The organism is Janthinobacterium woesei (assembly GCF_051380875.1).
Classification (GTDB): domain Bacteria; phylum Pseudomonadota; class Gammaproteobacteria; order Burkholderiales; family Burkholderiaceae_D; genus Janthinobacterium.
Map to the genome: position 1 here is coordinate 169,438 of NZ_JBNYXW010000008.1, position 114,419 is coordinate 283,856.

The 114,419-nt window shown below is 61.6% G+C and carries 101 protein-coding genes and 2 pseudogenes (1 of these 103 running past the window's edge); 55 read left to right on the forward strand and 48 right to left on the reverse strand.

The genetic code is table 11. The features are described from left to right. Together ACQ4W6_RS11130 and ACQ4W6_RS11135 are read right to left on the reverse strand one after the other, a co-directional pair. Positions 1-885: the 5' portion of a lipoprotein-releasing ABC transporter permease subunit gene (locus ACQ4W6_RS11130; protein ID WP_436567255.1), read on the reverse strand. Its footprint begins 381 nt before the window's first position; the window shows 885 of its 1,266 coding nt (coding positions 1-885); its start codon is at positions 883-885; its stop codon lies off the left edge, out of view. Positions 886-936: 51 nt separating this feature from the next. After that, positions 937-2,214 carry a lipoprotein-releasing ABC transporter permease subunit gene (locus tag ACQ4W6_RS11135; RefSeq protein WP_436567256.1) on the reverse strand — a complete coding sequence of 426 codons (1,278 nt, stop codon included), beginning with the start codon at positions 2,212-2,214 and terminating at the stop codon, positions 937-939. Between the two features lie 193 nt (positions 2,215-2,407). Here ACQ4W6_RS11135 and ACQ4W6_RS11140 point away from each other — a divergent pair, with 193 nt between their 5' ends. The 5 genes from ACQ4W6_RS11140 (at position 2,408) to ACQ4W6_RS11160 (ending at position 6,806) form a co-directional block, all read left to right on the forward strand. Further along, positions 2,408-3,460, forward strand: a complete 1,053-nt coding sequence (locus ACQ4W6_RS11140; protein WP_436567257.1) for a hypothetical protein — start codon at positions 2,408-2,410, stop codon at positions 3,458-3,460. After that, positions 3,457-5,157 carry a single-stranded-DNA-specific exonuclease RecJ gene (gene recJ / locus ACQ4W6_RS11145; RefSeq protein WP_436567258.1) on the forward strand — a complete coding sequence of 567 codons (1,701 nt, stop codon included), beginning with the start codon at positions 3,457-3,459 and terminating at the stop codon, positions 5,155-5,157. The genes ACQ4W6_RS11140 and recJ overlap by 4 nt, the downstream gene beginning before the upstream one ends. A 134-nt stretch (positions 5,158-5,291) precedes the next feature. Beyond that, positions 5,292-5,729: an antitoxin Xre/MbcA/ParS toxin-binding domain-containing protein gene (locus ACQ4W6_RS11150; RefSeq protein WP_436567259.1), complete on the forward strand. Its 438-nt coding sequence runs from the start codon at positions 5,292-5,294 to the stop codon at positions 5,727-5,729. A 2-nt stretch (positions 5,730-5,731) separates the two neighbouring features. Beyond that, positions 5,732-6,430 carry an RES family NAD+ phosphorylase gene (locus ACQ4W6_RS11155; protein WP_436567260.1) on the forward strand — a complete coding sequence of 233 codons (699 nt, stop codon included), beginning with the start codon at positions 5,732-5,734 and terminating at the stop codon, positions 6,428-6,430. A gap of 55 nt (positions 6,431-6,485) precedes the next feature. Beyond that, positions 6,486-6,806 carry a DUF2288 domain-containing protein gene (locus tag ACQ4W6_RS11160; protein WP_436567261.1) on the forward strand — a complete coding sequence of 107 codons (321 nt, stop codon included), beginning with the start codon at positions 6,486-6,488 and terminating at the stop codon, positions 6,804-6,806. Here ACQ4W6_RS11160 and ACQ4W6_RS11165 read toward each other — a convergent pair. From ACQ4W6_RS11165 to ACQ4W6_RS11185, 5 genes are all read right to left on the reverse strand, one after another. Beyond that, entirely contained in the window at positions 6,803-8,944 is a 2,142-nt protein-coding gene (locus tag ACQ4W6_RS11165; protein WP_436567262.1) for a TonB-dependent receptor plug domain-containing protein, read from the reverse strand. The two genes, ACQ4W6_RS11160 and ACQ4W6_RS11165, sit on opposite strands and share 4 nt — an antisense overlap. Before the next feature lie 95 nt (positions 8,945-9,039). Beyond that, positions 9,040-9,762: an ABC transporter ATP-binding protein gene (locus tag ACQ4W6_RS11170; protein WP_436567263.1), complete on the reverse strand. Its 723-nt coding sequence runs from the start codon at positions 9,760-9,762 to the stop codon at positions 9,040-9,042. Positions 9,763-9,775: 13 nt separating this feature from the next. Then, entirely contained in the window at positions 9,776-11,719 is a 1,944-nt protein-coding gene (locus tag ACQ4W6_RS11175; RefSeq protein ID WP_436567264.1) for a branched-chain amino acid ABC transporter ATP-binding protein/permease, read from the reverse strand. A 7-nt stretch (positions 11,720-11,726) separates the two neighbouring features. After that, on the reverse strand, positions 11,727-12,617 hold the full coding sequence (locus tag ACQ4W6_RS11180) for a branched-chain amino acid ABC transporter permease (RefSeq protein ID WP_436528866.1): 891 nt from the start codon (positions 12,615-12,617) through the stop codon (positions 11,727-11,729). A 93-nt stretch (positions 12,618-12,710) separates the two neighbouring features. Beyond that, a complete protein-coding gene (locus tag ACQ4W6_RS11185) occupies positions 12,711-13,868 on the reverse strand; it encodes an ABC transporter substrate-binding protein (RefSeq protein ID WP_436567265.1) in 1,158 nt (385 codons plus the stop codon). 357 nt (positions 13,869-14,225) lie between these two features. Between ACQ4W6_RS11185 and ACQ4W6_RS11190 the strand changes: the two genes are divergently transcribed. Then, positions 14,226-15,128 (forward strand): hypothetical protein, encoded by a 903-nt coding sequence (locus ACQ4W6_RS11190; RefSeq protein WP_436567266.1) that lies wholly within the window; start codon positions 14,226-14,228, stop codon positions 15,126-15,128. A gap of 22 nt (positions 15,129-15,150) precedes the next feature. Beyond that, the gene (locus ACQ4W6_RS11195) at positions 15,151-15,558 is read left to right on the forward strand and encodes a hypothetical protein (RefSeq protein WP_436567267.1); all 408 of its coding nucleotides are present in this window, start codon (positions 15,151-15,153) and stop codon (positions 15,556-15,558) included. 1 nt (position 15,559) lies between these two features. Here ACQ4W6_RS11195 and ACQ4W6_RS11200 read toward each other — a convergent pair whose 3' ends face one another. Both ACQ4W6_RS11200 and ACQ4W6_RS11205 read right to left on the reverse strand, forming a co-directional pair. Continuing rightward, positions 15,560-16,066 carry an SEL1-like repeat protein gene (locus ACQ4W6_RS11200; protein ID WP_436567268.1) on the reverse strand — a complete coding sequence of 169 codons (507 nt, stop codon included), beginning with the start codon at positions 16,064-16,066 and terminating at the stop codon, positions 15,560-15,562. Then, positions 16,063-18,108 (reverse strand): bifunctional 2',3'-cyclic-nucleotide 2'-phosphodiesterase/3'-nucleotidase, encoded by a 2,046-nt coding sequence (locus ACQ4W6_RS11205; protein WP_436567269.1) that lies wholly within the window; start codon positions 18,106-18,108, stop codon positions 16,063-16,065. The genes ACQ4W6_RS11200 and ACQ4W6_RS11205 overlap by 4 nt, the downstream gene beginning before the upstream one ends. Positions 18,109-18,119: 11 nt before the next feature. On the opposite strand from ACQ4W6_RS11205, the gene ACQ4W6_RS11210 reads away from it, so the two are divergent. From ACQ4W6_RS11210 to lysS, 4 genes are all read left to right on the forward strand, one after another. Next, positions 18,120-18,416 (forward strand): hypothetical protein, encoded by a 297-nt coding sequence (locus tag ACQ4W6_RS11210; RefSeq protein ID WP_436567360.1) that lies wholly within the window; start codon positions 18,120-18,122, stop codon positions 18,414-18,416. Continuing rightward, a protein-coding gene (gene prfB, locus ACQ4W6_RS11215; RefSeq protein ID WP_436567270.1) for a peptide chain release factor 2 occupies positions 18,333-19,437 on the forward strand; the annotation gives its coding sequence in 2 pieces (ribosomal slippage) (positions 18,333-18,413 and positions 18,415-19,437; 1,104 coding nt in all). Before ACQ4W6_RS11210 ends, prfB begins: the two co-directional genes overlap by 84 nt. A 3-nt stretch (positions 19,438-19,440) precedes the next feature. Next, positions 19,441-20,142 (forward strand): HAD family hydrolase, encoded by a 702-nt coding sequence (locus ACQ4W6_RS11220; protein WP_436567271.1) that lies wholly within the window; start codon positions 19,441-19,443, stop codon positions 20,140-20,142. An 18-nt stretch (positions 20,143-20,160) separates the two neighbouring features. After that, a complete protein-coding gene (gene lysS / locus ACQ4W6_RS11225; protein ID WP_436567272.1) occupies positions 20,161-21,690 on the forward strand; it encodes a lysine--tRNA ligase in 1,530 nt (509 codons plus the stop codon). 141 nt (positions 21,691-21,831) lie between these two features. Here lysS and ppnN read toward each other — a convergent pair whose 3' ends face one another. Then, positions 21,832-23,202, reverse strand: a complete 1,371-nt coding sequence (ppnN, locus tag ACQ4W6_RS11230; RefSeq protein WP_436567273.1) for a nucleotide 5'-monophosphate nucleosidase PpnN — start codon at positions 23,200-23,202, stop codon at positions 21,832-21,834. Positions 23,203-23,570: 368 nt separating this feature from the next. Here ppnN and ACQ4W6_RS11235 point away from each other — a divergent pair, with 368 nt between their 5' ends. The 4 genes from ACQ4W6_RS11235 to ACQ4W6_RS11250 all read left to right on the forward strand — a co-directional run bounded on the left by ACQ4W6_RS11235 (position 23,571) and on the right by ACQ4W6_RS11250 (position 27,434). Beyond that, positions 23,571-25,019: a peptide MFS transporter gene (locus ACQ4W6_RS11235; RefSeq protein WP_436567355.1), complete on the forward strand. Its 1,449-nt coding sequence runs from the start codon at positions 23,571-23,573 to the stop codon at positions 25,017-25,019. Between the two features lie 132 nt (positions 25,020-25,151). Then, the gene (locus ACQ4W6_RS11240) at positions 25,152-25,844 is read left to right on the forward strand and encodes a UPF0149 family protein (protein ID WP_436567274.1); all 693 of its coding nucleotides are present in this window, start codon (positions 25,152-25,154) and stop codon (positions 25,842-25,844) included. 135 nt (positions 25,845-25,979) lie between these two features. Beyond that, positions 25,980-26,342 carry a DUF6232 family protein gene (locus ACQ4W6_RS11245; RefSeq protein WP_436567275.1) on the forward strand — a complete coding sequence of 121 codons (363 nt, stop codon included), beginning with the start codon at positions 25,980-25,982 and terminating at the stop codon, positions 26,340-26,342. Positions 26,343-26,417: 75 nt separating this feature from the next. Further along, on the forward strand, positions 26,418-27,434 hold the full coding sequence (locus ACQ4W6_RS11250) for a hypothetical protein (RefSeq protein WP_436567276.1): 1,017 nt from the start codon (positions 26,418-26,420) through the stop codon (positions 27,432-27,434). A 150-nt stretch (positions 27,435-27,584) separates the two neighbouring features. On the opposite strand, the gene ACQ4W6_RS11255 is transcribed toward ACQ4W6_RS11250, so the two are convergent. Next, positions 27,585-28,151, reverse strand: coding sequence for a GNAT family N-acetyltransferase (locus ACQ4W6_RS11255; RefSeq protein ID WP_436567277.1), 567 nt, complete (start codon positions 28,149-28,151; stop codon positions 27,585-27,587). A gap of 55 nt (positions 28,152-28,206) precedes the next feature. Next, on the reverse strand, positions 28,207-28,434 hold the full coding sequence (locus ACQ4W6_RS11260; protein WP_436567278.1) for a hypothetical protein: 228 nt from the start codon (positions 28,432-28,434) through the stop codon (positions 28,207-28,209). A gap of 225 nt (positions 28,435-28,659) precedes the next feature. Between ACQ4W6_RS11260 and ACQ4W6_RS11265 the strand changes: the two genes are divergently transcribed. Together ACQ4W6_RS11265 and ACQ4W6_RS11270 are read left to right on the forward strand one after the other, a co-directional pair. Then, complete coding sequence (locus ACQ4W6_RS11265) at positions 28,660-29,856, forward strand: prenyltransferase/squalene oxidase repeat-containing protein (protein ID WP_436567279.1); 1,197 nt, start codon at positions 28,660-28,662, stop codon at positions 29,854-29,856. Further along, on the forward strand, positions 29,849-30,811 hold the full coding sequence (locus ACQ4W6_RS11270; protein WP_436567280.1) for an AAC(3) family N-acetyltransferase: 963 nt from the start codon (positions 29,849-29,851) through the stop codon (positions 30,809-30,811). Before ACQ4W6_RS11265 ends, ACQ4W6_RS11270 begins: the two co-directional genes overlap by 8 nt. Before the next feature lie 50 nt (positions 30,812-30,861). Here ACQ4W6_RS11270 and ACQ4W6_RS11275 read toward each other — a convergent pair whose 3' ends face one another. After that, positions 30,862-33,141: an OPT family oligopeptide transporter gene (locus tag ACQ4W6_RS11275; RefSeq protein ID WP_436567281.1), complete on the reverse strand. Its 2,280-nt coding sequence runs from the start codon at positions 33,139-33,141 to the stop codon at positions 30,862-30,864. A 225-nt stretch (positions 33,142-33,366) separates the two neighbouring features. Between ACQ4W6_RS11275 and ACQ4W6_RS11280 the strand changes: the two genes are divergently transcribed. Beyond that, positions 33,367-35,691 carry a penicillin-binding protein 1A gene (locus tag ACQ4W6_RS11280; RefSeq protein WP_436567282.1) on the forward strand — a complete coding sequence of 775 codons (2,325 nt, stop codon included), beginning with the start codon at positions 33,367-33,369 and terminating at the stop codon, positions 35,689-35,691. Between the two features lie 47 nt (positions 35,692-35,738). On the opposite strand, the gene ACQ4W6_RS11285 is transcribed toward ACQ4W6_RS11280, so the two are convergent. Next, entirely contained in the window at positions 35,739-36,437 is a 699-nt protein-coding gene (locus ACQ4W6_RS11285; protein ID WP_436567283.1) for a TetR/AcrR family transcriptional regulator, read from the reverse strand. Positions 36,438-36,768: 331 nt separating this feature from the next. Here ACQ4W6_RS11285 and ACQ4W6_RS11290 point away from each other — a divergent pair, with 331 nt between their 5' ends. The 5 genes from ACQ4W6_RS11290 (at position 36,769) to serB (ending at position 44,175) form a co-directional block, all read left to right on the forward strand. Further along, entirely contained in the window at positions 36,769-37,683 is a 915-nt protein-coding gene (locus tag ACQ4W6_RS11290; protein ID WP_436567284.1) for a lipase family alpha/beta hydrolase, read from the forward strand. An 11-nt stretch (positions 37,684-37,694) separates the two neighbouring features. Further along, positions 37,695-38,612: a lipase secretion chaperone gene (locus ACQ4W6_RS11295; RefSeq protein ID WP_436567285.1), complete on the forward strand. Its 918-nt coding sequence runs from the start codon at positions 37,695-37,697 to the stop codon at positions 38,610-38,612. A gap of 198 nt (positions 38,613-38,810) precedes the next feature. Next, complete coding sequence (locus ACQ4W6_RS11300; RefSeq protein WP_436567286.1) at positions 38,811-39,755, forward strand: 5'-nucleotidase; 945 nt, start codon at positions 38,811-38,813, stop codon at positions 39,753-39,755. Positions 39,756-39,842: 87 nt separating this feature from the next. Beyond that, the gene (gene mfd / locus ACQ4W6_RS11305; RefSeq protein WP_436567287.1) at positions 39,843-43,286 is read left to right on the forward strand and encodes a transcription-repair coupling factor; all 3,444 of its coding nucleotides are present in this window, start codon (positions 39,843-39,845) and stop codon (positions 43,284-43,286) included. Positions 43,287-43,332: 46 nt separating this feature from the next. Next, positions 43,333-44,175: a phosphoserine phosphatase SerB gene (gene serB, locus ACQ4W6_RS11310; protein ID WP_436567356.1), complete on the forward strand. Its 843-nt coding sequence runs from the start codon at positions 43,333-43,335 to the stop codon at positions 44,173-44,175. A gap of 623 nt (positions 44,176-44,798) precedes the next feature. Here the strand turns inward: serB and ACQ4W6_RS11315 are convergent. Further along, complete coding sequence (locus ACQ4W6_RS11315) at positions 44,799-46,649, reverse strand: serine hydrolase domain-containing protein (protein WP_436567288.1); 1,851 nt, start codon at positions 46,647-46,649, stop codon at positions 44,799-44,801. Positions 46,650-46,752: 103 nt separating this feature from the next. Here ACQ4W6_RS11315 and ACQ4W6_RS11320 point away from each other — a divergent pair, with 103 nt between their 5' ends. Continuing rightward, the gene (locus ACQ4W6_RS11320) at positions 46,753-47,115 is read left to right on the forward strand and encodes a DUF4870 family protein (RefSeq protein WP_436567289.1); all 363 of its coding nucleotides are present in this window, start codon (positions 46,753-46,755) and stop codon (positions 47,113-47,115) included. Positions 47,116-47,163: 48 nt separating this feature from the next. Here ACQ4W6_RS11320 and ACQ4W6_RS11325 read toward each other — a convergent pair whose 3' ends face one another. The 4 genes from ACQ4W6_RS11325 to phaC all read right to left on the reverse strand — a co-directional run bounded on the left by ACQ4W6_RS11325 (position 47,164) and on the right by phaC (position 52,476). Then, positions 47,164-48,330: a cystathionine beta-lyase gene (locus tag ACQ4W6_RS11325; RefSeq protein ID WP_436567290.1), complete on the reverse strand. Its 1,167-nt coding sequence runs from the start codon at positions 48,328-48,330 to the stop codon at positions 47,164-47,166. Between the two features lie 97 nt (positions 48,331-48,427). After that, the gene (gene rimO / locus ACQ4W6_RS11330; protein ID WP_436567357.1) at positions 48,428-49,783 is read right to left on the reverse strand and encodes a 30S ribosomal protein S12 methylthiotransferase RimO; all 1,356 of its coding nucleotides are present in this window, start codon (positions 49,781-49,783) and stop codon (positions 48,428-48,430) included. A 192-nt stretch (positions 49,784-49,975) separates the two neighbouring features. Beyond that, complete coding sequence (gene phaR, locus ACQ4W6_RS11335) at positions 49,976-50,539, reverse strand: polyhydroxyalkanoate synthesis repressor PhaR (RefSeq protein ID WP_436567291.1); 564 nt, start codon at positions 50,537-50,539, stop codon at positions 49,976-49,978. Between the two features lie 224 nt (positions 50,540-50,763). Next, a complete protein-coding gene (gene phaC, locus ACQ4W6_RS11340; RefSeq protein ID WP_436567292.1) occupies positions 50,764-52,476 on the reverse strand; it encodes a class I poly(R)-hydroxyalkanoic acid synthase in 1,713 nt (570 codons plus the stop codon). A 120-nt stretch (positions 52,477-52,596) separates the two neighbouring features. Here phaC and ACQ4W6_RS11345 point away from each other — a divergent pair, with 120 nt between their 5' ends. After that, a complete protein-coding gene (locus tag ACQ4W6_RS11345; protein ID WP_436567293.1) occupies positions 52,597-52,824 on the forward strand; it encodes a hypothetical protein in 228 nt (75 codons plus the stop codon). Positions 52,825-52,840: 16 nt separating this feature from the next. Here the strand turns inward: ACQ4W6_RS11345 and pgeF are convergent, their stop codons facing one another. Both pgeF and ACQ4W6_RS11355 read right to left on the reverse strand, forming a co-directional pair. Beyond that, entirely contained in the window at positions 52,841-53,626 is a 786-nt protein-coding gene (gene pgeF / locus ACQ4W6_RS11350) for a peptidoglycan editing factor PgeF (protein ID WP_436567294.1), read from the reverse strand. Then, positions 53,626-54,651 (reverse strand): RluA family pseudouridine synthase, encoded by a 1,026-nt coding sequence (locus tag ACQ4W6_RS11355; RefSeq protein WP_436567295.1) that lies wholly within the window; start codon positions 54,649-54,651, stop codon positions 53,626-53,628. The genes pgeF and ACQ4W6_RS11355 overlap by 1 nt, the downstream gene beginning before the upstream one ends. Positions 54,652-54,740: 89 nt before the next feature. Here ACQ4W6_RS11355 and ACQ4W6_RS11360 point away from each other — a divergent pair, with 89 nt between their 5' ends. Continuing rightward, a complete protein-coding gene (locus ACQ4W6_RS11360) occupies positions 54,741-55,544 on the forward strand; it encodes an outer membrane protein assembly factor BamD (RefSeq protein WP_436567296.1) in 804 nt (267 codons plus the stop codon). A 64-nt stretch (positions 55,545-55,608) separates the two neighbouring features. Here ACQ4W6_RS11360 and yaaA read toward each other — a convergent pair whose 3' ends face one another. Next, on the reverse strand, positions 55,609-56,379 hold the full coding sequence (gene yaaA, locus ACQ4W6_RS11365; protein ID WP_436567297.1) for a peroxide stress protein YaaA: 771 nt from the start codon (positions 56,377-56,379) through the stop codon (positions 55,609-55,611). A gap of 30 nt (positions 56,380-56,409) precedes the next feature. On the opposite strand from yaaA, the gene ACQ4W6_RS11370 reads away from it, so the two are divergent. Then, positions 56,410-56,844, forward strand: coding sequence for a putative toxin-antitoxin system toxin component, PIN family (locus ACQ4W6_RS11370; RefSeq protein WP_436567298.1), 435 nt, complete (start codon positions 56,410-56,412; stop codon positions 56,842-56,844). 46 nt (positions 56,845-56,890) lie between these two features. Here the strand turns inward: ACQ4W6_RS11370 and ACQ4W6_RS11375 are convergent, their stop codons facing one another. Next, the gene (locus tag ACQ4W6_RS11375; protein WP_436567299.1) at positions 56,891-58,156 is read right to left on the reverse strand and encodes an IS4 family transposase; all 1,266 of its coding nucleotides are present in this window, start codon (positions 58,154-58,156) and stop codon (positions 56,891-56,893) included. Positions 58,157-58,526: 370 nt separating this feature from the next. On the opposite strand from ACQ4W6_RS11375, the gene ACQ4W6_RS11380 reads away from it, so the two are divergent. Genes ACQ4W6_RS11380 through ACQ4W6_RS11390 form a run of 3 tightly spaced genes read left to right on the forward strand, consistent with a single transcriptional unit; the run spans position 58,527 to position 60,914 of the window. After that, positions 58,527-59,960: an SIR2 family protein gene (locus tag ACQ4W6_RS11380; RefSeq protein ID WP_436567300.1), complete on the forward strand. Its 1,434-nt coding sequence runs from the start codon at positions 58,527-58,529 to the stop codon at positions 59,958-59,960. 9 nt (positions 59,961-59,969) lie between these two features. Then, positions 59,970-60,410, forward strand: a complete 441-nt coding sequence (locus ACQ4W6_RS11385; protein WP_436567301.1) for a TIR domain-containing protein — start codon at positions 59,970-59,972, stop codon at positions 60,408-60,410. 24 nt (positions 60,411-60,434) lie between these two features. Further along, positions 60,435-60,914, forward strand: coding sequence for a toll/interleukin-1 receptor domain-containing protein (locus ACQ4W6_RS11390; RefSeq protein WP_436567302.1), 480 nt, complete (start codon positions 60,435-60,437; stop codon positions 60,912-60,914). Between the two features lie 23 nt (positions 60,915-60,937). Here the strand turns inward: ACQ4W6_RS11390 and ACQ4W6_RS11395 are convergent. After that, positions 60,938-61,843, reverse strand: a pseudogene (locus ACQ4W6_RS11395) (IS3 family transposase); the annotation flags it as partial. A gap of 260 nt (positions 61,844-62,103) precedes the next feature. Here ACQ4W6_RS11395 and ACQ4W6_RS11400 point away from each other — a divergent pair. The 4 genes from ACQ4W6_RS11400 to ACQ4W6_RS11415 all read left to right on the forward strand — a co-directional run bounded on the left by ACQ4W6_RS11400 (position 62,104) and on the right by ACQ4W6_RS11415 (position 67,200). Next, positions 62,104-63,213, forward strand: coding sequence for a hypothetical protein (locus ACQ4W6_RS11400; protein WP_436567303.1), 1,110 nt, complete (start codon positions 62,104-62,106; stop codon positions 63,211-63,213). Between the two features lie 18 nt (positions 63,214-63,231). Beyond that, complete coding sequence (locus ACQ4W6_RS11405; RefSeq protein ID WP_436567304.1) at positions 63,232-64,647, forward strand: tyrosinase family protein; 1,416 nt, start codon at positions 63,232-63,234, stop codon at positions 64,645-64,647. Then, entirely contained in the window at positions 64,644-65,975 is a 1,332-nt protein-coding gene (locus ACQ4W6_RS11410) for a trypsin-like serine peptidase (protein ID WP_436567305.1), read from the forward strand. Before ACQ4W6_RS11405 ends, ACQ4W6_RS11410 begins: the two co-directional genes overlap by 4 nt. 137 nt (positions 65,976-66,112) lie before the next feature. Continuing rightward, positions 66,113-67,200 (forward strand): IS3 family transposase gene (locus tag ACQ4W6_RS11415; RefSeq protein WP_436567306.1). Its coding sequence is split into 2 segments (ribosomal slippage): positions 66,113-66,365 and positions 66,365-67,200, totalling 1,089 coding nucleotides; the frame shifts between segments, so codons are not numbered across the junction. A gap of 47 nt (positions 67,201-67,247) precedes the next feature. Here ACQ4W6_RS11415 and ACQ4W6_RS11420 read toward each other — a convergent pair. Next, a complete protein-coding gene (locus tag ACQ4W6_RS11420; RefSeq protein WP_436567307.1) occupies positions 67,248-68,411 on the reverse strand; it encodes a pyridoxal phosphate-dependent aminotransferase in 1,164 nt (387 codons plus the stop codon). 289 nt (positions 68,412-68,700) lie between these two features. On the opposite strand from ACQ4W6_RS11420, the pseudogene ACQ4W6_RS11425 reads away from it, so the two are divergent. From ACQ4W6_RS11425 to ACQ4W6_RS11435, 3 genes and pseudogenes are all read left to right on the forward strand, one after another. Next, positions 68,701-69,243: pseudogene (locus ACQ4W6_RS11425) on the forward strand (aminotransferase class I/II-fold pyridoxal phosphate-dependent enzyme); the annotation flags it as partial. Positions 69,244-69,286: 43 nt separating this feature from the next. After that, on the forward strand, positions 69,287-70,390 hold the full coding sequence (locus tag ACQ4W6_RS11430; protein WP_436567308.1) for an HD-GYP domain-containing protein: 1,104 nt from the start codon (positions 69,287-69,289) through the stop codon (positions 70,388-70,390). Between the two features lie 118 nt (positions 70,391-70,508). Further along, a complete protein-coding gene (locus ACQ4W6_RS11435) occupies positions 70,509-72,719 on the forward strand; it encodes an OsmC domain/YcaO domain-containing protein (RefSeq protein ID WP_436567309.1) in 2,211 nt (736 codons plus the stop codon). A 69-nt stretch (positions 72,720-72,788) separates the two neighbouring features. On the opposite strand, the gene ACQ4W6_RS11440 is transcribed toward ACQ4W6_RS11435, so the two are convergent. From ACQ4W6_RS11440 to ACQ4W6_RS11510, 15 genes are all read right to left on the reverse strand, one after another. Further along, positions 72,789-73,853 (reverse strand): tetratricopeptide repeat protein, encoded by a 1,065-nt coding sequence (locus ACQ4W6_RS11440; protein WP_436567310.1) that lies wholly within the window; start codon positions 73,851-73,853, stop codon positions 72,789-72,791. Between the two features lie 17 nt (positions 73,854-73,870). After that, positions 73,871-74,773, reverse strand: a complete 903-nt coding sequence (locus ACQ4W6_RS11445; protein ID WP_436567311.1) for an ExeA family protein — start codon at positions 74,771-74,773, stop codon at positions 73,871-73,873. Next, positions 74,773-76,545, reverse strand: coding sequence for a pilus (MSHA type) biogenesis protein MshL (gene mshL / locus ACQ4W6_RS11450; protein WP_436567358.1), 1,773 nt, complete (start codon positions 76,543-76,545; stop codon positions 74,773-74,775). Before mshL ends, ACQ4W6_RS11445 begins: the two co-directional genes overlap by 1 nt. Before the next feature lie 38 nt (positions 76,546-76,583). After that, positions 76,584-76,994, reverse strand: a complete 411-nt coding sequence (locus ACQ4W6_RS11455; RefSeq protein ID WP_436567312.1) for an MSHA biogenesis protein MshK — start codon at positions 76,992-76,994, stop codon at positions 76,584-76,586. Next, positions 76,979-77,653, reverse strand: coding sequence for a type II secretion system protein M (locus tag ACQ4W6_RS11460; protein ID WP_436567313.1), 675 nt, complete (start codon positions 77,651-77,653; stop codon positions 76,979-76,981). The genes ACQ4W6_RS11455 and ACQ4W6_RS11460 overlap by 16 nt, the downstream gene beginning before the upstream one ends. Then, positions 77,653-78,327, reverse strand: coding sequence for an MSHA biogenesis protein MshA (locus ACQ4W6_RS11465; RefSeq protein ID WP_436567314.1), 675 nt, complete (start codon positions 78,325-78,327; stop codon positions 77,653-77,655). The genes ACQ4W6_RS11460 and ACQ4W6_RS11465 overlap by 1 nt, the downstream gene beginning before the upstream one ends. After that, positions 78,324-79,271 carry an agglutinin biogenesis protein MshI gene (locus ACQ4W6_RS11470; RefSeq protein WP_436567315.1) on the reverse strand — a complete coding sequence of 316 codons (948 nt, stop codon included), beginning with the start codon at positions 79,269-79,271 and terminating at the stop codon, positions 78,324-78,326. Before ACQ4W6_RS11470 ends, ACQ4W6_RS11465 begins: the two co-directional genes overlap by 4 nt. 128 nt (positions 79,272-79,399) lie before the next feature. Next, complete coding sequence (locus ACQ4W6_RS11475; RefSeq protein ID WP_436567316.1) at positions 79,400-79,828, reverse strand: agglutinin biogenesis protein MshP; 429 nt, start codon at positions 79,826-79,828, stop codon at positions 79,400-79,402. Between the two features lie 5 nt (positions 79,829-79,833). Further along, entirely contained in the window at positions 79,834-80,736 is a 903-nt protein-coding gene (locus tag ACQ4W6_RS11480) for a prepilin-type N-terminal cleavage/methylation domain-containing protein (protein ID WP_436567317.1), read from the reverse strand. Then, on the reverse strand, positions 80,733-81,299 hold the full coding sequence (locus ACQ4W6_RS11485) for a type IV pilus modification PilV family protein (protein WP_436567318.1): 567 nt from the start codon (positions 81,297-81,299) through the stop codon (positions 80,733-80,735). The genes ACQ4W6_RS11480 and ACQ4W6_RS11485 overlap by 4 nt, the downstream gene beginning before the upstream one ends. Further along, complete coding sequence (locus tag ACQ4W6_RS11490; protein ID WP_436567319.1) at positions 81,286-81,867, reverse strand: pilus assembly FimT family protein; 582 nt, start codon at positions 81,865-81,867, stop codon at positions 81,286-81,288. The genes ACQ4W6_RS11485 and ACQ4W6_RS11490 overlap by 14 nt, the downstream gene beginning before the upstream one ends. Positions 81,868-81,970: 103 nt before the next feature. After that, entirely contained in the window at positions 81,971-82,441 is a 471-nt protein-coding gene (locus ACQ4W6_RS11495) for a type IV pilin protein (protein ID WP_436567320.1), read from the reverse strand. Between the two features lie 63 nt (positions 82,442-82,504). Beyond that, positions 82,505-83,011 carry a type II secretion system protein gene (locus ACQ4W6_RS11500; protein WP_436567321.1) on the reverse strand — a complete coding sequence of 169 codons (507 nt, stop codon included), beginning with the start codon at positions 83,009-83,011 and terminating at the stop codon, positions 82,505-82,507. Next, positions 83,011-84,246, reverse strand: coding sequence for a type II secretion system F family protein (locus ACQ4W6_RS11505; protein WP_436567322.1), 1,236 nt, complete (start codon positions 84,244-84,246; stop codon positions 83,011-83,013). The genes ACQ4W6_RS11500 and ACQ4W6_RS11505 overlap by 1 nt, the downstream gene beginning before the upstream one ends. A gap of 1 nt (position 84,247) precedes the next feature. Beyond that, positions 84,248-85,951 carry a GspE/PulE family protein gene (locus ACQ4W6_RS11510; protein WP_436567323.1) on the reverse strand — a complete coding sequence of 568 codons (1,704 nt, stop codon included), beginning with the start codon at positions 85,949-85,951 and terminating at the stop codon, positions 84,248-84,250. Positions 85,952-86,118: 167 nt separating this feature from the next. Here ACQ4W6_RS11510 and ACQ4W6_RS11515 point away from each other — a divergent pair, with 167 nt between their 5' ends. The 16 genes from ACQ4W6_RS11515 (at position 86,119) to ACQ4W6_RS11590 (ending at position 102,171) form a co-directional block, all read left to right on the forward strand. Continuing rightward, entirely contained in the window at positions 86,119-86,886 is a 768-nt protein-coding gene (locus ACQ4W6_RS11515; protein WP_436567324.1) for an ABC transporter ATP-binding protein, read from the forward strand. Continuing rightward, entirely contained in the window at positions 86,883-88,490 is a 1,608-nt protein-coding gene (locus ACQ4W6_RS11520) for an ExeA family protein (RefSeq protein WP_436567325.1), read from the forward strand. The genes ACQ4W6_RS11515 and ACQ4W6_RS11520 overlap by 4 nt, the downstream gene beginning before the upstream one ends. Positions 88,491-88,627: 137 nt before the next feature. Continuing rightward, positions 88,628-90,613 (forward strand): secretin GspD/PilQ domain-containing protein, encoded by a 1,986-nt coding sequence (locus tag ACQ4W6_RS11525; RefSeq protein ID WP_436567326.1) that lies wholly within the window; start codon positions 88,628-88,630, stop codon positions 90,611-90,613. Next, positions 90,610-92,067, forward strand: a complete 1,458-nt coding sequence (locus ACQ4W6_RS11530) for a tetratricopeptide repeat protein (protein WP_436567327.1) — start codon at positions 90,610-90,612, stop codon at positions 92,065-92,067. The genes ACQ4W6_RS11525 and ACQ4W6_RS11530 overlap by 4 nt, the downstream gene beginning before the upstream one ends. A 7-nt stretch (positions 92,068-92,074) precedes the next feature. Next, positions 92,075-93,778, forward strand: a complete 1,704-nt coding sequence (locus tag ACQ4W6_RS11535) for a GspE/PulE family protein (RefSeq protein ID WP_436567328.1) — start codon at positions 92,075-92,077, stop codon at positions 93,776-93,778. After that, positions 93,778-94,983, forward strand: a complete 1,206-nt coding sequence (locus tag ACQ4W6_RS11540; RefSeq protein WP_436567329.1) for a type II secretion system F family protein — start codon at positions 93,778-93,780, stop codon at positions 94,981-94,983. Before ACQ4W6_RS11535 ends, ACQ4W6_RS11540 begins: the two co-directional genes overlap by 1 nt. Positions 94,984-95,004: 21 nt before the next feature. Then, the gene (locus ACQ4W6_RS11545; protein ID WP_436567330.1) at positions 95,005-96,573 is read left to right on the forward strand and encodes a hypothetical protein; all 1,569 of its coding nucleotides are present in this window, start codon (positions 95,005-95,007) and stop codon (positions 96,571-96,573) included. After that, complete coding sequence (locus ACQ4W6_RS11550; RefSeq protein ID WP_436567331.1) at positions 96,570-97,298, forward strand: hypothetical protein; 729 nt, start codon at positions 96,570-96,572, stop codon at positions 97,296-97,298. Before ACQ4W6_RS11545 ends, ACQ4W6_RS11550 begins: the two co-directional genes overlap by 4 nt. Then, the gene (locus ACQ4W6_RS11555) at positions 97,295-97,720 is read left to right on the forward strand and encodes a hypothetical protein (protein ID WP_436567332.1); all 426 of its coding nucleotides are present in this window, start codon (positions 97,295-97,297) and stop codon (positions 97,718-97,720) included. The genes ACQ4W6_RS11550 and ACQ4W6_RS11555 overlap by 4 nt, the downstream gene beginning before the upstream one ends. After that, a complete protein-coding gene (locus ACQ4W6_RS11560) occupies positions 97,717-98,442 on the forward strand; it encodes a hypothetical protein (RefSeq protein ID WP_436567333.1) in 726 nt (241 codons plus the stop codon). Before ACQ4W6_RS11555 ends, ACQ4W6_RS11560 begins: the two co-directional genes overlap by 4 nt. Next, on the forward strand, positions 98,439-99,155 hold the full coding sequence (locus ACQ4W6_RS11565) for a prepilin-type N-terminal cleavage/methylation domain-containing protein (RefSeq protein ID WP_436567334.1): 717 nt from the start codon (positions 98,439-98,441) through the stop codon (positions 99,153-99,155). Before ACQ4W6_RS11560 ends, ACQ4W6_RS11565 begins: the two co-directional genes overlap by 4 nt. Continuing rightward, entirely contained in the window at positions 99,155-99,928 is a 774-nt protein-coding gene (locus ACQ4W6_RS11570) for an ABC transporter permease subunit (RefSeq protein WP_436567335.1), read from the forward strand. The genes ACQ4W6_RS11565 and ACQ4W6_RS11570 overlap by 1 nt, the downstream gene beginning before the upstream one ends. Continuing rightward, positions 99,928-100,650 (forward strand): hypothetical protein, encoded by a 723-nt coding sequence (locus tag ACQ4W6_RS11575; protein ID WP_436567336.1) that lies wholly within the window; start codon positions 99,928-99,930, stop codon positions 100,648-100,650. The genes ACQ4W6_RS11570 and ACQ4W6_RS11575 overlap by 1 nt, the downstream gene beginning before the upstream one ends. 107 nt (positions 100,651-100,757) lie before the next feature. Then, a complete protein-coding gene (locus ACQ4W6_RS11580) occupies positions 100,758-101,330 on the forward strand; it encodes a prepilin-type N-terminal cleavage/methylation domain-containing protein (RefSeq protein ID WP_436567337.1) in 573 nt (190 codons plus the stop codon). Between the two features lie 120 nt (positions 101,331-101,450). Next, the gene (locus ACQ4W6_RS11585; RefSeq protein ID WP_436567338.1) at positions 101,451-101,816 is read left to right on the forward strand and encodes a NirD/YgiW/YdeI family stress tolerance protein; all 366 of its coding nucleotides are present in this window, start codon (positions 101,451-101,453) and stop codon (positions 101,814-101,816) included. 214 nt (positions 101,817-102,030) lie between these two features. Further along, on the forward strand, positions 102,031-102,171 hold the full coding sequence (locus ACQ4W6_RS11590) for a hypothetical protein (protein ID WP_436567339.1): 141 nt from the start codon (positions 102,031-102,033) through the stop codon (positions 102,169-102,171). Here ACQ4W6_RS11590 and ACQ4W6_RS11595 read toward each other — a convergent pair whose 3' ends face one another. The 6 genes from ACQ4W6_RS11595 to ACQ4W6_RS11620 all read right to left on the reverse strand — a co-directional run bounded on the left by ACQ4W6_RS11595 (position 102,172) and on the right by ACQ4W6_RS11620 (position 107,595). Next, positions 102,172-102,627 carry a MaoC family dehydratase gene (locus ACQ4W6_RS11595; protein WP_436567340.1) on the reverse strand — a complete coding sequence of 152 codons (456 nt, stop codon included), beginning with the start codon at positions 102,625-102,627 and terminating at the stop codon, positions 102,172-102,174. After that, complete coding sequence (locus ACQ4W6_RS11600) at positions 102,620-103,120, reverse strand: MaoC family dehydratase (RefSeq protein WP_436567341.1); 501 nt, start codon at positions 103,118-103,120, stop codon at positions 102,620-102,622. The genes ACQ4W6_RS11595 and ACQ4W6_RS11600 overlap by 8 nt, the downstream gene beginning before the upstream one ends. Then, complete coding sequence (locus tag ACQ4W6_RS11605) at positions 103,117-104,271, reverse strand: acyl-CoA dehydrogenase family protein (protein ID WP_436567342.1); 1,155 nt, start codon at positions 104,269-104,271, stop codon at positions 103,117-103,119. Before ACQ4W6_RS11605 ends, ACQ4W6_RS11600 begins: the two co-directional genes overlap by 4 nt. Positions 104,272-104,288: 17 nt before the next feature. Continuing rightward, positions 104,289-105,479 carry an acyl-CoA dehydrogenase family protein gene (locus ACQ4W6_RS11610; RefSeq protein ID WP_436567343.1) on the reverse strand — a complete coding sequence of 397 codons (1,191 nt, stop codon included), beginning with the start codon at positions 105,477-105,479 and terminating at the stop codon, positions 104,289-104,291. Positions 105,480-105,720: 241 nt separating this feature from the next. Continuing rightward, on the reverse strand, positions 105,721-106,338 hold the full coding sequence (locus tag ACQ4W6_RS11615; RefSeq protein WP_436567344.1) for a carboxymuconolactone decarboxylase family protein: 618 nt from the start codon (positions 106,336-106,338) through the stop codon (positions 105,721-105,723). 9 nt (positions 106,339-106,347) lie between these two features. After that, positions 106,348-107,595, reverse strand: a complete 1,248-nt coding sequence (locus ACQ4W6_RS11620) for a YbfB/YjiJ family MFS transporter (RefSeq protein WP_436567345.1) — start codon at positions 107,593-107,595, stop codon at positions 106,348-106,350. Between the two features lie 89 nt (positions 107,596-107,684). Here ACQ4W6_RS11620 and ACQ4W6_RS11625 point away from each other — a divergent pair, with 89 nt between their 5' ends. Then, on the forward strand, positions 107,685-108,572 hold the full coding sequence (locus ACQ4W6_RS11625) for a LysR family transcriptional regulator (RefSeq protein ID WP_436567346.1): 888 nt from the start codon (positions 107,685-107,687) through the stop codon (positions 108,570-108,572). 233 nt (positions 108,573-108,805) lie between these two features. Here the strand turns inward: ACQ4W6_RS11625 and ACQ4W6_RS11630 are convergent, their stop codons facing one another. Together ACQ4W6_RS11630 and metE are read right to left on the reverse strand one after the other, a co-directional pair. Then, positions 108,806-110,395 (reverse strand): aspartate:alanine exchanger family transporter, encoded by a 1,590-nt coding sequence (locus tag ACQ4W6_RS11630; RefSeq protein ID WP_436567347.1) that lies wholly within the window; start codon positions 110,393-110,395, stop codon positions 108,806-108,808. A gap of 264 nt (positions 110,396-110,659) precedes the next feature. Then, on the reverse strand, positions 110,660-112,957 hold the full coding sequence (gene metE / locus ACQ4W6_RS11635) for a 5-methyltetrahydropteroyltriglutamate--homocysteine S-methyltransferase (protein WP_436567348.1): 2,298 nt from the start codon (positions 112,955-112,957) through the stop codon (positions 110,660-110,662). 101 nt (positions 112,958-113,058) lie between these two features. Here metE and ACQ4W6_RS11640 point away from each other — a divergent pair, with 101 nt between their 5' ends. Then, positions 113,059-113,955 carry a LysR family transcriptional regulator gene (locus tag ACQ4W6_RS11640; protein ID WP_436567349.1) on the forward strand — a complete coding sequence of 299 codons (897 nt, stop codon included), beginning with the start codon at positions 113,059-113,061 and terminating at the stop codon, positions 113,953-113,955. Positions 113,956-114,419: the final 464 nt, after the last annotated feature.

Consider the following 114,419-nt stretch of genomic DNA (forward strand, 5'->3'; position numbering starts at 1 on the left):
CACCAGGTTGAAGGCGGCCACCGCGATGATCAGCGTCAGGATGATGAACATCATGCGCTTTTCCGTCTGCACGGCGGCAAACCAGTTGGCATTCAGCTTGGACCAGTCGCGCAGCCACAGGTCGCCCGGCATGGTTTTTTTCAGTTCTGCCGCCACTTGCGGCGCCTGGTTCATGTCGGCCAGGCGCAGGCGCAGGCCGGACGGGCCATCGATGCGCAGCAGGCGCTGGCCGTCCTCGATATTGATGAAGGCCAAACCGGCGTCGAATTCATTGTGGCCCGCCTGGAAGATGCCGCTGACGGTGAAGCTGCGCATGCGCGGCAGCACGCCGGCCGGCGTGACCTGGCCCTGCGCCAGCATGAGGGTGACTTTTTCGCCCAGGTTGACGCGCAAGGCGCGCGCCAGCTCGATGCCCAGCACGATATTGAAGGTGCCAGGCTGCAGCGCCTTGAAGCTGCCCATGCGCGTCTGGCCGGCGATGTCCGACACGTTGGGTTCTTCCTCGGGCAGCACGCCGCGCACGACGGCGGGGCGCAGCGCGTCGTCGCGCAGCAGCATGCCTTGCGTTTCCACAAACGGCGCGGCGCCCTTGACGGCCGGATTCTTGAACGCCTGCGCCGCTTCGGCGCGCCAGTCGGACATGCTGCCGCTGTTGTCGAACACTTCCACGTGGGCCAGCACGGACAGCATGCGGTCCGTCACCTCCTTCTGGAAGCCGTTCATCACGGACAGCACGACGATCAGCGCGGCCACGCCCAGGCCGATGCCGGCCATGGAAATGAGCGAGATGAAGGAGATAAAACTGTTGCGGCCACTGCGCTTGCCGGCCCGCGTGTAGCGCAGGCCGACCAGCCATTCAAAAGGCAAATTCTTAAAAATACTCATTGTTCCGGCGGTCTTTATGTTTCTGGTTGAATTGGGCTCAATTACGCTCAACTATTCGTAGCGCAGCGCCTCGGCCGGCTTGACTCTGGCGGCGCGCCAGCTCGGGTAGATGGTCGCCACCAGCGCCAGGCCAAAGGCGATCAGGCCGATCTGCGCCACATCAAGCCAGTGCAGGTCCGACGGCACCGCGCTGATCTGGTAGATTTCCTTGGAAATGAAGTGCAGGCCGAAGATGCCTTCGATGAAGGGTACGATGACGCCCACGTTCAGCGCCAGCAGCACGCCGCCGATCACGCCCAGGGCACTCCCCAGCAAACCCACCAGCGCGCCCTGGATCATGAAAATCTTCATGATGGAAAACGGCGAGGCACCCAGGGTGCGCAATATAGCAATATCGGCCTGCTTGTCGGTGACCGACATCACCAGCGTCGAGACGAGGTTGAACGCGGCCACGGCGATGATCATGCTGAGAATGATGAACATCATGTTCTTCTGGCTTTGCACCAGCGCATACCAGCTGGCACTGGCGCGCGACCAGTCGCGCATCCACAGCTGGCCCGGCATCGACGCCTTGAGTTCGCGCGCCACTTGCGGCGCCTGGTTCATGTCAATCAGGCGCAAACGCAGGCCGGACGGGCCATCGAGCTGCAGCAGCTGCTGCGCATCGTCCATGTTGACAAAGGCCAGACTGCCATCGAGTTCATTATGACCTGCCTCAAAGATGCCAGCCACCTTGAGCACGCGCATGCGCGGCATGACGATGCCATTGGCCGGGTCGCCCGCCTTCGGCTCGCGTTCCAGCATCAGGGTCACGTTCTGGCCCACCTGCACGCCCAGCGCCTTGGCCAGGTCGATGCCCAGCACGATATTGTAGGAACCGGGGGTCAGCGCATTGAAACTGCCCTGCTTCATCTGGCCGGCCACGCTGGAGACCGTAGCTTCCTGCTTCGGCAGCACGCCGCGCACCACGGACGGGCGCATGGTTTCGTCATTGAGCAGCATGCCCTGGGTTTCCACGAAGGGCGCCACGGCTTTCACTTGCGCGTTGGCGTAGGCGGCGCGCTCCTGTTCCTGCCAGTTCGGCATCGAGCCGCTGGTGTCGAACACCTCGACGTGGGCCAGCACCGACATCAGGCGGTCGGTAACTTCCTTCTGGAAGCCGTTCATGACGGAGAGGACGACGATCAGGGCGGCCACGCCCAGGCCAATGCCGGCCACGGAAATCATGGAGATGAAGGAAATGAAGCTATTGCGCCCGCTGCGTTTCCCGGCGCGCGTATAGCGCACGCCGACCTGCCACTCAAAAGGAAATTGTTTGATGATGCTCATGCGCTCCCGCGACAACGTGATATGCGAGCGCGCAGTGTGCCACACAATTGACATTTCATGCGTGAAACACCGCACCGTGGCGCCACTTCGATGCGCGCGCGCAGGCATGGCAAGGCGGCAGCGGCAAGGGAGAAAAACAGGGAGAACACCTCCCCGCTACTCCGCTCCTGCCACAATCGCCTACAATCTCGGCATGAATCAACTTACCCTCGTCCTGCCCTGCGCCCTGCCCACCGCCGAACTGGCTGCCGACCTGCTCAAGGTCTTGCAAGCGCCCGCGCTGGCGGCCCTGCTGTCGCGCACCTCCAGTAGCAATGTAGAAACCTTTGACACTGCCAACCGCCTGCTGCCGCACGAAGCGTGGCTGGCGCACGCGCTGGGCCTGGCGCCCGCGCCCAACGGCGAGGCGGCGCAGGCAGCCTTTGCCGTGCAAGCCATGCGCGGCTATGGCTTGGAACCGGCGCCGGGGGCGCGTTATTTCCTGCTGCACCCTGCCCACCTGGCCATTGCGCGCAGCCACGTCAGCCTGGAAGACTTGCGCCAGCTCAATCTGAGCGAAGCCGACGGGCGGACCCTGTTTGAGACGGCGCGCCCGTATTTTGACGAGATCGGCCAGCCGCTGTCGTATGGCGACGCCGGCACCTGGTTCATGCGTGCGGACGCCTGGAGCGACTTGCAATGCGCCTCGCCGGACGGCGCCACCACGCAAGACCTGTCCGTCTGGATGCCGGAAGGCGAGCACGCACGCGCCGCGCGCCGCCTGCAGAACGAAGTGCAGATGCTGTGGCATGAGCATCCCGTCAACGCGGCGCGCGAGGAACGCGGCTTGAAAGCCATCAATTCCTTCTGGATCTGGGGCGCCAGCGTGGCCACGGTAGAACCTGCGCGCTGCGCCGCCAGCCTGCAGACAAAGGACGCGCCCGGCTGGCTGGCCGCGCTGGCGGAACCAGAACAGCGCAACGCCAGTCTAAACAGCGTGTTGGCGACGAAGGCAGATGCGATTGTCGTGCTGGGCGGCCTGATCGAGTCTGCCCAGGCGCAGGAATGGGGCATGTGGCTGCAGCAATTGCAAGCGCTGGAAACGCACTGGTTCGCGCCCCTCTTGGCGGCCCTGAAAGATGGCCGCCTGGGGCAGTTGCGCCTGGTGCTGAGCCACCGCGACGCCTGGCTGGAGTGCACCACCAGCCGCAACGCGCAGCGCAAATTCTGGCGCGCGCCCACCCTGAACAAGTTGAAAGCATCATGACCCGTACCCGCATCGCCACCCGCCCCTGCCCCTACCGCGAATCCGAACTGCTGCGCCAGGGCGGCATCCATCCCGTGCTGGCCCGGCTGTACGCTTCGCGCGGCCTGTCCGACACGGCAGAATTGTCGAGCGAACTGGCGTCCCTGATACCACCGTCCGGCTTGCTGCACATCGGCGCGGCAGGCGTCTTCCTGGCAGACGCTATTGCTGCCAAGAAACGCATGGTTATCGTGGCCGACTACGATTGCGACGGCGCCACCGCCTGCGCCGTGGCCCTGCGCGGCTTGCGCGCCATGGGCGCCGACGTCGATTTCATCGTGCCCAACCGTTTTGAGTACGGCTATGGCCTGACGCCGGAAATCGTCGAACTGACGGCGCGCGAAAAGTCGCCCGATATCATCATCACCGTCGACAACGGCATCGCCAGCATCGACGGCGTGGCCGAGGCGAACCGGCGCGGCATCCAGGTGGTCGTTACCGATCACCATTTGCCGGCTGACACCCTGCCCGACGCGGCTATCATCGTCAACCCGAACCAGCCCGCCTGCGGTTTTCCCAGCAAGCATCTGGCCGGCGTGGGGGTGGTGTTTTACGTGCTGCTGGCCCTGCGCGCAGAAATGCGCCGGCGCGGTATTTTTGATGCGCAAACGCAACCCAAGTTGGATAACCTGCTCGACCTGGTGGCGCTGGGCACGGTGGCCGACGTGGTGCGCCTCGATACGAACAACCGCATCCTCGTCGCGCAAGGCTTGAAACGCATGCGCAAGGGCAATATGCATGCGGGCGTGGCTGCCCTGTTCCGCGTGGCGGGCCGCGAAGCGCGCAGCGCCACGCCGTTCGACCTGGGCTTTGCGCTGGGACCGCGCCTGAATGCGGCAGGACGCCTGCAAGACATGTCGCTGGGCATCGAATGCCTGATCACGGACGACGAAGGCCGCGCCTGGGCGCTGGCGCAACAATTGAACGACATCAATTTGAAGCGCCGCGAAATCGAGGCGGAAATGCAGGATACGGCCCTGCTGCACCTCGATGATTTCGAACCGGCCAACAGCAGCACCATCAGCGTCTTCGACGCGTCCTGGCATCAGGGCGTGATCGGCATCGTGGCCTCGCGCCTGAAGGAAAAGTTCTACCGCCCTACGATCACGTTTGCGCCGGGCGCCGACGGCTGGATCAAGGGCTCGGGCCGCTCGATTCCCGGCTTTCACTTGCGCGACGCGCTCGACCTGGTCTCCAAACGGGCGCCCAGCCTGATCGACAAGTTCGGCGGCCACGCCATGGCGGCGGGCCTGACCATCCGCGCCGATGCCTTCGAGGCCTTTTCCAAGGCCTTCGAAGCAGTGGGCCAGGCCTGGCTCAGTGCCCAGCAGCTGGAGCGCATCGTGGAAACGGACGGCCCGCTGGAAGACGCCTACTACACGACGGCCTTCATCGAGCTGATGGATGGCCAGGTGTGGGGCCAGGGCTTCGCCCCGCCCGTCTTCTGCGATGAATTCCGCGTCGTCAGCCAGCGCATATTAAAAGAGCGCCATCTGAAACTGTTGCTGGAAAAGAACGGCGTGCGCTTCGACGCCATCTGGTTTGGCCACACGGACGCCCTGGGCGAACGCACGCGCGTGGCCTTCCGGCTGGACGCCAATGAATACAATGGCACGACGAAAGTGCAACTGATGGTGGAGCACGCGGAACCTGTGTAAGGCGGACATGCCGTTAGTGGAGAATTCGGAGCTTTTTAACCTCAACAGCCAGTTCTGGGCTAAATCCTACACCGGCATGACAACGGCAACAATTCCAAAAAAGGAGTAATATTAATCCACAAAAGGAGTTCATCATGAATCTTGCCTACGCCTACCCCAAGAGCCGCTTCGAGCCGGCTATCCTTGTCGACCTGAACGCGAAAGCCGAGCGCGAGCGCTTGTCGCAAGCGGCCTTGAAAGGGTTTTTCAAGCTGGCCGCCGCCTGGAAGCTGCGCGACGACGATGCGCGCGAGTTGCTGGGCGGCCTCTCCAGCAGCGCCTATTACGAGTGGAAGAAGCACCCGGACCGCTTGCTGGAAGTGGACCGCATCACGCGCATCTCCTACCTGCTGGGCATCTACAAGGCGCTGCACATCCTGTATGGCGACAAGCTGGCCGACGAATGGGTCAGCCTGCCCAACAAAAACCCCGTCTTTGGCGGGCGCACACCGTTGTCGCAGATGCTGGCGGGTGGCTTGCTGGCCATGCAAACGGTGCGCAAGCTGCTCGATGCGCGGCGCGGAGGACTGTGATCTTGCCGCCGTCAGCCACGGAAAACCTGCCGCCGCTGGCCGCACTGCGCCAGATCGACACTTGCCGTTTGATCCCGTCGCGCTTTGCCGACATGGAAGACTCCGTGCTGGCCCCGCTGGCGGAAGACGATGATCACCTGCGCGAACTGTTTGAGCTGGACAACGCGACGAATGCGCGCCTGGTGGCCGAATATGGCGGCGCGCCAGGCATCGGCGTCGACGAGCTGGTTTTTGGCGTGCCGCACTTTCGCATCATCAATGCCGCCTACACCTACGCCCGCCCGGAAGGGGCGCGTTTCAACGATGCCGAACGGGGCGCCTGGTATTGCGCTTTCGACATGACAACGGCACTGGCTGAAATCATTTTCCACAAGACCGTGGAATACCAGGAAATCGCATATTTCGACGACAGCGTCAGCTACCAGTCGCTGCTGGCCGATTTTTCCGCCAGCTTCCACGACTTGCGCGGCCAACCCCGCTACGTCGATTGCCTGGACCCGGCCAGCTACATCGCCTCGCAAGACCTGGCCGCCATTCTGCTCGATGCCGGCTCCATGGGCATCATCTTCCCCAGCGCGCGGCTGGCGGGCGGCATCAACCTGGCCTGCTTTCGCCCTGCGCTGGTAGGCAATGTTCGCAAAGGCGCCGCCTATCGGTTAACATGGCAGGGTACGCCGACGCCGCGCGTCGAAGCGCTGTGAAGTACAACGCAAACGCGCGCAACGGCATCCGACTCACCGCAACTTGATATTTCGCATGCAAACCAATCCTGAAAAAGACACCGAACTGCGCCTCAAAGTGAACAGCGAAACGGCCCGCCTGGCCTGGAGCGAACTGGAAAAGCATTTCTCCCAGGGCAATGTCGTCTGGGTCGCCAATGACCTCGACCTGGTCGAAGTGGCCGTGCGCATCTCGCACGATGACAAATCGACCATCGCGCAATGGCTGGCCGATGGTAAGGTCGCCAAGGTCTCGGACCAGCAGGCGCTGGACTGGCAGAGCGCCAACGCGGCATTATGGGCCGTCGTCGTCAGCCCGTTTATATTAGTGCAGCAGGAAAAACCCACGCAACACTAAAGACTGCGCTCCAGCATCAGCCGCAGCGATGCGCGGCCAGGCACGCTTGTCACGCTGTCGCTGGCACCTTCCCCATCCACGTATGACTGCGCCTGCACCTGCTGCTGGCGCAGCAGGTTGGCCAGCGACAGGCGCACGCGCGTCCTGGCGTCCGGCTGCCACAAGCCATACGCATCGAGGGTGCGCCGCACGCCTGCATAACTGCTGGCATGCGCGTCGAGGCGCGCCAGGCCGCCCGTCTGCACATTCAGGTTGCCGCCCATGCTGAGCATAGGTACAAGCCGGTAGTCCAGCCCCAGGTTGATGCTGGCCGGCACCTGGCTGTCCAGCCGGTTGCCCGGCCCCGGCACGGCATCGACGCGCGACCAGTTGCGCGCTGCATTGGCGCGCAGGTCGATCTCGGGCGCCTGCGCAAACCAGGTGCGCAAGGGCAATTTCATATCCATCTCGATGCCGCGCACGCTGGCATTGCCATTGTTGAACGGACTGGCAATCCAGATGCCATCGTGCTGGAACAGACGCTGCACGGTGACGTCGCTGATGCGCCGCGCGAACGCCGACAGGCTGGCCACGCCGCCCTTGCCCACATAATGCTCATAGGCAACGTCCAGGCCCCACGCCAGTTCGGGGCGCAGCGCCGGATTGCCCTGGAAATCGGGATTATTCGCGCTGTTGCCATTATTGATGGTGTAGCGGCGCGGCACCAGATTGCGCGTGCTGGGCGCTTTATAAGTGCGCGCCAACGCCAGCCGCAGCTGGTCGCGCTCCTTGTCGGGCAGCTTCCACAGGATTTGTGCCACGGGACTCCACACGCTGGCGCGCGTTTGCACGGAGCTCAGGGTGCGGCCCTCGGTCGCCGTCTGCAAGCCTTCCCAGCGCAGACCCGCATACATTTGCAGGCGCGGCGTCATTTCCCACTCATCCTGCGCGTACAGGGCCAGGCGGTGCACGTCCGCCGTATAGTCTTCCTGCAGCAGGTAGGCACTGCCACCGGCCGGGAAGGTATCGCGCTGCACGCGCGACTCGCTGCGGCGTATCAGGCTGCCATCCCAGCCCAGGCTCAGGGCATGTCCGCCGCCCAGCCGCGCCAGGAATTTGCCGGTGCTGGTATAGCTGTCGTCGAGCGCATCGGAAACCACGCCGCGCAGCAGCAAGGGCGCGCCATCGCTGGCATCGCCATGAAACGCGTAGTCCGTATCGCGCCGGTTATGGTTCACGCCCAGCTTGGCCGTCAGCTTGCCCACCGCGCCCATCGCATGTACCCAGCTCACGTCGCTGCGCGCCGAGAAGATGCTCGCCTGCGACGTCGTGCCGTTGCGCGGATATGCCGTGGCCGCGCCCAGCAGGGCCGTCTCGCGCGCCACGCCATTAAAATCGGTGCGGTACCAGTCCAGCAGGCTTTGCCAAGTCAGGGTGTCGCCATTGCCCAGGGTCCAGTGCAGGCGCGGCGTCAGGCTGGCCTTGTTGACGGACGAGGCGCTGTGCGTGCGCGTGTCCCGCAAGGCCAGCGGCGTGCCGGCCGCATCGGCCATACTTTCCGTCGTGCGTCCCGCCGCGCTGTCGGCCGTGCGCTCCAGCGCACCCGTCAGCGCATACGACAAGCCATGCGACTTGTCGGCCACGCGCCAGGATGCCGATGGATTCCAGCGCCTGTCCGCCCTGCCCGCGCCCAGCTTCCATTCGCGTTCCGGACGGCTGGCGCCCTTGCGCAAGATCACGTTGATGCTGCCGGCCACTGCCTGCATGCTGTATTCGGCCGTCGCGCTGCGCAGTATCTCGATGCGCTCGATCATCTCGGGCGCGATCGACTCGATGGAAAAACCGGGTGGCGCGGGGTCGCCATTGATCAGCATTTGCGTATAGCCGGCGCCCAGCCCCCGCATACGCACCTCGCTGCCGACGACGGATACGCCGGGCTGGCGTTTCAGCACGGCCGCCAGGCTGTTGTCGCCATATTGCGCGAGCTCTTCCCGGCTGACGACGATTTTCGCGGCCGTGTCGCCCCGCCGCTGCTGCACGCCGCTGGCGGCGGAAACCTCGACTTTCTGCAGCGGCGCATCGTCAGCGCAAGCCGCGAGCGGCAGCAAGGGCAGCAAGGGCAGCAAAAAGGCGGGAGAATACGGTGTGGCTGTGCGCATGAGGCCCTGTCTACACTGCGGAAAATGCAATCGCGCAGTGTAGAGGATTTGACAATACGCAGCAAGCGCATTGTCAACGCATTTTCAGACGCTGGTCAGTGCCCGCCCCCCAGATACGCCGCAATCACCTTCGGGTCCGTCTTCAGGCTCTCGGCCGGGCCGTGCACGGAGATGCTGCCGTTTTCCAGCACGTAACCGTAATCGGCCACGTTCAGGGCGGCGGCGGCAAATTGCTCGACCAGCAGCATGGTCACGCCTTCCGCCTTCAAGCGCGTGATGATGCGGAAGACTTCTTCCACCAAAATCGGCGCCAGGCCCATCGACGGCTCGTCCAGCAAAATCACTTCGGGATTGAGCATGACGGCACGCGCCATGGCCAGCATCTGCTGTTCGCCGCCGGACAAGGTGCCGGCCAGCTGGTGCTGGCGCTCTTTCAGGCGCGGGAACAGTTCCAGCGCCTTTTCCAGGTCGCCCTTGATGTCGCCTTTCGGCCGTGCGCGGGTAAAGCGGGGAAAAGCGCCCAGCAGCAGGTTATCGGTCACCGACATCGATGAAAACACGCGCCGTCCTTCCGGCGAATGGGCCAGGCCGGCGCGCGCGATCTTGTGCGAGTCGAGGCCCGTGACGTCCTTGCCGCCCAGCGTCACGCTGCCCGACTTGGGCTTGAGCATGCCGGAAATGGCGCGCATGGTGGTGGTCTTGCCGGCGCCGTTCGAACCGATCAGGGTCACCAGTTTTCCCTTTGGAACTTCGAGCGAAATGCCGTGCAAGACTTCGACTTTGCCGTAGGCGGCGTGCAGATCGACTATTTTAAGCATGGATCGTCCTCTCTCAATGCGCCGCAGGCGACAGGGTTTCGGCGCTGCCGCCCAGGTAGGCTTCGATCACTTTCGGATCGCTCTGCACGACGGCGGGCGCGCCTTCGGCGATCTTCTGGCCGAAGTCCAGCACCGTTACCACGTCCGACAGCGCCATCACCACGTCCATGTGGTGCTCGATCAGGATGATGGTGATGCCGTGCTCGCGGATCTTGCGGATGATGGCCATCAGCTCCTTGATATCGGGCGCCGTCAGGCCGGCCGCCGGTTCGTCCAGCAGCAGCAAGCGGGGATTGAGGCCCAGCGCGCGGCCAATTTCCAGCAGGCGCTGCTTGCCGTACGGCAAATTGCGCGCTTCCTCGTTGGCCAGGTCCGCCAGGCCGACGAATTCGAGGATGCTGGCGGCCCGCTCGCGCGCCGCCTTCTCCTCGCGCTTGTAGCGGGGCGTCTGCAGCATCACGTCCAGCACATTCGACTTGAACGTGTTGTGCAAGCCAACCAGCACGTTTTCGGTGGCCGTCATTTCGCCGAACAGCTGCACGTTCTGGAACGTGCGCGCCACGCCGCCCAGGGCGATCTCGGAGGGCGTGCGCCCGGAAATGACCACGCCGGCAAATTCCACCTTGCCCGCCGTCGGCTTGTAGATGCCCGTCAGCACGTTCATCATCGTGCTCTTGCCCGAGCCGTTCGGCCCGATCAGCCCATGCACGGAACCTTGTGTAACGTTCAAGTCGACCTGGTTCAGGGCTTTCAAACCGCCGAACTGCATCAGCGCCTGGTCCACGCGTAGCAAGGTCTCTCCGCGTTGCCCGCCTTGCGCGTGATCAAACGGCGCCACGCCGTGCGAGGCGATGGCTTGCACATGGCGCCGGCCCTTGCCGACAAAACTCATCAGGAAGCCGACGATGCCATCTTGCAAGTAATACACGACAAACAGGGTCATCAGGCCGAAGATGGTCAGGCGCCAGTCAACCATGTTGTCGAGCTTGTAGGAAAACGCGGCCAGGCCGATGGTGGCCACCAGCGGCACGATCACGCCGCGCACGGTGCTGCGCTTTTTCGCCAGCATGACGGCCGAGCCGATCACGCCCAGCACGGCGGCCGTCACGGCGATCTTGCGGAACAGTTCGATATCGGACAGCAGGCTGGGCAGCATGACGACGATCAAGGCGCCGATCAGCGCGCCGGAACGGGTCTTGCGCCCGCCCATGATGACGGCCAGCAAGAACAATATCGTCAGCTCGAAGTTATAGGTATTCGGGGAAATATACTCTTCCGAATACGCGTACAGACTGCCCGCCAGGCCCGCGAAGCCGGCGCTGATGACAAACGCATACACTTTGTAGCGGTAGACGGACACGCCCATGCAGTCGGACGCGATGGGGCTGTCGCGCAGCGCCTCGAAAGCCCGTCCCAGGTTCGACTTCAGGATGCGGTGCACGACGACGAGCGAAATGAGCATCAGCGCCGCCACCATATAGTAGTACTCCACTTCGCTCAATTTATGTCCGAAGATGGCCGGTTTGTGGATCTTGATGCCCATCGGGCCTTCCGTCAGGAAGCTCATCTCATTGATCAGTATCTGGATGATGGTGCCGAAGGCCAGGGTCACCATGGCCAGGTAAGGGCCCGTCACGCGCAGGGCCGGCAAGGCCAGGATGGCGCCGAACACGGCCGCGCCTAAAATACTGGCGGGAATGGCCAGCCAGAACGGCGCGCCCAGCTTGAACACCAGCACGCCCGTGGCATAGGAGCCGATGCCGAACAGCCCGGCGTGGCCCAGCGACACCTGCCCCGTGTAACCGACGACGATATCGAGGCCGAACAGCAAGATGGCGTAGATCAAGATCGTCTCGGCCAGGTGGATGTAGTATGGATTCGGTATTACGATGGGAAACAGGGCCAGCACGGCCAACCCGGCCGCGCTCAATGCGAGCATGGTGATTTTCTTGTTCATGTATTCCTCAGACTTTCTTGATCGCGGCTTTGCCGAACAGGCCGGACGGCTTGATGGCCAGCACCAGCAGCAGCAACAGCAGGCCCGGCACTTCCTTGTAGCCCGTGGAAATGTAATAGCCGGTGGTGGTTTCGGCGATGCCCAGGATCAGGCCGCCTACGATGGCGCCCACGCCCGACGTCAGTCCGCCGATGATGGCCACGGCAAACGCTTTCAGGCCCAGGGACGCACCCATGGTGGCGCCCGTCAGCGTCAGCGGCGCCACCAGCACGCCGGCAAACGCGGCCGTGGCGGACGACAGCGCGTACGAAAACGTGATGACCATGCCCGTATTGATGCCCATCAAACCGGCCGCATCGCGGTCGTTGGCCGTGGCCACGACGGCCTTGCCGTAGATCGATTTGCGGTTGAACACTTCGACGGCCAGCATGATGGCCAGCGCGCCGACGATCACGGCCACCTGCATCTGCTGCACATTGGCGCCGAACACCTGGAACGGCGCAGCCGAAAGCGGCGACGGGAACATCAGGTCATCCTTGCCCCAGATGTTTTCCGCCACGTTCTTGAAGATGATGGCCAGCGCGATGGTCGACATGATCCAGCCGAATTCGGACTTGATCTTGATGGCGGGGCGCACGCCGATCCATTCGACGAACACGCCCTGCAAGGCGCCGAAAGCGATGACGATGGGGACCATCAGCAAATAACTCATGTAGGGGCCGCCGTGGATGGTGCCCACCAGGGACAGGCCCACCAGCGCGCCCAGCATCAAGGACTCGCCCTGGCCGAAGTTGAGGGTGCCGGACGTGGCAAAGGTCAGCTGGTAGCCGAAGGCGATGACGGCATAGATCATGCCCAGCGCAACGCCGCTGAAGACTAGCTGCAGGAAGATTTCCATGGTATTCCCCGGAAGACGGTAAATAAAAAAATGGCCAGTCCTGATTCCTCAAGGCTGGCCATTGTGCGGCGAGTGCTTGGCTATGCGCCGGGCTTACTTGGCGAGGACGACTTTGCCGTCCTTGACTTCGCCAAACACGGTCACGTCGGCGGTAATCGCTTCATGGTTGGTTTTGCTGTATGGCTTGTTATACGTGGTGACGGCGCCGTCCACTTTTTCCGTCAGGTTTTCCAGCGCGGCGCGCACTTTCGGACCATCCGTGCCGCCCGCCTGCTTGAAGGCTGCTGCCAGCAGGTAGATCGAATCGTAGCCTTGCGCAGCCGACACGGCCGACGGTATGCGTCCGCCCGATGGCTTGTAGGTAGCGACGTAGCCGTCGATGAAGGCCTTGCGTTTCGGCGTGCTGGCGTCCTGGATGAAGGTTTGCGGCATGCGCGTACCGTCGCCGTTCTTGCCCGCGTTATCGATGAAGTTGCCCATGGCCAGGGTCCAGCTGCCGATCAGCGGCACTTTCCAGCCCAGTTTCTCCATGCCGTTGGCAATTTGCGCCAGTTCCGGGCCGATGCCGTAGGTCAGCACCACTTCCGCACCCGCCTGCTTGGCTTTGAGCAGCTGGGCCGTCATGTCGACGTCCTTGATATTGTATTTTTCGACCGTGACGGCCTTGAGGCCTTTCTTGTCGAGCGCCTTTTCCAGGTCTTCGCGGCCCAGCTGGCCGTAGTTGGTGGAATCGGCCAGGATCGCCACTTTCTTGAACTTGCGGCGGTCGACGGCTTCCTCGACGATCATGTGCGACTGGATCTGGTCGTTGGCGGAATTACGGAAGATGTAATTTTCAGGCTGGTCGGCAAACTGCTTGGTGATGATGGAACCCGTTGCCACGTTGTTGATCACGGGGATCTTGGCTTCCTGGTAAAAGCGCTGCGAGGCCAGCGCCACGCCGGTGTTAATGAAGCCGACGGTGGCGGCGACCTTTTCCTTGTTGATGAGTTCTTGGGCGATTTGCACGCCGCGTTCGTTCTTGGCTTCGTCGTCGCGTTCGATCAGCAACAGCGAACGGCCCATGACGCCGCCCTTGGCATTGATTTCAGCAACGGCCAGCTTGACACCGTCGCGCATCGACACGCCCATCGGCGCGGAACCGCCCGTGAACGGACCGGACACGCCGATCTTGATGGGCTCGGCTGCGACAGCCGCTTGCGAGAAACCCAAAACCAAACTTGCCACGAGCAACTTCTGTTTGAAATTCATTTGTCATCTCCTGTAATACAACGTTTTTAATGCCACTTATTTTTATAGTCGTACGCTGGATAACCGCCCCATCGATAAATCATTGTAGGTTAGTAAACATGCTCCAGCAACAACTACATATGACGCGTCGCAGCAACGAAAAAGACGCGATTGTCAGACTTCTGTAAGGTAAATGTGACGCAAATTGACACACTGTGCGCCATCGTGCAACAAATCTGCGGCGCCAAGGACGGGCGAAGACGATGATCAGCCGGGCTGCTGATCTGGCGCAAAGCCGTCACTGGCCCGCATGCTAAGGTCGGCAATGCCAGCGCGTGCGCGCGGGCCCGTCCAGCCACCCCGCCGCATGGAGGCACTATGCAACACCTGTCGACAGCCACCGTTTCCGCCTTGCTTGCCTTCACCAGCCTGCTGCTGGGCGGCTGCGCCAGCAACCTGGCGCCCGTGCGCACGTTTGCCGAGCAGACGCACAAGCTATCCGCCAGTTTCGAGCCCATGCTGGCCGGCACGCTCGACAGCTGCACCGATAATGCCCTGCGCAAGCGGCTGATCATGAGCGAGCATTTCGACGCACAAGCGAGCGAGCAGGCAGCGCGCGCCGACTGCGCGCCGATCAGCCTGGCCAGCGAATCGATAGGCAAGCTGAACGACGTGCTGTTGCGCTATGCGCAGACGCTGGCGGCCGTCGCCGACAGCAAGGTGCCGGTATACCAGGAAGAATTCAAGGGACTGGGCGATTCGCTGGGCAGCCTGCAGTTGCATGGCGCAGCGGCGCCGCTGCTCGACGCCGGCAGCTTGTCGACAGTGGTGAAGCTGAGCGAACACCTGAGCCGGCTGGCCACGCAGCGCCTGCAAAAGTCGGCCCTGCGCGAACTGCTAGCTGAGCAAGAAGCCGTCAACATCGTCAGCAATGCCTTGAAAGAGTATGCGCAGCGCAATTACCGCGCCGGGCTGCAGGACGAATTGCGCGACCTGGCGCTGCTGCGCAATGCCGTCGATGGCGCTGCGCCGCGCGAACCGCTGGCGGCCAACTACATCCGCACGCGATTGCACCTGGAAGGCAAGCAATTGCAGGAACGCGAAAAGATCGTCACCGCGTATGTGGCCGCCGTCGATGCGCTGCAGGCAAGCGTGGCGGCGCTGCGGGCCAATCTCGACCGCCTGCAGTCGCCCGAACTGGCACAGCAGCTGGCGCAGTTTTCGCGCCACGTCGAGGCGCTGCAGCGGCAAGCAGCTTACTATGCTCCCGCTCGCTGGTAATGCGCCCACACTGGAGACTCCCATGCCCCAATTGACCGAACTGACGAAGGACCAAACCTACGCCATCGCCGACAGCCTGGCGCAGGCATCGAGCCTGGTGCTGGAATTGCGTATCCGCGAACGGGAAACGCTGACGCCGGAAGAGCGCGCGCTGCTGGAACAAGTTGAAAACCACCTGGACCAGATGGTGGCCCTGTTCCGCGCCTACGGCATTTACCTGATCGCCGAAGGGGCCGAACAGGCGCGCGCAGATATCGAGGGCGCCATCGCCAAGGGCAAGGCGCAGCTCAAGCGCATTGCTGATATAAAAGCTGCCATCGGTGCGGCGGCCAGGCTGGTCGACCTGGGCGCGGCGATCCTGTCGCGCGATCCGTTCGCCATCGGCCAGGCGGCGGCCAGCTTGCGGGCCAGGCCGAAAACGCCCGCGTAGATCAGGGTTCGGGCGGGCGATGCCCCATCGCGTGGGTGGCCATTTTCAGGTACAGGGCCGACAGCGCCTCGTCGTGCGCATAGCCCATGCGCCCCTCGCCCAGGGCGAGGGATTTCTGCTGCAGCGCTTCCGGGTATTCAAGGCCGCAGGCCGTGTCCAGCCAGTAGCGCGCTTGCACTTCATCGCTGGCCAGCAGCAGGTTCGCCAGAATGAACATAGCGGGCGCCACGCCACCTTGCGCGGCCAGTTCCAGCCAGTGCATGGCGGCCGTGCTGTCTTGCGGCCCGCCCATGCCGTTCTTCAGCATCAAGCCCAGGTAGTACGCGGCGGCAGCGCTGCCCTGTTGCGCCGCCTGCCCGAACAGGGCGCGCGCCTGTGGCTGGGTAGCGACTCCCGCGCGCATCAGCGCTTTCGCGTGAGTGAGCTGGGCCGCGGCATCCTGCGCCGCCGATGCCAGGGGCGACGCGGCCACCAGCGCCGCCGCCAGCAGCCAAGCCGTCAGCTTCATTTCGACAAATCGACCTGGTACAGCGCAAAACCCTTGCCGGCGCCATCGTCGGACTTGAGCTGCGTCACATTATCGATGCCAGCTGCGCGGGCCAGCTCGATCACATTGGGCGCCGAGTGGAATACCACCGGGCCTTGCGTGGCGACTTTGGCAAAGCGCCAGCTGCGCGCCGAGCCGTTTTTCGCGCGCGTGAGGTTTTTCTCTTGCGTGACGTAGGCGATTAGCAGTTCGCGGTTGTTGTCGGGCGAGGCCACCACCGTCTTGCTGCCATCGAGACCGGGAAAATTGCCGCCGCCGCTGGCGCGGTAGTTGTTTGTCGCGATGATGAATTCCTGGTCCGCAGCCACCGGCTTGCCCTTGTACGTGAAGCCCTTGATGCGCTGGCCAGGCTGTTGCGTGATGTCGATCTGGTAGCGCACGTCGGCGCTGGTGATGGCGTCGAAGTTGTAGCTGGGGTGGGCCAAGTTGACCAGTTCCTGCGGCTCCGCCTGGTTCGGGGCGATGGTATTGAAACGCTGCGCCGACTGCTCCAGCCAGGCCTTCAACTGCGCGCCATTCATCTTCACGCCATACAGCGCGTTCGGATACAAATACAGGTCGGCCGCATTATTGAGCGCCACATTACCCGCCTTGACGTCCGTATAGTCGGACACGCCGGCCGAACCGCTCTTGAATGGCGACGACATCGACAGCACGGGCAGCTGCGCGTACTGCGGCAAATTCGCCTTCACGTAAGCGGCCAGGTAGCCCGCCTGCGCCTGATTGACCACCTCGATGGCGCTCACATCGCCCACGTCGGCAAAATACGTCGACATGCGGAAATCGGTCGCGCCCACGGCCGTCTGCACGTAGGCGATGGTGGCAGCATGTTCCTCGGCCACCAGCGCGCTGATCGCCGCATCGGGCGCCACATAGCTCTTGTCCGCATTCTGGATGCCGCGCGCTTCCACCGTGGTGGCGCTCTTGTCGACGATCCACTGCTTGCCGTCGTGGCGCAGGTGCAAGCCGATCACGCCCAGGTGCTTGCCCCACAGATTGGCCATCACAGTGGGCACGCCGTTGACCAGGCCACGGGCCTTGTCGACGCCAGGCAGGTTAAATTGCGCCACCGTGCTGGTGGCGTTGGGGAACAGCTGGTGCGAATGGCCGATCAGCATGGCGTCCACGCCGGGCACTTGCGACAGGTAGTAATTGCCGTTTTCCATGCTGGGCGAATACGGGCTGTCATCCAGGCCACCGTGCGAGATGGCCACCACCAGTTCGGCGCCCCTGGCGCGCATCTCGGGGATGAACTTTTCCGCCGTCTCGCGCACGCCCTGCGTGTAGACTCTTCCTTCCAGCCAGCGCTTGTCCCACGCCATGATGGTCGGCGGCGCAAAGCTGATGATGCCCACCTTGACGGTGCTCGTGACCGGCTCGCCGTCAGGGCCGGTCGCCGTGATCTGCTTGTCGATGATGTGATATGGCGCAAACAGCGGCTTGCCGCTCTTCACGCTATAGACGTTGGCCAGCACTTGCGGAAATTGCGGGCCGGCGCAGCGCGGCTTGGCCGCGTCGACGCTGTCGACATCAAAACGGTTGCCCGTCACCTGGCTCAAAAAGGCCAGGCCGTAGTTGAATTCATGGTTGCCGATGCCGCTGCCGTCCACTTTCAGCAGGTTCATGGCCTTGTAGATGGCCAGGGTCTGGTCGCAGGCCAGCGGTTTGACCAGCGCCTGGTAGTCGGCCAGCGCCGTGCCCTGGATGGTGTCGCCGTTGTCGAGCAGGAGGTTGTTCGGAAATTGCGCGCGCGCCTGCGCGATCAGCGCCGCCGTGCGTTCCAGGCCGATCGACGGCTCCGGCTGCAGCTTGTAATAGTCATAACTGAGCACATTGGCGTGCAAATCCGTCGTCTCCAGCAGGGCCAGGGTGGCGCTGCTGCCAGCCGGCGTGGCCGCCAGCGGGTGGGCGTGCCCGGTAGCCCCGGGCGGCAAGGCGCCGCAGCCTGCCAGCAGCAACGGTAACAGGGCAAGACGGGGAAGTTGGCGCATCAGTTGGCACATGAGGTGTTCCTGTGGAAAGACAATATCGCCAGCATCATACGCAGCACGGCAGCCGCCATCAAGCCATAAAACACGCACTTTGCCAGTCGGAACATTGTCGCAAATACAGCAAAATAGTGGATTTATTGCATTCCTTGCCGCCGATTCCCCGCTGCCGGCATCAGAAACACGCCGCGCTCGCGTATAATTCAGGGTTTGATTTCACCATAGAAGACCAGAATATTATGGAAGCCGAACGCATCAACGCCATCTCCGCCCTGCTCAACGACCTGACGGTTCGCGAAGCCGAACTTCGGAGGTATCTTTGACTTCGCTGTCAAGTCGGAGAAACTAGAGCAAGTCAATGAAGAACTGGAAGATCCGACCGTCTGGAACGATCCCAAGCGCGCCCAGGACCTCGGTAAAGAGAAAAAGGCGCTGGAATCCATCGTCTTTAGCCTGACGAAGGCCGATGCCGACCTGCGCGACACCCGCGACCTGTTCGACATGGCCCGCGAAGAAGCCGACGAAGAGACGCTCGAAGCGATCGAGCAGGACGTGCAGGACATCGGCAAGATCATCGAAAGCATGGAGTTCCGCCGGATGTTCAACAATCCGATGGACCCGAACAACTGCTTCATCGATATCCAGGCCGGTGCCGGCGGTACGGAAGCCCAGGACTGGGCCTCGATGCTGCTGCGCCAGTACCTGCGCTATTGCGAACGCAAGGGCTTCAAGGTCGAGATCCTGGAGCAGTCCGATGGCGAGGTTGCCGGCATCAAGACGGCCACGCTGAAGGTCGAGGGCGATCACGCCTACGGCTTCCTGCGCACGGAAACGGGCGTGCACCGCCTGGTGCGCAAGTCGCCATTCGACTCGGCCAACGGCCGCCACACCTCGTTTACGTCGCTGTTCGTGTATCCGGAAGTCGATGATTCGATCGAGATCGACGTCAACCCGGCCGACATCCGCGTCGATACCTACCGCGCGTCGGGCGCCGGTGGTCAGCACATCAACAAAACCGATTCCGCCGTGCGCATGACACATGCGCCGACCGGCATCGTGGTGCAGTGCCAGAACGACCGTTCGCAGCACCGTAACCGCGCCGAAGCAATGGAAATGCTGAAAGCCAAGCTGTACGAGCATGAATTGCGCAAGCGCATGAGCGAGCAGCAAAAGCTGGAAGACTCGAAAACCGACGTGGGCTGGGGTCACCAGATCCGTTCCTACGTGCTGGACCAGTCCCGCATCAAGGACTTGCGCACCGGCTTCGAGACGGGCAATACCAAGGGTGTGCTCGATGGCGACATCGACGAGTTCATCTCCGCCTCGCTGAAACAGGGCGTATAAACGATGAACGCCTCCGCTCCGGCACTGGCGCAGCGTGCCTTCCTGTTCGACATGGATGGCACGATCGTCGACAACATGGCCTTCCACACCACAGCGTGGCTGGCGTTCTTTGAGCGCCGGGGCCATGCGCTGGATGCGGATGCCTTTTTCCGCGACACGGCAGGACGGCAAGGCCACGAAATCATCGCCAAGTACCTGGGCGAGGATGCCGACCATGTCACCCTGCTGGCCGAAAAGGAAGTCGTCTACCGCGAACTGTATGGCCCGCACCTGGCCACGGTGGCCGGTTTCGACCAGCTGATCGCCAGCGCGCGCCAGAACGGCGTGGCGCTGGTGGTGGGCACGGCCGCACCGAACGAAAACATCGCGTTCACCCTCGACGGTCTCGATTTGCGCCACCGCTTCGACGCCATCGTCGGCGCCGCCGACGTGGAACGGGGCAAGCCGCATCCGGACGTCTTCCTGAAAGGCGCGCAGCTGGCCGGCACGCAGCCGGGAAACTGTATCGTCTTCGAAGACGCGCCCCTGGGCGTGGAAGCGGCACGCCGCGCCGGCATGCGCGTCGTGGTACTCACCACCACCCTGCCGGCCGCAGCATTTGCCGCATTCGACAACGTGATTGCCATCGTGCCGGATTTCTCCGCGCTCGACGTCGACGCACTGTTTGCCAGCGTGGCGCCAGCGCTGGCACCACATCATCAATAATCTACAACGAAGAACACCATGACTACGGATATTCAAGAACAAGCCGCCGCCCCCGATGAAAACAAGATCATCGCCGAGCGCCGCGCCAAGCTGGCCGCACTGCGCGAACAAGGCATCGCCTTCCCGAACGATTTCCGCCCTGAACACAAGGCGGCCGATCTGCACGAGAAATACGACGGCAAGACGCGTGAAGAGCTGGAAGAAAATCCCGTACACGTGGTGCTGGCCGGGCGCATGATGCTGAAACGCGAAGCAGGCAAGAAAGCCGCTTTCGCCACCCTGCAAGACGCCTCCGGCCCGAAGGCCGATGGCCGCATCCAGATCTACGCCACGCTGGACCTCACCGGCGAAGCGGCCATGGCCGCCCTGCACCACTATGACCTGGGCGATATCCTGGGCGTGCAAGGCACGCTGTTCAAGACCAAGACGGACGAGCTGACCATCAAGGTGTCGGAACTGCGTTTGATCACCAAGTCGCTGCGCCCGCTGCCGGACAAATTCCACGGCCTGGCCGACCAGGAAACGAAATACCGCCAGCGCTACGTCGACCTGATCATGAACGAAGAGACGCGCCGCACCTTCAAGGCGCGTACCGCCGCCATCTCGTCGATCCGCCGCTTCATGGAAAAGAACGAGTTCATGGAGGTGGAAACGCCGATGCTGCACACGATCCCGGGCGGCGCCGCGGCAAAGCCATTCATCACGCACCACAATGCGTTGGACATGCAAATGTACCTGCGTATCGCGCCCGAGCTGTATCTGAAGCGCCTGGTCGTCGGCGGCTTTGACCGCGTGTTCGAGATCAACCGCAACTTCCGCAACGAAGGCGTGTCGATCCGTCACAATCCTGAATTCACGATGATGGAATTCTACGCCGCCTACACCGACTACAAATGGCTGATGGACTTCACCGAAGCGGTCATCCGCCAGGCTGCCATCGACGCGCACGGCACCGCCACCCTGACCTACGGCGGCCGCGAGCTGGACCTGGCAAAACCGTTCCATCGCCTGACCATCGTTGGCGCCATCAACAAATTTGCTCCACATTATACAAACGAGCAATTGGGCGATGCCGAATACATCAAGGAAGAGCTGAAGAAATTCGGCGTCAAGCCGCACGCACACTCGGGCCTGGGCGCGCTGCAACTGGCGCTGTTCGAAGAAACAGCTGAAGCGCAACTATGGGAACCAACCTACATCATCGACTATCCGGTCGAAGTGTCGCCACTGGCGCGCGCTTCCGACACGGTGGCCGGCATCACCGAACGCTTCGAGCTGTTCATGGTGGGCCGCGAAATCGCCAACGGCTTCTCCGAGTTGAACGACGCGGAAGACCAGTCGGCACGCTTCCTGGCGCAAGTGGCCGCCAAGGACGCCGGCGATGAAGAGGCGATGTTCTACGACGCCGACTACATCCGCGCGCTGGAATACGGCATGCCGCCAGCCGGTGGCTGCGGTATCGGCATCGACCGTTTGATGATGATCATCACGGATTCGCCGAATATCCGCGACGTTCTGCTGTTCCCACACCTGCGCCGCGAAGACTAATCACGCACGCAAGCCGATAAAAAGCCGCCTGATCTTGCGATCAGGCGGCTTTTTTACTTCTGTGCTTAGCCAACCAAACCCAAAAGAAAGGCTGGGGTACCTCAGACCCTCAGGGTCCGACCCCAGATTTTGCCCTTGGGGTTATTGAATCACCGTATAGCAAGGCACGTAAGCCGTCCCCGCCAGCTTCATCCGGTGCTGCGCCACGAACGAGGCCAGCAGCGCATCCATTGGCCCCATGATGGCCTTGTCGCCGTGGATTTCGAAGTTGCCGTGCTCTTCGATCGAGCGGATGCCGTCGTCCTTGACGTTGCCGGCCACCACGCCCGAAAACGCGCGGCGCAGCTGGGCCGCCAGCAAGTGCGTGGGCTGGTTCTTGTGCAGGCTCAGGTTGCGCATGTTTTCATGCGTGGGCTGGAACGGCATCTGGAATTCGTGGTCGATTTTCAGCAGCCAATTGAAGTAATACGCGTCGCTGTGCGCCTTGCGGAATTCGCGCACCTGGCGGATGCCTTCGAGCATCTCGCGCGCCACCAGTTCCGGATCGTCGATGATGATCTTGTAGCGCTGCTGCGCGTCCGGGCCCAGGGTGTCGCTGATGAACTGGTTGATCTGCACGAAATACTCGCGCGACGTTTCCGGCCCCGTGAAGATCAGCGGGAATGGAATCTCGGCGTTGTCCGGGTGCAACAAAATGCCGAGGATATATAAAATCTCTTCGGCCGTGCCGGCGCCACCAGGGAACACGACGATGCCGTGGCCCGCGCGCACGAACGCTTCCAGGCGTTTTTCGATGTCGGGCATGATCACCAGGTCATTGACGATGGGGTTCGGCGATTCGGCGGCGATGATGCCCGGCTCGGTGATGCCCAGGTAGCGGCCATTGTGCAATCGCTGCTTGGCGTGGCCGATAGTGGCGCCCTTCATGGGACCCTTCATGGCGCCGGGGCCGCAGCCCGTACAGATATCGAGGCCGCGCAAGCCCAGCTGGTAACCCACTTCCTTCGAATAATTGTATTCGGCGCGGTTGATCGAGTGGCCGCCCCAGCACACCACCAGGTTGGGGTTGAGCTGAGTTTGCAGCACGTTTGCGTTGCGCAGGATGTGGAACACGGCGTCCGTCACGCCTTCCGTGCTCTGCAAATCGAATTTCGGGTTACCCGTGACTTCATCGCTGACAAAGATGATGTCGCGCAACACGGCAAACAGATGCTCATGGATACCCTTGATCATCTTGCCATCGACGAAGGCGATGGCCGGCGCACCCTTGATGTCGAGCTTGATGCCGCGCTCGCGCTGGATGATGGAAATTTCAAATGATTGATACCGCTCAAGCAAGGCGCGCCCATCGTCGATGGTGCTGCCGCAGTTCAGTACCGCCAGCGCGCAGCGGCGGAACGTGTTGTACAGGCCACCCTGGCTGGTGTCGAGCAGTTTGTTGACTTCAGTCTTGGAGAGCACGTCCAGGCGGCCTTCCGGTGAAACCAGAGTATCGATAACGTCGTGTTCCATAATGCGAAAAATCCTTTTAAAATCGATCCTCGAAAGTCTTGCAAGCTCAATATACGACAAGTCAGGCAAGTTGTGCTGTACCGCCGCAAAATCGCCCTGCCCCTCGCTTTGTGCACAAACCGGTTTGACTAATATGAAACAGTCATTCTTGCTAATGCGAATGGAAACCTTCGCTCCGCGCAATTTGTAGATTAGAATGCCTGCCTATTGGAATTCCCGTGTGGCCGGTTCTTCATGAGAGAACCAAAAGCCCGCAGGCTTCCATAAGTTTGTTTTATCGATTGACTATAATAATTTTCAGGAGGAACCGCATGAGCGGTGCGACTACGCCCAACAAGGAAGCCGTTATTCCAGAGTTCAAGCAAATTATGGGCCATCCAAGCCCATTGTGGATGTTGTTCATGACTGAATTCTGGGAACGCTTCGCGTTCTACGGAGTTCGCTGGGCGCTGGTACTGTACATCGTGGCCCAGTTCCACGCTGGCGACGGTTCGGGACAGGCAGCGGCCAACCTGACCTACGGTTCCTTCCTCGCGCTGGTGTATGCCGGCGCCCTGTTCGGCGGCTATATCGCCGACCGGGTCATCGGTTACCAGCGTTCCATCCTGCTGGGCGCCGTCTTCATGGCTGCCGGCCTGTTCTGCATCTCGGTGCCAAACCAGGATATCTTCAACCTGGGCCTGGCCACGATGATCGTCGGTAACGGCATGTTCAAACCGAACATCTCGACCATGGTCGGCAAGCTGTACACGACCGCCGATCCGCGCCGCGACAGTGGCTTCACGATCTTCTACATGGGCATCAACATGGGTGCCATGGTCGCGCCTGTCTTCACGCAGTGGCTGGCCGAGTCGATTTTCGGCACCGGCGGCATGCCTTCGTACAAGATGGTATTCATGGCCTCCGGTTTCGGCATGCTGATCAGCCTGGTATGGTTCGCCATTGGCCGCCGCGCCCTGAAGGGTATCGGCACACCGGAAGCTGGCGCTGAAAATCCGATGCGCGTCGTTTGGGTGGCACTCGGCTGCGTGTGCGTGATCCCGCTGATGTACTTCCTGCTGACCGTCGGCGCTGAAAAGCTGCAAATCGTGCTGACCGTGCTGTTCATCGGCCTGGCCGTGATGCTGATGATCGAAGGCATCCGCAACGGCAAGGTGGCGCGCGACCGCGTCATCGCCATGCTGGTGATCTTCGTCTTCAATATCCTGTTCTGGATGTTCTTCGAGCAAGCTGGCAGCTCGTTTACGTTCCTGGCTGACAAGATCGTCAACCGCGACCTGGGCTTCTGGATCTTCCCGACCGCCTACTTCCAGACGGTGAACTCGGTAGCCATCATCATCTTCGCGCCGATGATCGCCGCCATCTGGGTCTTCCTGGCGCGCCATAACGTCAATCCTTCGATCCCGCGCAAATTCGGCCTGGGCTTGCTGGGCAATGCTGTGGCCTTCGGCCTGCTGATCTTCGCTCTGTCGAGCCTAGTTGGCGCCGACAACAAGATCCCGTTCTGGACCCTGACCACCGTGTACGTGCTGCAATCGATCGGTGAACTGTGCCTGTCGCCTATCGGCCTGTCGATGGTGACCAAGCTGGCGCCAGTACGCCTGGTGGGCCTGGGCATGGGCGGCTGGTTCCTGTCGACCGGTATCGGCAACAACCTGTCGGGTATCTTCGCCAGCCACGTCAGCGGCGAAAGCGGCATGTCGGTGCAATCGGCCCTGTCCGGCTACACCTTCGGCTTCTGGTCCCTGCTGGGCGCCGGCGTACTCCTATTCCTGATCGCACCACTGATCAACAAACTGATGCATGGCGTGAAGTAAGTTTTCTGCCCTAGCTGACAACGGCGGCCTGCGGGCCGCCGTTTTTCATTCCGGCAGCAGTTTTCCCCCTTGGCGGGCGGTACAATACTGCCAGGGCCACCGGCCACTTCACCCACACTCGCAAAGAATCCCATGTCCAGCATCTCCACCACCTCGCCCCTCTCCGACGACGAATACGCCGAACTCGACACCCTGCTGGCCGCGCCCGCCCTGGCCGGAGCCGCCATGGATGTGTCGATGCTGGAAGGCTTCCTCGCCGCCGTCGCCCTGAGCCCGAAAAAAATTACCCCCGAGCAATGGTTGCCATGGCTATGGGACAAGACTGCCGGCATCGCCGCTTCCACACCAGGCGCGGACAGCGAACGGGCAGAGACACTGGCGCAGCGCCACCACGCCTACATGGTCGAATGGCTGGCGAAAGACCCCGACAGCTTCGAGCCCGTCTACGAATGCGGCCCCGAGTGGAGCGTGCCCGCCTGGTGCACCGGCTTCCTGCTGGGTACCACCCTGGACAAGCCCCAGTGGGCGGCGCTGGCCGTCAGCCACCCGCAATACCTGGCGCCCTTCCAGCACCTGGCCGCTGCCAGCGACCTCGATGACGATGCGGCCGAAAAGGCCATGGATGGCGTCACGCCGGCCGTCATCGCCATCAACGCGGCCTGGGCGCGCCAGCGCCACCTGAAAAGCCAGGTGCAAAGCCAGCCCGGCGCCACCGTCTTGCGCGAATTGCCGAAAACGGGCCGCAATGACCCATGCCACTGCGGCAGCGGGAAAAAATACAAGAAATGCTGCGCTGATGCCGATGCTGCAGCGGCGTCCGTCTGATACCTCGCAGCAACAAATGTTCTATGTGATGCAAGTGTGACAATGTGTGAATATGTACGTTCCACAACTGTGTATAGTGAAAAAAATTGTTGAAATGCAACAATATTAATCATTTTTTCACCACACAGGAATCCCATGGAAGAGCGCACCTTTTTCGAACAAGGCAATGTCAAAGTTACCAACGCCCGTTTTGTCAGTGACGGCCAGACCTATGCCATGAGCAACGTCACATCGGTCAAGCCGTTTGAGAAGAAACCTCCGCGCGCCCTTGGCATCATTCTTGTGCTCGTTGGCCTGGGCGTCATGGTCGGTGCCAACACTCTCCTCGGCCTGCTCGTGCTGGGTGTGGGACTCGCCATTCTGTTCGTGATCAAGCCTGTCTACCATGTGCTGCTGGCCACTTCCGCAGGTGAAACTCGCGCACTCATGACCAAGGACCGCGAATATCTGAACCAGGTCGTCCACGCTGTCAACGAAGCAATGATTCACCGGGGCTGATCGCCAGCACTCCCGTGAGGACTCTGCGGTAAAATCTAGCGGCAAGGTATCGGCCGGATCTTCCGACCGATACGCATGGCCGGGCCAAGCCCGCCGCCACCGCTAGCCTTACCTTATCGACTATTGCCCACCCTCTTCATTTCCCTGCTACGTTTTATCGGACGCCAGACGCAGCTGGCGCACAACTGGATCGCCCGCTGGTGCGCTCCCGTGCTGGACGTGGCGCCCACGGCAGCCCTGCTGGTGCTGTCAGCCATCCTGCTGCCCCTCATCATCAAGGCTCTCTTTTACTTCGTCCTGGCGCCCGTCGTTTCCCGTTTGCCGCCACTGTCCATCGCGCGCGAGCTGCAACTGGCTGGCGCCAGCGTGCCCCTGCCGCCGCATGGCCAGTCGCGCAACTCCGCTGTCTCGCAGGCGCTGCGGCTAACACCTAGCCAATACATGCTGATCCACCCCGAATACCTGCAATCGTCGCCCGTCAGCACGCGCAAGCGCACGCAATGGCTGCTGGACTGGCGCTTTCCGTTCACCAGCCTGGCGGCCGGCATGGTGGCGCTGACGCGCCTGCAAAGCGACGAGGAAGCGTCCGTGACGATTTCCGCCAGCGACGATCCGCTGCTGGAAATCGCCGTGCTGCACCTGCCCGCCGGCACTGGGTTGGTGTTCCAGCCACGCGCGCTGGTGGGCCTGGTCAGCGACGCTGGCCAGGCACTGGCGATGGCCAGCCACTGGCGCCTGGGCAGCCTGCATGCCTGGCTCACCTTGCAGCTGCGCTTCATCGTCTTTCGCGGCCCCGTCACCCTGATCGTGCGCGGCTGCCGCGGCGTGCGCCTGGAGCGGGCAGGCCAGGGCCGGGCAATCAGCCAGTCCGCCACGCTGGGTTTCAGCACCGACGTGCTGTATTCGACCCTGCGCAGCGAAACCTTCATCCCCTACCTGCGCGGCCAGCAGGCGCTGCTCAACGACCGCTTCGACGGCGAGCACGGCGTCTACCTGTACGAAGAAACCCCGCGCCACGGCACGCAGCCGGGCAAGGCGGGCAGCTGGTTCGAGGGCGCGACGGACGCGATCCTGAAAGTGTTCGGCATCTAGGCGGGGAACTACGATGAACGACTTCCTGTTTTCCGATTTTTTAGCCGACCTGGCCAGCTCCTGGCCGCGCAATCCTCGGCACGGCGCGCCGATGCGGAACTGCGCACCTGGTTTGCGCCAGCGTAAGCTGGCTTGCTGTTAACCATTCCGTCAGACGGGCGATTGTGCGCCTTCTGGCACAAAATCGGCACGCAGCAAAGCATAGACATGCAGATCGACAAACTCGCCGTTCAACCACTCCGCCTGCCGCAACACGCCTTCGTGCGTGAATCCCAACCGCCTGGCCAGCGCCATGCTGGCCTGATTGCCAGCCGCGCACTGTAGTTCGATGCGGTTCAATTGAAGACTGCCAAAAGCATGCGCCAACACGGCGCGCACTGAGGCGCCGGCGATGCCCCTGCCCTGGCATTGGCGTGCCAGGTAATAGCCAATTTTCGCTTTCCGGTCGGCGACCTCTATATCTTTCAGGCGGATACTGCCACATAACGCCGTGCCGGCGAAAATATGCCACTCCAGTATTTCCCCGTGCGCGGCGCGCGCGGAGGCGTTTTCCAGATAGGCCCTGGCATCGTCAAGCGATGCCAGTTGCACCACGGCCGGCAGGTAAGTTTGCAGGTGCTCTTTGTTCTGCCGCACCAGCGTGGCTAGTTCTTCTGCGTGTTGCGCCATCGTTGGAACAATAGAGATATCAGGAAATTTTGAAGGTATTAGATGCACGAATGTCCCTGGCGGGCCGGTAAGGTTAAACAAGACGAAACAAACAGCCGGATTGCTACGCCGCAATAGAGTGCGAAACCGTCAGCCACTCGCCTGGCAACAGGTTCGCGGCGGCCTCGCGGGTGGCCAGCACGCTGTCGGGGTCAAGGTCGGATCGGTTCAGCTTGTAGGAATAGGCGAAGTCGTCGGCGTCGAATGCCTGCCCCGCCTTGATGTAATACTTGAAACCGACGAAGGTATCGGGATTGGTGACGACTGTGTATTCAAGCGTGACGCTGTTCATGGCGGGCCTCGTCGACGATGGTGATGCAGCCATTATGCGTCAATTCTGGCGACAGGGATGCAACAACGGCGCCTTGCCGCGCTGCCGCAAGCCTGTCGATGATTGTATTTTATTAACAAGCATCGTTTGCGGCAAGTCAATCGTCCGGCCGCCCGCAAGTTATACATTGGCCTGGTCCGCCAAATCAATAGCACCATCACCGCACCACCGGCCATCCGGCATGCCATGCGCACATTATTCAAGAAAATCAGGAAGATCAGGAACACATTCGCGCCGCCAGCCAGGCTATCGCTAGCGGCGCGCCTGGAGCGCCTGTCGGACCGGCGCGGCTTGCCGGCCTTTGACCCGGGGCCGGCAGCGGTCATCCGTGCCTGCACGGCCTGGCTGGGCGCGGCGCAAGACTACTCAAGCTCGGCCGACGGCGGTGTCGCCCGCGATTACAGCCTGCAGACAGGCTGGTCGAGTTCCTATCCGGAGACCACCGGCTACATCATCCCGACCATGATCGCCATGGCGCGCCGCACCGGCGACGACGCGCTGCACCAGCGCGCGCGGCGCATGCTCGACTGGTGCGTGGCGATCCAGTTCGCCGATGGCGGTTTTCAAGGCGGGAAGATCGATTCGACGCCGCGCGTGCCTGTCACCTTCAATACGGGCCAGATCCTGCTAGGCCTGGCAGCCGGCGTGGCGGCGTATGGCGCGCCATACCAGGACGCCATGCAGCGCGCGGCAAGGTGGCTGCGCGACAGCCAGGATGCCGATGGCTGCTGGCGCAGGCATCCGACCCCGTTCGCCCGTGCCGGTGAAAAAACCTACGAGACGCACGTGGCGTGGGGACTGTTCGAAGCGGATCGGGCGGCGCCGGGCCACGGCTATGGCGCAGCAGGTTTACGCCAAGTCGATTGGGCGCTGCGCCAACAGCATGCCAATGGCTGGTTCGATTCGAACTGCCTGGACGACCCATCACTGCCCTTGACCCATACCATCGGCTACGTCTTGCGCGGCCTGCTCGAAGCGCACCGCTTCAGCACACGCGCCGATCTGCTGGAGGCCGCCATGCGTACCGGCGCAAGTATCGCCAGCGCCGTGGCTGCCGATGGCTATCTGGCCGGAAGGCTCGATTGCGCGTTCCAGCCCGCTGCCGGCTATGCCTGCCTTACCGGTTCCGTGCAAAATGCGCACTGCCTGTTCCTCCTGTATCAACTGACGGGCGAGCGCCGCTATCTCGATGCGGGACGCCGCTTGAACAGTTTCGTGCGGCGCACTATCAGCATCGATGGCCCCATGCACGCCCGCGGCGGCGTCAAGGGCGCGTTTCCCGTCGATGGCGACTACGGCCAATGGTCCTATCTGAACTGGGCCGCCAAGTTCTGCATCGATGCGAACCTGCTGGAACTGGAACTGGCAGCGCCCGATGCTTGAAGGGGCAAAACGCGCCATCAACACCGCGCTGGAAGCATGGCGCCGCGCCGCCAGTGCCAATAAGGCGCGCCAGAGCGGTCGCCACGTGACCCGCGCCGAACTGGCGGCCGGCCTGCAACGGCTCGGCATCGCGCCGGGCGATACGCTGTTCATCCATTCGTCGCTGAAAAGCCTGGGCTACGTCGAAGGCGGCGCGGCGACGGTGATACGCGCCCTGCAGGATGCCGTCGGCCAGCAAGGCACCTTGCTGCTGCCCACCTACTATCTTCCCGGTGGCACGCTGCACGCGACCTGTGAAATGCACGATTACGTTTTCGACGTGCGCCGCCACGGCACGCACATGGGGCGCCTGCCCGAAGCGTTCCTCGCCAGCGGCGCCATCTGCCGCAGCATCCACCCGACCCATTCCGTATCCGCGTGGGGGCGCCATGCCGCGTATCTCACCGAGGGGCATCACCGCGCGCCCTCGATCTTTGGCGCAGGTTCACCCTGGCAGCGCTGTATCGGCTGCGACAACGCAAAAGTGCTGGGCCTGGGCATTTCAATGGGACCTGTGACGTTTTACCATGCGCTGGAAGACGCCATGGGCGACGCCTTTCCCCTGCCAATCTGGCAAGCCAGGACGGCATTACTCCCTTGCCTGGACCACGCCGGCACGCGCTGGGAAGTTCCCGTGCGCCCTTTCGATCCCGCTGTTGCACGGCGCCGCATCGACCATCCAGGCCGCGGCGACTTGCGCGCCTACTTTCAGCAGGAGTTTGACGCCGCCGGTTTGCGCGTCAACGGACAAGTCGGCGATGCCGCGTCCTGGTGCATACCGGCACGCGCGTTTTTCGATCATCTGCGTCTGCTGGCCAGCGAAAACGTGACGATCTATTCCACTGCGGCGCAACTGGCGGCGCGCCCCGTATCGCACGGCGCCAGCGGGCATCCCTCGCCATCAGCGCGCGCATAAAAAAACCGCCCGGTGTGAGGCGGACGGTTTTCATTGACCTTTGCGCAGCGTCAAGCCTGCGGACTGTCGGCCCCGCTTGCGGACTTCTTCTCGCGCGCCACGACGTACAGCAGCACGATGATGACCGCGTACGGCAGCAGCGACAGCGCATCCGAATGCAGGCCCGCGTAGAACGGGTTGCCGTGTTCGGCCCAGTCGGCCATCATCTGGTCGAAGTGCGTCAGCACGCCGGCCGTAATGGCGATGATGATGCCGGCCAGCGCGCCGCCAGCGATGTAGCCCGATGCGAGCAGCACGCCCGAGCTGCGGTCGCCCGCCAGCTGGCGCTCTTCGTCATTCAGCCTGGCGTTGTGTTCCAGCTTGTTGTTGCGACGGTCGGCCAGCCAGCGCACCAGGCCCCCGACGAAGATCGGCAAGGTCGACGACAGCGGCAGGTATACGCCCACCGAAAACGCCAGCGAGGCGATGCCGGCCATTTCCAGCACCACGGCGATCATCACGCCAAACAGCACCAGTGTCCACGGCAGCTGCTGGTCGAGGATACCCTTGATGATGTAGGACATCAGCACGGCCTTCGGCGCATCGTATTTTTTCACTTCCGAGCCGTCCGGGCGCTTGCTGTAATGGCCGTTGATACCCGGGTCGACCAGGTAAGCCAGCTGGCCATCATCCTTGACGAAGTATTTACCGGCCGGGCCGCCCACGGTATCGGTCTTTTGCCAGACTTTATACGTGTTGTGGTCCGTATCGGCTTGCGGGCCATGCAGCTCGCCCGTCACCGTCAGCGTTGACGCGTCAACCGTCAAGCCAGGCGCCACTTGCGCGGCCGGTACATAGACGGTGCTCGCGTCGTTCAGTTTCAGCAGGATGGGGCCCAGGATCAGCGCCGACGACAGCGCACCCGCCAGTATCGCGTACTGCTGCAGGCGCGGCGTGGCGCCCACCAGGTAGCCGGTCTTCAAATCCTGCGAAGTGGTGCCGGCATTGCTGGCGGCGATACACACGATGGCGCCCACCGACAAGGCAGTCACATAGTAACGCCCGCCGGTCCAGCCCATGATGAGGAAGATCAGGCAGGTAAACAGCAAGGTAGCCACGGCCATGCCGGAGATCGGGTTCGACGAGGAACCGATTTCGCCCGTCAGGCGCGACGACACGGTGGCGAACAGGAAGCCGAAAACGAGGATCAGCAGCGCGCCGAGGAAATTCATGTGCAGCGGCGTGGCGAAGGTGATCACGGCGATGATGGACAGGCAGCCGATGATGACCCATTTCAGGGGAATATCCTGGTCGGTGCGCAGGGTCGACGTGACCTTGGCGCCCTTGCCCAGGCCCTTCAGGCCGGCCGACAGGCTGCGCCAGATCATGGGCATGGCGCGCGCCAGCGAAATCAGGCCGCCGGCAGCGACGGCGCCCGCGCCGATGTACAGCACATAGGCGCTGCGGATGTCGTCCGCGCCCATTTCGCTGATCAATTTGGTGCCCGGCGCGAGCACCGTCGTCAGGCTGTCGCCGAAGAATTTGATCATCGGGATCAGCATCAGGTACGACAGCACGCCGCCGGCCGCCATGGTGGCGGCGATGCGCGGGCCGATGATGTAGCCCACGCCCAGCAATTCAGGGGAAATCTCGGCGCCGATGGAACCGGCTTTCAGCGGTGCGCCAAATTCCACGCCCGGCGTATCCTTCCAGCCCTTGAACGAGATATTGAACACCTTGTACAGCAGGCCGACGGCAAAGCCGCCAAAGATGATCTTGGCGCGGCGCTTGGCGTCCAGCGCGGCAACCGAATCCTTTTCGATGCTTTCGCCGGCGGCGATGCGCGATTCCTCCGTGGCGGCCGCCTTCAGCACCTCGGCGCAAGCCGTGCCTTCGGGGAATTTAAGTTCCTTGTGCTGATCGACGATCATGGTGCGGCGCATCGGGATCATCATCAGGATGCCCAGCAAGCCACCGAGAATACCAACGAGCATGACGCGCGAGATTTCCAGGTCAAAGCCGAGGATCAGGATGGCAGGCATGGTCACGCCCAGGCCGAAGGCCAGCGATTCGCCGGCCGAACCGGCCGTTTGCGTGATGCTGTTTTCCAGGATCGACGAATCCTTGCCGCCCACCTTCTTGGCCAGGCCAAACAGGGTGATGGCAATCACGGCAACGGGGATCGAGGCGCTGACGGTCAGGCCTACCTTGAGTACCAGGTAGAGCGAAGAGGCGCCAAAGACCATCCCCAGGATGACGCCCATGAACAGGGCGCGGAAGGTCATTTCGGGCAATGTCGCGTCGGCCGGGATATACGGCTTCATGACGCTCGGCGTTACATCTTTTGCCATAAATAATTCCTTAATTTTTAAAAATAAACAGCCCGGATTGGCGCCCGGGCTATTTTCTTGAAGCCGAGACTATCGCACAGCCGCGTTTCGATGAAAAGGTTTTTTGCTCCCGGTCCCGGCACCCGGTCCCGGCGCCCGGTTCCGGCGCCCCGCCAGCGCCGGAGCGCCCGCCGCATTGGTCTATAATCGCTGCCACCGTGCCTTGCACGCTATTGTGAGACTGCCTTGACTGCCAAACGAACCGGATTTCCCTGGCCTTCGCGCCGCGCCAGCGTGCGCGCCATCATCCTCGCCGGCTGCGCCGCGCTGGCCGGCGCCCTGCTGCTGGCCGCCTACCTGTTCCTGTATGTGCGCCCGCGCCTGCCCGAGCTGGACGTCATCACCGACTACCAGCCGAAGATTCCCCTGCGCGTCTACACGGCCGACAATGTGCTGATCGGCGAATTTGGCGAAGAGCACCGCGACTTCGTGCCGATTGCGCAAGTGCCGGAAATGATGAAAAAAGCCTTGCTGGCCATCGAGGACAGCCGCTTCTACGAGCACCACGGCATCGACTTCGTGCGCGCCGGCGGCGCCGTGCTGTCGAACCTGCGCCACGGCTTCGGCCACGGCGGCGGTTCAACCATTACCATGCAGGTGGCGCGCAATTTCTTCCTGACGCGCGAAAAAGTCGCCTCGCGCAAGCTCAATGAGATCATGCTGGCCCTGAAGATCGAAGCGGCCCTGTCGAAAGAGCAGATTCTCGAGCTGTACATGAACCAGATGTACCTGGGCCAGCGTTCCTTTGGTTTTGGCAGCGCGGCGCAAACGTATTTTGGCAAGCCCCTGGCGGAGCTGTCGATCGCCGAAATGGCCATGCTGGCCGGCTTGCCGCAAAATCCCTCGCGCCACAACCCGATCAGCAATCCGAAAAAGGCCCACGCGCGCCAGCAGCTGGTATTGAAGCGCATGCGCGAACTCGATTACGTCAGCGAAGGCCAGTACCAGCAAGCGCTGGCGCAGCCGCTGCATGTGAATAGCCGCGCCAAGCAGGGCTTCGACACGCACGCCGAATACGTGGCCGAACTGGCGCGCCAGACGGTCTACGCCCAGTTCAAGGAAGACAGCTACACCAAGGGCATCAGCGTCTACACGACAATCCTGAAGGCGGACCAGGACGCAGCTTACGCGTCGACGCGCCGCAACGTCATCGCCTACGACCAGCGCCACGGCTACCGTGGCCCGGAAACCTTCATCGACCTGCCCCTTGAACCCGAACAGCGCGACGACGCCATCGACGCTGCGCTGCAAAAACGCCCGGATAGCGACGGTTTGATCGCCGCCGTGGTCACGCAGGTCGCCAGCGGCAAGGTGGTGGCCGATATCGGCGACGGCGACGCCAAGGCCATCACAGGCGACGGCTTGCGCTTTGCCGCCCCCGCGCTCTCAAGCAAGGCCAGTGCCGGCATCAAGCTGCGCCCGGGTGCCGTGATCCGCATCACCCAGGACGCCAAGGGCAACTGGGCCATCACCCAAGTGCCGCTGGTGGCCGCCGCCTTCGTCTCGCTGGACGCGGACACGGGCGCCTACCACGCCATGGTGGGCGGCTTTGACTACAACCTGCAAAAGTTCAACCATGTGACGCAGGCGTGGCGCCAGCCCGGTTCGGCCATGAAGCCTTTCGTGTACTCGGCAGCGCTGGAAAAAGGCTTTTCGCCGGCCACCCTGATCAACGACGTACCTTTGGCACTGGAAGCCGGAGGCAAAGTCTGGGCGCCGCAGAATGACGATTTCAAGTTCGATGGCCCCATCACCATGCGCTATGCGCTGGCGCAATCGAAGAACGTGGCCTCAGTGCGCATCCTGCGCGCGCTGGGCGTACCAACCACGCACGATTTCCTGGAAAAATTCGGTTTTGACCCGGCGCGCCAGCCGAGCAACCTGACCATGGCGCTAGGCACCGGTTCCGTCACGCCCGTGCAGATGGCGGGCGCGTACGCCCTGTTCGCCAATGGCGGCCACCAGGTCGAACCCTACCTGATCGAGCGCATCGTCGATGCCAAGGGCGCGGTATTGATGCAGACCAAACCGCCCGCCCCCGGCGACGACAAGACCCTGGCGCTGGACCCGCGCAATGCCTTCGTCATGGACAGCATGCTGCGCGAAGTGGCGCGCTCGGGCACGGGCGCGGCGGCGACGAAAAAACTGGGACGCAGCGACATTGCCGGCAAGACGGGCACCACCAGCGACGCCGTCGACGGCTGGTTCGCCGGCTATGGCGGTGGCATCGTGGCCGTGGCGTGGATGGGTTATGACGATCCCAAGTCCTTGGGCGGGCGCGAATTCGGCTCCACGCTGGCCATGCCGATCTGGATCGACTACATGCGCACTGCCCTGTCGACGCGCCCGCAAGTCACGCGCACCGTGCCGGCGGGGTTGAGCCAGGTCGATGGCGAATGGATGTACGATGAATTCATCGACATGAACGGCGTCAGGACGCTCGACATGGATGCGGAAACGCCGACCGATCCGGCGGCCATGCCGGAGACGCTGCCGATAGAGACGAACTAAAAAAATGGCCGGGATCGCTCCCGGCCATTTTTTTTCAGCGCCGGCCCTTACGCCGGCCCGGTCACGCTCAAATAACCGCGCACCGTCTGCACCGTGCTGTCGGCGAAATTGTCGACGTTGACTTTCGCCGCGCGGTACTTCCAGCGTTTGACGTACCAGTCCTGGAACAGGGCCAGGCAATGCGCTGCCAGCAAGGTGGGGTCGCCCTGCGGCTTCGGCTCGATTTCAGCGATGGTGGCGGCGATCAGGGTCTGCACGAACAATTCGGAATTTTTCGCCATGCTGCGCTGCTCGACCTGCAGCACGCGCGAATCCATGAAGACAAAATAAAACCACGGCTGCAGCACTTCGGACAGGTAGATCGACGAGCGTATCATCGCCTCGAGCCGGTCCAGCGGCGACTTCACGTCGGCAAACAGCAGCGGCAAGGCTTGCGTGGCGTGGCGCACCACGTCCTCGATCATCTCGGCCAGCTGATCCTTGCTGGTGATATAGCCGTACAGCCCTCCCATCGACAAGCCCGTTTCGCGGCACAGGTCGCGCAAGCTCATGGCGCGGAAACCCACGTCATTGGCTAGGCGGAAGGTGGCGACGAAGATGCGTTCGAGGTTTTCCAGCGCCGGCTTGCGGCGTTTGACGCCGATACGGCCCGCGTGGCGGTCAAGAATATATTCCCAGATGTTTTCGCCATTCAAAGGCGTCATCTGTTGAAACTGTTCAAAATTGAAATGGGTCGACAAGTGCATTCTCAAATAACGGTGTATGAGCAATGTAAATACAGTGCCTGAGCGCGGCTCTGCAAGACGGCGGGACTGCGTATTTCGGGGCGATTATAGCTCAGGAAAACAACTATTTGACTTTCCAACTATGCAATGGGCATATAAGCAACGCCAAATATGCACAGTTATTGCGCTGCATCATGCAATTCAAATGCAATTTAAATCCAGCAGTGCTACATTTCAAAAACCGAGCGATCGCTATATTTAAAATATCGATAGAAATGAGAGTGAGCCAACCCGGGTATTGACTACAGCATCGACATTTCCACTATATATTATAAAAAATAACGGAGACAAAATGAAGACTCGCTTTTGGCAACTGCTATCGACCCTGCTACTGGCCATCGCCATCGTGCCCGGTAACGCCAGCGCCGCCGGCTACACGCAAACGAAGTACCCGATCGTGCTGGTGCACGGCCTGTTCGGCTTCGACAAGCTCGGTCCCGTCGAATATTTTTATGGCATCCCCGCCGCCCTGCGCAGCGGCGGCGCGCAAGTCTATGTAACCACCGTCTCGGCTGCCAACAGCACCGAAGTGCGCGGCGAGCAATTGCTGGCGCAAGTGCGGCAAATCCTCGCCGCCACGGGCGCGGCCAAGGTCAACTTGATCGGCCACAGCCACGGCGGCCCCACGGCCCGCTATGTCGCTTCCGTGCGGCCCGACCTGGTCGCTTCCGTCACCAGCGTGGCTGGCGTCAACAAGGGTTCCAAGGTGGCCGACGTGCTGATCGGCGCCATTCCCAACACCAGCGGCGTGCTGGGCAACGGCCTGGCTGCCCTCATCAGTTTGCTGTCCGGCAATGCCGGCATGCCGCAAAACGCGGGCGCCTCGCTGGCGTCCCTGTCCACGGCCGGCTCGCTGGCGTTCAACAGCCGTCACCCGCAAGGCGTGCCGGCATCGGCCTGCGGCGAAGGCGCCTACCAGGTACAAGGCGTGTATTATTTTTCCTGGAGCGGCGCGCAGCCGTACACCAACGTGCTTGACGTGGGCGACCCGCTGCTGGCCGCCACCAGCCTGGCATTCGGCGGCGCCAAGAACGATGGTCTCGTCAGCAGCTGCTCGAGCCACCTGGGCAAGGTGATCCGCGACGACTACGCCATGAACCACCTCGATGAAGTCAACCAGTTCGTCGGCATCGTCAACCTGTTCGAGACCAACCCCGTCACCGTCTTCCGCCAGCAGGCCAACCGCCTGCAAGGCCTGGGACTGTAAGGGAGCTGTGCATGCACGCGAAATGGATGACGGTTTTTGGCGTGGCCGTGGCGGGACTGGCCCTGTATTGGACGCTGGCGCCGGGCGAGCCGCCTGCCCCGCCGCAAGAAAAACCGGAACCGGACCTGTTCGCGTTCGTGCGCTCGATGGAAGGCACGCGGCCCGATGGCAACGTGACGGTGGCCGCCGGCGACAAGCTGGTGGTCGACGCGGAGCTGGGCCATCTGTTCGATTACTACCTGGCGGGCCTCGGTGAAAAACCGCTGGCCGCCATCCGCAGCCAGATCGAGGCGGAGCTTGAGCGGCGCCTGGCGCCCGTGCCGGCGCGCGAAGCGAAACGCCTGCTGGGCGCGTACCTGGCCTACAAGCAGGCACTGGCCGCCACCGAGCAAGCCTTGCCCGCGCAAGCCGATGCGGCCCTGGCGGCCAGCGCGCGCCTGCACGCCATGCGCGCCTTGCGCAGCAATTACTTTACGCCGGAGGAAAGCGCGGGCCTGTTTGGCGCCAGCGACGCCTACGACGACGATGCCGTGGCGCGCATGGCGATTTTGGGCGACACCACACTGGACGAGGCGCAGCGCCAGGCGACACTGGCCGCGCTCGACCAGCAGCTGCCGCCCGCCCTGCGCGCCGCCCGCGACGCGCCGCTGCAGGTGGCCAAACTGGACGAATCGGTAAAGGCGCTGCGCGCCCAGGGCGGCGGCGAGAATGAAGTCTACCGCCTGCGCGCCAGCACCTTCACGCCCGCAGCGGCGGCGCGCCTGGCGGAGCTGGACCGCGAAGAATCGCAATGGCAGCAGCGCATCATCGCCTGGCAAGCGCAAAAGGCCAGCCTGCCCGCTGGCGCGCAAAATGCGGCGGCCCTGCAGCAGCTGCGCGACGCCAGCTTTACGCCGGACGAACAGCGCCGCCTGGGCGCGTACGAATAAGCGCGATCCGCGGCCCCATCGCGCTTGAAGCGCTGGCCATCCAGGCCAGTTCGCCCGATTGCTCCTGCAGCGCTTTGACGGCGCTTCTGCAGCGGCCACCAGCTTGCCGCCCACATCGACCGCCACCTTCGGTGCCCGCTATTGGCTGCGCAGTTAATAGTCGTATAAGATGGCCATCAAGCAAACAACAGGCACACCATGGTTTATCCTATCAAACACAAACTGGTGATCGGCGTCGCTTCGAGCGCGCTGTTCGACCTGTCCGAATCGCACCAGGTCTACCTCGACAGTGGCCCCGAGGAGTACCGCAAGTACCAGGAAACGCATATCGATGCGGTGCTGGCGCGCGGCGTGGCGTTTCCCTTCATCCGCCGCTTCCTGAACATCAACAAGCACTATCCGCGCCAGTCGCCCGTGGAAGTGGTGCTGTTTTCGCGCAATTCGCCGGAAACGGGCTTGCGCGTCATGCATTCGATCGCCCACTACGGCCTGGATATCTCGCGCGCCGCCTTCATGACGGGCAAGTCGCCGTATCCCTACCTGCCCGCCTTCAATGCGTCGCTGTTTCTCAGCGCCAATGAAGACGACGTGCGCAGCGCCCTGGCCTGCAACTATCCGGCCGGCCTGGTGCTGCCATCGCGCACGGAGGACGATGAAAGCGACGAAGAATTGCGCGTCGCCTTCGACTTTGACGGCGTGATTGCCGACGACGAGTCCGAAACCGTGTTCAAACGCAACAATGACGTCGATGAATTCCACGCCCACGAAACCCTGAACGTGGGCACGCCGCACCGCCCCGGCCCGCTGGCCGACCTGTTCCAGAAACTGGCCACCATGCAGCGCCTGGAAGAAAAGGCGCAGCGGCGCGACCCGCAATACAAGAAGATCCTGCGCATCGCCATCATCACGGCGCGCAACGCCCCCTCGCACGAACGCGTGGTGACAACCCTGAAAAGCTGGGGCGTGGCGGCCGACGAGACATTTTTCCTCGGCGGCATGGACAAGTCGCGCGTGCTGGCCGTGTTCAAGCCGCATATCTTCTTCGATGACCAGATAAGCCACCTCAAATCGGTGGGCGGAACCATTCCCATGGTGCATGTCCCCTTCGGCATTGCGAATGTACGCACTGGCGATGGTCTATAATCTTGCCTGTCAGCGCCGTCACTGGCGGCGCTGCGCGCACCACAGCTGTTCCACTCAACTGCCTCTGCCACTAGCGTCGTCGCCTGCATGTCTTTAGACTTAAAAAAAATCCTCCCCAAGCCCGGCAACCGCTACGCGCTGCCCGCCCTGTATGGTTCATCCGACGCCTACGCCCTGGCGCTGGCCGCGCTGGCATTGAAAGCGCGGGGCCAGATGCTGGCCGTGGTGGTGGCGCAGGCCAGCGACGGCCAGCGCCTGCTCGATGAAATTGCGTGGTTTAGCGGCAAGGAACTGCGCTGCCACTTGCTGCCGGACTGGGAAACCCTGCCCTACGACGCCTTTTCGCCGCACCAGGACCTGGTTTCCGAGCGCCTGGCCACGCTGCACGAAATCGGCAACCGCCAGTGCGACGTGCTGATCGTGCCGGCTACCACGGCGCTGGTGCGCCTGGCGCCGCCCTCGTTCTTGGCCGCCTACACCTTCTTCTTCAAGAAGGGCGAAAAGCTCGATGAAGCGCGCCTGAAGTCGCAGCTGACGCTGGCCGGCTACAGCCATGTCTCGCAAGTGATGTCGCCCGGCGAATATTCGGTGCGCGGCGGCCTGCTCGACCTGTTCCCCATGGGTTCGGCCCTGCCCTACCGGCTCGACCTGTTTGGCGACACCATCGAGACCATCCGCACATTCGACGCCGACACCCAGCGCTCGCTGTATCCCGTGCACGAAGTGCGCCTGCTGCCGGGACGTGAATTCCCGATGGATGAAGCGGCGCGCACCACCTTCCGCAACCGCTGGCGCGAACAGTTTGAGGGCGATCCATCGCGCTCGGTGGTGTACAAGGACATCAGCAGCGGCATCGCCTCGGCCGGTATCGAATATTATCTGCCCCTGTTTTTCGCGCAGACGGCGACGCTGTTCGACTACCTGCCGCCGGATGCTTCGCTGGCCCTGGTGGGCGACATCGACGCGGCCATCGGGCGCTTCTGGACGGACACGCAGTCGCGCTACCGCTTTCTGAAAGCGGACCGAGAACGGCCGATCCTGCCGCCCGAATCGCTGTTCCTCTCCGACGAACAGTTCTTCGGCCTGGCCAAGCCGTATCCGCGCCTGGCGATTGCCAAGTCCAACGATGCGCTGGCGTCGGAATTGTCGGCTCCCGTGCCGAACATCGCCGTCAACCGCCGTGCCGACGACCCGCTGGCGAACCTGCGCAGCTATCTGCTGCAATCGGGCCGCCGCGTGATGATTTGCGCCGAATCAAACGGCCGCCGCGAAACCTTGCAGCAGTACTTCAACGAATACGACCTGCAGCTGACGCCGGTGGAAGGCTGCGACGGCTTCCTGCAGTCAAGCACCAAGCTGATGCTGGGCGTGGCGCCGCTGCACGCGGGCTTCGAATTATTTACACCTGACGGCAATCTGTCCTTCATCACGGAAACCGAGCTGTATGCCGGTTCCGGGCGCAGGATAGGCAGCAAGAAGCAGGAAGGCGTGACGCAGGTCGAGTCGATGGTGCGCGACCTGTCGGAGCTGAAAATTGGCGACCCGGTGGTGCACATCAACCACGGCATCGGGCGCTACATGGGCCTGACCAGCATGGACCTGGGCGAAGGCGAGACGGAATTTTTGCACCTGGAATACGCCAAGGACACCAAGCTGTACGTGCCCGTGTCGCAGCTGCATGTGATCTCGCGCTATTCGGGCGCCTCGCCGGAAGACGCGCCGCTGCACTCGCTCGGCTCGGGCCAGTGGGAAAAGGCCAAGAAACGCGCGGCAGAACAGGTGCGCGACACGGCCGCCGAGCTGCTCAACCTGTATGCGCGCCGCGCGCTGCGCCAGGGCCATGCGTTTGAATTCTCGGCGCACGACTACCAGCGCTTCGCCGACAGCTTCGGCTTCGAAGAAACGCCGGACCAGGCCGAGGCCATCAACAACGTCATCAAGGACATGACCTCGGGCAAACCGATGGACCGCCTGGTATGCGGCGACGTCGGCTTCGGCAAGACGGAAGTGGCACTGCGCGCCGCCTTCATCGCCGTCATGGGCGGCAAGCAGGTAGCCATCCTGGCGCCCACCACCCTGCTGGCCGAGCAGCATGCGCAAACCTTCGCCGACCGTTTCGCCGACTGGCCCGTGCGCATCGCCGAGCTGTCGCGCTTTCGCAGCGGCAAGGAAATCACGCAAGCGTTCAAGGGCATGGCCGACGGCACCATCGACATCGTCATCGGCACGCACAAATTGCTGTCCGATGATGTGAAATTTACCCGTCTTGGCCTGGTCATCATCGACGAGGAACACCGGTTCGGCGTGCGCCAGAAGGAAGCGCTGAAAGCCCTGCGCGCCGAAGTGGACGTGCTGACGCTGACGGCCACGCCGATTCCCCGCACGCTGGGCATGGCGCTGGAAGGCTTGCGCGACTTTTCCATCATCGCCACGGCGCCGCAAAAGCGCCTGGCCATCAAGACGTTCGTGCGCAGCGAGGGTGAAGCCATCATCCGCGAAGCGTGTTTGCGCGAACTCAAACGGGGCGGCCAGATCTACTTCCTGCATAACGAGGTGGAAACCATCCAGAACCGCCTGGCCATGCTGACGGAACTGCTGCCCGAGGCGCGCATCGCCGTGGCGCACGGCCAGATGCACGAGCGCGACCTGGAAAAGGTCATGCGCGACTTCGTCGCCCAGCGCTTCAATATTTTGCTGTGCACGACCATCATCGAGACCGGTATCGACGTGCCGACGGCGAACACCATCCTCATGCACCGCGCCGACAAGTTCGGCCTGGCGCAGCTGCACCAGCTGCGCGGCCGCGTGGGCCGTTCGCATCACCAGGCTTACGCCTATTTGCTGGTGCACGACGTGCAGGGCCTGACCAAGCTGGCGCAGCGCCGCCTGGACGCCATCCAGCAGATGGAAGAACTGGGCAGCGGCTTTTACCTGGCCATGCACGACCTGGAAATCCGCGGCGCCGGCGAGGTGCTGGGCGAGAGCCAGTCGGGCGAAATGACGGAAATCGGCTTCCAGCTGTATTCGGACATGCTGCACGAAGCCGTGCGCTCGCTGAAAGCCGGCAAGGAGCCGGACCTGGCCGCGCCGCTGGCGTCAACCACCGAGATCAACCTGCACGTGCCAGCCCTGCTGCCGGCCGACTTCTGCGGCGACGTGCACGAGCGCCTGTCGATCTACAAACGCCTGGCCAATTGCGCCACGCAAGAGAAGATCAACGATATCCAGGAAGAGCTGATCGACCGCTTCGGCAAGCTGCCCGACCCCGTCAAGGCGCTGATCGAGACGCACCGCCTGCGCATCGCGGCAAAAACCGTGGGCATCGTCAAGATCGACGTGCATGGCGAGGCGGCCACCCTGCAATTCATGGCCAAGCCGCCCATCGACCCGATGCGCATCATCGAATTGATCCAGAAAAACCGCCATATCAAGCTGCATGGCCAGGACAAGCTGAAAATCACCGCCGCCATGCCGGACCTGGCAGCGCGTGTGACGCAGATCAAGACCACCATCAAGCAATTGACCGTTTAGACTTTCACCGCCGAGCTGACCCATGACCAATACCACTTCCATCACCATGAATCTGATCCTGCAGGGCCTGGACGGCGACGGTGCGCGCCTCGACCGCATCGCCGCGCTGGCCGCGCCCACAAACATCACGCGCCTGGGTCCGAACGCCGTGCGCTGCGAAGAAATCGCCTACTCGCCCGCCCTGCGCCCCACCATCGAAGTGGCGGCGCAAGCGGCGCAAATCGACGCCACCTACATGATGGGCCAGCGCGACCTGGCTGAATTCAAGCTCGTGGCGATGGACATGGATTCGACCCTGATCACCATCGAATGCATCGATGAAATCGCTGACATGCAGGGTCTGAAACCGCAAGTGGCGGCCATCACGGAAGCGGCCATGCGCGGCGAACTCGATTTTGCCGCCAGCCTGAAGCAGCGCGTGGCCCTCCTCGAAGGCCTGGACGCCACGGCGCTGCAGCGCGTCTACGATGAACGCCTCAAACTGTCGCCGGGCGCGGAAAAGATGCTGGCGGCCGTGCAGGCCGCTGGCCTGAAGACGCTGTTGGTGTCGGGCGGCTTCACCTTCTTCACCGAGCGCCTGAAACAGCGCCTTGGCTTGGACTACACGCATGCAAATGAACTGGAAATCGTCGACGGCAAGCTGACGGGCAAGGTGATTGGCACTATCGTCGACGCCGAGGAAAAGAAGCGCACGGTGGAACGCGTGTGCTTTGACATGGGCATTGCGCCAGCGCAAGCCATCGTCATGGGCGACGGCGCCAACGACTTGAAGATGATGGCCATCGCCGGCCTGTCGGTCGCCTTCCGCGCCAAGCCCGTGGTGCGCTCGCAGGCCGACGTGGCACTCAATTTCGTTGGCCTGGATGGCATTTTGAACATTTTGAACTAAGGCGCATCGCAACCTCCATCATCCCAGAGGCACAAAGCTGCATCGTAGACGTAACTGCTGCGCTTGCCCCTGGAGTCGGGAGAAGTACTGTCGCCACGCTTTGTATCGGCGTAGGTAGATCAGTTAAGGTTGAGATCGTGTCTGAATGGCAGACCCCGGCCCGCGCGGCTGGGATTAAAACCCTCAATCAACACGTTTAATTCGAAAGCCTTTACCCTGCATGCAAAGCTTGAGAAGTTCTGGCTGCTCGGTAGCTGGTGTCTTATTCAACCGAATTTGGTATTGACACTCTGAAAGTGCATCGGTTTTTTGAAAATTGGAAGCGCCTTCCTTTACGTAATCGTATCGCGGAGGACTTGCGCAAGCGGACAACATAACGCAGATGAAAGAAATTGCAGCAGTATTTTTTAGAGTCATGATTTATAAAATGAAGTGGAGAATTAACGTAGGTGTCTTATTTGGGGAAATAACCGAAATGTGACTTAACGATCTAAACCAGAAAGCGCCGTACAGAATAACATGTTGTTCTTCTGTAAAATACGTGAATTGTCACTCTTGCCTGGCCACTACCAGGTCCTCATTATCTGACGGGAATGCGGTATATTCAATATACGAGGTCTGCCCTACAACTGCCACAAGCGCAGCGGCAGCAGCCCCCACCAGGCCAGCACCAGCAGCAATTGCAGCGCTGCCAGCAAGGCCACCCAGTCCCATTTTTCCAGCGCGCCCGATTCTGATCCACGGCTGCGCCAGCAACGCGCCAGGCCGATAGCCATGGCCAGCGGCAATGCGCCTGTCGCCAGCGCCAGCAGCACGCTGGCGGCCGTCACGTCGCCCAGGCGCAGATACGACTGGAAATAAAAGAAGGGCGCGGGCAGCAACAGCGCCAGCATGGACAGCAGCGGCGCGAACAGATGGTCGCCGCGCCGCAGGGTGCGCCGCGCGGCGCGCCACAGGCCCACCAGCAACACATACAGCAAGCCCACCGCGCCCAGCGCCAGGCTGCCCCATAGCACCAGCATGCGCAGCATCGAGGCCCGTTCATAGCTGCGCAAGCCGTCGCTGAGCACATGCCGGCCGTCTTCCTGCAGCAGCACGTGCGAAGCGGTGCTGCGGTCGCTGGCGCGGAACAGCAAGCCGCCCACCGGTTCGAGCTCCTTCGGTTCGCCCTGGAACGGAATCAGGAACAGCGATGCGCCATCCCATTTGAGGCGCGTAAAACCGAAGACGGCATCGACCCAGGCCATGCTGGCCATGGGGCTGGGCGACGGCACATACACGCCCTGCCAGTTTTCCACGCCGGGCGCAGGCGTGCCGTCGGCGGCCGGCGCGCGCAGCGGCACGTCCAAGTCGCGCAGCAGCAAGCGGTTGAAGCGTTCGTAATCGGCCTGCTCGGCGTCCGTATTGAAGGCCACGAAAAAAGCGCTGCCTTGTTCCGGGTAGATGCACAGCATGGCCCTGAAACCTACCGTCGTGCCCGGGTGGCAGGCGCCCACCACGTTATGGCGGTCGCGCACGGCCAGCGCCAGGCCATGGCCGGTGGCCAGGCCCTCCTGCGCCGCGTCCGTGCCGGCCGGTTCCGACAAGGCGCCCATCAGGGCCAGGTCGATGAACTGCTCACCCTGCAGCTTGCCGTCGCCCATCAGAAATTGCGCCAGCCGACCCATGTCGGCCGCCGTGGTGGTGAACTGGCTGGCCGGGCGCAGGTACTGGGGCACGGCCGTTTGCGCTGCGCCATGCTCGAAATGGCCCATGGCCAGGCGCGGGTCCGCGTGCGCACCCGTCTGCGTGACGAAGCCAAAGGTGGAATCGGCCATGCCCAGCGGCTGCAGCAGCTGCGCGTCCAGGTAGCGCTCATACGGCTGGCCCGTGACCTTCTCGATCACCATGCCCAGCAAACCATAGCCCATGTTCGAATACGCATAGCGGCTGCCGGGACGCGCGCGCACGCGCAGCAGGCTGCCGCTGCCGTCAAAGGCGGCGGCCAGCGGCGTGTCCGGCTGCGGCTTCAAACTGAAGGCTTGCCAGAAACGCACGTTGTCGAGGCCCGAGGTGTGCGCCAGCAGGTGGCGGATGCGCACGGGGTCGCTGGCCTGCCACGGATTCTTCAGTGCCAGCTCGGGCAGCACCTGCTGCAAAGGTGTGTCGAGCGTGAACCGGTCTTCGCTGATCAGGCGCAAGACGCCCAGCGCCAACGCCACCTTGGCCACGGAACCCACCTGCACGCGCGTGTCCGCCAACATGGGCGCTTGCTTGGCGGCATCGCGCAAGCCCACGGCACCCGTGCGCACTTTGCCATCAGGCAAGACTTCGCTCCACACGGCGCCCGCTAATCCCTCTTCCTTCAGTCCGGCGGCGAAATCGGCCTCCAGGGTGCCATCGGCGGCGTGCGCAGCGGCACTCATGGCGCACAGCAGCAGCGCCGGCAAGGCGCGCCGCAGCCATGCGCTGCCTTGCGCCAACTTCGTATGCATTCTATTTAAGTTCAACAAATCATCAGCCTCTCCATGCGTGGCCTGCGCCCCCTCGCCGCTTTGCTTGTTACAATTAAAACTTGAGCAAAAAGCAGGAGACTACATGTCACAAGATATTACGTTCGATACCACACTCCAGCAGACCAAGAACCTGGCCTGGTGGCTGTACCTGATTCATGGCGCCAGCTTCGTGTTCTCGCTGGGCGCGTTTTCCTTCATTCCGCTCATCATCAATTATGTGAAGCGCGATGAGGCGGCCGGGACCTTCGTGGCCAGCCATCACAGCTGGATGATCCGTTCCTTCTGGTGGTATGTCTTCTGGATCGTCGTCGGCGCCGTGCTGTGGGTAACCATCATCGGCATTCCGCTGGCCTTCATCGTCTGGGGCGTGGCCTGGCTGTGGAAAGCGTACCGCCTGCTGCGCGGCTTCCTCGACCTGAACAACAACAATCCCGTCCCCGTGTAAAGCCAGCAAGCTGCATGCGGGCAAGCCATCCTGCTGGCCCGCGTGCCTTCACATCGCCGCGAACGCCCGTTCGATATCGGCGATCAAGTCCTGTGGATCTTCCAAGCCTACATTCAGGCGCACCAGTTGCCCCGGCAGTTGCCAGCCCGTGCGCATGCCGGCGATGCGGTACGGCATCACCAGGCTGTTGGCGCCGCCCCAGCTGTAACCGATCTTGAACAATTGCAAGGCATCGACGAAGCGGTCCGTCTGCTCTTCCGTGTAGCGGGGATCGAACAGCACGGAAAACAGGCCGCCCGCACCCGTAAAATCGCGTTGCCAGATGGCGTGGCCCGGGCAATCTTCGAACGCCGGATGCAGTACCGTGGCGATCTCCGGCCTGCCCTTGAGCCAGCTAGCCACCGTGCGGGCGCCCGCGTCGTGTGCGTCGAAACGCAGCTTCATGGTGGGTAAGCCGCGCAGCACCAGGTAGGCATCGTCCGCGCCCACGCCCAGCCCCAAGCGCATGTGCGCCTGCGCCAGGCGCTCGTGCAGCGCCCGGTCGCGCGTGATCAGCGCGCCCATCAGCACGTCCGAGCCGCCCGACTGGTATTTCGTCAGCGCCTGCATGACGATATCGGCGCCCAGCTCGAAGCCGCGCAAGGCCAGGCCCGCCGACCAGGTGTTGTCCAGCGCCACCAGCACGCCGCGCGCATGGGCGGCGGCGCAGATGGCGGGCAAGTCCGGCACTTCCATGCTCACGGAACCCGGCGCTTCCGTCCAGATGAGTTTGGTATTGTCCTGGATCAAGGCAGCGATGCCGGCACCGATCAGCGGATCGTAATAACGCGCCGTGATACCGAAATCCTGCGCCAGCCAGCGCCCCAGCTCGCGGTTCGGATTGTAGATATTTTCCGGCAGCAATACATCATCGCCCGTCTTCAGCAGCGCAAAGTCCGCCATGGCGATGGCCGCCAGGCCCGACGGAGCCAGCAGGCAGTGCTTGCCGCCTTCGATCTCGGCCAGCCGCGCTTCCAGCGTAAAGGTGGTGGGCGTGCCGTGCAAGCCGTAGGTATAGGCGTTCTTTTCCTTCCAGTCACCCGAACGCATGGCTGCCACATCCTTGAATAGCACGGTCGATGCGTGGTGGATGGCGTTGGGAAACGCCGCAAAGCCTTGCGGCGCCTGGTAATCGCTGTGGATCAGCGCGGTCTGCGGAGATTTTGTGTGGGTCATGGTGGCGTCGGCAATAAAAAAGGCGGGCCAGCAATTGCTGGTCCGCCTTGATTGTAAGGGCTTTACGCCCTGTATGCCGTACGACTGTTACACCTGCTTACTCGGCAGCGCCCCACAAGTCATGCGCATCGGAAGAGGTAATCGTGACATCGACGAACTGGCCCACGGCCAGCTTGCGGTGCGGCTCGAATGGCGGCTTGACGTACACGACGCCGTCGATTTCCGGCGCATCGGCGCTGGAGCGGCCCACGCCGCCGGTGCGGGTGATTTCATCGATCAGCACGCGCACGGTCTTGCCGACCTTCGCTTGCAGGCGTTTTTTCGAGATTTCTTCCTGCAGCAGCATCACGCGGCCGCGGCGCTCTTCGCGCAACTCTTCCGGCACCGGATTGGCGATCGCGTTGGCGGTCGCGCCTTCCACTGGCGAATAGGCGAAGCAGCCCAGGCGGTCGATCTGCGCTTCCTTGAGGAAGTCGAGCAAATACTCGAATTCCGCTTCTGTTTCGCCCGGGAAACCAGCGATGAAGGTCGAGCGGATGGTCAGGTCCGGGTTGATGGCGCGCCAGGCCTGGATGCGGTCCAGGTTTTTCTCGCCGCTGGCAGGACGCTTCATGCGTTTCAACACGTCAGGGTGCGCATGCTGCATCGGAATGTCCAGATACGGCAGGATGTGGCCGCCGCTCATCATCGGGATGATCTGGTCCACGTGCGGGTACGGGTACACATAATGCAGGCGCACCCAGGCGCCGTAGGTCTTGGCCAGCTCGCCCAGCGCTTCCGTCAGCTGCGTCATATGGGTTTTCACCGGACGGCCATTCCAGAAGCCGGTACGGAATTTCACGTCCACGCCATATGCCGAGGTATCTTGCGAAATGACCAGCAATTCCTTGACGCCCGACTTGAACAGGTTTTCCGCTTCCAGCATCAGTTCGCCGATAGGCCGCGAGACCAGGTCGCCGCGCATGGACGGGATGATGCAGAAGCTGCAGCGGTGGTTGCAGCCTTCGGAAATTTTCAGGTAGGCGTAATGCTTCGGCGTCAGCTTGACGCCTTGCGGCGGCACCAGGTCGAGGAACGGTGCGTGCGGTTTCGGCAGGTACAAGTGCACCGAGTCCATCACTTCAGCCAGCGCGTGCGGACCGGTGACGGCCAGCACTTTCGGATGCACCTTCATGATGATGTCGTCCCCGGCAGCATCTTTCTTGGCGCCCAGGCAGCCGGTGACGATCACTTTACCGTTTTCGGCCAGCGCTTCGCCGATGGCGTCGAGCGACTCTTGCACGGCGGCATCGATAAAACCGCAGGTATTGACGATCACCAGATCGGCGCCAGCGTAGGATTTCGCCGTTTCGTAGCCTTCGGCGCGCAGTTGGGTCAGGATTTGTTCGGAGTCGACCAGCGCTTTCGGGCAGCCAAGCGAGACAAAGCCCACTTTCGGTGCCGCACCTGGCATGGCCAGCATGGCCTCTGGCTGGGCGGAAGGAACGGGAATACGGTGAATTTCAGACATAGTTGGCAGCTAGGAAAATGGTGAGGCGAATCGGCTATTGTACCCCGAGCCGCCCCTTGCTGGCAGAACTATACTGTTTTGATGCTGTCAATGCAACTCCCGGGCGCTCAATTGCCCGTGAGCGCCTGGCAGTGACTACTTTTTATCCGTCGGGGGAACGGGTGGGACGAAGGGGAACGTGCCAAACAGATTCTTGCTCTGGCTCTGCATTTGTTCCTGCATCTGCACGAACAGGCTCTTGCTCTGGTCGATGTAGTTGTTCATCATGCCTTGCATCATCGGGCCCTGGACATTCATGAACTGGGTCCACATTTCCGGGCTGAATGGCTTGCCTTCGAAGCTGCCGGCCGAGGTGCCCGTGAACTTGTGCTGGATATCGGTGAACGCTTGCACGTTCTTTTCCAGGTAGGATCCCATCATGCCCTGCATGGCGTGGCCATAGTAGCGGATGATCTGCGACAACACGGTGCTCGTGAACATGGGCGCGCCGTTCGCTTCCTCTTCCAAAATGATCTGCAGCAAGATGCTGCGCGTCAAATCTTCACTGGATTTGGCATCGACGACCGTAAAGACCTCATTGTCCAACACCAGTTGCTTGACGTCCGTCAAGGTGATGTAGGAACTGGTTTGCGTGTCATACAGACGGCGGTTTGGATACTTTTTAATCAGGCGGTCACTATTTTTTTTTGCACTACTCATCACAAGTTCCACTTATTGCGCCGCAGCGCATACTGAGTTAATCCGAAAAAAAAGCGAACGTGGGTCCGCTTTCGCACCTGCCTACTTTTTCATTATAGAGTGGAAAACGGCTCCATTACACATCCGGGGCGAAGATTCCCACATTTATTGCAACGCAACTAAAAGTAGATTCCTGACAAGACCGGAGATCACTCCAGTCTTGTCAGGCAATGCGGCTTGCGCCCTTAATCTGCCCTGACTTTAACATACCGCCCCGGCGCCGGCTCGATAGCAGCATGGCGTTTGTTGCCCGGCTTGCCCGGTGCCTTGGCCTCGGCGCCGCCATGTTCGGCCAAAAACGCCGCCCATTCGGACCACCAGCTGCCCACATGCTCGGTTGCGCCTTCCATCCATTGTTCGGCGCTTTGCGGCCTGGCCTTGGCCGTGCGTGGCTGGTCATTACTCCAGTAACTGCGCTTTTTCTTCGATGCCGGATTGATCACGCCGGCAATATGGCCCGAGGCGCCCAGGATGAAGCGGTTGGCTGCCGGTTTTTTCGGGTTCAGCAGGGCCGTGCTGGCGTACGCCGCGCCCCAGGGCACGATATGGTCTTCGCGCGAGCCATAGATGAAGGCCGGCGCGTCAATACTGCTGAGGTCCACTTTTTCGCCGGCCACCGTCAGCTTGCCCGGTACTTTCAGGCTGTTTTCCAGATACGTGTTGCGCAGATACCAGCAAAACATGGGGCCCGGCAAGCCGGTGCCGTCGCTATTCCAGTACAGCAAGTCAAACGCGGCCGGCTCCTTGCCCTTCAGGTAGTTCGACTGCACGTAATTCCACACCAGGTCGTTCGGGCGCAGGCTGGAGAACGTGCTGCCCAGGTCGCGCCCCGACATCAGGCCGCCCTTGGCCAGCGCTTGCTCGCGCAGCGCCACTTGCTGTTCGTCAATAAAGACATCGAGCGCGCCCGTGTCGCAAAAATCGAGGAAAGTGGTCAACAGGGTCAGGCTGGCGGCCGGATTCTCGCCGCGCGCCTTGAGCACGGCCAGCGCGGTGGAAACAATCGTGCCACCCACGCAAAAACCGAACATGTTCAGCTTGTCCTGGCCGGAAATGTCTTGCACCACCTTGATGGCCGCAATCACGCCTTGCTCGACGTAATCGTCCCACGTCACGTGCTGCATGCTCAGGTCCGGATTGCGCCACGACATCAGGAACACGGTATTGCCCTGCTCCACCGCGTAGCGCACCAGCGAGTTTTCCGGCTGCAAGTCAAGGATATAGAATTTATTGATGCATGGCGGCACCATCAACAGGGGCCGCTGGTGTACCGTGGACGTCGTCGGCGTGTACTGGATCAGCTGGAACAGCGCGTTTTCAAACACCACCGTGCCGGGCGTAGTGGCCACGTTGCGGCCCACTTCGAAGGCCGATTCGTCGGACTGCGAGATGCGCCCCTTCTGCATGTCGGCCAGCATATTGTTCAAGCCCTTGGCCAGGCTCTCGCCCTTGGTCTCGATCAGGGTTTGCTGCGCGTCGGGATTGGTGGCCAGGAAGTTGGCGGGCGACATGGCGTCGACGATTTGCTGCACGGCAAAGGCAATCTTTTGCTTCTGGTGCGGCGTCGCTTCCACGGCATCGGCCATGGCGGTGAGAAATTCGGCATTCAGCAGATAGCTGGCGGCATTGAAGGCCGACAAGGGGCTTGCCTGCCAGGCGGGCGCGGCAAAGCGGCGGTCTTTCAGCTCGGGCGCCTTGCCGGCCATGAACTCGGCCCACAGGCCCGTCAGTTTGGCCATGTAGGCATTTTTCAGCTGCTCGACCGCTTCCGGCTTGATGCTGGCGCCCGCATCCTGCAAAATACCGGCAAGCGGATTGCTTGGCTGCTGCGGTACCATGTTGAACCATGTCTTCCACTGCTCGGGATTGCTGATCTGCGCCATCCATTCTTTGGTCATCGTTTGAGGATCGGGCATATTCATAGATGTGTAAGTCCATTCAAGAATTAAAAAGCAGTCAAAAATAAATAGTCACTACCGGGCCACCTGCATGCAAACTCTTACTGACTGCCATTACTGATGATGCTCATGACCGCTGTTGCCTGGATTTATGTCGTCGGCCTCATGGCGCTGACGGAACCGTCCATCGTCGCCGGGGTGATGACCTTCGCGCTGTACTGCGTCATCCCGCTGTCCATCCTATTCTATCTGACGGGCTCACGGCGACGCAAACGCAAGGCTGAGCGCATCGCCGCACGCAAGGCTAGCACGCTGGCCTCAGCAGACGATAAAACGGCAGACACATAAGTGCCTGCCGTGCAGTTTATTTGCGCCAGATCAAACTGGCCTGTCTTCCCGTGATGCCATCGCGCCGGTACGAGTAAAATTGCGCCGCATCGCTGACGGTGCAGTATTGCCCGCCCGCCACTTGCGCCACGCCATCGCGCAGGAGCATGGTGCGCGCCAGCGCGTAAATGTCGGCCAGGTATTTTCCCGGCTTGCCATCGATGGCGGCAAACGCGGCGCTCAGCACTTGCCGCTCGGTATCGTCGCGCGCGCCGTCGCGAAATGCCTGCAGCACATCCTGCCCTACCTCAAATTGCTGCGGGCCAATCGCTGGCCCCAGCCAGGCAAGAATCTGCGTCGCCCCCTGCGCGCGCATGGCTTCCACCGTGCGCTGCAAGACGCCATTGGCCAGGCCGCGCCAGCCCGCATGGGCCGCGCCCACCACCAAGCCGTCATGCGAACAAAATAGTACAGGCAGGCAATCGGCCGTCATCACCACGCACACGGCGCCCGCCTGCGTGGCGATACTGGCATCGGCGTCCGGCACGCAGCCGTCCAGGCTGGCGGCATCGGCGACGGCCACACCGTGCACCTGCGACAGCCAGGCTGGTTCGACCGGCAAGAGCGCCGTCAGGCGCGCGCGGTTGGCGGCCACGTGCGCGGGCTCGTCGCCCACATGCACACCCAGGTTCAAGCCACCGCCGCCCTGCCCGTCAGCGTAAGGGCCCAGGCTGACGCCGCCCGTGCGCACGCTGGCAAGCGCACCCACGTTGGCGGGCAAGCCGGGCCAGTGCGGCACGATGCAAGGCAGGGCTGCGGCCATCAGACCTGTTCCGGCTCGGCAATGCCGGCCTTGGCGATGAGTTCAGCGAAATCATCGGCCAGCGGCACTATCCATTCACACGCTTCAAGCGTGCCTGGATGCACCAGGCCCAGGCGGCGCGCCTGCAGCGCCTGGCGCGAGAAGATGGACACCAGGTGCTGCTTGCCGTAGACGGCGTCGCCCACCAGCGCAAAACCCAGGTGCTGCATGTGCACGCGGATCTGGTGCGTGCGGCCTGTTTCCAGGCGGCATTGCATCAGGCTCACGGGACGGCGGTCGAGTTCGCCGCTGCTGATCAATTCATAGTGCGTGATGGCCGGCTTGGCAGAGAAATTCTCCGACACGGCCATCTTGACCCGGTCGCGCGGGTGGCGCGCAATGGAGGCGTCGATGGTGCCGGCCGTTTTCGGCGTGCCCCACACCAGCGCGAAATACTCGCGCTTGACGGTGCGCGCCTGCAACTGGCGCACCAGATCCGTTTGCGACGCGAGCGTCTTGCCGACCACCATCAGGCCGCTGGTATCCTTGTCCAGGCGGTGCACGATGCCGGCGCGCGGCACGCCCGCCAGTTGCGGGCAATGGTGCAGCAGGCCGTTGAGCAGGGTGCCCGACCAGTTGCCGGGGCCCGGATGCACGACCAGGCCTGCCGGTTTGTTGATCACGATGATATGGTCATCTTCGTGCACGATGTTCAATTCCATCGCTTCCGGCTTAAAAGCCTCGTCTTCCGGCGCGCTTTGCGGCAGAATGACGATCTTCTCATCGCCATAGGCGGTCATGTTGCGTTTGGCAACTTTTCCGTCCACGGTCACGAAACCGGCTTCCAGCCACAATTGCAAGCGGCTGCGCGAGTATTCCGGCACCAGCTTGGAGATGACTTTATCGAGGCGGTGGCCGCAGGCGTCCGGCGTCAGTTCCAATGTAATCGGGGGCATTTCCTCGAAGACGTCGTCGGCGGCTAAATCGCCGTCAAACGCATCTTCGGCGCCATGATCAGAAAGGGAGTCAAACGCGGGGTCAGCCAAATTAGGCTTCGGAGTTAATATCACAGCATTCCCATCGGCTATAATCAGCCTATTGTAAAATCTTGGTTAAAACCTTCTTGCAAAACGTCATGCAAAAAAAATTATCGTTGGTAGTCGCTTCAGTCGTTCTGCTCGGCATGTCCGCTTGCAGCTTGTTGCCTGAAAAAGTGGATGAGACCAAAAACTGGTCCGTTACGAAATTATACTCGGAGGCGCGTGATGAAATGGCCGGGCAGCACTATGAAGCTGCAATCGGCCTGTTCCAGAAGCTGGAGGCTAACTATCCTTTCGGCAACTATGCTCTGCAAGCGCAGATGGAGATCGCTTACGCGTATTATAAGGCGGGAGACCAGGCTCAGGCATTGGCCGCCGTCGAACGCTTCATCAAGTTGCATCCAAACCACGCCAATGTAGACTATATGTACTACTTGCGGGGCCTGATCAGCTTTAACGACCAGATCAGCTTCCTGAACTTCCTGTATGAGCAAGATCCAACCGAGCGCGATCCGAAAGCCACGCGCGAAGCGTTTGCGGCGTTCAAGCAACTGGTCGACAAGTTCCCGAACAGCAAGTATACGCCCGACTCGCTTGCCCGCATGAACTACCTGATCGATGCGATGGCGAAATACGAAGTGCACGTGGCGCGCTATTACTACCGCCGTGGCGCCTACCTGGCCGCCGCCAACCGCGCGCAAACGACGGTGAGCGACTTTGCCGCCTCGCCGGCGATCGAGGAAGCGCTGTTCATCATGTACCGCTCGTACGACAAGCTGGGCTTGACCGACCTGCGCGACGACACCTTGCGCGTGCTGAGCAAGAACTACCCGAACACGGCATTCCTCAGCCCGGAAGGGGTGAACAAGGAACGCAAGTGGTGGAAATTCTGGCAGTAATCGGCAACAAGCAAGCTGCAATAAAAAACCGGGCTAGCCCGGTTTTTTTCTACTTGTTTTCTACTTATTCACCCACCTTGCGCCGGAATACCCAGCTCTTGTCATTCGACGCCTCCGGCACATACGCGTAGCCATCGACGTCAAAATGCTTCAATTGCTGCGGATCGCGGATATGATTGACGGCGGCGTAGCGGGCCAGCATGCCGCGCGCACGCTTGGCGTAGAACGAGATGATTTTATACTTGCCGTTCTTCCAGTCCTCGAACACGGGCGCGATGACGGGCACGTCCAGCTGGCGCGGCTTGACGGACTTGAAATATTCTTCGGAAGCAAGATTGACCAGCACCTTGGCGCCCTGCTCTTTGGCCGTACGGTTCAGGCCGTTGGTGATGGTGTCGCCCCAGAATGCATATAAATCCTTGCCGCGCGCCGTCGACAGGCGCGTGCCCATTTCCAGGCGGTGCGGGTGGATCAGGTCCAGCGGACGCAGCAAGCCGTACAATCCCGACAGGATGCGCACCTGCGACTGGGCATAATCAAGCTGGGCCGGCTGCAGGCTGCGCGCTTCAAAACCCGCGTACACGTCGCCATTGAAGGCCATGATAGCTTGGCGCGCGTCATCGAGCTGGGGTGTCCAGGAAGCGTAGCGGGCCACGTTGAGGGCGGACAAGGCATCGGAAATGCCCATCAGGCTGCCCACCTCGGCTGGCGAAAACTGGCGCATGCGCTCGATGAGCTGGGCGGAATGGTCGAGAAAATCGGGGGTGCTGTGCAACGCGGTTGTTGGCGGCGTCTCCAGGTCGAGACTCTTGGCGGGCGAAAGCACGATCAACATAAATTATCACTACAGAATAGAATTGCCGACATGATACCTGCTCCACAAAAACTCGTCCTCGACACCAACGTTTGCCTCGACCTCTTCGTCTTCAACGACCCGCGCTGGGCGCCCCTGCTGGCGGCCATGGAAAGCGGCGCCGTACACGCCATCACGCGCGAAGATTGCCGCGCGGAATATCTTGTCGTGCTGCACTACAAGCATCTGCCGCTCGATGAAGCCAGCCGGGCCGTGGCTGCCGCCCGTTTCAACGCGCACATCACGGTAGTGGCGCCCCCCGTGTCCGGCGTGCGCCTGCCCGTCTGCACGGACAAGGATGACCAGAAATTCCTCGAACTGGCGCGCGACGCCAATGCCGACATCCTCATCACCAAGGACAAGGCCCTGCTGAAACTGGCCCGCAAGACGGCCAAGGCCGGCATGTTCAAGATCATGCTGCCAGAAGGCTGGACGCTGGCAAGCTGAGCCGGCCAGGCTCACACGCAAGGCAATCCACCCAAGTTAAGACATTTCAGCAATTTTTCTGACTCATGGCCTTATGCGGTTTTCGGCCTGGAGTTCGTGGTTTTGAGAGATTTTCGCGATGGCGGTAGGTCCGGCCGCCAATCAAGTCGAGCATTGCCCGCAGTAGCTTGCCGACCTTTCTGCCGATCCTTCGGCCAAGCAGAAGAATGGGCATCAAGGGCTTGAGCGCGGTGTGGGCGTAGGCATGATTGACGCGTTGACTGTCAGGCAGATCGGCGTCGGCATGTGCGGTCAGGGCGACGAGGGCTTGCAGGTTGTCACAGACGATTTTAGCGGCGACGTCCTGCGCCACGGCCTGCTGGGTCAGTCCGGTGACGTGCTCCAGATTGAGCCGGTGCTTGAGCCGCTTGAACGCCTCTTCGATGCCCCAGCGCTTGTGGTACAGCTCGGCGAAGCAGTCGGCCGGGTAGAGTTCCTCGTCGAACAGGTTGGTCATCAGCACACGCTGCTCGCCGCTGGGCGAGACGTTGCGCACCAGGCGCACGCGCTGCGGTTTGCGCGGGCACTCGTAGTCGAGCGCGTCTCGCTTGTTCGGCGCGGGCAGCATGACGACCTGCTCAAGCGCGTCCGAGCGCATGAACGTGCGTACGCAGGCAAAGCCGCTGGCATTGTCGACGCGCATGCAGAACTTGATGGCGCGGTCGTTGAGCACGGCGACCAGCCAGCGGCAGGGATAGCCACGGTCGAGCAGCAGCAGGTCGTCCGGGGAAAGCCGGTCCAGGTGTTCGAACAGGAACTGGCGCTCGCCGCGTTCGTGGACGTTGTGCAGAGAGGCAGCGAGCATCAGGTCAGGCCCCGGCAAGAACAGGCCGAACAGGATTTGATCGGCCAGAGCGGCGCGCTTAACATGGCTGGCCCGCAGACCGAAACGCACCGTCGAGGCGTCGGCGGCGACCAAGCGTAGCCCGCGCCAGCGCGGCACAAACCTGTCCTTCTCGGCGCGCGCGATGAGCCAGTCGTTGAGGCCCGGAATGGCGCTCAGGGATAGCTTGGCACGCGCTTGGGCGAACGCCTGCTCGGACACCTCGTGGACCAGTTGGGCTTGTTGGCGAAGATGGGCGAAGAAGGTGTCCAGTTCGGCCTGGATGCTCATCCGCATGCCGGTCAGCATGATGGCGACCAGCATCGCCAGGGGCAGCTTGCGGCAGCGCGAGAATGCGGTCGGATGATCGGCGTGGCGAGCGTCGAGGAGAAATTCTGGCGAGCATAATCGGGCGGCGAAATCTTGAAACAGCGTGGTCAGAACGGACATGGCAGCCAGTGGAAATAAAAATCCACACTGCCCGCCGCGATTTTAATTCGATGTCAAGTGTATTTATATTAATGTTGAAAATAAATTACTTAAACGCACACCAATCCCTTAACTTGGGTGGATTGATGCGCATACAGGCAAGACCGCGCTACGTCGGATAACGCGCAGATCAAGTCGATTGATTCGAACTTAGTGCCTTAGCCGCTGGGCGCAATCTTGAGCGGGCGCACTGAAATTTTTTATAATTATCAAAAAACATTTATATTTTCTGATTTTTATTGTGCAACTTTGCTTGCGGAGAGTTATCATTCTAAGGGAACTGTACATCAGTTCGCCAGTGCAACCTCACACCATCACGCAAAGGCTAAACATGCTGGACAAGGACAAGATTCGACTGGTTGACGCCCTATCGACAGAGTTGAATGAGGGAAATCTTGCCATCTTTGCTGGCGCAGGATTCTCCCGCAGCGCCGGATTCGTTGACTGGAAAAATCTGCTTCGTCCAATCGCAGAAGACCTGGATCTTGATGTAGAGAAAGAAGGGGACCTAGTAGCTCTGGCGCAATACCATTCCAACGCGAATCAGGCTAATCGCGCAAAGCTGAATCAGTTACTAGTAACAGAATTTTGTCGGAATCTGGCACCAACAGAAAATCATAAAATTCTCTCCCGGCTGCCCATTAGCACTTTCTGGACAACCAATTACGACAAATTGATAGAAACTGCGCTGGCACGAAGCGGGAAAATTCCAGACGTAAAATACACTACCAAGCAGCTGGCAGTCACAGTTCGAAATCGGGATGCGATAGTCTATAAAATGCACGGCGATGCAAACCACGCAAGTGACGCCGTGCTGACTCGTGACGACTATGAAAAATATCATATAAAAATGCAACCATTTATTACTGCGCTTAGCGGTGATTTGGTTTCGCAGACGTTTTTATTTGTCGGATTTAGTTTTACCGATCCCAATTTAGAATATATATTAAGCCGAGTTCGAATTAGCTACGCAAATGACCAGCGACAGCATTACTGCATACTGCGACGTGTCGCGCGTGGCGAAAAAGAGGAGCAAGCAGATTTCGAATACCGACAGCGCAAAGAACAATTATTTGGAGTGGAATTGTTGCGTGTTGGCATCAAGGTAACATACGTTGACGAATTCTCGGAAATTACTGCCATTCTGCGTCAACTCGAAAATAAATTTAAGATGCGCACGGTCTTTATATCGGGTGCTGCGCACGAGTACACTCCATGGGCGCAAAAAGAAGCTGAGAACGCTATCTACCGCTTAAGTCGCGAAATCAACAAGCGAAATTATCGCGTCGTATCAGGCTTTGGACTGGGCGTGGGAAGTGCTGTCATAGCTGGCGTGCTTGAGCAAACGGTATTGGATGGCGGAAAATTAGGTGAGGACAAGCTATTACTAAGGCCATTTCCCCAATCTGCGACTGGAGACCGCCCTTTGTCAGAACTGTGGAGCGAGTATCGACGCACAATGATTGCGCATGCAGGCATTGGCCTGTTCGTTTTTGGCAATAAACTTGTAGACGGCAAGGTAGTCCTCTCCAATGGTATGGAAGAGGAATATCGGATCGCTAAGGCAAATGGGTTGTTCATCATCCCAATCGGCATCACTGGTTACGTTGCTCAAGAAATATGGGAAGAAGTGATAAGTGAGTTCACTGAAGCTAACTATCCAAATGGGAAGAAAATATTGGAGAGCTTGAAATTATTGGGTTCCAGCGATACCAAGATTGAAAAAGTAGGGGAAATTGTTCTTGAAATTCTGAAACTTTTATGAGGATATAAAATGGCTCGCAAAGTATTTTTCAGCTTCAAATATGATGATGTTCAGCGTGCAATGAACGTCAGAAATAGCAATGTCATATCTGGCGCATTAAAGTCCGGCTTTATTGATAAAGCGGAATTTGAAAAAGTAGAGAAAGACGGTGAAAAGGCGATTCGCGACTGGATTAATACGCAAATGGAAAGTACCTCGGTGACTGTGGTGCTAGTTGGCGAAAAGACCGATAAAAGTAAGTGGGTTGCATACGAGATCGAGCGAAGCATCGAGCGGGGAAATGGCATTTTAACCATTGATATTAGTAAGATAGCTGATCTCAGTGGTGAAACTACCGGTTGCTGCGATCTCCGCGTTGACGGATACAATCATTATCTTTGGAATAAAGATAAAGGACGTGACAATTTAGGCGATTGGGTTGAACAAGCCGCTATTGCCGCCGGTAAGTAAAATTTAGATTAGATGGAGATTTAAATGGCGTTTTACAAGCAAAGTGAAATCCGGCGACGTGCTCAAGCTCATGTAAACCAGAAGTTTCGCGCCACCGCAAAAAGTATTGTTACGGAGTCAATGGAGCAGTACGCCTCATGGCAGACATACGACGTGTTCTTGTCGCATAGCACCAAGGATGCAGAGATTGTTCTTGGCGTAAAGCTGGTTCTCGAAGAGCAAGGAAAAAAAGTCTACGTCGATTGGATTGATGATGCGGAGCTAGACCGTACCAGGGTCACACCTAAAACCGCTGCAGTGCTTCGGGATAGGATGAAATCCTGCTCGTCATTGATTTTTATTGCGACGGAGAACTCGTCATCATCAAAGTGGACTCCATGGGAACTTGGATATTTTGATGGGTTTAAACAAGGAGGCGTCAAAATTTTCCCTGTTCTGGAGGATTGGGAAAGTTCATTTGAAGGGCAAGAATATTTGGGCTTATACCCACTCGTTCAGAAGTAATACCTACCTCTGCCCTGTGGTGGTCAAGTAATTTCGGACACAACAATAGGTTCGCGTGCTGCCATTTTCCGTTCATAGACGGTGGGTGGCAGATTGCCCAATGCTGAATTGATACGCTTGCAGTTGTAGAAGCCGACGATGTAATCGGTGATGTCGGCCTTTGCTTCGGCATGGTTGGCATATTGGCGCTGCCAGACGCGCTCCATTTTCAAGTTCAGGAAGAAGCGTTCGGCCACGGCGTTATCCCAGCAGTTTCCCTTACGGCTCATGCTGCAAACGAAGCCATGCCGGGCCAGCATGTCCTGGTACAGCGCGCTGGCATATTGGCTGCCCCGATCCGAATGCACGATCAATCCCGGCGCCGGCTGTCGTTGCCCGATGGCCATGCTTAATGCATCGCAGACCAGCTTGGCAGGCATGCTCGGCACCATCGCCCAACCGACCACTTTGCGCGCGTACAGGTCCAGCACGGTGGCAAGGTACAGCCATCCGGCGCCGGTCCAAATGTAGGTGATGTCGCTGACGTAGGCGAGATTTGGCGCGGCCGGATTGAATTGCCGGTTCAGCACATTGGCAGCGACCGGCAAGCCGTATTTGCTGTCTGTCGTATGCACAAATTTGCGCTTCCAGACCGGCTTCAAAGCCGCCTGGCGCATCAGACGGCGCACCTTGTAGCGTCCGATGCGCAAACCTGCGTTGGCCATGGCCGTGACCAGTCGGCGGCTTCCATAGCTCTGATGGCTTGCCATGAATGCCGCCGTCAAGTGAACGCTCGCCTTGCATACCGCCGGTTTGGCAGAGCGGTGTTGCGCCTCGTAAAAGCCAGATCGACTCACGGCCAAAACCTCGCAGCTTTGTTGCACCGGAATGGCCTCCTTTTGCAGCTGGCGAATGACCGTATAGATCATTTCATTTCGCGGGCAAAGAAGACGCGCTATGTCATGCTGGTAAAGGACGCTCATCGGCCGAATTTTGGAATGCCCGATCCGCCTTTCCTGATTGATGAACAATCCCTCGAAAAATCAAGATTTCTGGGCCACTCGGCTGCCCCCACGCCACCCGCACTGACAGCTATCAAAATATTAAGATTAATAGAATTTAATATGTTGACATAATTAACCTTGCGATAATATTATCAATCCATTCTGTGGACGCAATATCAACTGCATTTCCTTGTTAGGGGAAGCCCATGATGTCGAAGCTCATAACTACGGCTCGTGCTGCATTGCTCATGGCCGTGATCCATGCCGGGATGGCCAATGCGCAGCACGTCAACCCCAAACAGGACATTGTGGACGCAGCCAAGGACGAGACTACCCTCAACGAAGCCATTGCTGCGAAAAATAAGTCGGAAGCGACGCTCGCAGCATCCGAATTTCCGGCATTTCCCGATGGGTTTGGCAAAGCGGGAACTGTGACCGTCGACGCGGCCGACCGCGACAAATTTCACGTAACCGCAAGGACGGCAGAGTCGTTTAAGAAAGCAGCCCAGGCGCTCGCCGCCACCCTGCCTGCGGCGAAAGCCGGGAAAATGAGCATCCTGCTGACCGATGCGGACCGTAATGCCGTCGCTGTCTACTTCAAGGAAAGCCAACGGATCGGTGCCATCACCAAGGATATGTGCGCGCTGGTCAACGACAAGGCGCTCATCAAGCCGGAAGCGTTCGGCCCTGAACTGATCGGGGTGGGCAGCCTGCTCAACGAGATCGCGCAGTTCGCTAAGTTGTTTCGCACTGATAAGAGCATCTCTTTTACCAGCACCGATCTGGCCGACGACATCCTGTTCGATCTGCTCGCCGTCGCGGCCAGTGACAAGTTGATCTACCCTGCGGGCGGAATCGATGCACTGCTCGACGGCAGCTATGCGACCGAATTCGCGAAAGCAGTGCGCACCATGACACAGTGCCGGGCGGCGCCGCCCAAAGCGCCGATCACTTCAGACAAGGACAAGGCGACCGTGGCCGCAGTCGACGCGCTGGCAACCGAGCTGGCTAGCGCCGATACGGTCACCAGACAGCCGATACTGTTGTCGGCACTGCGTGGTGAACTGGTGCAAAACTCGCTCGCCTCCGCCAATGCCTTCCTCAGCGTCAAAGTGGCGGCCAAAGGTGGCGCTTCCCTCAAAACGTCGAGCATCTGGCGGAGCGACCGGCTCTACGCAGCCGGCGGCGTCGTTGTCGCCTATCGCCTGACCGAGAAGGGTGACCCCGGCCAGGGCAATGTCATCGTTCCCAAAGTGCTCATAGCGGACGTCATCACCCAGGAGACGGAATTCGTTCAAGTACCGCTAGGCAAATAACAAAAAAAGGGGTAGGCCATGGCCACGACGCGCAGGCAGTTCGTAGCGAAGGGATTCGGATATGCGGCCGGGGCGTCGCTCCTTTCGCTGGTCGGCGAGCGCGTCAGCGCTGGCGCCGGGCCGGCGCCAAGCGCCCCACCTGTCGCCCGCCGCGTCTCGATCGAGAAGATCGCGCCAGCGCAACTGGCGAAGATCGAGGCCGTGGTCGGCGACATGATGGCGCGCTCGGCTAAGGATCCGCGCGACCCGAGCGGCTGGCTCGTCAACGCCGATCCGCACCGCGAGTTCTGCGCCGCGCCAGGAACGGGCGGCCTGGCGCAAATCCATTTCTGCTACTGGTTTCTCCCATGGCACCGCGCCTATCTTGCCGTCCTCGATCGCAAGCTGCGTGCCTTGAGCGGGGATCCGAGTTTGTCTTTCCCGTACTGGAACTGGTCATCGACGCGCCGGCTGCCGGCAGCGTTGACACAGCAGGGCAGTCCGCTGGCGCACGCCGTACGGTTCACGCCCGCCCGCGCGCTGGCGCCGGACGAAGTCGACTATTTCAAAGACGATCCGGTGCTCAGCGCGCTCGGCGTCGCCGCGCTCAGTGCGACCAAGTTCGTCGCGCACGCTACATCCGACCCCATTGCGCTTGCACGTGAGATGAGGGACAGCATCGGCGGACTCGTGCGGCCTAATGCCATCAACGTCTATCGTAACAGCCGCATGGAAGACTCACCGCACGGTCCGGTCCATGGTTATGTTGGCGGCGTCAGCGCGACCAACAAGCTGGGTGACATGACCGACTTTGCCACCGCCGCCCGCGACCCGGCGTTCTTTGCCCATCACGGCAACTTGGACCGGCTGTGGGAAATCTGGCGCAGCAAGCCGGCCAACCGTGCCAAGGAACCGACTACATCCGATTTTCTCGACCACGTGTTCGCCTTCCCCTGGATAGATGGCACGACGATGCAGATCAGCGTGGCTGACACGCTCGACACGGCCAAGCTGGGCTACACGTACGACAACCTCAATGTCTTCGAGGATGTCGCCCCAGCTTTCGTGCCCGAGGCCTCGCCAACCAAGCTGCCGCCGATCGTCGACACCATGGTCAAGCTACCGCCCAAACCGGAGAAGACAAACGACGGTCCGCCGCGCTATCTGCTGGTCCTTGAGAACCTCGCCTCGCCAAATCGGCCGCTGTCGGCCGGCGTGTATCTGTCGCCTCGCTTGGGCGGCCCTAGCGTTCTCGTCGGTTCGGTCAGCGTCGTCGCCAGCGGCAATGCCATCAAGCCGATCAATCCCGTGCTGGTGTTCGATATCACTGCTGCCGTCCAGGCCCTGCAGTCAACCGATTATCGCATCCAAGTCATTCCCAATGAGCTCGGGAACGAAACAAAGCGGCCTTATCAACCCTTGCGCTTCAAGCGCGCATTCGTGATCGCGCCATGAAATCTCCTCAACTTAGCTTGCTCGCCGCGCTCGTGGTCGGCTGGTACGGTGCCCCCGCCATCGGCCAAGTCAAGTCAGACGGCTACGTGTCGACGGGCGTGCTGAAAGAGCAAATCGACTTCAAGAAGTCGGTCAAGAACCTGACGTCCGTCGAGCATGGTGCCATTGCCAACGTCGACGCTCAGACTCTAAAAATGGCGCCGCTTCTGGGCTCCAACGGGAACGCGCCTGTCACCGAGCTGCGGCCGAGCGACATCCCGCCGGTGGCGCTGTCGAAAACGCTCATGCGCTTGAGCGACCAGCAGCGCTCGACGGTGTCGGTGTTGATGCAGGATGATATCGCACGACTGACGATGCAGCTCGCCGAGCTGCTGGCGAAAGACGCCAAGACGCCGACCGATCTCGAAGTTATCGATGAGCTCAACAAGACACTGACGGTCAAGCGTCAGGCGCGCGATTTTACGCTAGGAAACCCGACCGTCGTTAGCAACGCCGCCGCCGAATCATTCACCAACACCAGCAATCCATTCTTTTTAATTTGTGGGAACACGCTGTGGACACGAAACGACCCGCTGCGCTGGGTAGATATGGTGACGCCGCAGCGTAACGCGCTCATCGAGGCTGGCAAGAGCGTTGGCCTGCTGTCGGTGAAAGACCGGCCAGCCGGCACGGCCTTTGTCGTGGGCAAGAGCCATGTGATCACGAACATGCATGTGGTGCAAATCATCGCGGACTTCGATGAGAAAGCGAGGCTCTGGCGAGTCAAGCCTGACGTCAAAATCAAATTCAATGCGGAGTATCCATTGGGCGCCGCCGGCAATTGTCCGGTCGACCCGGTCCCCACCACGTATTTCGTGAATGGCGTCTTCGCCGTGCCGCCAAAGGACGATAAAGATGACGTCGCGATCCTGCTTACGTCGACCGACGCACAGTTTCCCAAGCCGCTGAAAGTGCATAAGCGCGACCCCAAGCAGTACGCAGGGAATATGGTCGTGGCCATCATTGGTTACCCTGGGCCGCCATCGGACATGACGCCGTCTGAACAGATCCAGTTCTTCTCCACGCCAGACAAAGAAACTCCGCAGTTCGTGTATAAGCGCCTGTCCGAAGGGTTTAGCGGTGATGACGCTGTCACGTCCGAAGGCTTTTTTGTGCATAAGGCGAATACGGCTGGCGGGAATTCAGGAAGTCCGATCTTCGACCTCAAGAATGGCGAGGTGGTCGGCATTCACGTCGCCGGCCGCGACCGTTTCAACTCTGTGATGGGCTACAACCTTGGCCTCGTCGGCGAACGGGTTGCGAATCTGATCCAAAAGGCTGGGCTCTAAATTGCATCCGCCAGGCAGGAGCGCTGGCCGTGGCCGCAAAAGCAACTCTTGCTCAGACGTTTTCAGGGGTAATCCCCCCACCAAATGAGCGCGTTTAAAAGGAGAATTTTCCAAACTCAGATTTTTGAAAGTTCTGCATGAAAACGTCCCGTTTTACCGATAGCCAGATCATCGCCATCCTCAAGCAAGCCGAAGCTGGCTCCCCTGTCCCTGAGCTGTGCCGCGAGCATGGCATCAGCAACGCCACCTTTTACAAGTGGCGCTCCAAGTTCGGCGGCATGGACGCCTCGCTGATGGCCCGCATGAAGGAGCTGGAGGACGAGAACCGGCGCCTGAAGAAGATGTATGCCGAAGAACGTTTGAAGGCCGAGATAGTCGCGGAGGCCCTCACAAAAAAGTGGTAGCGCCATCTCAACGGCGGGAGATGGCGCAATGGGCGGTGGCCCAGCGCTCAGCCACAATCGGACTGGCCTGCCAGGCGTTTGGCATCAGCCAGACCTGCTATCGCTATCGTGCCAAGCTCGATGCGGAAAACGCCATCGTGGCCAACTGGCTGGTGCGCCTGACCAACAATCAGCGCAACTGGGGCTTCGGCCTATGCTTCCTGTATTTGCGTAACGTGAAGGGATTTAAATGGAACCACAAGCGCGTCTACAGGATCTATCGCGAGCTGGAACTGAATCTGCGGATCAAGCCGCGCCATCGTCTGGTGCGGGAGAAGCCGCTGCCGTTGGCAGTGCCCACGCAGATCAACGACACTTGGTCGATGGACTTCATGCATGACCAATTGGCCGATGGCCGTAGCATCCGGTTGTTCAACATGATCGACGATTACAACCGTGAGGGGCTCGGCATTGAGGTCGATTTTTCGCTGCCGTCCGAGCGTGTCATCCGCTCCCTCGACAGGATCATCGAATGGCGTGGCAAACCCCAGGTCATTCGCTGCGATAACGGCCCGGAGTACATCAGCGCCGTGACGTTGGCTTGGGCGGCAAAGCACGGAATCCGCATCAACTTCATCCAGCCCGGACAGCCGCAGCAGAACGCCTATGTCGAACGCTACAACCGCACTGTGCGCTACGACTGGCTGGCTCATCACCTGTTTGAAACGCTCGATGAAATCCAGGATTTTGCAACCCGCTGGCTGTGGACTTACAATCACGACCGGCCCAACATGGCACTTGACGGCATCACACCAAAACAGAAACTCACCCTGGCCGCTTAACCTCTACTTTTAGCGTGCTCTAAAAATGGGGGGATTACCGGATTACCCTACAACTTGGCTAACCGTTCAAGTGCAGTATTCAGTGTTTCGTCTTTCTTGGCAAAGCAGAAACGCACCACGCGCTGGTCAAAGCCATTGCCGTAAAACGCCGACATCGGAATGGCCGCCACGCCGATGTCGGTGGTGAGCCATTTGCAGAACTCGGTCTCGCTCAAATCACTTACAGCAGAGATGTCAACGCATTGGAAATAAGTGCCTTCGCTGGGTAGCAATTTGAACTTGGTGCGCGCGAGTCCTTCGCGGAACAGGTCGCGCTTACGCTGGTAGAAGACGGGCAGGCTTAGATACGGTTGAGGGTTAGCCATGTAAGACGCCAGCCCGTATTGCACGGGGGTGTTGACTGTAAAAACATTGAATTGATGCACCTTGCGAAATTCGGCGCTCAGCGAAGCGGGTGCCGCCACATAGCCAACTTTCCAGCCGGTCACATGATACGTCTTGCCAAAACTTGATACGACGAAAGACCTCGCCGCCAGCCTTGGAAAGCAAGCGACGCTTTGATGTTGTAGGCCATCATAAACGGTATGCTCATAAACCTCATCACTAATAACGAGTACGTCAGTGGCCGCCAGAATGTCTTGCAGTTTGAGCATGTCGACTTTGGTCCAGACCGTGGCGCTGGGGTTGTGCGGTGAGTTGACGATGATGGCGCGGGTATTGGCGGTAATAGCGGCTGAGATTTTTTCAAAGTCGGGCCTAAAGGTACCGGGCGTTAATGGCACACGCACCGGTACGCCGCCTGCCAATTCGATATTGGGGACGTAACTGTCGTAGCAAGGCTCAAGCACGATCACTTCGTCACCCGCATGAACCACGGCCAGAATGATCGTTATGATGGCTTGTGTGGCGCCCGCCGTGATGGTGATCTCACTGGCAGGGTTGTAGTCGCGCCCATATAAAGCTTTTATTTTTAACGCGATGGCATCCCGCAACACCAGAACACCGGTCATGGGCGGGTATTGGTTCAAGCCTTGCTTCATCGCTTCAGTCACTACGTCTACCAGGAGTGGATCGCAATCAAAGTCAGGAAAGCCTTGCCCCAGATTGACAGCGCCTTTCTCTGCTGCTAGTGTGGACATTACCGTAAATATAGTTGTGCCAACATCGGGCAATTTCGTACTAAGAATAGGTGTTCGAACGTCAATACTCATGTTTGTTCTCTTTATTCATCTGGCTCACAGTATATTATGAACGAGGCACATGCAGGCCGCACCGGATGTTTTGCTTCCTCCTGATGAACCCAGCGGCTCGCCCCTGATATAGAAAGTTTGGCGCGCGGCGCTGGGAGTTCGCCACGAGGTGGTTTGAAATATGCTGACACTAGATGGAAGAATGGCCTACTTTCCATCCATCTAGTGTATGAGCACTAGATGGAACTTTATGATCAATGTTTACAATGAATTAGCATATTCATATAGTGTTCCGCTCCGTATAGATCGGGAGCACATGGTCTACGACGGCGTGCCGCACGCCTCACTCTCGCGCGACCCTGAACTGGCGGCGCGCAGCTTCATCGTTTCCAGCTTTGGCAAGACGTATCACGTGACGGGCTGGAAAGTGGGCTATGTGGCGGCACCAAAAGCGCTGTCGGCAGAATTTCGCAAGGTGCACCAATACAATGTCTTTACCGTCAACACGCCGATGCAGCACGGTCTGGCCGGCTACATGGCTGACCCGCAGCCCTACCTGGACTTGCCCGCGTTTTACCAGCGCAAGCGCGATTTGTTCCGCGACGGCCTGGCGGGCAGCCGCTTTACCCTGCTGCCGGCCGATGGCACGTATTTCCAGTGCGTGCGCTACGATGCCATTTCGCAAGACAGCGAGGCGCAGTTCGCCGAATGGCTGACAACGCACATCAAGGTCGCTGCCATTCCCGTGTCCGCGTTTTATGCGCAGGGCAAGGAATCGGGCATCGTGCGTTTCTGTTTTGCCAAGCAGGACGAGACCTTGCAACTGGCACTGGAGCGCCTGCGCACGATTTAACCTTCCTGCCCTGCCCTGGCAGCACGAAGAAACGGACAACAGCATGGTACAGCGTCGCATCGCTACGGCCGACCTGGTTCCCGGCGAACCCCTGCCCTGGGATCTGTTCCTGGCTGACCATAGTGCCGGGCCGCAACTGCACAAGGGGCAGATCATCACGGACGGCACGCAGCTGGGGCGCTTGTTGCAGCTGGGCCTGTACGTGGGCGCGCCGGACCAGCCTTCCGTCTTGCGCCTGCTCAACGAAGCGGCGCAGCGCCTGGAACGCTTTCTGCTGGACTTGCGCAGCGAAAACAATGCCGAGCGCGACGTGCGCGACATCGCCCGCGAACTGCTGCGCGCGCTCGAACACGACGCCGACATTTCCCTGGCCAGCATCATGCTCAACCAGATCGCCGGCAGCTATGCCGTGCGCCATTGCATCGAAACGGCACTGCTGGCCATGCTGGTGGGGCGCGGCATGCACAAGGCCCACGATGAACTGCTGCTGATCGGCGCGGCCGCGCTGACGATGAACGTGGGCATGCTGCACCATCACGACAGTTTCCAGTACCGGCGCGGCCCCCTGAATGACGAGGAAATGCGTATCGTGCGCCAGCATCCGCAAGAAAGCACGGAACTGTTGCGCTGCGCCGGTGTCGCTGACGAAGAATGGCTCAGTTGCGTGCTCTTGCACCATGAAAATGACGACGGCAGCGGTTACCCGCAAGGGTGCACGGCCGATAAAATCTTGCAAAATGCCAAGCTGATCGGCCTGGCCGACCGCTATTGCGCCCGCGTCTCGGCGCGCAACTACCGCCGCTCCATCCTGCCCGACCAGGCGCTGCAGCACATCTTCCTCGACCCGGGCATGCCCGTCGACCCGCTGCTGGGCGAGCAATTCGTCAAAGTGCTGGGGAAATATCCGCCCGGCACGCTGGTGCGCCTGCGCAGTGGCGAGCTGGGCGTGGTGACGCAACGGGGCGCTGGCCACGTGCATCCGCTCAGCGACCCGCAAGGCGCGCCGCTGGCCACCACCGAACTGGCGCAACGGCCCCCGCGCGACACGGCAGACAGCCGCTACGCCATCGTTTCCGCTCTGCATGAGGACGATGCGGGCCTGCACTTCAGCATGCGCCATGTATGGGGCGACGAGGCGCGCCTGTAGGCTGCTGTACGCTACTGGACGACGCTGGGATGGCGTGGCGCAGTCAACAGCCTATGCCGTACGGCGGAAAGCACGGATAATAGCGCCTAGCTCACTTTTTGCACTATATTGGATTCCCATGGAAATTAAGGTCAACTTTCTCGATAAGCTTCGTCTAGAAGCCAAGTTCGATGATTTCACGGTCATAGCCGACCAGCCCATCCGCTACAAAGGCGACGGCTCGGCACCTGGTCCGTTCGATTACTTTTTGGCATCATCGGCCTTGTGCGCCGCTTACTTCGTGAAATTGTATTGCGATACACGCAATATTCCTACCGAAAATATCCGCCTGTCGCAAAACAATATTGTCGATCCGGAAAACCGCTACCAGCAGATTTTCAAGATCCAGGTCGAGTTACCGGCCGATATCTCCGCCAAGGACCGCCAGGGCATCTTGCGCTCGATCGACCGTTGCACGGTGAAAAAGGTGGTGCAGGCCGGGCCCGAGTTCGTCATCGAAGAGGTCGACAATCTCGATGCCGACGCGCAAGCCTTGCTGAGCTTGAATCCGGCGCCTGGCTCCTGCACCTATATTGCGGGCAAGGATCTGCCGCTGGAGCAGACCATCGCGAATATGTCAGGATTGCTGGCCGGCCTGGGTATCAAGATTGAAATCGCTTCGTGGCGCAATATTATTCCCAATGTGTGGTCGCTGCATATCCGCGATGCGCACTCGCCCATGTGTTTTACCAATGGCAAGGGCTCGACCAAGGAAAGCGCCCTGGCCTCGGCCCTGGGAGAGTATATCGAGCGGCTCAGCTGCAACCATTTCTACGCCGGCAGCTTCTGGGGCGAAGACATCGCCAACGCGCCATTTGTCCATTACCCGAACGAGCGCTGGTTCAAGCCTGGCCGCAAGGATGCGCTGCCATCCGGGATCCTCGATGAATATTGCCTGGAAATCTACAATCCCGATGGCGAGCTGCGCGGCGCGCACCTGATCGACACCAACTCCGGCAATGCTGAGCGCGGCATCTGCTCGCTGCCGTATGTGCGCCAGTCCGATGGCGAAGTGGTGTATTTCCCCACCAACCTGATCGAAAATCTCTACGTCAGCAATGGCATGAGTGCTGGCAATACCCTGGTCGAAGCGCAGGTGCAATGCCTGTCGGAAATTTTCGAACGGGCCGTCAAACGCGAAATCCTCGAAGGTGAAATCGCCTTGCCCGATGTGCCGCAAGAGGTGCTGGCGAAATACCCGGGCATCCTGGCCGGCATACAGGCGCTGGAAGAGCAAGGCTTTCCCGTGCTGGTGAAGGATGCATCGCTGGGCGGCGTCTACCCGGTGATGTGCGTCACCCTGATGAACCCGCGCACCGGCGGCGTGTTTGCCTCGTTCGGCGCCCACCCAAGCCTGGAAGTGGCGCTGGAGCGCAGCCTGACGGAATTGCTGCAGGGCCGCAGTTTTGAAGGCTTGAACGATTTGCCCCAGCCCACCTTTGCCAGTGAAGCCGTGACGGAACCGAATAACTTTGTCGAGCACTTCATCGATTCCAGCGGCATCGTCTCGTGGCGCTTTTTCAGTGCCAGGGCCGATCACGATTTTGTCGAGTGGGATTTTTCCGGCCAGGGTGCCAATTCCAATGCCGAAGAAGCGGCGACCCTGTTCGGCATACTCGCCGACATGGGCAAGGAGGCGTACGTGGCCGTGTATGACCAGTTGGGCGCCACCGCCTGCCGCATTCTGGTGCCTGGCTATTCGGAAGTGTATCCGGTGGAAGATTTGATCTGGGACAACACCAACAAGGCGCTGCTGTTCCGCGCCGACATCCTGAACTTGCATGGCCTGGACGATGCCAGCCTGGAAGCATTGCTGGAGCGCCTGGAGAATAGCGAGCTGGACGAGTACGGCGACATCGCCACCTTGATCGGCATCGAATTTGACGAAAATACGGACTGGGGCCAGCTGACAACCCTGGAATTGAAGCTGCTGATTCATCTGGCCTTGCAGCAATTCGAGGAGGCGAAGGAGCTGGTGGAAACCTTCCTGCAGTACAACGACAACACGGTCGAGCGCAAACTGTTTTATCAAGCCTTGAACGTGGTGCTGGAAGTGCAGCTCGATGACGCGCTGGAACTGGACGACTACGTGGTCAATTTCCGCCGCATGTTTGGCGATGCCCGCATGGATGCGGTGATGGGGTCGGTGGACGGCAGCGTGCGCTTCTTCGGCTTGACGCCAGCGAGCATGCAACTGGGGGGGCTGGACAGGCACCAGCGCCTGATCGACAGCTTCAGGAAATTGCACGTGGCGCGGGCCAACTGGGCGGCCAACGCCAGCCAGAAGTAAAAGTAAAGGTAAGAGCAGGAGCGGGGGTCAGGGCTGGTCTGCAGCAATGCGCGCCAGCCCTGGCACAGCTTATTTGGCCGTCGCTGCCGTCAACTGCAGCAATTTGCGCTCGACAAACGCCTGCAACTGGGGCGACAGGGTTTGCAAGCCCTTGGCACGCTCGAACGCCTGGCGCGCCTGGGCTGGGTGCTGGTCCGCCTGCAAGGCGATCCCCAGGCCCATCCACCAGACGCTGTTGTCGGGCGCCGCTTGCAGGGCCAGCTGGTATTGCTCCGCCGCTTCGCGGTAGCGCTGCTCGCGCTGCAGGACGCCCGCCAGGAAGGCGCGGTAGTCGCCGCTGTCGGCCGCGTATGGCAGGCTGCGCATCAGGGTGTCGAGCGCAGCCGGGCCACCGTTGGCTTTATCGAACTGCAAACGGGCCAGCATCATCGCTTGCGCCGGCTGTTTCGGATCCAAAACCAGGCTCAGCTGCAACTGGCGCGCCGCGTCGTCCGGGCGCTGCGCTTCGAGCAACAGGCGCACCAGCGTTTCGCGTGCGCCCTGGTGGCGCGGGTCGAGCTGCAAGGTCTGCTGCAAGCCGGCCATCGCTTCGGACACGCGGCCATCTTGCAACTGGCCCAGCGCGCGCCGGTATTCATTCTCCACGCGCTGCTGCGGCGTGACTTGTTTCCCATCAATGATACGTTCGCTGGCGATAGCGGGCGTCGGCGCTTTCGCCACCGGCGCGGGCGCCCGCCGGGCTGGCTGCCCTGTAATGCGGCGCAGCTCGGCAGCACGCACCTTGTCGTGCGCCGGCGTTTCTTCGGCCTGGAACACTGGCTCCGGCGCCACCGGCGCTGCGGCTACCGGGGCGGGTGCAGGCACGGCTACTGGCATAAGAACCGGTACAGGCACTGCCACCGCCGCTGGCGTACTGGCCACGCTGACCAGCACGGGGGGCACGCCCGGGCGCTGCCAATACACCCAGCCCAGGGCGATGGCGGCGGCCGTCAGGCCGGCCGCGCCGCCAAACACCAGCGCGCGCGAGACGCCCCGCTCGCGTTCGGGCACCGAGCGGATGCCGCCCGCGTCGCCGCTTGCGTCCGGGGTGCCACGGGCATCGAGGTCTTGCAACATCTTGTTAATCAGGCTCATCTACAGGCTCATCTTCGTCATCGGTTCAATAAGGTCCAGCTCACGGCGCAGGCGGCGGCCAGCACGCCGGCGCCGACCAGCCACAGCCACGGCCGCAGCCAAAAGTGCCGCTTGCTAGCCAGGGTATCACTGGCTGCCAGCGCCACGTGGCGGGCGCTGACCTGCTGCCTGCCTTCGCCATACGCCACCATCAGCGCCTTGTGCGCCATGATATTGATCAGGCGCGGGATGCCGCCGGAAGCCTGGTACAGCCGCGCCACGCCACCGCGGCTGAACAGGCGCGCGCCGTCGAAACCGGCCACGCGCAGGCGGTGCGCCACATAAAAATCCACGTCGTCGCGGCACAAAGGTCCCAGGTGGTAGTGAAAGGTGATGCGCTGCGCCAGCTGGCGGATTTCCGGCAGGGCCAGCTTGACGTCCAGTTCCGGCTGGCCGAACAGCACGATTTGCAGCAGCTTGCGCTTTTCCGTTTCCAGGTTCGTCAGCAAGCGTAGCGCTTCGAGGCTGTCGACGGGTATCGCCTGCGCTTCGTCCAGGCACAGCAGCACGCGCTTGCCTTGCGCCGCCAGGTTGAGCAGGCGCAAGTTGAGCGATTTAAGCAATTGATGCTGATCAGCATCTTTCTCCAGCAACACATCGAGGTCGTCTGCCAGCGCCAGTATCAGCGAACGGGCCGGCAAGTTCGGATTCGGGATGTAGGCAGTGACGAAATCGGGGCCCAGCGACTGCATGAACTTGCGGCACAGGAAGGTTTTACCGGTTCCCACTTCGCCCGTGATCTTGATGAAGCCCTCGCCATTGCGCGCCGCCACCAGCAAGGTGTTAAGCGCCTTTTGCGACTGCGGCCCATTGAAAAAGAAACTCGTATCGGGCGTAAGGCCGAACGGCGCCTCGCGCAAGCCGAAATGGGCCTGGTACATTAGCGCCGCTCCGACGGACGGCGCGGGTCGAGCGCCTCGATGCGCTTGCCCGAATCGAGCAAGTCTTCGTTCCAGCTATTGGCGCCATCGACGATGGTGGGCTTGATCAGCACCACCAGTTCACGCTTCTGTATCACCTGCCCCGTGTTGCGGAACAGCGCGCCAAGCACGGGAAGATCGCCCGCGCCAGGCACTTGCGAGCGGTCCGAGGTCGTCGCCTGGCGCATCAGGCCGCCGATGGCAACGATGCGCCCATCCTGGCTGCGCACCATGCTGTCCATCTCGGACGTACTGGAGGCGGCCAGCGGCAGTTTCAGCGATCCGGCACTGCCCAGGTCGACTTCCTTGGTGACGGTGGTAACCTGGCTGACGGACGGGTGCACGTGCAGGATGATGTTGCCATCGGCATCGATCTGCGGCGTCACATCCAGCACCACGCCGGAAAAGAAGGGTTGCAAGGTCACGTTGGGGCTGGTGGTAGCGCCGCTGGCCGTGGTATTGGTGGTGGTCGACACGCCCGTCACGTAGAACTCGTCGGTGCCGATTTTCAGCACGGCCTTCTGATTGTTCATGGTGGCGATGCGCGGACTCGACAGCACGTGCACGGTGCCCTGCGATTCCAGGAACGTCAGCATGGCGGCAAAGTTTGCCGTCTGGAAAGCCAGGCCGAACATGGAGCCGGCCGCCGTTGCCGCCGAACTGAGGCCAAAGCCGCTGCTGGCCGTCAAGCCGCTGCCGTTGGTCATGTTGGCCGGCTGGCCGCCAGTGAACGGCAATGGCGCCAGCGTGCCGCCCGGCTGGATGAAGCCGGTCGAGATGCGGTTCGTGTGGCCGCTCTTGATGGAGGCAAACGAGGCCCAGTTGATGCCCGTCTGGAAGTCGCTGTTGAGCTGCACTTCGAGGATTTTCGCTTCCAGGATGACCTGGCGGTCGACGGACAATTGCGTTGCCTTCAGGTACATGGCGACATTGCGCAACTCTTCCGGCATGGCGCGGATGACGATCACGCCCGATTGCGGGCTGAGCACCACTTGCCGCCCGCCGTCGCTGCTGCCGACGATGGCATCCAGCGACAGCTTGAGCTCGCTCCAGAAATCCGCGTTCGACGTGGTGGTGACGTTGCTGCTGTCTTCGCCTGGCACCAGGGCGCCCGCGTTTTGCGTGCCGTTGTTATTGTTGTTATTGCTACCATTGCTGCCGCTGCCGCTGCCGCCCGAAGTGGTGGCGCCCACCGACGATACCGAGGTCGACGAGACGCGCAAGTTCGACATGCCCTTGCGCGCGCCCGTCAGGTAGTTGACGTGGAACAAGCGCGTCTGCATGCTCAGGGGCTTGATATAGATCTGCGTGCCCTCGACCTTGTAGTCGTAGCCATACAGCTCGCGCACGGCGTCGAGCGCCTGGAACAGGGTCACATCTTTCAAATTGGCGGAAATCGTGCCGCCGATGTCAGGATGGACCAGCATGTTGTAGCGCGTGCCGGCCACGATGGAAGTAAAAAACTGGCGCGCCGGCACATTGTTGAAGGCCACGTTGAAGCGCTCGTCGAGCGCGGCGCGGGCTTTCGGCAACTGCTGGGCCAGGGCCGCGACGGGCGGCAGCAGCGCCGCTTCCACGGCGTCCGGCTGGGCCGCCGGCGTGGTGGTGGCCGCCGCGCCCTTGACGGCATCGGTAATCGCATTATAGGTATCGCGCTTGACGGGTGCGACATTGCAGCCGCCCAGGCCCAGGCTGACGCTGATGACTGCCGCCATCGTACTGATCTTGAACATGCTCGCCTTGTGTTGATTGAGTTGCTTGGCCACTTCGTCTACTCCTGCTGGCGGCCGGTCTTGCCGCCGCTCATGTTGTCGGTCTTGCTGCTGGGATACAGCTTGAAGGTGCGCTGCGCTTTGCCACGGCCGAGCAGCACGGCCGTGTCGCGGATCTCCATCACCACGGCGTCGCCCACCTTGCTGCCCACTTTGACCACCTGGCCGTCGATGACAGCCACACGGCGCCCGCCCGGCTGGGTGGAAATGAGCACCGATTGCAACTGCGGCTGCGCCGCGGCGGCAGGTACAGCATTGGCGGGTGCCCACAGGGCCGCTGGCGGGCGCGTCGGGTCAGCCTGGGTTTGCGGCACCTGCGCCTGCGCGCCCGGCCAGGCTAGGCTGAGCAGTAGCGGCGCCCAGCGGCGCAGCGCGCGGCCAGTGCTCACTGTCGTCAGAGTGCGATCCATGTATCGTCCATGCTGAGGGTATATAAAGTCAGGGTCAGGGTGGCGCCCGGATAGGTTTCCGCCGCGAGCTGGGCCTTGCCCCAAAACACCCGCGTCGGCATGGATTGCAGCGCCTGCATATAGTCCACCATGTCGGCATAACTGCCTTGCAGCACCACCTCCACGCCGTGCCGGTGCAGCAAGGGGGCGGGCGCCTTGGCTGCGGCATCGTTGCTGGCTGCCGCCTTCGATTCCCCCACGTTACTGGAAGGCAAGGTTTTCAGCGAAACCACGCGCAGCCCGGCATGCTGGCGCAGCAAATGCGCCAGCAGCGTGACCATGCGTTCGGGCGCCACCAGGCCATGCTGCTGTTGGCGCAGCGCCTGCTTCAGGGTCGCCGTTTCGGCCAGCAGGGCCGCCAGGCGCGCACGCGCATCGCGGTCCGGGTCGGTAGCGTGGGCCAGCATGACCAGTTCGATTTCCTTGTTGGTGGCAAGCAGCAGATTTTGCTTTTGCGCAACGCTCGCATCGAGCGCCGCGCGTTTCGCCAATAGCGGGGCGAAGAACATGAAATAAAACACGAACAGCACCGCCGCCGCACCTGCACAAAAGACCATTCCCCGTTCGCGCAAGCCCAGCGCGTCGAAGGCGGTGGCCCATTTTTTCAGCAATGGCAGCATCAATGTGTTCCTGCCGCTGGCGTGCTGGACGCCGCCGGCTGGCTTGATGCTTGCAGGCTGAACGTCACATAGGGCACAGTCGGCACGCTCGGCGCCCTGGTCTCGGCCACGGCCACCGCTGGTGGCGCCGGCGGACCGATGTCGAGGCTGGCGAAGCTCTTGCCTTTGAGGTCATCCTGCTGGCCCAGGCGCGTGATATACGCCGGCAGCAGCGAGGCATGCAAGGCGCGGCCCTGCAAGCCGATGTCATTGCCGGCGCCGGCGATACTGATACCCGTCAGCCAGACGCCTTCCAGCCTGCCCTGCGCCAGGGCGCGAAAGTAGCTGGCATAGCCCAGCGTATTGCCCAGTTCGCCACTGGCCAGCACGGCCGACGCATCCTGCAGCAACTGGCGCTGCGCCTCGGCGGCCGCCACTTCCTGCGCCAGTGCCGGATCTTTCTTGCGCGGTGGAAAATCGCGCACGATCTGGTCGCGCTTGGCCTCGACTTGCGCCAGCGCCGCCTTGACGCCCGCTTCCCGCTGTTCCAGGTCCGCCAGCGACCGCTGGCCCAGCACGCTCAAGAGCAGCAAGCCCAGCGCCAAGCCGCCCAGGCCCAGGCTGGCCGTGCGCGCCGACATATGGTGTTTTTTCTGTTCGAACTGGGGGTTGAACAGATTGATCTGCTGGCTCATGCGCCCTTCCCTTCGCTCTTGCCCTGCTCGCGCAAGGCTGCGCCTAGGGCCAGGAAGTAACGCGCCTGCATGGCCGGGTCGCGCAATTCGGCGGCTTGCGAAAAATCAAGCACGCTGGCCAGGTCCAGGCGTTCGACCGGCATGTACAGATTGTCGGCCAGGTAGCCGTGCAAACCATCGCTGCCACCCGTCATCAACATCAGGCGGGCCAGCGAAATGAAATGGAACTGGCGGTCGAAATGGTCGAACGAACGCTGCAACTCGAGCGTGACGCGGTCGTAGTACTGGCTGGCGTCGGGCGACTGCAATTGCGCGAGCGTCACGTCGATGCGGCGCGCCTGGTACAGCTCGCCATTGAAACTCATGGTTAGCAAGCCGCCGTCGGCATCAAAAGACAGCACGGCGATGCCGCGTCCCGGCGTTTCCAGCAAGCTGGCGATATTGCGCTGCGCCATCTCGGGAATGTCGATCACGGACAGCCCGATCTTGCATTCGGCATACAGCGCCTGGCGCCGCGAGACGGCGCCGTTGCGCGCGGCGACGGCAAACACGCTGCTGCCGCGCTGGATGGCGTTAGGGTCGCCAAGGATGTCGAACACGTCGATGGTGGCGTCGGCCAGGGGAAAGTCCAGCATGTCCTTCAGGCGCCAGCCCACGGCCGTCTTCAATTCCTCGCGCGGCACGGCCGGCGCTTCCAGCGACAGCAACTGGTATTCGCCGCCGGCCAGCACGGTGCAGCAGTGGCGCGACGCGGCCTGTAATTCCTTGCCCAGCTTTTCCAGCGCCTCGGCCGGCGCGGGCCGCGCAGCGGCATGGAAACTGGCGCCCAGCACGCGCGGCATGCCGCCGGCGGGACGCTCGACCACGACGGCGCTGACGCCGTCGCGGCCGAACGACGTCGCCATCCAGCCATCGTATTTCTTTGCTCTTGCGAATAAACCCATGCGAACTATCCAGTGTAAGTGCCTGCCCGATCTTGTCGCGCAGTTAATGCATCGAACCAATTTTAATTCATGAAACCAATTTTATTGTGTAAAAACAACAAATTAGCGATTTTTTCTTCCAGTCACCTTTAGTCTGCGAGAACCGCCTGCAAGCGGCGCTGCACATAATCGGCATTATTCTGCGGATTCGGACAGCCGCCTGCCCCCGGCTGGTTGCAAGCTGTGGCCGTGATGGTCCAGCTGCGCAGGGAACCGGGGCCGGTGCCGAGGCTGCACTGCACGCTGACGCTAAAGGTGGACAGCGATGTGCCGGCAGGCAAGGCAAACGACGTACTGGGAACGCATTGTCCATCGATCAACTGCCGATACAAGCCCCACTCCAGGCCCGCGCGCGCGGCCTGCTCGGCGCGCACGCCCTGCACATCCAGCGCCGATTCAACTTGCTGCATGGTGAAAATATTCACCATCGCCGCGCCCAAGCCCGCCAGCACCACCAGCAGGAAAATGGCCGTGACGAGGCTGAAACCGCGCATGCGGCGCAAGGGAAATCTTGTCATGGCGTTCATGGTGTATTGCTGACCTGTACCTGCTGCACCAGGCGCAGCGTTCCCGTATTGCTGTTCTGCGCGCCCAGGCTCAGCACGATGCTGAGCAGACCGCGCGGTACATTTTTCAATGCCTCGTAGGTAAAGCAGCCTTTCGTCCCGTCGATAGCATTTGGCAAGATTTTTTGCGCCAGCAAGGCACGCACGGGGGCGGCTAACAACGGCGCCGCCGCTGCATCGAGCGGCTGCGTCGCCTGTATGGTATAGCCCGAATAGCGCGTCAAGGTCCCGGCCAGCGGATCGCAGACATAGCTGACAGGCGTCGTCACCACCTGGAAACGATGCGATGGCGAAGGAAACTTCTTCAACGGCGCCTGCGCAAGGAAAGGATTGTTCTCCATGGTCACCAACGCCCCGCTGACAGCGGCCACCTTCGCCAGATTGCAGGCGTCGGCATTGACGGCACAGCCATAGGCATCGGGCAAGTTATCGCCCATATTGTAGACGGCGATAAAGTCGCCAGGCGCGAGCGCAGGCGGGTTCCCGACGATGGTAAATTGATTCGCATTCACGCCAGCATCGACGGCATTGAACGCCAGCACGGCGCCGAGACCTGGTGGATCGTCCTCCGACAGATAGCGGCCGCCTGATTTCGTCAGCAGCAGTTCCAGGTACTTCCCGTCCGCGCTGACGCGTACACTATTGGGCAGGGCAAGGCGAACGTCGCGCACGATGCGCCGCGTGGCGGTATCGGCCAGGTCGGCCAGGTCGGCGCGGGCATTGGCGTCGATATAGCCTTGCACGGGCAGGCGAATGAACATGGCCACCATGGTGCCGATGATGCCGGTGATGACGATCACGATGATCATCTCCACCAGGGTAAAGCCGCGCGCGCGGTGCAGTGGAAAAGAGATCATCATGGGATGCTGTTCGGCGCGTAGCGCGTGCGGTAGCCGTCGAGCACGACCTGCTGCTTGTCGCCATAAGCAACGCTGACCTGAATATGCAGCACATTGGGCGCCGTGATACCGTTCAGCGCAATGGAATTAATGCTCACCGTCGCCGCATATTGACCGGCAATGGCTGAAAATGGATTACCGGCCACATCCGTGGCATACGTCATGGCGCTGCCGTCCTTGCCTACGTAATCGTTGACATTATCGTAAGGCCGCTGCGTGGCGGCACTCTGTATTCCGTTTGCTTCCGCGACAGCACAGTCGGCCACGCCAGTTGCCGTCTCGGCTGCGGGGTCGTCCACCGCGCAAAAGGTAAACCGCGCACCCTCAATCTCGTCGAGCATGCCTTCCGCAATGGCCAGCGCCTGCTTGCGCATTTGCGGGTCGGCGCTGTTGCGCGTCGTCAAGCTCATCACGCCCAAGATGGCAGTCACTGCCACGCCCACGATGACGATGAAGAGCACCAGTTCGATCAGGCTCACGCCAGCCTGGGCGCGCCTGGCGGCAACGCGCCTAGCGGTACACATAGCCGGTCTCCGGTGACACATTGATCGGGTATTGCTGCCCGCCGCCCGCCACGGCCAGGACCAATACCTTGGAAAAATCGCCGTAGGCTGTGTAATAGGGACGGCCCAGCGGGTCGAAATAAAAGCTGGCGGCGCTCGACAGCGTTGCCGTCGCTGGCCGCCCTTCGCACAGCCAGTTGCTCCATCCACCGCACGCGGCCAGGGTTTCCTTGCTGCCGCTATTGCTGCCTGCGGGCGGCACGGTGCGGCTGGCCGGGGTATCGCAGGCGGGCGTAAAGCATACGGCCACGCTGTCGGCATCGATGCGCACAAACACAGGACGGTTTTGCGCTACCGCAAGCTTTTGCCCATAGCGCACGATATTGGCCACTTGATCGCTGAAACTGCGTGCATCAAAAGTTTCTCGTTGGAAAAAGCGCGAGGCGGCAAAGGTGGCCATCAGGCCAGCGATCACCAGCACGGCCACCAGCTCGATCAGCGTGAAGCCGCGCGCACCCGGGCGCCGCAGCTGGCCTTGCGGCCCTGCGTCAGGAAGCGGGTAGTCTGTCGGTGACTGTGACTGTGGCAAGGGATGGCCCGTAAAAAAGCCCAACTGGCTGACGCCTGGGTTGGGCTGGTGGTGCGCAAGGAAGGCCGGGCGATGCCTGGCATTCCTTGCAAACAGTGCAATGTTACTTACACGTAGTGGTAGTTGCGTTGAGCACGATTCCCGGTGCATTGCCAAGTACGCCCGGTGCAGTGTAGACCACGGAGCAATTTGCACGGGAAGCAACCGTAGCCGTATCCACTGTTACAGTTCCACCCGTCAAACCATAGTCAGTCGCTACCAAGCCTGCAGCAATTTTTATACCGGCAACGGTCGGGTAGCCAAACTTGCCAGCGACAACCTTGCCATCCATATTGACCGTCTTTGTATCGTCGGAACCGTTGACCAGCCACTGCGCATGGTACAGCGCCGCGGCAGCCTTCATGGAGCCAGCGGCCGCCTGCATCTTGGCCACGCGCGCATCAGTCGACATGTCGATGAACTTGGGAATTGCCGTTGCCGCCAGGATGCCCAGGATGACGATGACAACCACCAGCTCGATCAGGGTAAAACCCGCCTGCGCGCCGCTCTTCAAATTACGTAAGGATTTATTCATACCATCTCTCTAAAATCAATTAAAAACATCAAACTACAACATGAAAATTTCGCTGCGCCGCACTCAGTTTGCTACCGAGTCCGGCGTTTTCCACACCACGATATCGGGTTGCTGGGCGAACTTTTCAACATCCGCGTCTGTACCCGGCAAGATTACCTTAAATTTCACTGCATCAACCCTCATACGGGAAAAGATAGTGCCATTATTCAACAAATAGATGATTATCTGTTCTTTCCTGTCATATAACCAATTTCCTGTTGGCAATTTATCGAGATCGGGCGCATCGAACCCGCCCAGGTAATTGGCGGGCTTGTCGACCAGCCAGTCAAACGGATTCTGCCGCGCCAGCGCCGGCAACTGCGCGCGCTGGCCCGCCAGGTACAGGTGCAGCACCTGCACCCGCAAGCTGGTGCGCAAGACGCCCAGCATTTGCGCCACGGCCACCTGCTGCGCCTGCTGCTGGTAGTAGCTGACGCGGTTCAGGAAAACCGTCACCAGGATGGCGAACACGGCCGCCATCACCGCCAGCTCGAACAGGGTAAAACCGCGCTGGCGGGAAGGCAGAGCCATCAGTGCAGGGCCGCCCGGCCCAGGTCCCAGATCGGCAGGAAGATGCCCAGCGCCAGCACCAGCACCATGGCGCCGAGGAAAACAATCAGTATTGGTTCGATCTGCGCCGACAGGGTCTTCAGCTCGTAATCGACTTCGCGCTCGTACATGTCCGCGATCTCGTCCATCAGCTCGTCGAGCGAGCCCGATTCCTCGCCCACGGCGATCATCTGCAGCACCACCGGCGTAAACACGTTCGCCGCCACCGAGGTGCGCAAGATGCTTTCGCCGCGCTCGACGCCATCGCGCATTTGCTCCACGCGCGCGCTCAGATAAGTATTGTCGACCGTCTGCGACACCACCGTCAGCGCCTGCACGATGGGCACGCCGCTGGTGCTCGACAGCGCAAAGCTGCGCGCAAAGCGGGCCATGGTGCCCTTCAGGATGATCTTGCCGGCGATCGGCAAGCGCAGCTTGGCGCGGTCCCACTTGTACAGGCCCTCTTTCGTGCGCAGCCAGGCGCGCCAGCCGAAAAAGCCGCCCGCCGCCAGCAGCAGCAAGATGGGCCAGTATTCGGTCATGAAACGCGAGGTGCCGATCAGGATGCGCGTCATCAAAGGCAATTCCGCGTGGAAACTGGCAAACACTTTTTCGAACTGGGGAATGACGAAAAGATTCACGATCACCATGGCGCCAATCATGGCGATGATGACGAAGGTCGGGTAGCGCGTCGCCGTTTTCACGCGCGCGCGCATGTCGCGGTCGAATTCCAGGTGGTCGAACAGGCGCAGGAACACTTCATCGAGGCGCCCCGTCATCTCGCCCACGCGCACCATCGACAGGTAAAACGGCGTAAATACCTCGGGGTGGCGCGCCATGGCGGCCGACAGTTCGCGCCCCGCATCGAGCGACTCACGCACATCCTTGATGATGCGGCCAAAGGCGGGGCTGATGGCGGACTCCTGCAAGCCGGCCAGGCCGCGCATGATGGGCACGCCCGCTTTCAGCAAGGTGTACAGCTGGCGGCTGAACAGCTGCACGTCCATGGGCGTGACTTTTTTCTCCGTCAGCTTGTCCCACCAGTTCAATTTGCTGGCGCCGGCGCCCGTCACCGTCTGTTTGGTGGCGCTGATGTCGACGGGCGTGATGCCGCCGGCCATCAATTGATCGGCCACGGCGCCGCTGTCGGCACCTTCCATCACGCCGGTCAGCAGTTCACCCTGGGCATTGCGCGCCTTGTAAGCAAAAAACGCCACCTCAATCCTCGCTCTGGTTGCTGATGCGCATCGCTTCCATCACCGTCGTGCGGCCCTGTACCACCAACTGTACGGCGTGGCGGCGCAAGGTTTCGCCCGCCATCTGCGCCGTCGCCACCTTCATGAAATGGGAAGGATCGGCATGGTTGGCCGCGTCGGCCACGGCGCGCGTGATTTCCAGCAATTCGTAGACGCCCGTACGGCCCCGGTAACCCATGCCATTGCAGTGCGAGCAGCCCTTGCCGTGGAAATACTGGTTGCGCTCGACCAGCTCGCCCAGTTCCAGGCGTAGCCATTCGTATTCGTTGGGCGTGGGCGCATATGGCGTGCTGCAGCTTTCGCAGATCACGCGCACCAGGCGCTGCGCCAGCACGGCTTGCAGCGAGCTGCCCACCATGTAGCGGGGCACCCCCATGTCCATCAGGCGCAGCGGCGTGCTGATGGCGTCGTTCGTGTGCAGGGTCGACAGCACCAAGTGACCGGTCATGGCAGCGCGCAAGCCGATCTGCGCCGTTTCCTGGTCGCGCATCTCGCCGACGAGCACGATATCGGGATCTTGCCGCAGGGCCGAGCGCAGCACGCGGGCGAAGTTCAGTTCAATCTTGTCATTCACTTGCACCTGGTTAATACCGGCCAGGCGGTACTCGACCGGGTCTTCCACCGTGATGAGCTTTTTTTCCACCGAATTGAGCTCGGCCAGGGCGCAATACAGGGTCGTCGTCTTGCCGCTGCCGGTCGGCCCCGTCACCAGCACCAGGCCGTTCGGCCGGTGCACGATGGCGCGGAACTTTTCCACCAGCGCGGGCGGCATGCCGATGGCATCCAGGCGCAGGGTCGTGCCGCCCTGGTTCAGCAGGCGCATCACCACCGATTCGCCGTACTGCGTCGGCATGGTCGAGATACGCACGTCGATGCGCTGGTTTTTGACGCGGATGGCGAAACGCCCATCCTGCGGCAGGCGCTTCTCGGAAATATCCAGGTCCGACATCAGTTTCAAGCGCAGCGCCAGCGAACTGGCGATCTTGCTGTCGGCTTCCGTCTGCAGGTGCAGCACGCCGTCGATGCGGAAACGGATGTGCAGCCGGCCTTCCTGCGGCTCGATGTGGATGTCGGACGCGCGCACCTGCGTGGCGTCCTCGAACACCGATTGCAGCAGCTTGACGATGGGCGCCTCTTCCAGGCCCGGATTGACGGCCAGCGCGCCAAAGTCGACCGAGACGTCGCCCAGGTCTTGCTCCAGCTCGCGCGTCAGCGTGGAAATATCTTCCGTGCGGCGGTAGATGCGGTCGATGGCCGCCAGCACTTCCGTCTCGTTGACCACGGCCAGTTCCACCTGGCGCTTGACCATACGCGAGATTTCATCATACGCAAACAGGTCGGTGGGGTCGGACATGCCGACCAGCAAGCCTTCGCGCCGGTCTTCCAGCACCAGCGCGCGGAAACGCCGCGCCTGGGTTTCCGGCAGCAATCTCACCAGTTCGGGATTGATGTTGAAGAATTTGAGATTGATGTAGGGAATGTCCAGCTGGCGCGCCAGCGCGCCCGAAATCTGCTCTTCCGTCACAAAACCGTGCTCGACAAAGACCCGGCCCAGCTTGCGCCCCGAGCGCTTCTGTTCCGTCAAGGCCTGGCCCAACTGTTCTTCCGTCAGCAGTTTCTGCTGCACCAAAATTTCACCGAGCCGGACTTTCTCTGGCCTTGCCATGCTTACTCCTCGACAACTTCAACAGACGACGCACGCCAGCGGCGCGCGTCTGCATTTTATTCCAGAACCTGTTGTTTCTTAAAGAAAATACATTCCGTGGCTTGATTTCCGTGCATTTCTGCACGCTGCGAGGAAACACTTGCCGCGCACAGCCACGCATGGCAATAATGGCAGCCAATCACCGTTTTCTCTCCCACTTGACCTCCATGAACGCTTGCGCCATCGAATTTCACAACGTGCACATGCAGCAGGGCGGCATCGCCGTCCTGCGCGGCGTCGAGCTGGAAGTGCGTGCAGGGGAACTGTTCGGCCTGGTGGGCGTGAACGGGGCGGGCAAGACCACCTTGCTCAAATGCCTGTTCGATTTTTGCACGCCGGAACCGGGCAGCATCGCCATCTTCGGCCAGCCGCACCGGCACAGCGCGGCGCGCCAGCCCCTGTCCTTCCTGCCCGAGCGTTTCCAGGCACCTTACTATCTGACGGGCGACGATTTCCTGCGCTATTTGTTGAGCTTGCACAATGTGCGCCACGATGCGCAAGCGGTGCAGCACGCCATCGCCGCACTGGAGCTGGCGCCCGAGGCCCTGCGCCGTCCCGCACGCACGTATTCGAAAGGCATGATGCAAAAACTGGGGCTGGCCGCCTGCTTGCTGTCGGGCAAGCGGCAACTGGTGCTCGATGAACCGATGAGCGGACTCGACCCCAAGGCGCGCGCCCTCTTCAAGCAGGCGCTGCGGCAATGGCAGGCGCAGGGCCGTGGCGCCCTGCTCACCTCGCATGCACTGGCCGACGTGGAAGAGCTGTGCGACCGCATGGCCATCCTGCATGCGGGCCGTATCTTGTTTGCCGGCACGCCTGCCGAATGCCGCGCGCGCCACGGCGGCGCGCCGGACGCCAGCCTGGAGCAGGCTTTCTTGAATTGTATCGCCGCATGAGCGCCGCTACGCACACGCCCGCCCAGGCGCACGCCGCGCCAGGCATGCCGCCCGAGTTAGCACCCGATTTTCCGCCCAGCAACCCGCCGAGCAAGCCTTACGCGCCGTCGCCGCACGGCATGTATCTGCGCCATTTCGGCTTGCGCACGGCGCCCTTCGGCATCACGCCGGACCCGGCCTTCTTCTATCCGGGAAATACGCGCGGCGAGCTGCTCGACGCGCTGCTGTACGCCGTCACGCAGGGCGAAGGCATCATCAAGCTGACGGGGGAAGTGGGCAGCGGCAAGACCATGCTGTGCCGCATGCTGGCCGAACGGCTGCCGCCCCACGTCGATGTGCTGTATTTGCTCAATCCCAGCCTGGCCCCTGACGAAGTCCTGCACGCCATCGCGGCCGAACTGGGCCTGGCGCTGGACGAACGCCGCGCCGATGCCGTGCTGCGCGCCCTGCACGGCGAACTCATCAACCGGCATGCGGCGGGCCGGCAGGTGCTGCTGCTGGCCGAAGAGGCGCAAGCCATGCCGATCGATACGCTCGAAGCGCTGCGCCTGCTGACGAATCTGGAAACGGCCAGCCACAAGCTGCTGCAAATCGTGCTCTTCGGCCAGCCGGAACTGCAGCGCACCCTGGACTTGCCCCAGCTGCGCCAGTTGAAGGAGCGCATCACGCACAGTTTTACGGCGCCGCGCCTGCCACCAGCATTGCTGAACGACTACCTGGCGTGCCGCCTGACAGCGGCTGGCCGCGCGGCGCCGCTGCTCTTCACGCCAGCGGCACTGCGCCAACTGGCGCGCACATCGCAGGGCATCGTGCGCAGGATCAATATCCTGGCCGACAAGGCTCTGCTGGCGGCCTACGCGGACGACGCGCAGCACATCGCGGCGCGCCATATGCTCCTGGCCATCGCCGACAGCTCTTTTCGCCCCGCGCCCTGGCACCCGGGCAAGCTGCTAGCCGGCGCCTTGATCGCGCTCATGCTGCTGCTGGCCGCCGCGCTGCTGTGGCAGTGGTGGGCGCCGGGGCGATCCGGCGCGACTGCAACAACAGGCGTGACGAAGACTGCGGCCACTATGCTTGCCGCAGCGGCGGCCAGGACGGCACCGCTGGCACCACCAACCACCACCGCAAGCACCCAGGCAAGCACCCCAGCGGCACTGCCACAAATGCCTGCGTCCGCGCCTGCACCGCTGCTCGACAGCAGCCTGGCCGAGTCGCACATCTGGCTGGCCCGGCAGGGAGCACAGCAATTGACCTTGCATATCGCCAACCTGCCCGCCACCGATACGGCCGCAGCAGAAGCGTTCCTGCAACAGGCGCGGCTAGCCATCGGACTGCATGACCTGCACGTCTTTCGCCTGCCTGGCGCTGCGCTTGCCGATGCATCAAAAGAGGCGCAAGAGCGCCGGCTGGAAGGCGCAGCTGCAAGCGCCGCACCGCGCCTGGCCTTCGTCTACGGCAGCTTTGCCGACCTGGCCAGCGCCAAGGCGGTGTGGGCGCGGCTGGCCGGTGCGTCGCAGCAGAAAATATTGCTGAGCAACATAGACCATATCCGCACGGAAATGAAAACCATCGTCGTGGAAAACCCCCGGCGTGGCGCGCCCTGATTTTATTTCTTCCTGTTGCCTCCCGGACCTGCACAGACGGTTGCTTTTAGAGGATCATGGTGGTTAAAATTACAAAAGCACAACATGATTCCGAGGGCGAACTTTTCATGACTCAACACCCCATGATTCAACACCCCATGATTCCACGCCCTATTGCTGTGCTGGCCTCTTGCGTCACCCTTGCCTGCTGCGCCATGCTCGCTGGCTGCGCCTCGCATCAAATGTCCTTGTCGCCCGGTCACTTGAATGAAGCGCCCCGCCCGGCAGGCGCCATTCCAGAACCGGTGCAGCAAAGCAGCGTACTGGCCGCGCCGCTACCGGCCACCAAGGCCGAAACGTATAGCGTCACCGTGCACAAGGTGCCCGTGCAATCGCTGCTGTTTGCGCTGGCGCGCGACGCCGGCATGAATATCGACATCCACCCGCAGATCGAAGGCAGCGTGACCCTCAACGCGCTGAACCAGACCTTGCCACAACTGCTGGCGCGTATCAGCAGGCAAGTCGACATGCGCTACGAAATCGATGGCAAGAATTTGCTGGTACTGCCGGATGCGCCCGTGTGGCGCAATTACAAGGTCGATTACGTCAACATGGCGCGCAGCACCAACAGCAGCGTTAATATTGCCACGCAAATTTCCACGGCCGGCGGCGGCGGCAACAACGCTAACAGTCCCAATGGCGCTAGCCAGGGCAGCGGTGGCAATAACAATTCGACTACCCTGGTGGTGAATCGTTCAGAAAATAATTTCTGGTACAGCCTGGAAAAGAATATCCGCGACTTGCTGCGCGAAACCACGCTCAACGACGTGCAGGTGGACCCGCTGGCGCAACTGAACCAGCAATTGACGAATGCGCAGGGCAATACGCAAGGCCAACAGGGACAGGCGAACCAGCCCGGTCAGCCACAGAACCAGGGCGGCAATCAGTCAACCCAGGCTGGCGCCGGACAATATGGCAATCAGTACGGCAACCAGTATGGCGCCCAGCCGCCCATGCAGAATGGCGCTCAAGTCGCGCCGGGGCAGCAGCCAGGCGGCGCGAACGCGAACGCGGCCCAGGCGGTCGATGCGAATGGCATGCCGCTGTTAAAACTGGCCAACAAGGGCAGTCCGTCGTCGGTGGTGGTCAACGTCGAGGGCGGCTTGATCGCCGTGCGCGCCACGGGCCGCCAGCATGAAAAGATCGCCGAATTCCTTGACGTGGTGCTGCACAGCGCCAAGCGGCAGGTGCTGATCGAGGCCACCATCATCGAAGTGCGCCTGAGCAACGAATACCAGCAAGGCATCAATTGGTCGCGCCTGACGGGCAGCCTGCGCCTGAACCAGGGCCAAGTTGGCACCTCCGCCCTCAGCAGCGGCGTGACGCCAGGCGCCACGCCCGGCATCTTCGTGCTCAATTACCTCAAGGACAGCTTTACCACCACCATCCAGCTGCTGGAATCGTTCGGCAAGGTCAAAGTGCTGTCCAGCCCGAAGATCAGCGTGCTGAACAATCAGACGGCGATGCTGAAGGTGGTCGACAACAATGTCTTCTTTACCATCAAGGTCACGCCGGCCGTGATCAGCTCGACGGGCACCATCACCACGCCGGCAACCTATGAATCGAAGCTCGAAACGGTGCCCGTCGGCTTCGTCATGAGCGTCACGCCGCAAATTTCCGACAGCGACGAAGTGACCCTGAACGTGCGCCCCACTATCACGCGCATCGTTGGCTACGTGCAAGACCCGAACCCGGCCCTGGCCACGGCCAACGTGGTCAGCCGCGTGCCGGTGATCCAGGCACGCGAACTGGAATCGATCATGAAGGTGGGCAATGGCCAGATCGCCGTGATGGGTGGCCTGATGCAAGACTCCATCGACAACGCCAAGGATGGCGTGCCAGTCCTGTCCAGCCTGCCCCTGGTGGGCAATTTATTTACCTATCGTAACGAAGCGAACAGCAAGACGGAGCTGGTGATCTTCATGCGCCCCGTGGTAGTCAAGGATGCCAGCATCGATGGCGACTACCGCGACTACCGCTACCTGCTGCCTGGCCAGGCGCCGCTCAACAGCCAGCCATACACGGAAGGGCCGCCAGCGGCCACCGTACAGCCGCAGGCGCGCCTGCAGGGAGACTACCCATGAGCCTGCTCATGCAGGCGCTCAAGAAGGCCGAGCGCGCCAAGCAGAACAGCTTGCCGGACGAAGAGCTGGAAAAGCCGTCCGAAGCCTACGACCAGGTGCTGGAGCTGGCGCCGGCCGACGCCATGCCACCCCGTCCCACCACGCCCGCGCCAGCCGCCGCGCCGCCCGTACTGCCGGCGAACACGCTGAGGCTGGAACCGCTGGCCGATGCACCGCTTGAGCCCGGCGCGGCCCAGCCGACAGCGAGTTCGGGGTCGGAACCCGGGCCGCAGCCAGGCCAGCGCCCCGAGCCGCCGCGTGCGCGCCCGGAAGCGCAGCCAGCCCGATCACGCCCCAGCCGCAGCAAGACGCCGCCCAAGGGGCTCATGGGCTCCATCAGCGTTGACCCGGCCACCGTGCGCCTGGGCATCCTGCTGGCCATCTTGTTGCTGGTGGCCGGCGCCATGGCCTATTGGTACTGGCGCGCCAGCACCAGCCCCGGCGCAGGCGCCAACCTGCCCGGCGTGCCGATGCCGCTGACGGATGCCCCAGGCACGGCCAGTGCCGCCGGTCCCGTCGTGGTGCTGCCAGCGCCGGGCGTCGCCACGCCGGACAGCACGACGCCAGCGGCGCCACCACAGGATTTCCCCCGCGAGCAGCGCCAGCCACCCGGCGCAGCAGAGCAGCAGGCGATGATACAGGCGGCAGCCCAGGCCGCCGTGGCGGCGCAACTGGCACAACTGGCACAACCAGCCCCGCCCAGCCTGCCGCCCATCGCCGCACCCGACAACAGCCAGATCCAGGTGCGGCGCGACACGCCTGCGCCGCAGATCGCTCCCGGCGTGCAGCAAGCCTACCAGGCCCTGAACGGCGGCCAGCTGGGCACGGCACGCCAGCAATATGCAACGGTGCTGCAGCAGGACGCCAGCAACCGCGACGCGCTGCTGGGCCTGGCGGCCGTGGCCCTGCGCGAGAACCAGGGCGCGCAGGCGGCCTCGCTGTATGTACGTTTGCTGGAGATCAATCCCGACGATGGCGAAGCACTGGCCGGCCTGATCGGCCTGCGCCAGGGCGACGTGGTGCAAAGCGAAGCCAGGCTGAAAGCGATATTGGCCCGGACTCCCGACAGCGGCCCCGTGCTGTTTGCGCTGGGCAATGTGTACGCCAAGCAGCGCCGCTGGAACGAAGCGCAGCAGCAATTCTTCCGCGCCTACAGCGCCGCGCCGGGCAATCCCGACTATGCCTTCAACCTGGCCGTGGGCCTGGACCGGCTGAACCAGCCCAGGCTGGCCGCCACCTATTACCAGCGCGCGCTGGCTTTGGCGCAAACGGCGCCGGCCGGTTTCGACCGCGCCGCGGTGCAGGCGCGCCTGCGCGAATTGGGCAGCCCTGCGCCAACGGCGACGAACGCGGCCCCGGCCGCATCTGCGGTGCCAGGCAACGACCCAGCCATCATCATTACCCGTCAGGAATAAGCATTACATGGCAGAACAGGCAAAACTTCCGCTGGGCAAGTTGCTGATCCAGAAAGGCGTGATCAGCGAAGACCAGTTGCGCATCGCGCTGATCGAGCAAAAGCGCAGCAGCGAGCCGCTGGGCAAGCTGCTCATCACCTTGGGCTTCGTCACGGAAGCCACCGTGCGCGAGGCGCTCAGCGAAAACCTCAAGCAAGTCAGTGCGGATTTATCGAGCCTGGTGGTCGACGCCATCGCCTTGAAACTCATCCCGAAAGACGTGGCCAAGCGCTACCGCGTCTTTCCCATCGTGTACGAGCGGCAAGCCGACAACCTGATTTTGGCCATGGCCGACACCAGCAACATCGTGGCGCTCGATCAAATCAGCGCCATGCTGGTCAAGGGCATCACCATTTCCACGGTGCTGGTCAACGAATCGGATATTTCGCGCGCTATCGACCAGTATTACGGCTTCGAGCTGTCGATCGACGGCATCCTGCACGAGATCGAGACGGGCGAAGTCAGCTATCAAAGCATGGCTTCGCCGTCCGATGAATACAGCCAGCCCATGGTGCGCCTGATCGATGCGCTGCTGGCCGACGCCGTGCAAAATGGCGCTTCCGACATCCATTTCGAACCGGAACAGTCGTTCTTGCGCATACGCTACCGCATCGACGGCATCCTGCGGCAAATCCGCAGCCTGCACAAATCGTACTGGCCGGCCATGGCCGTGCGCCTGAAGGTGATGTCGAACATGAATATCGCCGAGGCGCGCGCGCCGCAGGATGGGCGCATCAGCATCAAATTTTCCGGACGGCAAATCGACTTTCGCGCCTCGGCGCAACCCACCACGCATGGCGAAAATTTCGTGCTGCGCGTGCTGGACCGGCAAAAGGGCATCGTGCCGCTGGACGCGCTGGGCCTGGCCGAGGCGGAACTGAACTTGCTCAAACTCATGATCGCGCGGCCCGACGGCGTGATCCTGGTGACGGGCCCGACGGGCAGCGGCAAGACCACCACCCTGTATTCGATACTCAGCCATATCAATACGGAAAGCGTCAACATCATGACGCTGGAAGACCCGGTCGAGTATCCCATGAACATGATACGCCAGACCTCCGTCAACGAATCGGTCAAGCTGGGCTTTGCCGACGGCATCCGCTCGATGATGCGGCAAGACCCGGACATCATCCTGGTGGGCGAGATCCGCGACCGCGAAACGGCGGAAATGGCGTTTGCCGCCGCCATGACGGGCCATCAGGTGTATTCCACCCTGCATACCAGCTCGGCCCTCGGTTCCGTCTCGCGCCTGCTCGACATCGGCATCCTGCCCGACATCATGGCCGGCAACATCATCGGCATCGTGGCGCAGCGCCTGGTGCGCCGCTTGTGTCCGCATTGCAAGGAAACGCTGATCGCCGACAGCATCGAGCGCCGCCTGCTGGGCCTGCATCCGGACGATGCGCCCGTAGCCATCTGCCGCGCCGTGGGCTGCGAGCGCTGCGCCCATCAAGGCTACAAGGGCCGTTTGGCCATCATGGAAATTCTCAAGATGACGGCCGAGCTCGATGAACTGACGGCGCGCCGCGCCAGTTTGCGCGAACTCAAGGCGGCCGCGCGCGCAGCCGGCTTCAAGGCCCTGGTCGACGATGGCATGCGCCGCGTGACCGAAGGCGTGACGACGCTGGAAGAAGTGGCGCGCGTGGTCGACCTGACTGACAGGCTCATCTGATGGCGCAATATGTCTACCGTGCCATGGATGCCGCCGGTGCAATGATTCCCGGCAGCATGGAAGCGGCCAATGTGCCGGACCTGGAAGCGCGCCTGCACCGCATGCAGCTCGACTTGATCGACTGCAAGATCACGGGCCAGTATCTGGTGCTGCTGGGCAAGCGGGTCATCCATCGCCGCGACTTGATCAATTTCTGTTTCCACATGGAACAGTTGACGGGCGCGGGCGTGCCCATCCTGGAAGGCTTGAACGACTTGCGCGAAAGCACGGACCATCCGCGCCTGCGCGAAGTGGTCACCGACCTGATCGAAAGCATCGAGGGTGGTTTGCCCCTGTCGGGCGCGCTGGCCCAGCATGGCGACATCTTCGACGCCACGTTTACCAGCCTGATCCTTGCGGGCGAACAAAGCGGCAGGATCGCCGAGGTGTTCAAAAATCTGTCGGAAAGTTTAAAGTGGCAAGATGAACTGGCCTCGCAGACGCGCAAGATTGTCATGTACCCCATCATGGTGGCCGTGGTGGTGGCGGGCGTGACGTTTTTCCTGATGATCTACTTGGTGCCCCAGCTGACGGCCTTCATTCGCAACATGGGCGGCGAGCTGCCGCTGCATACGCGCGTGCTCATTTTTGTCTCGACTATTTTCATCGACTACTGGTATCTGCTGCTGGCCCTGCCCGTGCTGCTGTTCTTTGGCCTGCGCGCGGCGATACGCCGCAACGCACAAGCACGCTACACCTTCGATGGCGTGAAGCTGCGGCTGTGGCTGGTCGGCCCCGTGCTGCACAAGATCATCCTGGCCCGCTTCGCCACGTTTTTCGCCCTGATGTATGCGTCCGGCATCAGCATCCTCGAATGCATCCGCCTGTCCGAAGGCATCGCCGGCAACCAGGTGGTGGCCGCCGGGCTGCGCCGCGCGGCCCAGCTGATCAGCGAGGGTCATGGCGTGACGGCCGCCTTCCAGCACACGGGCATCTTCCCGCCGCTGGTGATCCGCATGCTCAAAGTGGGCGAAGCAACAGGCTCGCTCGACACGGCCTTGCGCAATGTCAGCTATTTTTATAACCGCGAAGTGAAGGAATTGATTGAAAAAGTGCAAGCCATGATCGAGCCGGCCATGACGGTGATCCTGGGCCTGCTGCTGGGCTGGATCATGCTGTCGGTGCTGGGGCCCATTTACGACACCATCAGTACGATTAAAACTTGAACCCCGAGACCTGAGGCCGCCGTGTTCCGCAAACAATTGCTCTACATCACCAGCGACGCCCTGTGCGCCTACGACTGGCGCAACGGCGCGCTGGGCACCGGCCATGTCTTCCCTCCCAGCGCAGCCGGGCTGGACGGCTTCGCCGCGTGGCTGGAAGAGCCGCAGGAACAGCGGCTGGATGTGCCCGCCTACCTGCTGACGGACCTCATCGAAGAAGACTTCCAGCACCAGTTGCTGCCCCACGTGCGCGGCAAGGCGGGCCGCGCGCTGCTGGAGCGGCGCAAGCAGCAGTTGCACCGCGACACGCCCTACCGGGGCAGCGCCCTGCTGGGCCGCGAAAGCACAGGCCGCCACGACGACCAGGTGCTGTTCTTTGCCCTGACGAACCCCTCCTTGCTGCAGCCATGGACGGAAGCGCTGGAACACTTGCGCATTCCCGTGGCCGGCATCTATTCGACCAGCCTGCTGAGTATTGCCCTGGTCAAAAAACTGGTGCTCACGCATGAACACTTGCTGCTGGTGACGCAGCAGTCGGGCGGCTTGCGGCAAAGCTATTATGAAAAGGGCCAGCTGCGCTTCTCGCGCCAGACGGTCGCCATCGCGCTCGACGGCGTGGCCGTGAATATCGCGCTGGAAACGGAGAAGACGCGGCAGTTTCTGACCAGCACGCGCATGCTGTCGCGCGGCGAGGTCTTGAATACCGTCATCCTGGCGCCGGCCGCACAGATCACCAAGCTCAAATTACTATGTGACAACGACCTCGAAGTGGCTTACCACTTCATCGACCTGCAGCACGCCAGCTTGCGCGTGGGCTTGCGCCAGACGCCGGCGCTGGCCGACGAATTGTTGCTGACATTGCTGGGCAAGCATCCGCCACCCAGCCATTACCCGCCCGGCCCGCTGGCCCGCTACTACCACTTCCAGCGCGCGCGCAATGTGCTGTATGGCGCCAGCGCGCTGGTTGGCGCTTCGGCGGCCCTGTGGTGCGTGATTAACTTACTGGGCGGCATCAGCGATGGCGCGGCCACCGTGCGGCTACAGCAGGAAACGGCGTCCGACCAGAAACGCTACCACAGCAGCATGGCGAACCTGCCGCCGGCGCCCGCCAAGACGCAGAACATGAAGGTGGCCGTGACCCTGGGCCGCATGATAGCCAGCCAGGCGCCCGAACCGGGCCGCATGCTGGGCATCCTGAGCACGGCGCTGGAGCAGGCGCCGCAAGTCCAGCTCGCCCAGCTGCACTGGCATGCGGGCCAGGCGTCCGTCCGCACGGCCGGCAGCCCGCCAGCACCGCAGCCGCCAGGCGCCGGTGCCACCACCTTGAGCAGCAGCCTGGCCGGTATTCCCGCAGCGCCGCCGCAGGCGCTGCGCCTGGAAGCGGACGTGGCCATGCCGAATAATGACTACCGCGCCGCGCTGGGCGCCATCACCGCCTTTGCACAAACTCTGGCGCGCGAGCCAGGCATGCAGGTGGCAATCGAGGAAACCCCACTGGACTTGCGTTCCAGCGCGGCCCTGTCCGGCAAGAGCGCCACGCCTGCGCCGGACAGCCAGGCTCGCTTCACCCTTTTGCTTGTGTGGAAACCATGAGCGGCCCCGTCAAACAGGGGCCGCTGCCCGGCCTGAAAAAAGCTGCAGCCCCGGCGCACAGCCTGCCCGCCTGGCTGGGCGAGCTGGTGCTGATACGCGGCGCCCTGCTGTGCTTTACGCTGACCACGCTGGCCAGCCTGGCGCTGCTGAGCTTTAGCATCGCCTACCGCGAGCGCGAGGCGCAGCAGCGCGAATTCGCTGTGCATACGCGGGCGACGGCGGCCAGGCTGTTCAACCAAGCGGAGACAGAAAAAGGGGAAATCCGCGCCTACGAACCGCAATTTCTGGCCCTGCGCCTGCGCGGCCTGATCGGTGCGGAAAAACGCCTGGCCTGGATCGACGCCATTCGTCTGAGCCAGGAACAACGCAAATTATTGCCCATCGCTTACGACATCAGCGCGCAGCAAGTGTTGCCCGTGCCCACGCCGATGGTGATGGGCCAGTACCAGCTGCGCGGCAGCCGCATGCATCTGCAACTGGACTTGCTGCATGAACTCGATTTGCTGAACTTGCTCGACGATTTGCGCCAGGTCGGCTATTTCGCCGTGCAGGATTGCACGCTCAAGCGCAATGGCGCGGGCGCAGCCGCGGGTGCGAGTGTGAGTGCGAGTGGTGCGGGTGGCCCAATCGCCACGGGTGCCATGGCCCCCGTCCTCAGCGCCGAATGCAGCCTGCTGTGGCTAACCTTGGGCAGCGTGGCCGTGCCCGTGCTGGGGCCGCCATGAGGCGCGCCCTGCTCCTGTGCGTGCTGCTGGCCGGCACCGCACTGTGCGCCCAGGCCCAAGGGCCGCAGCTGGGACGCTTGTTCCTGTCGCCTGAACAGCGCGCCCAGCTCGATGCGCAGCGCTACGGGCCGCCGCCGGCCGATCCTGTCCTGGCCGCGCCCGCACCCCCGCCGCCACCGCCACCACCCGGCCCGCCCGTCGAACTGAATGGCGTGGTGCAGCGCAGCAGCGGGCGCTCCACCATCTGGCTCAACCAGACGCCGCAAAACGAGCCGCACAACCGCTTGAGAGGTGGCATGAATGGCAAGGGAAGCACCCTGAGCCTGCGCCTGTCGAACGGGCAGTTGATCTTGCTCAAACCGGGCCAGCGCTACGACCCGGCCAGCGGCAGCGTCAGCGAAGCGCCCGCGGAGCAGCCATGAAGCCACGGCACCGGCATGGACGCCAGCGCGGCGCCGCCCTGCTCTTGCTGGTCGCCGTGCTGGGCCTGGGCGCGGCCAGCCTGCTGATCAGCGCCTTCAGCCGCAATACGGGCGAGGCCGAACGCCAGTTGCGCACCCTGGCCACCCTGGCGCAGGCGCGCGACGCCTTGCTGGGCTTTGCCACCACGCATGGCCGCCTGCCGCGTCCGGCCGCGTCTGCCATCGATGGCCGCGAACGCCCCGCCGACTGCGCCAGCGACGCCGATTGCAGCGGCTTCCTGCCATGGGTGGCGCTGGGCGTGGCTGGCAGCGACGCCTGGGGCAAGCTGCTGCGCTACAGCGTCACGCCGGAAATGGCGCGCGCGCCCATCGTCTCGTTTTCCGCCGTCGCCAACCGCGTCGTGCTGGGCCGCGCTGGCCGTGGCGAACTGGCGTATGTTGCAGGACAGGAACTGTGCGATGTCAGCGCACAGTGCCTTCCCGTCGTGCTGTTCTCGCAAGGCAAAGAGCACTACGGCACGTCCGCCACCGGCGTGACACAGATCAATACGGCGCGCGGCAATGCCGATGAAGCGGCCAACGACTACGCCAGCCGCCGCTTCATTTCCCGCCCCGCCAGCGCCCAGGACGGTGTTCCCGGCGGCGTTTTCGACGACCAATTGAGCTGGATTACCTTGCCCATTCTGTATCAACGCATGCGCGCCGCGCGCAACCTGCCATGAGCGCCCGCCAACGGCATCGCCGCAACGTGGGCGGCTTTTCCCTGATCGAGATCGCCATCGTGCTGGTCATCGTCGGCCTGATGATAGGCGGGCTGGTCACGCCGCTGACGGTGCAGCTGGAGCAGCGCAAGGTGACCGAGACGCAACAGGCGCTCGACGAGGCGAAAGAAGCGCTGACGGGCTATGCCCTGCGCTATGGCTACCTGCCGTGTCCGGCCATTTCCAGCATGAATGGCCTGGAAGACCGGCGCGGCACGCGTTGCAATGGCGAAAAGCGCGTGGGCTTCCTGCCCTGGGCCAGCCTGGGGCTGCGCCAGGGTGACAGCTGGAACAACTTGTTTCGCTATAGCGTGACGCCCGCCTTCAGCGACAGCGAGCAGCAATTCAACCTGGGCACGCCGCGCGACATCAGCATCGCCACGCGCAACGGCGGCGCGCTGCTGCAGGCGACGGCGCAAAACGACATCCCGGCCATGATCATGTCGCACGGCAAGAACGGCTTTGGCGCCACCAGCGTACAGGGCCAGCGCCAGGCTGTGCTCGCCGGCAAGAATGTCGACGAGCGCAACAATGCATCGAACGCGGCCACCTTCATCAGCCGCGCCGCCAGCAGCGCGCAGCAGAGCGGCGGCGAGTTCGACGACATCGTCGTCTGGCTGTCGCCCAATATCCTGTTCAACCGCATGGTGGCCGCGCAAAGGCTGCCCCGCTGATGCCACTGCTGACACCCGCCCGTATCATCGCCCGCTACACCGTGCTCGAAGCGCTGCGCAGCCGGCTGCTGTGGCTATTCGTGCTGGCTGCCTGCGGCGCGGCGGGCCTGGCCAGCTTCCTGCAACAACTGGCGCTGACGGAAAGCGGCGCCGTGCAGGCGGCGCTGCTGGCAGCCATGCTGCGCCTGGCCAGCGTTTTCCTGCTGGTCACCTTCATCGTCACCAGCATGGCGCGCGAAGCGGCCGACAAGGGCCTGGAACTGCTGCTGGCCTTACCCATGCCGCGCGCCGCCTACCTGCTGGGCAAACTGCTGGGCTATGGGGCGCTGGCGGGCGTGCCGGCCGTGCTCTTCGGCCTGTTGATGGCGCTGTTCGCCGCGCCCGCGCAAAGCGCGCTGTGGGCCCTGTCCCTGCTGGGAGAATTGTGGATCGTCGCCACCTTCAGCCTGCTGTGCGTGGCCAGCCTGCAGCAAGCGCTGCCGGCGCTGGCCGCCGCCAGCGGCTTTTATGTGCTGGCGCGCATGGTGGGCAGCCTGCAATTGCTGGCGCACAGTTCCCTGGCGGGCCAATCCTGGCCGCAGCAAGCAATGACGGGCGCCATCGACCTGCTGGCCCTGCTGCTGCCGCGCCTCGATGCATTTACCCGCACGGAGTGGCTGCTGTACGCCACCGGTAACTGGCAGGCGCTGGCCGGCGTGGCGGCGCAAACGGCCATCTACGTCGCCTTGCTGGCCAGCTGCGCCCTGTGCGACTTTTACCGCAGGAACATCTGATGGCCACGCCACTGCGCCCCTGGTCCAGCGTGCCGCGCCCCGTATGCTGGCTGCTGGCGGGCACCGTGCTGCTGCAGCTGGGCTGGCGCCTGGCGCAGCAGCAATCGCCTCCGCAGGCGCGCGCGCTTGCTGCTGCGCCACCGGCCAACGTGGCGCGCCTGGCCAGCCTGGGTGAGCCGCTGGCCATGTCGAAAGGCATGCTGCTATACCTGCAATCGTTCGAAGACCAGCCCGGCGTCAGCCTGCCGTGGCACAAGCTCGACTATGCACGCCTGGCCGACTGGCTGGACACGGCGCAAACGCTCGATCCGCGCAGCCAGTATGCGCTGATGGCCGCCAGCGAGGTGTATGCGGGCGTGGCCGACCCGGCGCGCGCGCGGCGCATGCTGGCCTTTATCGCCAGCAGCTTTGCGGCCGACCCGACGCGCCGTTGGCCCGCCATGGCGCAGGCGGTGCTGGTGGCGAAGCACCAGCTGCACGACTTGCCGCTGGCGCTAAGCTATGCACGCCAGCTGCGTCTGCTGGCGACGGCGCCGCAAGTGCCGCCCTGGGCGCGCGAAATGGAAGCTTTTATTTTAGAGGACATGGACCAGCTCGACAGCGCCCGCCTGGTCATCGGCGGCCTGATCCAGAGCGGCCAGATCACGGACCCGCACGAGCTGGCTTTCCTGGCGCGCCGCCTCGATAAACTTGCTGTAAAGAAAGCAAAATTGGCGCAGTGACATGGCAACTGAAATACCATTTGAAATGCCATCTGCGCTCGATAAAATTTGCAGTAAACTGCCCATGACGGGACCCCGCAAGCCCACGCTTTTCATAAGGAATTTCCATGTCCCCACGCCGCCAGCAAGGCTTTACGCTCGTTGAAATCGCCATCGTCCTGGTCATCATCGGCTTGCTGCTGGGCGGCGTGCTGAAAGGGCAAGGCTTGATCGACAGCGCCAAGGTGAAAAACATCATCCAGCAATCGAATTCGCTGACGGCCGCCGTCAACGCCTACCAGGATAAATTTCGCGCCCTGCCCGGCGACGATATCCAGGCCACCGTGCACGTGCCCGGTTCGGCCGGCAACGGCAATGGCGATGGCCAGATCGGCGACGGCCAGCCGCGTGAATTCACGCTCGCGCCGCAGCACCTGGCGCTGGGCGGCTTCATCACCGGTTCCTACAATGGCACCTCGCAATTCATGACCAGCGCCCAGGGCGGCGCCGTCTACCTGTACAACGACGAAGTGGGCGGACGGGCCGGCAACGGCATCCGTTTCGACAACTTGCCGGAAGGCTACGCGGAGCAGATCGACAGCAAACTCGACGATGGCGTGGCCAGCACGGGCAGTGTCCGAGCGAACGTGCCATATGGCAATACCGGTGCTATTATTGCCCGTACAGCCGTGTTTTTCTGACAAGGCCATCATTGGTAATCGCCCATTTCCCGAGGCTCACTATCATGCCGCGAGCGTGCGCTTGCGCAATGTTTCCCCGCCGCATGTGCCGCACCGTCGCTCATTACTGAAAGGAACACTATGTCACTGCAGCGCACATTCCTCCTCTCCCTGGCCGCAGCCGCCGCCTTGCTGGCCGGCAGCGCGCAAGCGCAATATATGGGCCCATCGGCTGGACCCGACGCGCCCAAGAGCGTGGCCGCCATCCTGAAAAACCCCATCGACGACCAGGCCGTCGTGCTGCGCGGCTATCTGCTGCGCAAGGTGGGCAACGAAAAATACACGTTTTCCGACGGCACAGCGGAAATCCGCGTGGAAATCGACGACAAGATCTTCATGAATCGCAAGATCGATGCCAAGACGCAGGTGGAAATCCGCGGCGAAGTGGAAAAAGACTTCATGGAAAGCCCGGAAATCGATGTCGGCGTGCTGACCATCGTCCCGTAAGCGGCCCTGCCCTCCCGCCGCACCCCGGCGCGATGAGCACACAGGCCACCGGCCATCCGCGCAGCGCGGCGCCCTGTCTGTGTGCCTCGCGCCACCTTTCTTCCGCTGGAAAAACCAGGCTTGTCAGAACAATCAATTTCGTCTGGCATCTTTTCATTCAACCTCCGGCAGCGTGAGCGTGTCTGTCGATACATCCATTCTTGGAGCCTTCCGGGTGCAAGCTTTGCCTTCGATACGCTCAAGAATTTCATGGCTGGTACTCGCCTGTGCCATCCCGAGCGTGCTGGTGTTGCTGCTGTTGGCGCAAAGCTACACGCGCGAACGCGACCATGTCGACGTGAGTGAGACGTATTAGCTACGGATAACAGCGCATCAAAAACTCCGCCACGCACACGGGTTTGGTGTCGCCTTCCCTCTCCATGGTCACGGCCCAGTTCACTTGCGCGCCTTCCGGCAAGTCATCGACGGACAGGATGTCGAGCCGCGCGCGCAGGCGGCTGCCCACGGGCACGGGCGAGGGAAAGCGCACCTTGTTCAAGCCGTAATTGATGGCCATGCGGATGCCAGCCATGTTCAATGCCCCAGCTAACATGGCCGGCAGCAAGGACAAGGTCAGGAAGCCGTGCGCCACGGTGCCGCCATATGGCGACTCGCGCGCGCAGCGTTCGGCGTCCACATGGATCCACTGATGGTCGTCGGTGGCGTCGGCGAAGGTGTCGATGCGCTGCTGGGTGATGGTCAGCCAGTCGGAGATGGCCACGTGCTGGCCCGCCAGTTGTTGAAAGCCAGCAATGCCGGCGATGTCACGCATGGCCTGGCTCCTGGGGTCGGCGGCCGAACATGCCCATGCCTTCCACTGTGGTGACCACTTCCCCATGCTGGTTGCGCACGCTCCAGACGGAAATGACGATGCCACGGTCCGGTTTCGAACTCGAAGCGCGCACTTCCTTGACCTGGTAGGTCAGCGTCAAGGTGTCGCCCGCGCGCACGGGCTTGATCCAGCGGATGCTGTCCAGGCCGGGCGAGCCCATGCTGGACGAATGCCTGAGCAGATTGTCCACCACCAGGCGCATCATCATGCTGCAGGTGTGCCAGCCGCTGGCGATGACGCCCTTGAAGATGGTTTGCTCGGCGGCTGCATGGTCGATATGGAAGGGCTGCGGGTCAAAGTCAGTGGCGAAGGCGATGATTTCCGCCTCCGTCACATGGCGCTGGCCCAGCGCGATTTCCTGGCCTTGCGCAAAGTCTTCGAAATACCAGTGTTTGGGTGTGCTCGGCACGATCTGCGTCAATTCTGCGGTCATGCGGTCTCCGTCGGAAAAAAGCCCGGTTGGGCGATAAAGCGCTCGATATGGTGTTCCACGTCGCCCAGGGTCAGGGCGATCATGGACAGGCGCTTGAAATGGTGGGCGGCGGGCAATTCATCCGTCACGCCCATGCCGCCATGCAATTGCACGGCTTGCTGGCCGACAAAGGTGGCAGCCTGTCCCACCCGCGCCTTGGCGGCCGAGACGGTGCGGCGGCGCTCAAACACATCCTCGCTGTCGACCTTGGCGGCGGCCAGCATGGCCATCGAGCGCGCTTGCTCCAGGTGGATGAACATGTCGGCCATGCGGTGCTGCAGGGCCTGGAACTTGCCGATGGGCGCGCCGAACTGCTGGCGCGTCTTCAGGTATTCCAGGGTGGCGGCAAAGATGGCATCCATGGCGCCCACGGCTTCCGCGCACAGCAGGGCGGCGCCGTAGTCGGCAGCGGCGTCCAGCACGGGCCAGCCCTGCCCCGCCTGGCCGACCAGGGCGTCATGTCCCAGCACCACTTGCACCAGGGTCACCGTGGCGGCGCGCTGGCCGTCGATGGTGCGGTAATCGCGCAGCGTGACGCCGGGCGTATCCACGGGCACGAGGAATAGCGAGATGCCATCGGTGTCATCCTGATTGGCCTGATTACCGCTGCTGCGCGCCGAGACGATCAAGGCGCCCGCCTGCGCGCCATGGATGACGACGCTTTTGATGCCGTCGAGCACGAAACCATCTCCGCTACCCGTTGCCGTGGTGGCGATATCGTGCAAGTCGTGGCGCGACTGCCGTTCGCCCAGTGCGCAGGCCAGCTTCAGGCTGCCGCCCGCTACCTGTTCCAGCACGCCATCGTGGCCGCCCGCCAGCGTCAGGAAGCGCGCGCCCAGCATGGTGGCCAGATACGGTTCGACCACCAGTCCCCGTCCCAGTTCCTGCATCACCAGCAGCATGTCGACGGCCGTGCCATCGAAGCCGCCCGCGCTGGCTGGCAGCGGCAAGGCCGTCATGCCCAGCTCGGCCAGGGTGGCCCAGGCCGCGTCAGAGGTGCCCGTGGCCGAATGAATGATCTTTTGCCGCGTCTCGAAGCGGTAATCCTTGTCGACCCAGCGCCCCAGCGCATCGGCAAATTGCTGCTGTTCCTGATTAAAATTGAAGTCCATCTTGTCTCCCTCTTGCCTTACAGGCCCAGGATCATCTGCGTGATGATGTTTTTCTGGATTTCATTCGAGCCGCCATAGATCGATGTCTTGCGGTAATTGAAGTAATACGCGGCCAGCGGTGCAGCCAGGTCGTCGCCGCCAGCGCTGTGCTGCGCGCTGCCGTCGAGGTAGGCGGGATCGAACGGCAAGGCTTGCGGGCCGATGGCTTCCACCATCAGTTCCGTCAGCTGCTGCTGGATTTCCGAGCCGCGCACCTTCAGCATCGATGCCTGCGGCCCAGGCCCCTTGCCCTCTTCACTGATGACGCGCAAGACCGTCATTTCCAGCGCCATCAATTCGATTTCCAGGCTGGCCACCTTGGCCGCAAAGGCGGCGTCGTGCAAGAGCGGCGCGCCGCGCTTGGTTTGCTGCATGGCCAGTTGCTTGAGGAAAGTCAATTCGCGCCGGGAGCGGCCCACAGCGGCGATGCCCGTGCGCTCGTGGCCCAGCAGATACTTGGCGTAGGTCCAGCCCTTGTTTTCCTGGCCCACCAGGTTGCTGACGGGCACGCGCACATTGTCGAAGAAGACTTCATTTACTTCATGCTCTTCGTCGAGCATGATGATGGGGCGCACGGTGATGCCCGGCGTTTTCATGTCGATCAGCAAGAAACTGATGCCTTCCTGCTTGCGCACGGTGCTATCCGTGCGCACCAGGCAAAAAATCATGTCGGCATGCTGGCCCAGGGTGGTCCAGGTTTTCTGGCCATTGACGATGTAGTGCTCGCCGTCGCGCTCGGCCGTGGTTTTCAGGGAAGCGAGGTCGGAACCGGCGCCCGGCTCCGAATAGCCCTGGCACCACCAGTCGTCGCAGTTCAGGATGCGCGGCAGATAGTATGCTTTTTGTTCGGCATTGGCGAAGGCCATGATGACGGGCGCCACCATGTTGATGCCGAAGGGCAATATCGGCGGCGTGGCGGCGCGCGCGCACTCGTCTTCCCAGATGTGGCGCTGCACGGCCGTCCAACCCGTGCCGCCATGTTCGACGGGCCAGGCCGGCGCGGCCCAGCCTTGTTGCGCAACGATCTTGTGCCAGCGCACATAATCGTCCTTGGACAGTCGCAGATGCTGGCGCACCTTGCGCTGCAAGTCGGCCGGCAGATGGCTGTCCAGGAAAGCGCGCACGCAGTCGCGGAAGGCGTTCTCCTCGGCCGTGTAATGTAGATCCATGTCTGTCTCCTTGTTCTTATGATATGTCGTAATGACTGCACGCAAGGAAGCTCAGCGCACAAAAAAGCACGACCGTTCTCAAGGATTGTACAACAGAATGGGAGCGGCGCCAGGCCTTTTACACAGGCTGGCGCGGCACGGGGGAATTGACCCGAACTGGCAGGAATTAACCGGCTGCTGCCGTTGGCAGGTTACGCCCCAAAGCGGCCGGTCATCAAAGCCCTTTGAATGATTCCTGTGGCTACCCTGGAAAGGAGGTGAGGCCAGGAGTAGTTGAGCCACTCGGGCCAGGAGTACGTGCGACATTCATGATCCAGCACACCATGGCGAAGTAGCCGACGAGCGCCGTCAGTTCCACCGTCCCCGGTTCCCCGAAACTGGAGGTTGCCACGGCATAGGTTTCATCACTGACGCCATGTCTTAATATTAGCTCACTCACAAAATCGACTGCGCACTCTTCGTCAGCGGGAAGACCTCGCGGACGCCGTCCAGCTGCCAGCGAATTGATTGCCTCCAAAGTCACACCCGCCTTCGTGGCCAAAGGCGCATGGGTCTGCCATTCAAACTGGTTACCCGTTTCCCTTGCAACGACACAGATGGTGAGTTCGCGGATTCTGTCCGGCAGCGTCCCGTCAAATCGTAGGGTTTCACCGATCTTCCCGATCCGTTCCATGAGTACGGGTGCCTGTAGCAACGGGACGAAGGGACCGAAGAGTGCCTTGCGCGGGCCGTTGATGATGGCGTCCGCCGCGGCCCGTTGCGCTTCGCTCATAGCATCGGCCTCGGGAATGGACAATCGCTCCGATTTTGAGCGGCCAAAACCCTGCGGGGTGCCTATGAGGTCTGGAAATGTGTACATCGATGTTCCTTAATGAAAATTGTGACGAAAATTGTGGCGACGTACCTCTCGCCACAGGTAGAAAGCACTCAAAAGCAAGCCTGCCGCCGACAGCTCCAACGCATAGTTCAAGGCAGTGGAGTAATCTGTGGTGAAACGGCCGATGGCAGCGGACGCGACAGGACCCATCAGTTGGCCGAATGCGAACCCCGCAGTCATCTGCCCCAAAACCACAGTGGCATCACCTTCGGCACGAGCTCGGGCTTCCTGCATGGCAAGCATAGTGATCACCATGAAAGTACCGCCCACCAGCAATGCCGCTATCGCAACACTGATGAGCGAGGCCCAAATGCTAGGCAGCAACACTCCGATTGCCATCAAGAAGTGAGACGCTGCCCACACGCTCAGCTGATTGGTCCTTTGCAGCCTCCAGGAAACAAAAACGGTGGATAACGCCGCAGCCATCCCAAACAAGGGCCAAGCCCAGCCGAACACCTGGGGGTCATCCACCAACCCCCGAGCTAGCGTCGGCAGATAGGTGGCCGGCAGAATGTACCCAAATCCGAACAGGGAGTAGCAGACGATCAGGCCGCCGGTTTTGGCAGGCGGATTACGCGAGGAACTATGTGGAACTGATGTTCCTGTGCCGACAATATGGACGGGCAATCTCCGGCTTACCGCCAACGGAAATAATGCCACTATTGACGCAAGGAAAGCTAATTTAACCCACATCTTGAGCGACGTCACTTCCGTCCCGGCGACAACGAGGCAGAACATGCCCGCTGCCGCAATGCCCAGCCCGACCCCCGCGAACATAACCCCCGCCAGATGCGGACGACCGAAAGATGCTAGCCACCCCAGTCCCCACGCGCTGGTGGCAACCAGGGTCCAGGCGCTCATCACTCCCGCTGCGAACCGAAGGATTGCCCAATTCGGAACGGATGAAGTCCAGCCGACGGCCGCTGTGACTACCACGGTGCTGATCAGTCCTAACGCGAGAAGAGTTGCGGACTTCACCCTTATTCGGGAAGCCACCAATGCTCCCACGAGATAGCCGAGGTAATTGCTAGCCGCGAGCAGTGCACCAGCTTCGCTGTTAAGCAGACCGTCCCGTACCATCAATGGAAAAAGTGGGGTGAAGGCAAAACGTCCCACTCCCATGGCAATGGCCAGGGAGATCATTGCAGCCGTACAAACTGTCACGGCAACGCGCCCGGAACTGGCGCCGGGCGAAAGTTCTGGAGTGGTCATGGACGTCGAAAGTATTGGAGTTGTCATGGGCGTCATTAAAGCCCAGTTTTCCGTTTCTTAATAATGAATAAAATTGGACTATACTTCTCATTATGAGAACTATCAATTTGGAATCCTTGGCCATCTTCCGAGCTGTCGTGGAGGAAGGGGGCGTGGTTCGGGCAGCGGAAAAACTGCACCGTGTGCCGTCGAATGTAACGACTCGTATCCGACAACTGGAGGAATACCTCGACGTACGCTTATTCCGCCGAAAGGGGCGTACGCTTGCTCTTTCGGCGGAAGGCCAGATACTCTTGAACTATTCGGTGCGGCTGCTGCGTCTGGCTGACGAAGCGGTCAATGAGTTGCGCACTGGTAAACCTCAGGGAACGTTCCGCCTCGGCTCTCTGGAAAGCACGGCGGGAAGTCGCTTGGCGCCGATTCTTTCCCGATACCACGCCGAAAATCCCAGTGTGATCGTGGAACTCGTCACCGGGACTACGGGCGCTCTCATCAAACGGGTTACGAATTTCGAGATTGAGGCCGCTTTCGTGTCCGAGCCATTTACCGCATCAGAACTTGAGTCGGTACCTGTCTTCCGTGAGGAGTTGGTCCTGATTACCCCCAAGGAAATCGGAGCGGTTCACACAGCCAGGGATCTTGGGGGCAGTACGATGATCGCCTTCGCCCATGGCTGTTCTTATCGAAAGCGCCTCGAAGACTGGCTGGGTAGTGACAATGTGATGCCGGAACGCGCTCTTGAATTTGCATCATACCAAGGCATGATTGCCTGTGTGGCCGCCGGGACCGGCTTTGCGATTGTACCCAAGTCTGTTTTGTTAGGCCTACAGGCGGCAGGAAAAGTGAATCAGCACCCTCTGCCCACACGGATTTCTACGAATCGAACCCATCTTGTATGGCGGGGCCAGCGATCTCTCGCCTTGGAAGGCCTGATCAATATGTTGAACGTCCAAGACATGCCCGACATGAAAGTTGAAGCGCTCCACACCGTTAGCTTGTCTTAGGGTGTACGCTTTGGCCAAACGGCGGAAGGTTGCTGTTCTTAACCCGAGTCTGATACTTAATGTACGGCAGACGATTTATGATCGCTCCAAACCGATTTGCAAACTTCCGGTAATGGCCGGTTGCTCGCCGTCGTCGTCAACATGTTGAAGACGTTTATGTCTATAATGCAAGATTACACATCCGCTCTCGCGGCTTGAGCCGTTGTCCGGCGAATGGCCGCTCCGGGCCGAAATCAGTCATACAAGTGCAACAGCACTTGCACGGCGACAATCTTGACGATGGTCATGCTGGGGAAAATCATGGCGTAGCCCAAATTGGGCCGATCAGACTTGGCCAAGCGGTTGGCGAACACCAGCACGGCCGGGTTGCCTGTGGCACCGGCAGCGATACCCAGCAACTCGGGAAACGGCAGGCGCAGGAAAACCTTGCCCAAAATCACCACCAGCGCCACCACCACCAGCACCGTGACCGCGCCCAGCGCCAGCATGGGCAAGCCATCGGCGCCCACTTGCTGCACGAACGGCAAGCCGGACGCCATGCCGACGGAAGCGAGGAAAATCGTCAAGCCATAGTTGCGCATGACCAGGTTGGCCGACAGCGGCAAGCGCCAGCTGACCTTGCCGATGCGGCCCAGACGGCCCAGGATCAGCGCCATCACCAGCGGGCCGCCGGCCAGGCCCAGGCTGAACGAGCCGATCCACGGCAAGGGTATCGGTACCAGGCCCAGCAGCACGCCCAGCACCATGCCCATGCCCAGCGAGACATAGCTGAACTCGGCCGTGGCCGTGATGGAATTGCCGAACAGCTTGCGCACATCGGCCGTGTGTTTCGCCGGTGCAATGGCCATCACCCGGTCGCCAAACTCCAGCGTCAAATATGGGTGGGGCAAGATCATGGCGTCGCCACGGCGAATAAACGCGATTTGCAGGGGGAAGTCTTTCGACAGGTTCAGTTCGCCCAGCGGCACGCCGACGATTTCCGCGTCCGACACGAATACTTCGTTGCCGTCGAAATCGCTGCGGTCCTTCATCAAACGGCCCGGGTCCAGGTGACCCAGCGCCGTGCGCGCCGCTTCCACGCCTTCGAGCGTGCCCGACACCATCAAGGCATCGCCCACGCCGATCACCATGGAGGGATCGGGCAAGCGGTTCTGGTGGCCCTGGCGCACGCCGATCACTTGCACGCCCGCCAGCGGGCCGTTGGCCAGTTCCGACAGGGCGGCGCCCGCCAGTTTCGCTGTATCGATGGTAATTTCAGAAACAATGATGGGTGCGGGCGGCGGCGTCAGCACGGGTTTTAGTATGCGCCCAGCCAGGTACAGGCCCAGCATGGGGCCCACCACGCCAAACGGATACGCCACGGCGTAGCCGACGGCCGCGTCGCCATTGCCGTGCGATGCTTCCAGCGCCGCCTGCAAGGCCGCCGTGCTGGTCATGGCGCCGGCAAACACGCCGCTGGCCATGCGCAGGGAAATGTCGATCCACTGCCCGCCCCAGACAGACACAGCCAGGCCGCCCATGACGGCGACGAAGGCGATCAGATTGTGTTTCTGCCCCGCACCGCGCAAGCCGGCGAAAAACTGCACGCCGTACTGCACGCCGATGCCATACAGGAATAGCAGCAAACCGATGGAACCGACCATCGGCGGCGGCACGGAGCCAGGGGCAAACGCCCCCAGCGCCAGCCCGGCGAACAGCACGCCGCCCACGCCCAGCGAAAAACCGAACACGCTGATGCGTCCCACGGCATAACCGGCGCCGATGACGAGGAACAGGGCCAGGATCGGCGAGGACTCCAGGGTATGGCGAAACAGTTCAATCATCAGGGCAACCTCATTCGGGAGAAGGCCCAGTTTAGCATGCACAAAAGCAAGACGATGCCTGGATGACAAGCAAGCGTGCGGGGTATGGCATGCTAAAAACCGAGCAAAAAAAAGCCCGCTACGGGAGCGGGCTGAATCTAATTCCTGTGAGGAAGTAGAGGAGACAGATGCATGATGCCGCATCGCAGCATAACAATCTAATTGTATGTTGTGATGATAGAAATATGTTTCATCTATATCTGCCTCCCCTGCCCCTGCCTGACCTTATGCCAGCGTCTCGCCGCGCAGGGTTTTGGCCGCCGCCACCATGTTGGCCAGCGCAGGAATCACTTCTTTCCAGCCACGCGTCTTCAAGCCGCAATCGGGGTTGACCCACAGGCGCTGCGCGGGAATGCGCTCGGCCGCCTTGCGCATCAGTTTCACCATTTGTTCCTGGCCAGGAATGTTGGGCGAATGGATATCGTAGACGCCAGGGCCGATTTCGTTCGGATATTTGAAGTCGTCGAAGGCGTCCAGCAATTCCATGTCGGAACGCGAGGTTTCGATCGTAATGACGTCAGCATCCATGTCGGCGATCTGCGCGATGATGTCGTTGAACTCCGAATAGCACATGTGCGTGTGGATTTGCGTCTCGTCGGCCACGCCATTGGCCGTGATACGGAACGATTCCACGGCCCAGCGCAGGTAGTCGGCCCATTGCGACTTGCGCAGCGGCAAGCCTTCGCGCAGCGCCGCTTCGTCGATCTGGATCACGCGGATGCCGGCCTGTTCCAGGTCCTGCACTTCGGCGCGGATGGCCAGCGCCAGCTGGTAGCACGACACGGAGCGTGGCTGGTCGTCGCGCACGAACGACCAGTTCAGGATGGTGACGGGGCCCGTCAGCATGCCTTTCATCGGCTTGTCCGTCAGCGACTGGGCATAGGTGCTCCACTCGACCGTCATGGCGCGCGGGCGGCTGATGTCGCCGAACAAAATGGGCGGCTTGACGCAGCGCGAACCGTACGATTGCACCCAGCCAAACTGGCTGAAGGCGTAGCCATCGAGCTGTTCGCCGAAATATTCCACCATGTCATTGCGTTCCGCTTCGCCGTGCACGAACACGTCCAGGCCCAGCGTTTCCTGTTCCTTCACGCAATGGGCGATTTCCGCCTGCATCAGCTTTTTATAGCGCGCTGCGTCCAGCTGGCCGCTGCGGAACTGGCTGCGCGCCTGGCGGATTTCCACCGTTTGCGGGAACGAGCCGATGGTCGTCGTCGGATACAGCGGCAGCTTGAGCAGCGCAGCTTGCTTGGCGGCACGCTCGGCATAGCCGCTGGCGCGCTGGCCCAGGCTGGCGTCGATGCGGGCCACGGCCGCTTTCACGTCGGGATTATGCACGCGCGGCGACTGGCGGCGCGCCTCGACGGCGGCGTGATTGGCGTCCAGCGCCGCTTGCACGGAGGCGCGGCCCTGGTTCAGCGCGCCAGCGATAGTTTGCACTTCATCCAGTTTCTGACGCGCAAAAGCCAGCCAGGACTTGATATCGGCGTCCAGTTTTTGCTCGCTGTTCAAGTCGACGGGCACGTGCAGCAAGGAACACGACGGCGCAATCCACAGCCGCGATTGCAGGCTCGCGTGTACGGGTTCGAGCCACTCCAGCACTGCCGTCAGGTCCGTCTTCCAGATATTGCGGCCGTTCACCACGCCCAGGGACAGCACGCTGGCCGCTGGCAATTGCGCAATGACTTGCCCCACTTCATCGCGGGCATTGACCGCATCGAGATGCAAGCCTTGCACGGGCAGCTTGCAGGCCAGCGCCAGGTTGCCTTGCAGCTTGCCGAAATACGTGGCCAGCAGCAATTTGACGTTATTGAGTTTATTGACTTTACTCAAGGCAGCGTAGGCGGTGACCAGCGCTTGCTGCCAGGCGCTGTCGAGTTCGGTCACCAGGATCGGCTCGTCGATCTGCACCCACTCCACGCCCTGGTCGGCCAGTTCCTGCAGCAGTTGCACGTAGACGGGCAGCAAGCCTTGCAGCAGCGCCAGCTTGTCGGAATCGTCCTTGGCCTTGCCCAACCACAAGTAAGTGACAGGGCCGATCAGCACGGGCTTGGCTTTCACGCCCAACTGGCGCGCTTGCGCCAGTTGCTGCAACAGACGCGAGCTGTCGAGCTTGAATTGCGTGTCGGCCGCAAATTCCGGCACGATATAGTGATAGTTGGTGTCGAACCACTTGGTCATTTCGCCGGCGTGGACGCAGCTGCAATCGCTGTCGCTGGCCGAGCGGCCACGGGCGACGCGGAAATAATTGTCCAGCGCCGCGCCACCCAGGCCGCGCACGCGCTGCGGCAGGTTGCCCAGCGTAAAACTCAGGTCCAGCACCTGGTCGTAGAAGGAAAAGTCTCCGACGGGCACCAGGTCCAGCGCGGCCTGGTCTTGCCAGTGGCGCTGGCGCAATTCGGCGCCGTGGCCTTCCAGCGCTGCCAGCGGGCTGTTGCCCTTCCAGTACTCTTCCAGGGCGAATTTCAGTTCGCGTTTGGCGCCGATGCGCGGGTAGCCCAGATTGTGTGTAGTGATGGTCATACGCTGCCTCCTTGTTAAGTATGGCCACATCATAGTGACTTCCACCCATAAAAAATAATGGTAAAATTTGATGTATCCATTATTAATATTCATGTGAACTCATGCTCGAACGTATCCACCTGGCCGTATTGCGCGAAGTCGACCGCCTGGGCTCGCTGACGGCGGCCGCCGAAGCCCTGTTCCTGACGCAACCCGCGCTCAGCCATACAGTCAAGAAGCTGGAGCAGCAAATGGGCACGGCCGTGTGGCTGCGCGAGGGGCGCAGGCTGCGGCTGACGCAAGCGGGGCAATTTCTGCTGTCGGTGGCGAACCGCGTGCTGCCCCAGCTGGAAAATGCAGAAAGCGTACTGGAGCAGTACCGCGATGGTCAGCGCGGCGTGCTGCGCATCGGCATGGAGTGCCACCCTTGCTACCAGTGGCTGCTGCGCATCGTCTCTGGCTATCTTGGGCGCTGGCCCGACGTGGATGTGGACGTGAAGCAAAAATTCCAGTTTGGCGGCATCGGCGCCCTGATCAATTACGAGATCGACATGCTGGTCACGCCCGACCCGCTGCCGCGCCCGGCCCTGCATTTCGAGCCGGTATTTGCCTACGAGCAAGTGCTGGTGGTCAACAGCCAGCACCGGCTGGCGGGACAGGAAGCCATTACGGCGGAGCAACTGGCCGAGGAAACGCTGATCACCTATCCCGTGCCCGTCGAGCGCCTGGATATTTATAATCAATTCCTGCTGCCGGCGCGCTGCCTGCCACGCAAGCACAAGACCATCGAGACGACGGACATCATGCTGCAAATGGTGGCCAGCGGGCGCGGCGTCACGGCCCTGCCGAAATGGCTGGTGACTGATTACGCGCCGCACTTGCAGCTGCGCACCTTGCGCCTGGGCACGGACGGCATCCAGAAACACATCTACCTGGGCGTGCGCGAGACAGACCGCGGCATTGACTACCAGCAATCATTTATTGAAATGGCCCGTCAGGCGGACCGCTATCCCTTGTGATCACAGTACGGCAGGGCAGGGCAAAAAAAAGCCCGCTACGGGAGCGGGCTGAATCTATTTCCTTGGAGGAGATAGAGGAGACAAGACCATGATGCCGCGTTGCAGCATATCAATCCAATTGTATGTTGTGATGATGGAGATAGGAATTATCTATATCTGAGAGAAAAGGCGTAAAAAGCGCCTGCGCCGGCGACGCTCAGTCAAAGCATCTGCGAATATGGTACCGCGCAGCGGTCACTGCTTAAACGGGCGACGTCGAACAAAATGCAAAGCGCTGCCGATGCATGCGCAGATAATACTTCTGTTCTTCCTTCAACATCATGCGCAGCGGCGCAGGCAAGCCGATGTGGTGAGCGACAATTATCTTGGCCGGTAGACGACAACTATCTTGGCCGGTTTATCACCTGAAACCGGTCCGGTGCGGAAGCGAGGTTTACAGTTGTTTCATTCAGCATGGAGCTGGG

Excerpts from the sequence above, each read along its gene's own strand:
- ACQ4W6_RS11135 (WP_436567256.1), bottom strand. The coding sequence starts at position 2,214 with ATGAGCATCATCAAACAATTTCCTTTTGAGTGGCAGGTCGGCGTGCGC.
- ACQ4W6_RS11140 (WP_436567257.1), top strand. The coding sequence starts at position 2,408 with ATGAATCAACTTACCCTCGTCCTGCCCTGCGCCCTGCCCACCGCCGAA.
- recJ (WP_436567258.1), top strand. The coding sequence starts at position 3,457 with ATGACCCGTACCCGCATCGCCACCCGCCCCTGCCCCTACCGCGAATCC.
- ACQ4W6_RS11150 (WP_436567259.1), top strand. The coding sequence starts at position 5,292 with ATGAATCTTGCCTACGCCTACCCCAAGAGCCGCTTCGAGCCGGCTATC.
- ACQ4W6_RS11160 (WP_436567261.1), top strand. The coding sequence starts at position 6,486 with ATGCAAACCAATCCTGAAAAAGACACCGAACTGCGCCTCAAAGTGAAC.
- ACQ4W6_RS11165 (WP_436567262.1), bottom strand. The coding sequence starts at position 8,944 with ATGCGCACAGCCACACCGTATTCTCCCGCCTTTTTGCTGCCCTTGCTG.
- ACQ4W6_RS11170 (WP_436567263.1), bottom strand. The coding sequence starts at position 9,762 with ATGCTTAAAATAGTCGATCTGCACGCCGCCTACGGCAAAGTCGAAGTC.
- ACQ4W6_RS11175 (WP_436567264.1), bottom strand. The coding sequence starts at position 11,719 with ATGAACAAGAAAATCACCATGCTCGCATTGAGCGCGGCCGGGTTGGCC.
- ACQ4W6_RS11180 (WP_436528866.1), bottom strand. The coding sequence starts at position 12,617 with ATGGAAATCTTCCTGCAGCTAGTCTTCAGCGGCGTTGCGCTGGGCATG.
- ACQ4W6_RS11185 (WP_436567265.1), bottom strand. The coding sequence starts at position 13,868 with ATGAATTTCAAACAGAAGTTGCTCGTGGCAAGTTTGGTTTTGGGTTTC.
- ACQ4W6_RS11190 (WP_436567266.1), top strand. The coding sequence starts at position 14,226 with ATGCAACACCTGTCGACAGCCACCGTTTCCGCCTTGCTTGCCTTCACC.
- ACQ4W6_RS11195 (WP_436567267.1), top strand. The coding sequence starts at position 15,151 with ATGCCCCAATTGACCGAACTGACGAAGGACCAAACCTACGCCATCGCC.
- ACQ4W6_RS11200 (WP_436567268.1), bottom strand. The coding sequence starts at position 16,066 with ATGAAGCTGACGGCTTGGCTGCTGGCGGCGGCGCTGGTGGCCGCGTCG.
- ACQ4W6_RS11205 (WP_436567269.1), bottom strand. The coding sequence starts at position 18,108 with ATGTGCCAACTGATGCGCCAACTTCCCCGTCTTGCCCTGTTACCGTTG.
- ACQ4W6_RS11220 (WP_436567271.1), top strand. The coding sequence starts at position 19,441 with ATGAACGCCTCCGCTCCGGCACTGGCGCAGCGTGCCTTCCTGTTCGAC.
- lysS (WP_436567272.1), top strand. The coding sequence starts at position 20,161 with ATGACTACGGATATTCAAGAACAAGCCGCCGCCCCCGATGAAAACAAG.
- ppnN (WP_436567273.1), bottom strand. The coding sequence starts at position 23,202 with ATGGAACACGACGTTATCGATACTCTGGTTTCACCGGAAGGCCGCCTG.
- ACQ4W6_RS11235 (WP_436567355.1), top strand. The coding sequence starts at position 23,571 with ATGGGCCATCCAAGCCCATTGTGGATGTTGTTCATGACTGAATTCTGG.
- ACQ4W6_RS11240 (WP_436567274.1), top strand. The coding sequence starts at position 25,152 with ATGTCCAGCATCTCCACCACCTCGCCCCTCTCCGACGACGAATACGCC.
- ACQ4W6_RS11245 (WP_436567275.1), top strand. The coding sequence starts at position 25,980 with ATGGAAGAGCGCACCTTTTTCGAACAAGGCAATGTCAAAGTTACCAAC.
- ACQ4W6_RS11250 (WP_436567276.1), top strand. The coding sequence starts at position 26,418 with ATGGCCGGGCCAAGCCCGCCGCCACCGCTAGCCTTACCTTATCGACTA.
- ACQ4W6_RS11260 (WP_436567278.1), bottom strand. The coding sequence starts at position 28,434 with ATGAACAGCGTCACGCTTGAATACACAGTCGTCACCAATCCCGATACC.
- ACQ4W6_RS11265 (WP_436567279.1), top strand. The coding sequence starts at position 28,660 with ATGCGCACATTATTCAAGAAAATCAGGAAGATCAGGAACACATTCGCG.
- ACQ4W6_RS11270 (WP_436567280.1), top strand. The coding sequence starts at position 29,849 with ATGCTTGAAGGGGCAAAACGCGCCATCAACACCGCGCTGGAAGCATGG.
- ACQ4W6_RS11275 (WP_436567281.1), bottom strand. The coding sequence starts at position 33,141 with ATGGCAAAAGATGTAACGCCGAGCGTCATGAAGCCGTATATCCCGGCC.
- ACQ4W6_RS11285 (WP_436567283.1), bottom strand. The coding sequence starts at position 36,437 with ATGCACTTGTCGACCCATTTCAATTTTGAACAGTTTCAACAGATGACG.
- ACQ4W6_RS11290 (WP_436567284.1), top strand. The coding sequence starts at position 36,769 with ATGAAGACTCGCTTTTGGCAACTGCTATCGACCCTGCTACTGGCCATC.
- ACQ4W6_RS11295 (WP_436567285.1), top strand. The coding sequence starts at position 37,695 with ATGCACGCGAAATGGATGACGGTTTTTGGCGTGGCCGTGGCGGGACTG.
- ACQ4W6_RS11300 (WP_436567286.1), top strand. The coding sequence starts at position 38,811 with ATGGTTTATCCTATCAAACACAAACTGGTGATCGGCGTCGCTTCGAGC.
- mfd (WP_436567287.1), top strand. The coding sequence starts at position 39,843 with ATGTCTTTAGACTTAAAAAAAATCCTCCCCAAGCCCGGCAACCGCTAC.
- serB (WP_436567356.1), top strand. The coding sequence starts at position 43,333 with ATGAATCTGATCCTGCAGGGCCTGGACGGCGACGGTGCGCGCCTCGAC.
- ACQ4W6_RS11315 (WP_436567288.1), bottom strand. The coding sequence starts at position 46,649 with ATGCATACGAAGTTGGCGCAAGGCAGCGCATGGCTGCGGCGCGCCTTG.
- ACQ4W6_RS11320 (WP_436567289.1), top strand. The coding sequence starts at position 46,753 with ATGTCACAAGATATTACGTTCGATACCACACTCCAGCAGACCAAGAAC.
- ACQ4W6_RS11325 (WP_436567290.1), bottom strand. The coding sequence starts at position 48,330 with ATGACCCACACAAAATCTCCGCAGACCGCGCTGATCCACAGCGATTAC.
- rimO (WP_436567357.1), bottom strand. The coding sequence starts at position 49,783 with ATGCCAGGTGCGGCACCGAAAGTGGGCTTTGTCTCGCTTGGCTGCCCG.
- phaR (WP_436567291.1), bottom strand. The coding sequence starts at position 50,539 with ATGAGTAGTGCAAAAAAAAATAGTGACCGCCTGATTAAAAAGTATCCA.
- phaC (WP_436567292.1), bottom strand. The coding sequence starts at position 52,476 with ATGACCAAAGAATGGATGGCGCAGATCAGCAATCCCGAGCAGTGGAAG.
- ACQ4W6_RS11345 (WP_436567293.1), top strand. The coding sequence starts at position 52,597 with ATGATGCTCATGACCGCTGTTGCCTGGATTTATGTCGTCGGCCTCATG.
- pgeF (WP_436567294.1), bottom strand. The coding sequence starts at position 53,626 with ATGGCCGCAGCCCTGCCTTGCATCGTGCCGCACTGGCCCGGCTTGCCC.
- ACQ4W6_RS11360 (WP_436567296.1), top strand. The coding sequence starts at position 54,741 with ATGCAAAAAAAATTATCGTTGGTAGTCGCTTCAGTCGTTCTGCTCGGC.
- yaaA (WP_436567297.1), bottom strand. The coding sequence starts at position 56,379 with ATGTTGATCGTGCTTTCGCCCGCCAAGAGTCTCGACCTGGAGACGCCG.
- ACQ4W6_RS11370 (WP_436567298.1), top strand. The coding sequence starts at position 56,410 with ATGATACCTGCTCCACAAAAACTCGTCCTCGACACCAACGTTTGCCTC.
- ACQ4W6_RS11375 (WP_436567299.1), bottom strand. The coding sequence starts at position 58,156 with ATGTCCGTTCTGACCACGCTGTTTCAAGATTTCGCCGCCCGATTATGC.
- ACQ4W6_RS11380 (WP_436567300.1), top strand. The coding sequence starts at position 58,527 with ATGCTGGACAAGGACAAGATTCGACTGGTTGACGCCCTATCGACAGAG.
- ACQ4W6_RS11385 (WP_436567301.1), top strand. The coding sequence starts at position 59,970 with ATGGCTCGCAAAGTATTTTTCAGCTTCAAATATGATGATGTTCAGCGT.
- ACQ4W6_RS11390 (WP_436567302.1), top strand. The coding sequence starts at position 60,435 with ATGGCGTTTTACAAGCAAAGTGAAATCCGGCGACGTGCTCAAGCTCAT.
- ACQ4W6_RS11400 (WP_436567303.1), top strand. The coding sequence starts at position 62,104 with ATGATGTCGAAGCTCATAACTACGGCTCGTGCTGCATTGCTCATGGCC.
- ACQ4W6_RS11405 (WP_436567304.1), top strand. The coding sequence starts at position 63,232 with ATGGCCACGACGCGCAGGCAGTTCGTAGCGAAGGGATTCGGATATGCG.
- ACQ4W6_RS11410 (WP_436567305.1), top strand. The coding sequence starts at position 64,644 with ATGAAATCTCCTCAACTTAGCTTGCTCGCCGCGCTCGTGGTCGGCTGG.
- ACQ4W6_RS11420 (WP_436567307.1), bottom strand. The coding sequence starts at position 68,411 with ATGAGTATTGACGTTCGAACACCTATTCTTAGTACGAAATTGCCCGAT.
- ACQ4W6_RS11430 (WP_436567308.1), top strand. The coding sequence starts at position 69,287 with ATGGTACAGCGTCGCATCGCTACGGCCGACCTGGTTCCCGGCGAACCC.
- ACQ4W6_RS11435 (WP_436567309.1), top strand. The coding sequence starts at position 70,509 with ATGGAAATTAAGGTCAACTTTCTCGATAAGCTTCGTCTAGAAGCCAAG.
- ACQ4W6_RS11440 (WP_436567310.1), bottom strand. The coding sequence starts at position 73,853 with ATGAGCCTGATTAACAAGATGTTGCAAGACCTCGATGCCCGTGGCACC.
- ACQ4W6_RS11445 (WP_436567311.1), bottom strand. The coding sequence starts at position 74,773 with ATGTACCAGGCCCATTTCGGCTTGCGCGAGGCGCCGTTCGGCCTTACG.
- mshL (WP_436567358.1), bottom strand. The coding sequence starts at position 76,545 with ATGTTCAAGATCAGTACGATGGCGGCAGTCATCAGCGTCAGCCTGGGC.
- ACQ4W6_RS11455 (WP_436567312.1), bottom strand. The coding sequence starts at position 76,994 with ATGGATCGCACTCTGACGACAGTGAGCACTGGCCGCGCGCTGCGCCGC.
- ACQ4W6_RS11460 (WP_436567313.1), bottom strand. The coding sequence starts at position 77,653 with ATGCTGCCATTGCTGAAAAAATGGGCCACCGCCTTCGACGCGCTGGGC.
- ACQ4W6_RS11465 (WP_436567314.1), bottom strand. The coding sequence starts at position 78,327 with ATGAGCCAGCAGATCAATCTGTTCAACCCCCAGTTCGAACAGAAAAAA.
- ACQ4W6_RS11470 (WP_436567315.1), bottom strand. The coding sequence starts at position 79,271 with ATGGGTTTATTCGCAAGAGCAAAGAAATACGATGGCTGGATGGCGACG.
- ACQ4W6_RS11475 (WP_436567316.1), bottom strand. The coding sequence starts at position 79,828 with ATGACAAGATTTCCCTTGCGCCGCATGCGCGGTTTCAGCCTCGTCACG.
- ACQ4W6_RS11480 (WP_436567317.1), bottom strand. The coding sequence starts at position 80,736 with ATGATGATCTCTTTTCCACTGCACCGCGCGCGCGGCTTTACCCTGGTG.
- ACQ4W6_RS11485 (WP_436567318.1), bottom strand. The coding sequence starts at position 81,299 with ATGTGTACCGCTAGGCGCGTTGCCGCCAGGCGCGCCCAGGCTGGCGTG.
- ACQ4W6_RS11495 (WP_436567320.1), bottom strand. The coding sequence starts at position 82,441 with ATGAATAAATCCTTACGTAATTTGAAGAGCGGCGCGCAGGCGGGTTTT.
- ACQ4W6_RS11500 (WP_436567321.1), bottom strand. The coding sequence starts at position 83,011 with ATGGCTCTGCCTTCCCGCCAGCGCGGTTTTACCCTGTTCGAGCTGGCG.
- ACQ4W6_RS11510 (WP_436567323.1), bottom strand. The coding sequence starts at position 85,951 with ATGGCAAGGCCAGAGAAAGTCCGGCTCGGTGAAATTTTGGTGCAGCAG.
- ACQ4W6_RS11515 (WP_436567324.1), top strand. The coding sequence starts at position 86,119 with ATGGCAGCCAATCACCGTTTTCTCTCCCACTTGACCTCCATGAACGCT.
- ACQ4W6_RS11520 (WP_436567325.1), top strand. The coding sequence starts at position 86,883 with ATGAGCGCCGCTACGCACACGCCCGCCCAGGCGCACGCCGCGCCAGGC.
- ACQ4W6_RS11525 (WP_436567326.1), top strand. The coding sequence starts at position 88,628 with ATGATTCCACGCCCTATTGCTGTGCTGGCCTCTTGCGTCACCCTTGCC.
- ACQ4W6_RS11530 (WP_436567327.1), top strand. The coding sequence starts at position 90,610 with ATGAGCCTGCTCATGCAGGCGCTCAAGAAGGCCGAGCGCGCCAAGCAG.
- ACQ4W6_RS11535 (WP_436567328.1), top strand. The coding sequence starts at position 92,075 with ATGGCAGAACAGGCAAAACTTCCGCTGGGCAAGTTGCTGATCCAGAAA.
- ACQ4W6_RS11540 (WP_436567329.1), top strand. The coding sequence starts at position 93,778 with ATGGCGCAATATGTCTACCGTGCCATGGATGCCGCCGGTGCAATGATT.
- ACQ4W6_RS11550 (WP_436567331.1), top strand. The coding sequence starts at position 96,570 with ATGAGCGGCCCCGTCAAACAGGGGCCGCTGCCCGGCCTGAAAAAAGCT.
- ACQ4W6_RS11555 (WP_436567332.1), top strand. The coding sequence starts at position 97,295 with ATGAGGCGCGCCCTGCTCCTGTGCGTGCTGCTGGCCGGCACCGCACTG.
- ACQ4W6_RS11560 (WP_436567333.1), top strand. The coding sequence starts at position 97,717 with ATGAAGCCACGGCACCGGCATGGACGCCAGCGCGGCGCCGCCCTGCTC.
- ACQ4W6_RS11565 (WP_436567334.1), top strand. The coding sequence starts at position 98,439 with ATGAGCGCCCGCCAACGGCATCGCCGCAACGTGGGCGGCTTTTCCCTG.
- ACQ4W6_RS11570 (WP_436567335.1), top strand. The coding sequence starts at position 99,155 with ATGCCACTGCTGACACCCGCCCGTATCATCGCCCGCTACACCGTGCTC.
- ACQ4W6_RS11575 (WP_436567336.1), top strand. The coding sequence starts at position 99,928 with ATGGCCACGCCACTGCGCCCCTGGTCCAGCGTGCCGCGCCCCGTATGC.
- ACQ4W6_RS11580 (WP_436567337.1), top strand. The coding sequence starts at position 100,758 with ATGTCCCCACGCCGCCAGCAAGGCTTTACGCTCGTTGAAATCGCCATC.
- ACQ4W6_RS11585 (WP_436567338.1), top strand. The coding sequence starts at position 101,451 with ATGTCACTGCAGCGCACATTCCTCCTCTCCCTGGCCGCAGCCGCCGCC.
- ACQ4W6_RS11595 (WP_436567340.1), bottom strand. The coding sequence starts at position 102,627 with ATGCGTGACATCGCCGGCATTGCTGGCTTTCAACAACTGGCGGGCCAG.
- ACQ4W6_RS11600 (WP_436567341.1), bottom strand. The coding sequence starts at position 103,120 with ATGACCGCAGAATTGACGCAGATCGTGCCGAGCACACCCAAACACTGG.
- ACQ4W6_RS11605 (WP_436567342.1), bottom strand. The coding sequence starts at position 104,271 with ATGGACTTCAATTTTAATCAGGAACAGCAGCAATTTGCCGATGCGCTG.
- ACQ4W6_RS11610 (WP_436567343.1), bottom strand. The coding sequence starts at position 105,479 with ATGGATCTACATTACACGGCCGAGGAGAACGCCTTCCGCGACTGCGTG.
- ACQ4W6_RS11615 (WP_436567344.1), bottom strand. The coding sequence starts at position 106,338 with ATGTACACATTTCCAGACCTCATAGGCACCCCGCAGGGTTTTGGCCGC.
- ACQ4W6_RS11620 (WP_436567345.1), bottom strand. The coding sequence starts at position 107,595 with ATGACAACTCCAATACTTTCGACGTCCATGACCACTCCAGAACTTTCG.
- ACQ4W6_RS11630 (WP_436567347.1), bottom strand. The coding sequence starts at position 110,395 with ATGATTGAACTGTTTCGCCATACCCTGGAGTCCTCGCCGATCCTGGCC.
- metE (WP_436567348.1), bottom strand. The coding sequence starts at position 112,957 with ATGACCATCACTACACACAATCTGGGCTACCCGCGCATCGGCGCCAAA.
- ACQ4W6_RS11640 (WP_436567349.1), top strand. The coding sequence starts at position 113,059 with ATGCTCGAACGTATCCACCTGGCCGTATTGCGCGAAGTCGACCGCCTG.